Source organism: Nitrosomonas sp. Nm34 (genome assembly GCF_900113925.1).
Lineage (GTDB): Bacteria > Pseudomonadota > Gammaproteobacteria > Burkholderiales > Nitrosomonadaceae > Nitrosomonas.
In genome coordinates this window covers 1-115,343 of the sequence record NZ_FORD01000001.1, presented here as the reverse complement: position 1 = coordinate 115,343, position 115,343 = coordinate 1, and the positions used below count along the sequence as shown (strand labels likewise).

At 46.2% G+C, this 115,343-nt stretch carries 99 protein-coding genes, 1 tRNA gene and 3 pseudogenes (1 of these 103 running past the window's edge); 69 read left to right on the top strand and 34 right to left on the bottom strand.

The window, feature by feature from the left end:
* The 4 genes in view from BM283_RS00510 to hemC are tightly spaced (at most 13 nt apart) and all read right to left on the bottom strand, a layout consistent with a single transcriptional unit that may run on beyond the window.
* Positions 1-504 carry the 5' end (the start) of a heme biosynthesis HemY N-terminal domain-containing protein gene (locus BM283_RS00510; protein WP_090687738.1) on the bottom strand. The gene continues 675 nt to the left of window position 1, outside the view, so 504 of the gene's 1,179 nt are visible here — the first part of the coding sequence; its start codon is at positions 502-504; its stop codon lies beyond the left edge, outside the window.
* Positions 501-1,280, bottom strand: a complete 780-nt coding sequence (locus BM283_RS00505) for a uroporphyrinogen-III C-methyltransferase (RefSeq protein ID WP_090687736.1) — start codon at positions 1,278-1,280, stop codon at positions 501-503. Before BM283_RS00505 ends, BM283_RS00510 begins: the two co-directional genes overlap by 4 nt.
* Positions 1,281-1,293: 13 nt before the next feature.
* Positions 1,294-2,076, bottom strand: a complete 783-nt coding sequence (locus tag BM283_RS00500; protein ID WP_090687733.1) for a uroporphyrinogen-III synthase — start codon at positions 2,074-2,076, stop codon at positions 1,294-1,296.
* Positions 2,077-2,085: 9 nt separating this feature from the next.
* A complete protein-coding gene (gene hemC / locus BM283_RS00495) occupies positions 2,086-3,036 on the bottom strand; it encodes a hydroxymethylbilane synthase (RefSeq protein ID WP_090687730.1) in 951 nt (316 codons plus the stop codon).
* A 122-nt stretch (positions 3,037-3,158) separates the two neighbouring features.
* On the opposite strand from hemC, the gene ppc reads away from it, so the two are divergent.
* Complete coding sequence (gene ppc, locus BM283_RS00490; RefSeq protein WP_090687727.1) at positions 3,159-5,957, top strand: phosphoenolpyruvate carboxylase; 2,799 nt, start codon at positions 3,159-3,161, stop codon at positions 5,955-5,957.
* A 236-nt stretch (positions 5,958-6,193) separates the two neighbouring features.
* On the opposite strand, the gene BM283_RS19170 is transcribed toward ppc, so the two are convergent.
* From BM283_RS19170 to BM283_RS00480, 3 genes are read right to left on the bottom strand one after another with little or no spacing between them, the layout of a single operon-like run.
* Positions 6,194-7,519: a hypothetical protein gene (locus tag BM283_RS19170; RefSeq protein ID WP_217646390.1), complete on the bottom strand. Its 1,326-nt coding sequence runs from the start codon at positions 7,517-7,519 to the stop codon at positions 6,194-6,196.
* Positions 7,520-7,552: 33 nt separating this feature from the next.
* Complete coding sequence (locus tag BM283_RS19165; protein ID WP_217646389.1) at positions 7,553-9,100, bottom strand: site-specific DNA-methyltransferase; 1,548 nt, start codon at positions 9,098-9,100, stop codon at positions 7,553-7,555.
* Between the two features lie 2 nt (positions 9,101-9,102).
* The gene (locus tag BM283_RS00480) at positions 9,103-12,186 is read right to left on the bottom strand and encodes a BPTD_3080 family restriction endonuclease (RefSeq protein WP_090687725.1); all 3,084 of its coding nucleotides are present in this window, start codon (positions 12,184-12,186) and stop codon (positions 9,103-9,105) included.
* Positions 12,187-12,581: 395 nt separating this feature from the next.
* Here BM283_RS00480 and BM283_RS00475 point away from each other — a divergent pair, with 395 nt between their 5' ends.
* Both BM283_RS00475 and BM283_RS00470 read left to right on the top strand, forming a co-directional pair.
* Positions 12,582-12,884 carry a DUF4389 domain-containing protein gene (locus BM283_RS00475; RefSeq protein WP_090687721.1) on the top strand — a complete coding sequence of 101 codons (303 nt, stop codon included), beginning with the start codon at positions 12,582-12,584 and terminating at the stop codon, positions 12,882-12,884.
* Between the two features lie 214 nt (positions 12,885-13,098).
* Positions 13,099-13,875 carry a DUF3750 domain-containing protein gene (locus BM283_RS00470; protein WP_090688008.1) on the top strand — a complete coding sequence of 259 codons (777 nt, stop codon included), beginning with the start codon at positions 13,099-13,101 and terminating at the stop codon, positions 13,873-13,875.
* 66 nt (positions 13,876-13,941) lie between these two features.
* Here the strand turns inward: BM283_RS00470 and clsB are convergent, their stop codons facing one another.
* The 3 genes from clsB to nadA all read right to left on the bottom strand — a co-directional run bounded on the left by clsB (position 13,942) and on the right by nadA (position 17,028).
* Positions 13,942-15,111, bottom strand: a complete 1,170-nt coding sequence (clsB, locus tag BM283_RS00465) for a cardiolipin synthase ClsB (RefSeq protein WP_090687720.1) — start codon at positions 15,109-15,111, stop codon at positions 13,942-13,944.
* Positions 15,108-15,860, bottom strand: a complete 753-nt coding sequence (locus tag BM283_RS00460) for an endonuclease/exonuclease/phosphatase family protein (protein WP_090687717.1) — start codon at positions 15,858-15,860, stop codon at positions 15,108-15,110. Before BM283_RS00460 ends, clsB begins: the two co-directional genes overlap by 4 nt.
* 67 nt (positions 15,861-15,927) lie before the next feature.
* Entirely contained in the window at positions 15,928-17,028 is a 1,101-nt protein-coding gene (nadA, locus tag BM283_RS00455) for a quinolinate synthase NadA (RefSeq protein ID WP_090687715.1), read from the bottom strand.
* Between the two features lie 401 nt (positions 17,029-17,429).
* On the opposite strand from nadA, the gene lptC reads away from it, so the two are divergent.
* The 4 genes from lptC to BM283_RS00435 are packed head-to-tail and all read left to right on the top strand — an operon-like array spanning position 17,430 to position 20,875.
* Positions 17,430-18,053: an LPS export ABC transporter periplasmic protein LptC gene (gene lptC, locus BM283_RS00450; RefSeq protein ID WP_090687712.1), complete on the top strand. Its 624-nt coding sequence runs from the start codon at positions 17,430-17,432 to the stop codon at positions 18,051-18,053.
* Positions 18,050-18,604: a lipopolysaccharide transport periplasmic protein LptA gene (gene lptA, locus BM283_RS00445; RefSeq protein WP_090687709.1), complete on the top strand. Its 555-nt coding sequence runs from the start codon at positions 18,050-18,052 to the stop codon at positions 18,602-18,604. The genes lptC and lptA overlap by 4 nt, the downstream gene beginning before the upstream one ends.
* Positions 18,605-18,640: 36 nt before the next feature.
* Complete coding sequence (lptB, locus tag BM283_RS00440) at positions 18,641-19,363, top strand: LPS export ABC transporter ATP-binding protein (protein WP_090687706.1); 723 nt, start codon at positions 18,641-18,643, stop codon at positions 19,361-19,363.
* Positions 19,364-19,417: 54 nt separating this feature from the next.
* Positions 19,418-20,875 (top strand): RNA polymerase factor sigma-54, encoded by a 1,458-nt coding sequence (locus BM283_RS00435; RefSeq protein WP_090687703.1) that lies wholly within the window; start codon positions 19,418-19,420, stop codon positions 20,873-20,875.
* Between the two features lie 179 nt (positions 20,876-21,054).
* On the opposite strand, the gene BM283_RS00430 is transcribed toward BM283_RS00435, so the two are convergent.
* On the bottom strand, positions 21,055-21,753 hold the full coding sequence (locus BM283_RS00430) for a hypothetical protein (protein WP_090687700.1): 699 nt from the start codon (positions 21,751-21,753) through the stop codon (positions 21,055-21,057).
* 175 nt (positions 21,754-21,928) lie between these two features.
* On the opposite strand from BM283_RS00430, the gene BM283_RS00425 reads away from it, so the two are divergent.
* Positions 21,929-22,426, top strand: a complete 498-nt coding sequence (locus BM283_RS00425) for a hypothetical protein (protein ID WP_090687698.1) — start codon at positions 21,929-21,931, stop codon at positions 22,424-22,426.
* Between the two features lie 263 nt (positions 22,427-22,689).
* On the opposite strand, the gene BM283_RS00420 is transcribed toward BM283_RS00425, so the two are convergent.
* Both BM283_RS00420 and BM283_RS00415 read right to left on the bottom strand, forming a co-directional pair.
* Entirely contained in the window at positions 22,690-23,274 is a 585-nt protein-coding gene (locus tag BM283_RS00420) for a DUF1353 domain-containing protein (RefSeq protein WP_090687695.1), read from the bottom strand.
* Positions 23,275-24,030: 756 nt separating this feature from the next.
* Positions 24,031-24,333: a hypothetical protein gene (locus BM283_RS00415; RefSeq protein ID WP_090687693.1), complete on the bottom strand. Its 303-nt coding sequence runs from the start codon at positions 24,331-24,333 to the stop codon at positions 24,031-24,033.
* A 584-nt stretch (positions 24,334-24,917) separates the two neighbouring features.
* Here BM283_RS00415 and BM283_RS00410 point away from each other — a divergent pair.
* On the top strand, positions 24,918-25,133 hold the full coding sequence (locus tag BM283_RS00410) for a hypothetical protein (protein ID WP_139225153.1): 216 nt from the start codon (positions 24,918-24,920) through the stop codon (positions 25,131-25,133).
* On the opposite strand, the gene BM283_RS20395 is transcribed toward BM283_RS00410, so the two are convergent.
* Positions 25,130-25,201, bottom strand: a complete 72-nt coding sequence (locus BM283_RS20395; protein ID WP_090688005.1) for a DUF4113 domain-containing protein — start codon at positions 25,199-25,201, stop codon at positions 25,130-25,132. The two genes, BM283_RS00410 and BM283_RS20395, sit on opposite strands and share 4 nt — an antisense overlap.
* A gap of 145 nt (positions 25,202-25,346) precedes the next feature.
* Here BM283_RS20395 and BM283_RS00400 point away from each other — a divergent pair, with 145 nt between their 5' ends.
* Positions 25,347-26,237, top strand: coding sequence for a DUF6929 family protein (locus tag BM283_RS00400; protein WP_090687687.1), 891 nt, complete (start codon positions 25,347-25,349; stop codon positions 26,235-26,237).
* A gap of 578 nt (positions 26,238-26,815) precedes the next feature.
* Positions 26,816-28,003 carry a patatin-like phospholipase family protein gene (locus BM283_RS00395; RefSeq protein WP_090687685.1) on the top strand — a complete coding sequence of 396 codons (1,188 nt, stop codon included), beginning with the start codon at positions 26,816-26,818 and terminating at the stop codon, positions 28,001-28,003.
* Positions 28,004-28,107: 104 nt separating this feature from the next.
* Here the strand turns inward: BM283_RS00395 and BM283_RS00390 are convergent, their stop codons facing one another.
* Positions 28,108-28,830, bottom strand: coding sequence for a DUF3313 family protein (locus BM283_RS00390; protein ID WP_175491984.1), 723 nt, complete (start codon positions 28,828-28,830; stop codon positions 28,108-28,110).
* Between the two features lie 777 nt (positions 28,831-29,607).
* Here BM283_RS00390 and BM283_RS00385 point away from each other — a divergent pair.
* The 3 genes from BM283_RS00385 to BM283_RS00375 all read left to right on the top strand — a co-directional run bounded on the left by BM283_RS00385 (position 29,608) and on the right by BM283_RS00375 (position 32,874).
* Positions 29,608-30,096, top strand: coding sequence for a hypothetical protein (locus BM283_RS00385; RefSeq protein WP_090687679.1), 489 nt, complete (start codon positions 29,608-29,610; stop codon positions 30,094-30,096).
* Positions 30,097-30,682: 586 nt separating this feature from the next.
* Positions 30,683-31,705, top strand: coding sequence for a ketopantoate reductase family protein (locus BM283_RS00380; protein ID WP_090687677.1), 1,023 nt, complete (start codon positions 30,683-30,685; stop codon positions 31,703-31,705).
* Between the two features lie 23 nt (positions 31,706-31,728).
* Positions 31,729-32,874 (top strand): AI-2E family transporter, encoded by a 1,146-nt coding sequence (locus tag BM283_RS00375; protein WP_090687674.1) that lies wholly within the window; start codon positions 31,729-31,731, stop codon positions 32,872-32,874.
* A 6-nt stretch (positions 32,875-32,880) separates the two neighbouring features.
* On the opposite strand, the gene BM283_RS00370 is transcribed toward BM283_RS00375, so the two are convergent.
* From BM283_RS00370 to BM283_RS00360, 3 genes are all read right to left on the bottom strand, one after another.
* Entirely contained in the window at positions 32,881-33,564 is a 684-nt protein-coding gene (locus BM283_RS00370) for a hypothetical protein (RefSeq protein ID WP_090687671.1), read from the bottom strand.
* Positions 33,565-33,757: 193 nt separating this feature from the next.
* Positions 33,758-34,024, bottom strand: a complete 267-nt coding sequence (locus BM283_RS00365) for a hypothetical protein (RefSeq protein ID WP_090687669.1) — start codon at positions 34,022-34,024, stop codon at positions 33,758-33,760.
* 267 nt (positions 34,025-34,291) lie between these two features.
* A complete protein-coding gene (locus BM283_RS00360; RefSeq protein ID WP_175491983.1) occupies positions 34,292-35,161 on the bottom strand; it encodes a glycerophosphodiester phosphodiesterase in 870 nt (289 codons plus the stop codon).
* 333 nt (positions 35,162-35,494) lie between these two features.
* Between BM283_RS00360 and BM283_RS00355 the strand changes: the two genes are divergently transcribed.
* The 13 genes from BM283_RS00355 (at position 35,495) to pgi (ending at position 57,867) form a co-directional block, all read left to right on the top strand.
* Positions 35,495-36,124 carry a hypothetical protein gene (locus tag BM283_RS00355; protein WP_254776056.1) on the top strand — a complete coding sequence of 210 codons (630 nt, stop codon included), beginning with the start codon at positions 35,495-35,497 and terminating at the stop codon, positions 36,122-36,124.
* Between the two features lie 262 nt (positions 36,125-36,386).
* Complete coding sequence (locus BM283_RS00350; RefSeq protein ID WP_090687661.1) at positions 36,387-38,783, top strand: phosphoketolase family protein; 2,397 nt, start codon at positions 36,387-36,389, stop codon at positions 38,781-38,783.
* A gap of 11 nt (positions 38,784-38,794) precedes the next feature.
* Complete coding sequence (locus BM283_RS00345; protein ID WP_090687658.1) at positions 38,795-39,532, top strand: LOG family protein; 738 nt, start codon at positions 38,795-38,797, stop codon at positions 39,530-39,532.
* A 126-nt stretch (positions 39,533-39,658) separates the two neighbouring features.
* A complete protein-coding gene (locus tag BM283_RS00340) occupies positions 39,659-42,175 on the top strand; it encodes a glycogen/starch/alpha-glucan phosphorylase (protein ID WP_090687656.1) in 2,517 nt (838 codons plus the stop codon).
* A 14-nt stretch (positions 42,176-42,189) separates the two neighbouring features.
* Positions 42,190-44,358 carry a glycogen debranching protein GlgX gene (glgX, locus tag BM283_RS00335; protein WP_217646388.1) on the top strand — a complete coding sequence of 723 codons (2,169 nt, stop codon included), beginning with the start codon at positions 42,190-42,192 and terminating at the stop codon, positions 44,356-44,358.
* Entirely contained in the window at positions 44,355-45,563 is a 1,209-nt protein-coding gene (locus BM283_RS00330; protein ID WP_090687653.1) for an acetate/propionate family kinase, read from the top strand. Before glgX ends, BM283_RS00330 begins: the two co-directional genes overlap by 4 nt.
* Complete coding sequence (locus BM283_RS00325; protein WP_090687650.1) at positions 45,547-47,265, top strand: SulP family inorganic anion transporter; 1,719 nt, start codon at positions 45,547-45,549, stop codon at positions 47,263-47,265. Before BM283_RS00330 ends, BM283_RS00325 begins: the two co-directional genes overlap by 17 nt.
* Before the next feature lie 32 nt (positions 47,266-47,297).
* A complete protein-coding gene (gene ppk2, locus BM283_RS00320; protein WP_090687647.1) occupies positions 47,298-48,146 on the top strand; it encodes a polyphosphate kinase 2 in 849 nt (282 codons plus the stop codon).
* A gap of 143 nt (positions 48,147-48,289) precedes the next feature.
* On the top strand, positions 48,290-49,471 hold the full coding sequence (locus BM283_RS00315; protein WP_090687643.1) for an efflux RND transporter periplasmic adaptor subunit: 1,182 nt from the start codon (positions 48,290-48,292) through the stop codon (positions 49,469-49,471).
* A gap of 12 nt (positions 49,472-49,483) precedes the next feature.
* Positions 49,484-52,720: an efflux RND transporter permease subunit gene (locus BM283_RS00310; RefSeq protein ID WP_090687640.1), complete on the top strand. Its 3,237-nt coding sequence runs from the start codon at positions 49,484-49,486 to the stop codon at positions 52,718-52,720.
* Positions 52,721-54,181: an efflux transporter outer membrane subunit gene (locus BM283_RS00305; RefSeq protein WP_090687638.1), complete on the top strand. Its 1,461-nt coding sequence runs from the start codon at positions 52,721-52,723 to the stop codon at positions 54,179-54,181.
* 271 nt (positions 54,182-54,452) lie between these two features.
* On the top strand, positions 54,453-56,096 hold the full coding sequence (gene pgm / locus BM283_RS00300; protein ID WP_090687636.1) for a phosphoglucomutase (alpha-D-glucose-1,6-bisphosphate-dependent): 1,644 nt from the start codon (positions 54,453-54,455) through the stop codon (positions 56,094-56,096).
* A gap of 118 nt (positions 56,097-56,214) precedes the next feature.
* A complete protein-coding gene (gene pgi / locus BM283_RS00295; RefSeq protein WP_254776054.1) occupies positions 56,215-57,867 on the top strand; it encodes a glucose-6-phosphate isomerase in 1,653 nt (550 codons plus the stop codon).
* Positions 57,868-57,935: 68 nt separating this feature from the next.
* On the opposite strand, the pseudogene BM283_RS00290 reads toward pgi, so the two are convergent.
* The 4 genes and pseudogenes from BM283_RS00290 to BM283_RS00275 all read right to left on the bottom strand — a co-directional run bounded on the left by BM283_RS00290 (position 57,936) and on the right by BM283_RS00275 (position 61,983).
* Positions 57,936-58,811: pseudogene (locus tag BM283_RS00290) on the bottom strand (IS982 family transposase).
* Between the two features lie 121 nt (positions 58,812-58,932).
* Positions 58,933-59,625: a hypothetical protein gene (locus BM283_RS00285; RefSeq protein ID WP_217646387.1), complete on the bottom strand. Its 693-nt coding sequence runs from the start codon at positions 59,623-59,625 to the stop codon at positions 58,933-58,935.
* 307 nt (positions 59,626-59,932) lie between these two features.
* Complete coding sequence (locus BM283_RS00280; protein ID WP_090687631.1) at positions 59,933-60,562, bottom strand: response regulator transcription factor; 630 nt, start codon at positions 60,560-60,562, stop codon at positions 59,933-59,935.
* 17 nt (positions 60,563-60,579) lie between these two features.
* Complete coding sequence (locus tag BM283_RS00275; protein WP_175491981.1) at positions 60,580-61,983, bottom strand: cache domain-containing protein; 1,404 nt, start codon at positions 61,981-61,983, stop codon at positions 60,580-60,582.
* A 195-nt stretch (positions 61,984-62,178) separates the two neighbouring features.
* Between BM283_RS00275 and BM283_RS00270 the strand changes: the two genes are divergently transcribed.
* The 3 genes from BM283_RS00270 (at position 62,179) to BM283_RS00260 (ending at position 66,121) form a co-directional block, all read left to right on the top strand.
* Positions 62,179-64,197 carry a carbon starvation CstA family protein gene (locus tag BM283_RS00270; protein ID WP_090687626.1) on the top strand — a complete coding sequence of 673 codons (2,019 nt, stop codon included), beginning with the start codon at positions 62,179-62,181 and terminating at the stop codon, positions 64,195-64,197.
* 56 nt (positions 64,198-64,253) lie between these two features.
* Positions 64,254-64,454: a YbdD/YjiX family protein gene (locus BM283_RS00265; RefSeq protein ID WP_090687623.1), complete on the top strand. Its 201-nt coding sequence runs from the start codon at positions 64,254-64,256 to the stop codon at positions 64,452-64,454.
* Positions 64,455-64,561: 107 nt separating this feature from the next.
* Positions 64,562-66,121, top strand: a complete 1,560-nt coding sequence (locus tag BM283_RS00260; RefSeq protein ID WP_090687621.1) for a trypsin-like peptidase domain-containing protein — start codon at positions 64,562-64,564, stop codon at positions 66,119-66,121.
* A 22-nt stretch (positions 66,122-66,143) separates the two neighbouring features.
* On the opposite strand, the pseudogene BM283_RS19160 reads toward BM283_RS00260, so the two are convergent.
* The 3 genes and pseudogenes from BM283_RS19160 to BM283_RS00250 form a co-directional block, all read right to left on the bottom strand.
* Positions 66,144-66,659 (bottom strand): annotated as a pseudogene (locus BM283_RS19160) (IS982 family transposase).
* 173 nt (positions 66,660-66,832) lie between these two features.
* Entirely contained in the window at positions 66,833-67,012 is a 180-nt protein-coding gene (locus BM283_RS17840) for a hypothetical protein (RefSeq protein ID WP_139225152.1), read from the bottom strand.
* Between the two features lie 390 nt (positions 67,013-67,402).
* Positions 67,403-68,113: a DUF3313 domain-containing protein gene (locus tag BM283_RS00250; protein ID WP_090687618.1), complete on the bottom strand. Its 711-nt coding sequence runs from the start codon at positions 68,111-68,113 to the stop codon at positions 67,403-67,405.
* A gap of 319 nt (positions 68,114-68,432) precedes the next feature.
* Between BM283_RS00250 and BM283_RS00245 the strand changes: the two genes are divergently transcribed.
* From BM283_RS00245 to BM283_RS00175, 15 genes are all read left to right on the top strand, one after another.
* Positions 68,433-69,458, top strand: coding sequence for a hypothetical protein (locus BM283_RS00245; protein WP_217646384.1), 1,026 nt, complete (start codon positions 68,433-68,435; stop codon positions 69,456-69,458).
* Positions 69,459-69,648: 190 nt separating this feature from the next.
* Positions 69,649-69,942 carry a hypothetical protein gene (locus tag BM283_RS00240; RefSeq protein WP_074902688.1) on the top strand — a complete coding sequence of 98 codons (294 nt, stop codon included), beginning with the start codon at positions 69,649-69,651 and terminating at the stop codon, positions 69,940-69,942.
* A 120-nt stretch (positions 69,943-70,062) separates the two neighbouring features.
* Positions 70,063-70,854, top strand: a complete 792-nt coding sequence (locus tag BM283_RS00235; RefSeq protein WP_090687616.1) for a TapB family protein — start codon at positions 70,063-70,065, stop codon at positions 70,852-70,854.
* A 201-nt stretch (positions 70,855-71,055) separates the two neighbouring features.
* Complete coding sequence (locus BM283_RS00230) at positions 71,056-71,853, top strand: bestrophin-like domain (RefSeq protein WP_090687613.1); 798 nt, start codon at positions 71,056-71,058, stop codon at positions 71,851-71,853.
* A gap of 586 nt (positions 71,854-72,439) precedes the next feature.
* Positions 72,440-72,649, top strand: coding sequence for a hypothetical protein (locus tag BM283_RS00225; protein ID WP_090687611.1), 210 nt, complete (start codon positions 72,440-72,442; stop codon positions 72,647-72,649).
* 43 nt (positions 72,650-72,692) lie between these two features.
* Positions 72,693-73,262 carry a lipid-binding SYLF domain-containing protein gene (locus tag BM283_RS00220; RefSeq protein WP_090687607.1) on the top strand — a complete coding sequence of 190 codons (570 nt, stop codon included), beginning with the start codon at positions 72,693-72,695 and terminating at the stop codon, positions 73,260-73,262.
* A 36-nt stretch (positions 73,263-73,298) separates the two neighbouring features.
* Positions 73,299-74,165: a DUF2092 domain-containing protein gene (locus tag BM283_RS00215; protein WP_217646383.1), complete on the top strand. Its 867-nt coding sequence runs from the start codon at positions 73,299-73,301 to the stop codon at positions 74,163-74,165.
* Positions 74,162-74,944, top strand: a complete 783-nt coding sequence (locus BM283_RS18535; protein ID WP_090687601.1) for a hypothetical protein — start codon at positions 74,162-74,164, stop codon at positions 74,942-74,944. Before BM283_RS00215 ends, BM283_RS18535 begins: the two co-directional genes overlap by 4 nt.
* A 178-nt stretch (positions 74,945-75,122) precedes the next feature.
* Positions 75,123-76,058, top strand: coding sequence for a transporter (locus BM283_RS00205; protein ID WP_090687599.1), 936 nt, complete (start codon positions 75,123-75,125; stop codon positions 76,056-76,058).
* A 361-nt stretch (positions 76,059-76,419) separates the two neighbouring features.
* Positions 76,420-77,481 carry a sulfotransferase family protein gene (locus BM283_RS00200; RefSeq protein WP_090687596.1) on the top strand — a complete coding sequence of 354 codons (1,062 nt, stop codon included), beginning with the start codon at positions 76,420-76,422 and terminating at the stop codon, positions 77,479-77,481.
* A gap of 73 nt (positions 77,482-77,554) precedes the next feature.
* Positions 77,555-80,314: an MGH1-like glycoside hydrolase domain-containing protein gene (locus BM283_RS00195; protein ID WP_217646382.1), complete on the top strand. Its 2,760-nt coding sequence runs from the start codon at positions 77,555-77,557 to the stop codon at positions 80,312-80,314.
* Positions 80,311-81,798: an alpha-amylase family glycosyl hydrolase gene (locus tag BM283_RS00190; protein ID WP_090687594.1), complete on the top strand. Its 1,488-nt coding sequence runs from the start codon at positions 80,311-80,313 to the stop codon at positions 81,796-81,798. Before BM283_RS00195 ends, BM283_RS00190 begins: the two co-directional genes overlap by 4 nt.
* Before the next feature lie 36 nt (positions 81,799-81,834).
* Positions 81,835-82,293 (top strand): SemiSWEET family sugar transporter, encoded by a 459-nt coding sequence (locus BM283_RS00185; RefSeq protein ID WP_090687592.1) that lies wholly within the window; start codon positions 81,835-81,837, stop codon positions 82,291-82,293.
* Positions 82,294-82,423: 130 nt separating this feature from the next.
* Positions 82,424-83,221 (top strand): hypothetical protein, encoded by a 798-nt coding sequence (locus tag BM283_RS00180; RefSeq protein ID WP_090687589.1) that lies wholly within the window; start codon positions 82,424-82,426, stop codon positions 83,219-83,221.
* A 144-nt stretch (positions 83,222-83,365) separates the two neighbouring features.
* Complete coding sequence (locus BM283_RS00175; RefSeq protein WP_090687588.1) at positions 83,366-83,992, top strand: hypothetical protein; 627 nt, start codon at positions 83,366-83,368, stop codon at positions 83,990-83,992.
* A gap of 5 nt (positions 83,993-83,997) precedes the next feature.
* Here the strand turns inward: BM283_RS00175 and BM283_RS00170 are convergent, their stop codons facing one another.
* The 6 genes from BM283_RS00170 to BM283_RS00145 all read right to left on the bottom strand — a co-directional run bounded on the left by BM283_RS00170 (position 83,998) and on the right by BM283_RS00145 (position 88,679).
* Positions 83,998-84,273: a YMGG-like glycine zipper-containing protein gene (locus tag BM283_RS00170; RefSeq protein WP_090687585.1), complete on the bottom strand. Its 276-nt coding sequence runs from the start codon at positions 84,271-84,273 to the stop codon at positions 83,998-84,000.
* 44 nt (positions 84,274-84,317) lie between these two features.
* Entirely contained in the window at positions 84,318-84,710 is a 393-nt protein-coding gene (locus BM283_RS00165; RefSeq protein ID WP_090687583.1) for a Rap1a/Tai family immunity protein, read from the bottom strand.
* Between the two features lie 31 nt (positions 84,711-84,741).
* Entirely contained in the window at positions 84,742-86,073 is a 1,332-nt protein-coding gene (locus tag BM283_RS00160; protein WP_217646381.1) for a hypothetical protein, read from the bottom strand.
* Positions 86,074-86,538: 465 nt separating this feature from the next.
* A complete protein-coding gene (locus BM283_RS00155; protein WP_090687581.1) occupies positions 86,539-87,582 on the bottom strand; it encodes an Lnb N-terminal periplasmic domain-containing protein in 1,044 nt (347 codons plus the stop codon).
* A 62-nt stretch (positions 87,583-87,644) separates the two neighbouring features.
* Entirely contained in the window at positions 87,645-88,091 is a 447-nt protein-coding gene (locus BM283_RS00150; protein ID WP_090687579.1) for a glycine zipper family protein, read from the bottom strand.
* A 54-nt stretch (positions 88,092-88,145) separates the two neighbouring features.
* The gene (locus BM283_RS00145; RefSeq protein WP_090687577.1) at positions 88,146-88,679 is read right to left on the bottom strand and encodes a hypothetical protein; all 534 of its coding nucleotides are present in this window, start codon (positions 88,677-88,679) and stop codon (positions 88,146-88,148) included.
* 585 nt (positions 88,680-89,264) lie between these two features.
* Between BM283_RS00145 and gspG the strand changes: the two genes are divergently transcribed.
* From gspG to BM283_RS00080, 12 genes are all read left to right on the top strand, one after another.
* Entirely contained in the window at positions 89,265-89,699 is a 435-nt protein-coding gene (gspG, locus tag BM283_RS00140) for a type II secretion system major pseudopilin GspG (protein WP_046850068.1), read from the top strand.
* A gap of 9 nt (positions 89,700-89,708) precedes the next feature.
* The gene (locus BM283_RS00135; protein ID WP_090687575.1) at positions 89,709-90,893 is read left to right on the top strand and encodes a type II secretion system F family protein; all 1,185 of its coding nucleotides are present in this window, start codon (positions 89,709-89,711) and stop codon (positions 90,891-90,893) included.
* Positions 90,890-92,581: a GspE/PulE family protein gene (locus BM283_RS00130; RefSeq protein WP_090687572.1), complete on the top strand. Its 1,692-nt coding sequence runs from the start codon at positions 90,890-90,892 to the stop codon at positions 92,579-92,581. Before BM283_RS00135 ends, BM283_RS00130 begins: the two co-directional genes overlap by 4 nt.
* Positions 92,562-93,407, top strand: coding sequence for a hypothetical protein (locus BM283_RS00125; RefSeq protein ID WP_090687570.1), 846 nt, complete (start codon positions 92,562-92,564; stop codon positions 93,405-93,407). Before BM283_RS00130 ends, BM283_RS00125 begins: the two co-directional genes overlap by 20 nt.
* A complete protein-coding gene (locus tag BM283_RS00120) occupies positions 93,400-93,930 on the top strand; it encodes a PilN domain-containing protein (RefSeq protein WP_090687566.1) in 531 nt (176 codons plus the stop codon). The genes BM283_RS00125 and BM283_RS00120 overlap by 8 nt, the downstream gene beginning before the upstream one ends.
* Positions 93,918-94,472: a hypothetical protein gene (locus BM283_RS00115; protein WP_090687562.1), complete on the top strand. Its 555-nt coding sequence runs from the start codon at positions 93,918-93,920 to the stop codon at positions 94,470-94,472. Before BM283_RS00120 ends, BM283_RS00115 begins: the two co-directional genes overlap by 13 nt.
* Position 94,473: 1 nt before the next feature.
* Entirely contained in the window at positions 94,474-95,070 is a 597-nt protein-coding gene (locus BM283_RS00110) for a hypothetical protein (protein ID WP_090687558.1), read from the top strand.
* Positions 95,070-97,361, top strand: a complete 2,292-nt coding sequence (locus BM283_RS00105) for a FecR domain-containing protein (protein WP_090687555.1) — start codon at positions 95,070-95,072, stop codon at positions 97,359-97,361. Before BM283_RS00110 ends, BM283_RS00105 begins: the two co-directional genes overlap by 1 nt.
* A 4-nt stretch (positions 97,362-97,365) precedes the next feature.
* Positions 97,366-97,869, top strand: a complete 504-nt coding sequence (locus BM283_RS00100; RefSeq protein WP_090687551.1) for a type II secretion system protein — start codon at positions 97,366-97,368, stop codon at positions 97,867-97,869.
* Positions 97,870-98,259 (top strand): type II secretion system protein, encoded by a 390-nt coding sequence (locus BM283_RS00095; RefSeq protein ID WP_090687548.1) that lies wholly within the window; start codon positions 97,870-97,872, stop codon positions 98,257-98,259.
* Complete coding sequence (locus BM283_RS00090; protein WP_090687544.1) at positions 98,253-98,900, top strand: hypothetical protein; 648 nt, start codon at positions 98,253-98,255, stop codon at positions 98,898-98,900. Before BM283_RS00095 ends, BM283_RS00090 begins: the two co-directional genes overlap by 7 nt.
* A gap of 434 nt (positions 98,901-99,334) precedes the next feature.
* The gene (locus BM283_RS00080; protein ID WP_254776052.1) at positions 99,335-101,041 is read left to right on the top strand and encodes a tetratricopeptide repeat protein; all 1,707 of its coding nucleotides are present in this window, start codon (positions 99,335-99,337) and stop codon (positions 101,039-101,041) included.
* Positions 101,042-101,259: 218 nt separating this feature from the next.
* Here BM283_RS00080 and BM283_RS00075 read toward each other — a convergent pair whose 3' ends face one another.
* Positions 101,260-101,814 (bottom strand): Slp family lipoprotein, encoded by a 555-nt coding sequence (locus BM283_RS00075; protein ID WP_090687533.1) that lies wholly within the window; start codon positions 101,812-101,814, stop codon positions 101,260-101,262.
* 733 nt (positions 101,815-102,547) lie between these two features.
* Between BM283_RS00075 and minC the strand changes: the two genes are divergently transcribed.
* The 10 genes from minC (at position 102,548) to ychF (ending at position 109,787) form a co-directional block, all read left to right on the top strand.
* Positions 102,548-103,282: a septum site-determining protein MinC gene (gene minC, locus BM283_RS00070; protein ID WP_090687530.1), complete on the top strand. Its 735-nt coding sequence runs from the start codon at positions 102,548-102,550 to the stop codon at positions 103,280-103,282.
* A gap of 24 nt (positions 103,283-103,306) precedes the next feature.
* Positions 103,307-104,116 (top strand): septum site-determining protein MinD, encoded by an 810-nt coding sequence (gene minD / locus BM283_RS00065; protein ID WP_090687527.1) that lies wholly within the window; start codon positions 103,307-103,309, stop codon positions 104,114-104,116.
* Positions 104,116-104,394 carry a cell division topological specificity factor MinE gene (gene minE / locus BM283_RS00060; RefSeq protein ID WP_046850083.1) on the top strand — a complete coding sequence of 93 codons (279 nt, stop codon included), beginning with the start codon at positions 104,116-104,118 and terminating at the stop codon, positions 104,392-104,394. Before minD ends, minE begins: the two co-directional genes overlap by 1 nt.
* A 147-nt stretch (positions 104,395-104,541) precedes the next feature.
* Entirely contained in the window at positions 104,542-105,180 is a 639-nt protein-coding gene (lolB, locus tag BM283_RS00055) for a lipoprotein insertase outer membrane protein LolB (protein ID WP_254776048.1), read from the top strand.
* 44 nt (positions 105,181-105,224) lie between these two features.
* A complete protein-coding gene (ispE, locus tag BM283_RS00050; RefSeq protein ID WP_090687524.1) occupies positions 105,225-106,067 on the top strand; it encodes a 4-(cytidine 5'-diphospho)-2-C-methyl-D-erythritol kinase in 843 nt (280 codons plus the stop codon).
* Positions 106,068-106,073: 6 nt separating this feature from the next.
* Positions 106,074-106,148, top strand: a tRNA-Gln gene (locus BM283_RS00045).
* Between the two features lie 145 nt (positions 106,149-106,293).
* Positions 106,294-107,244 carry a ribose-phosphate pyrophosphokinase gene (locus tag BM283_RS00040; RefSeq protein WP_090687521.1) on the top strand — a complete coding sequence of 317 codons (951 nt, stop codon included), beginning with the start codon at positions 106,294-106,296 and terminating at the stop codon, positions 107,242-107,244.
* Positions 107,245-107,307: 63 nt separating this feature from the next.
* Complete coding sequence (locus BM283_RS00035) at positions 107,308-107,904, top strand: 50S ribosomal protein L25/general stress protein Ctc (protein ID WP_090687519.1); 597 nt, start codon at positions 107,308-107,310, stop codon at positions 107,902-107,904.
* A gap of 152 nt (positions 107,905-108,056) precedes the next feature.
* Positions 108,057-108,635, top strand: a complete 579-nt coding sequence (gene pth, locus BM283_RS00030) for an aminoacyl-tRNA hydrolase (protein WP_090687517.1) — start codon at positions 108,057-108,059, stop codon at positions 108,633-108,635.
* A 60-nt stretch (positions 108,636-108,695) separates the two neighbouring features.
* Positions 108,696-109,787 (top strand): redox-regulated ATPase YchF, encoded by a 1,092-nt coding sequence (gene ychF / locus BM283_RS00025; RefSeq protein ID WP_090687513.1) that lies wholly within the window; start codon positions 108,696-108,698, stop codon positions 109,785-109,787.
* Positions 109,788-109,877: 90 nt separating this feature from the next.
* On the opposite strand, the pseudogene BM283_RS00020 reads toward ychF, so the two are convergent.
* Together BM283_RS00020 and BM283_RS00015 are read right to left on the bottom strand one after the other, a co-directional pair.
* Positions 109,878-110,588 (bottom strand): annotated as a pseudogene (locus tag BM283_RS00020) (DUF2490 domain-containing protein).
* 933 nt (positions 110,589-111,521) lie between these two features.
* Entirely contained in the window at positions 111,522-113,072 is a 1,551-nt protein-coding gene (locus BM283_RS00015) for an alginate export family protein (protein ID WP_254776046.1), read from the bottom strand.
* Between the two features lie 723 nt (positions 113,073-113,795).
* Between BM283_RS00015 and BM283_RS00010 the strand changes: the two genes are divergently transcribed.
* Together BM283_RS00010 and BM283_RS00005 are read left to right on the top strand one after the other, a co-directional pair.
* A complete protein-coding gene (locus BM283_RS00010; RefSeq protein ID WP_217646380.1) occupies positions 113,796-114,884 on the top strand; it encodes a M20 metallopeptidase family protein in 1,089 nt (362 codons plus the stop codon).
* 7 nt (positions 114,885-114,891) lie between these two features.
* The gene (locus BM283_RS00005) at positions 114,892-115,254 is read left to right on the top strand and encodes a glutamate-cysteine ligase family protein (RefSeq protein WP_090687511.1); all 363 of its coding nucleotides are present in this window, start codon (positions 114,892-114,894) and stop codon (positions 115,252-115,254) included.
* Positions 115,255-115,343 lie beyond the last annotated feature (89 nt).

Here is a 115,343-nt window from a genome sequence, read left to right as displayed (position 1 = left end):
CGCTTCTTTATGACGTCCCTCTTCAAGTAATAATTCTGCTTGGGTTACCAGCCTTAACGCTTTTTCTTGAGGAGCTTTTTGTTCCGCAATATTTAGATAATGGTCACGTTGTGAATAATTTCCCTGTCGATGAGCTGCGTGTGCTGCAATGGCAGCGTTAACCGCGCTAATGACAGGAGGGCTTTTTAATTTTAATACTGTGGCTGCAGCTTTCTCTGCTTTATCATAGTGCTCCTCAAAAAATGTTTTGACAGCAGCAAGCATGGATTCCCTAATTCTTTTATGATGTAAGCGTCTCTTTAATCCCAGTATTCTTGCTATCAATCTGACTAACAGATAGAAAATAAAGAAAGCCGCAATCAACGAAATGATAAAAATATTGATTGTAAGCTCAATCTTGTAAGGTGGCACGATCATTAGTACAGAGCCGTTGTTATATTGAGCGGCAATTACAACTGCTACTGCCGCAGCAAATAGAGCTAACACCCAGAGCACCAGTTTCATTTACTCTCCTCATCACGTTTAAGCTGATAAATCTGCACGATATCAAAACGTCGTGAAACATCGGATAGTGCCTTATCAATTGTATAATTATGTATTTGATTTAATTGATTCAGTAGATCGGTAACAGATTCTGTTTGTTTGTCATAGTAGCGATTGATCAATTCTGTTGCAGTCTCCAAGCTTGCTTGGAAATTGGTTTGATCGTGAGAAAGCAGGAAAGCTTGTGCCAATAACAATTGTAGTTTTATTTTTTCTTGTAGAAGTTCGCGCTGAGAAGGGGATAGCAAATCAATTTCCGGGCTATCCACCTTCTGAATCACTATAAATTGTTGGAGATCTCGCTGAATATCATTAATGAATAATTGATAGCCACGATTATCTTCTGCTGCGAATTGTTTAAATGGAAGATTAACTTTAATTAAATGAGCATCCATCGCTAACGGTAATGCATCAATCTTCTCGAGCAGATTGGAGAGCTTTTCCAGTGCTTCCTGTTGCTCGAGAGAAGTAACCGCTGTTGCACGTAGTTCGTTAAGCTGTTGTTGAGTTTCTTGTTGAGCGGTTTGCACTTCAGAGATAAGCTTGCGTGGTTTCTTGCCCAAAAAATCAACATTGGTCAAATATTCCGCTATGGATCGTTGAATATCAGTAATGTGACCTCGCCTGTCTGCCCATTGCCATGCCAAGAAAGCAATAGCTATAAGAATAATAAAAAATAGAACTAAAATACTCAGGTGTGATGATTTCGGTGGAGCCGTGTTAATCTCTCTATTCATGATTTTCGAGAAGTTAATTTTTAATTGATAGAAAATATCCCAGCAATCCTTGTACTAATCCATCATCTCCAGCAGCAGTAACGTGTATATTGGTAAGGCCAAGTTCTTTTGCAACACAGGCAATGCGTTCATGCGCAGTGAACAAAGGTGTTTTTTTAAGTAATTGTTGGCCAACTTTACCTATCATGTCAAATAAATTATGTAATCCTTCACTGCTTGTCACTGTAACGGCATGTAATGCATTATTTGACCAACTGTCCAGCAGGGGTGATACATCTATTTTAGGCTTGTCACGGCGATAGCATTCAATATATTCTAAATGAGCTCCTCGTTGAATCAAGGTCTCACCCAATAATTTCCGGCCATCATTTCCGCGGAAAATAACAATATTTTTATCTAATACTTGCTGCAATTCCGGCATTCCGAGCAGGGCTTCACTGTCATAGCGACTGGATGGCACAATAATGTTTTTTATTCCGTACTGTCTGAGCTTATTGGCGCTTCCTTCTCCCACTACGGCAATTTTCAGGTTGGGTGGTAAGGTTCGGTGAGCCTGGATCAAGGGGACCGCTTTATCAACTGCATTCGGGCTAACGAAAATGGCCAGATCAAATTCATCGAGACGGCTAATAACCTTAAGAAGAGGCTGAGGATTACTGGTATCGGATATCTCCAGAACAGGAAATAATACCGGGTTGCCACCCTTTTTCTTGATTTCATTGATCAGATGGGCGGCTTGATGTGCCGGGCGTGTGACTAAAACGTATAATCCTGCTAGTGGTTGCGTTTCTGGCAAGTGGCACCTTCAATCATGGGGTTGCACCAAGGTTGCTAAAATTTCATCAGCACCTTGTTTCCTGAGACTCTCTGCTAATCGCTGACCAAGCGTAATGCCATCTTCTGGCTTACCGCTTAATTTATCATTTATCATGTTCGTTCCATCAGGATTCGCGACAAAACCCCGTAACGTGAGCACATCATCCGTAATTTCTGCAAAACCTCCCAGTGGTACCTGGCAGCTTCCTCCCAATACGCGGCTCATCGCTCGCTCTGCTTCAACACAATAGGCGGTTTCAGCATGATGTAAAGGTTGCATCAGTGATGCTAAATCAGCTCGATCATCGCGGCATTCTATGCCAAGTGCACCTTGTCCAACTGCCGGTAGGCTTATTTCGGGTTCAAGTAATGAAGTAATGCGATAAGTCAGTTCCAAGCGCTTCAGTCCGGCTGCTGCTAAAATGATGGCGGCAAATTGACCCTCATCCAGTTTGCGCAATCGGGTTTGCACATTTCCACGCAAGGGTTGGACTTGTAAATGTGGATAGCGTGCGTGTAACTGGGATTCGCGTCTCAGACTGGAAGTGCCGACGATGCTCCCCGCAGGCAATTCGTCAAGATGAGTATATTTATTTGAAACAAACGCATCGCGAGGATCTTCACGTTCAGTGATAGCCGCCAGCATGAATCCTGGTGGCATATTCATCGGCACGTCTTTCATCGAGTGCACAGCAATATCTGCACGACCATCTTCCAGTGCCTGTTCGAGTTCCTTGATAAATAGCCCCTTGCCGCCAATTTTTGAAAGAGAAATATCAAGAATTTGATCGCCTTGTGTGGTCATGCCAAGTATGTTGATTTCGGATTGCGGGTATAATTCACGTAATCGATCCCGAATATAATTGGCTTGCCACATGGCAAGGAGGCTTTCACGAGAGGCAATAGTAATTTTAGAAGGGGGGGTAAATGAATTTGACATTAATTCTAATATGAAAAGATTACAAAACTTTCAGAAACGAATCATTTTAGCATGGTCCATCATGGTATGGACGATAGCATACGTGAATTACCAGAATTTTATTAGATGGGGGATGCATTGAGATGAGTTCTGACGCTGGTGTAAGTGTTTATTCTGACAACAATATGAGCGAGGAAAAGGATAAGCCTTTGCGTGAGGACATCCGTATGCTTGGTCGCATGCTGGGGGATACTTTGCGGGAGCAGGAAGGGGAGGCAACGTTTGAATTGGTCGAAACCATTCGTCAAACGGCAGTTCGCTTTCGTCGTGAACAAGATCCTAAAGCGCGTCAAGAGCTTGACATGATCTTGAACCGGTTAAGCAATAAGGCAACGATCGCGGTCGTACGCGCCTTTAGTTATTTTTCACTGCTTTCTAATATTGCGGAGGATCTGCATCATAACCGGCGGCGACGAGCTCATTTGCGCCAAGGATCTTCACCTCAGCCCGGCAGTGTTACGCTCGCACTGGAACGGGTGCTGGCAAGTGGTATAGATAACGCGAGCTTGGATAATTTTTTTGCTCAGGCAATGATCTCTCCGGTATTGACGGCTCATCCTACCGAGGTTCAGCGTAGGAGCATACTCGATTGTCAATTGACTATTCAGCGCTTATTGCAGGAACGCGACCGTATCCAGCTTACGCCTAACGAATTGCGCCACAATGAAGAAGCGTTGCGTGCTGCCATTCAGATTTTATGGCAAACCCGTATGCTGCGGTCAGTACGTCTTACCGTTCATGATGAAATTGAGAATGGCCTTATTTATTATACTTATACCTTCCTGAGCCAGGTACCTTATATCTATGCCAAGATCGAGGATTTGCTGGAGCGTCATAAGGGTAAAGAGGCGCCTCATGTGGCCTCTTTTTTGCGTATTGGTAGTTGGATAGGTGGTGACCGGGATGGCAACCCTTTTGTGACGCATCAGGTTATGTTGCATGCGGCAGAGCGCCAAGCCACGCTCGTATTCGATTTTTATATGGACGAAGTCAGCAAGATTGGGCGGACCATGAGTCTGGCTGAGCGTCTGATCCATGTAAGTGAGGAACTTGAGCAATTAGCTGCTGCTTCGCCAGATATTCCTGCGAGCCGCATTGATGAGCCATATCGACGAGCATTCCTCGGCATTTATGCACGTTTGGCTGCAACCAGTCGGCAACGTGGGCTTGCAGCGATGCAACGAGAGCCAGTCAATCCAACAGAACCTTATGCAGACAGTGCAGAGTTTATCCATGATCTTGATATCGTGATCGATTCACTCAAGCAGCACAAATCAGATTGGCTGGCGCGCGGTGCATTGCGTAATTTGCGGCGAGCAGTGGATGTATTTGGATTCCACCTGGCCTCACTTGATATGCGGCAGCATAGTAAAGTACATGAGCAGGTTGTTGCGGAGTTATTTGCGCGTGGCACTCGTCGGGATAATTATCTCGAGCTGTCGGCGAGTGAGCGTATGAAATGGCTACTGGCAGAAATCAGTAGCCTGCGATTACTCCATTCCCCTTATTTGACCTACTCCGAACCGACACAAAGTGAATTGCGAATTTTGCAAATGGCAGCAGAAATCCAGCGCCGCTTTGGTCATGCTGCGCTGCCAAATTACATTATTTCCATGACAACAGGTGTCATCAATATCCTGGAGGTCGCACTATTATTGAAAGAGGCGGGTTTGCTCCGGGCGGGCGAGAAGCCGCAGTTGGGTTTGAATATTATTCCATTATTTGAAACCATTGAGGATTTACGCAGTTGCAGCGCCGTTATGGATGAATTATTTTCATTGCCATACTACCGTAAATTGCTGGATTCGCGTGGCAATGTACAGGAAGTCATGCTCGGCTATTCGGACAGTAACAAAGATGGGGGCTTTCTTACTTCCAACTGGGAAATATACAAAGCTGAAATTGAATTGACGAAAATTTTTGCCAAGCACAAGGTGGAACTACGCTTGTTTCACGGACGCGGCGGGACGGTTGGACGCGGTGGCGGCCCCAGCTATCAAGGGATCATGGCGCAACCCCCGAGCAGTGTGAACGGGCAGATACGGTTGACCGAACAGGGAGAGGTTGTGGCAAGTAAATATACCGATCCGGAAATAGGACGCCGCAATCTGGAAACATTGGTGGCTGCAACGATTGAGGCGACATTGCTAAGTCATGATGCCATCCAGGAAAATGCTGCGCACTATTACCAGGTCATGGAAACGCTCTCATCCTCTGCATTTGCAGTCTATCGAGATCTGGTATACGAAACACCCGGTTTCAAACAATTTTTCCAGGAATCCACCCCGATCCGGGAAATCGCCGGGTTGCACATTGGCAGTCGGCCTTCTTCCCGTAAACCTTCTGATCGAATTGAAGATTTACGGGCTATTCCCTGGGTATTCAGCTGGAGTCTCAATCGTACTATGCTGCCAGGATGGTATGGTTTTGGTTCGGCGGTGGAAGCATTCGTTCAGCAGGCGCAAGGAGAGGAAACCGGATTACAATTATTACAAGAGATGTATCAAAAATGGCCCTTTTTGCAAACCTTATTATCGAATATGGATATGGTGTTGGCAAAGACCGATATGGGGATTGCCTCACGCTACGCTGAGTTAGTCACTGATGCCACCTTGCGTAACCATATCTTTGGACGTATCCAGGCAGAATGGGAACGTAGCGTAAAATGGTTGTTTGCAATCACAGGACATACAGCGTTGCTGCAGGAAAATCCTACCTTGGCGCGTAGTATTCGTATTCGCACGCCTTATATCGATCCGCTTAACCATTTGCAAATTGAATTGCTGCGTCGTTATCGTGCCGGCGATGATGTGGAACAAGTACACCGCGCCATTCATCTTACGATAAATGGCGTCGCAGCAGGGTTGAGAAATAGCGGTTAAGTCAGGCAGCTAAACGGGTGCAAGGATGTGATGAAAAATTTTGCATCCGGTTGGAAGTTGTAGCGCTGTAGATGGGTTGGAGCGCGTATTTTAAGGGATTCTGCACAGATCGGCTGGAGATGGATCGTAGCAAAGTTTCACAAGAGCGCTCTCCGGACGCTGCTCGGATGCTATCGGGGCGCTATCGTCTTTATGAAACCTTGCGAAGATAACCTGCCGCCTCACCTGGCTGCTGCTCAACGAAATACTTGAGCGGTTTCAGCAGGCCGAACCTCACCCGCCTTGAACACCTTCATCACTTCATCACCCAAGTGGTTGATCACCTTCACCGCAATACGGCCTGACTGAGGCTTGGGAAAAGGCCGTGAGCAGTCGCTGTTGAGGGTAGCCCACGCTTCTTCGTTAATCTCGGCTTTCAAGGTGGTCTTGAGCGCTTTATAGGGATCGTTCTGGCCGAGGAAGTAAGCATGGCGCACGAAAAAGCTTTCGCCGTTATAGTCGGTATCGATAAACCAGCAGGCAATGCCTTCGGCGCCATCGCTGCGGATGTCACCCGTACTGGGGTCAAACACATCGACTCCATTTACTTTCACGCGGATAAGGCCATTTGCTTCATCGTGGATGTCGATGTCGGGTTCGCCGAAGATGACGAACAGATTGCCTTTGCCGGTGGCCTTGAGTTCGCCGGCCATGTGCAGGTCAGCATTCATGCGCGCCTTGAGAATCGGGATGCGGCCCAGCTTGTGGAACTCGCCCGCCTGCGCCTCGTAGTTGAAGGCGCAGGCAATGAGCGCATCAAAGCCGGCATCACCCGCTTCGCGTGCAGCATCGACCAGATCAGGGCGGGAAACGGTGCCGAACTCGGGGCCGATAAAAATACCTGCACGTTTTTCACGTAATTCATCTGCCACCCCTTCCGCGTATTTGCCTTCCGCGCAAATATAGTTGCCCGGCCAGCCGGTAATGGCAGTGAAGGTGATGCGGTCTTCCTTGTGCGCTTGCTGCACGCCTGCAGTTTTGAGGTTTTCCAGGATCATCTGCTCGAAACGATGACCCGTTGCATAGTCGGCATCTGGTTGTGCCATCTTGTACGGATCGATCAGCTCATCATTCTCATCCACCCCGAGCACGCGGTGGGGACTCAGACTCTCTACGGTAAATGGACCGGCCACGCGCACCTTCTTCTTGTCCTCATAGGGCTTGTCGTAGAGATATTCATACTCAGCCTTGGCAGCAATGGAAGCATCGATTTCCCTCTGCCGGGCGATACGCATTTGCCACCACTGAGCATGTAAGGCTTCCGCTTCTTCCGTCGCCCCGGCGGAGGCCGGGGCCCAGTCTTTGTCGGCTTGCTGGATTTCGGCCCCCGGATGAAGGCGCTCCGATGCAGCCTTTGCGGGAACGTCTTTGGAGAGGTCACGCGGAATTTGCCATTCTTCCCAGGAGGTACCCAATGCCTTATTCAACTGCGCACGCAGCGGTGCCAGTTTTGCCTGGTACTTGTCCCAAATGACGTCAATTTCGGCGTTATTGGCGATGGATTTGAGCGTGATATGCGGCACGCGCTCATAAACGAAGCCGTGACGTATGTTGTCTTAGGTAGGTTTGCTGGAAGGGGCGGTGCGCGTGATGTCCGCTTCTTTCAACCGGCCTTCTGCGCTGTCGGCTAACAGATAATAGGGATAACGCGCACCCATGATGCGCGCACGCGCCAGTGCCAGCGCGACGCGCGAGGTGTCGATCGTGATCCAGCGGCGGCCCCATTGTTCAGCGACATAAGCAGTGGTGCCGGAGCCGCAGGTCGGGTCAAGCACCAGGTCGCCAGGATTTGTAGACATAAGAACGCAACGCTTTACTAATTCCGATGCACTTTGTACAACATAAACTTTGGGATCAGTTCGACTTTGAATTCCGCCTATATCTGTCCATATATTTGATATAGGAATTACACTAAAGTCATTTAGTTTTCTGATATATCGAGGTCTTGTTTTAGATCGCATTATCCTACCGGCTTTATCAACTCGATACAGATCATCAATTTTTACAGTCCAATGCCTTGTACTAGGAGGAAAATAAACTTTTCCTTGGAAACTGAACTCATGAACCTCTGCCCCAACCTGGGCTCCCTCAGAGGTTACTTCGCTATCAACAATAAGTTCTTCTGGAGAAAGGCAATACATAGATAAGGAAGCAAAGGAAGATACAGGCTTATATTTTGTTCCACCTATTTCACCTGCAGATTTATCAGAATAAATTTGTTGGAATTTCACATAATTAATGTTTTTTGAATACCATAGAATAAAATCATTAATATTGGACAATAGTGCACTTGTGAACCCGGATGTCTTGCTTGTTGTAATTACACTAACAAAGTTCTTTTCCCCAAACACCTCATCCATCAACATTCGCACCCGATGCACATTCTCATCGCCAATTTGTACAAAAATCGAACCCGAATCAGTCAATAAATCGCGTGCCACCATGAGCCGGTCGCGCAGATAAGTCAAGTAGGAGTGAATACCGTCGCGCCAAGTGTCACGAAATGCCTTGACCTGCTCGGGTTCACGTGTGATGTGTGCGGCGTTACCGTCTTTCACATCGCGACTGGTAGTGCTCCACTGGAAGTTGCTGTTGAATTTGATGCCGTAGGGCGGGTCGAAATAGATGCACTGCACTTTCCCGCGCAGCCCTTCGCGTTCTGCGAGGCTTGCCATCACTTGCAGCGAATCGCCGAGGATCATGCGGTTGGTCCAATTCTGTTCGTGCTGATAGAACTCGGTCTTGTCGGCGCCGTCAGGGATGCCGTTGAAGTCGGCGAACAAGTCGAATTGTTCGGGCTGTGCTATTTGATCGCGCGCTTTGGTTTCTTTGAGCAAATCCTCGATCAGCGCCTTGGGATGCACTTTTTCCTGAATATAGAGCGGCGAGGCATGCACCACCAGATCCGACCAATCCTGCGTGTCCTTGCCGCGCCATACCAGTTGCGGGTCAAGGTCGGTATTGCGCGGATAACGCAGCATCCTGGGCTGCTTCTGTTCCTGCTCCAACACCGATTGATATTCGGCCGTCGGGATGTTTTTGCGTTTATCTTCCTTGTGACTGAGCGCTTCGACGGTTTTTTGAGGTTGTGTTTTATGCGTCATAACTATTTGCTCCCGGCCGCAGCGTGATTCGTTGCGGTTTCGATCATGTGGTTGAACGTGTTTTCCACTTTTGCCTTAAAGTCGGTATCTATCAGGAATACATCGGTGAATTCAGCAAAAGCCCAGCGGCCATAGCTTTTCAGGTTGTTGACACCGGGTATCCAGTAAGTCTCCATGGTGGTTTTCTTTTCTTTGGCGTCTTCACGGCGGTAGCCTTTGATCTCGACGACCAAATGTAGTGGATCATCACGGCCGCGTCCGTCATCTACCAATACGATGAAATCAGGCAGGTAGGTGCGCACTTCAGCGCCATAGCGGTAAGGCACTGCAAAGCCGAGATTGTGATTCTTGGTGTAGGCAATGACTCTGGGATGGGCTTCGGCCACGCGGCAGAACTCGGCTTCCCAGTCGCTGTCCAGAATGACCCAGTTGATCGGATTCCTGGGCGGCGGGCCGCTGGTTTCCCAGCGTTCCATACGCGAAGTAGAAAAACGGACCTGGCTGGTAGAGCCAACCGGATTATAAGGGGCGAGCAAGGCTTTGATGGGGCGCTGACCTTCCAGCGCGCGGGTGATGCCAGCCATGATGCGATTGCACACCCTGTCCGCCAGTTCCTGATAGACCAGCAGTCCCGGATGGGTTCCCCCTTTGCACGTGAGGCAGGTTTCAAGCCATTGCTTGGTGATGCGCTTGAGCTGGCCGAACAGGTGTAATTTCGGCTCGTCGCCGGGATCACGAAATTTGGTATAGAGAAGATGCTTGGTCAGTATGAACAGCAGCGAGGATGGGCGCATGCCTTCCAGGTGGTCGAGTGTCATGACGACCGCCTCGCCGATGATGCCCTGGTTATGGGTAATGGACGGACCGACCAGATCAGGGGTGAGCTCCAGCATGGAATCATCGTTGAAAGTGGCGGTGAGTCGTTCCTCGGGCAGCTCGACGCGATAACCTTCGACCCGCGGAAAGCGAATGGCGAGGTGATCGCGTTCAGGGCGCACGGCCTTGACCTGAATTGTCTCACGCGGCTTCGGCGGTGGGGCAATGACGGGCTTGGCAGTAAAATCGAATGGCACGCCGAAGATGTCGGCATATTCGGCATCGAACAGATCCGCTTCGTTAAGATCGTAGGACCAGCGGCGTAGCGCCCGGCCGATGACCTGTTCGCACAAGAGCTGAGTACCGAAAGCGCGGACACCGAGAATATGGGTGACATTGTTGGCATCCCAGCCTTCGGTCAGCATCGAGACAGACACCACGCAGCGGATATGGGCACCAAGTTGTCCAGGCTTGCCGACAGTATTCATGACTTCGCGCAACAATTCCTGATCGGTGAGGTTTGCGGCTGCACGTGCGTCACCCGTGCGCTCGATGATTTCGCGACGGAACCGCTCGATCTCGTCCGCCGCCATGGCATGGAAATGATCATCGAGCGCATCCCCGGCTTCCAGTTGTTCACTGTCGATCAGCAGCGTGTTCGGGCGTGGCAGCGGAGTACCGGTAATTTCGTCGAAGTTGCGGAAGAGCGGCAGCATTCCATTGTGAAGATGAGGCGTCCCATCCTGCTGCTTTTGGTAAAAACCTGAGACGTAGTCATAAATAAGCTTGGAGATGGCTGTGTTTTGACAGACTATAATGAAGCAAGGTGGAACTGAGATCTGGTTCTCTTGCCACAGGTGAAAGGTTTTGTCGTAGTGGCCGTACAGCGCCTGAAGGGCTGTCTGCAGGCGGGTGGGCAGCTTGAGCGGGTCGAGCATGGCGCCGCTGCCCCGACCTTTCCTGGGCATGTCTCTACGGATGTGCTCCCAGAGGTTGCGATAAACTGGCATTTCATTACCGGGAATATTCTCGGCTACCGGCACACGCGGTAGCTTGACGATACCGCACTCGATGGCATCCATGAGCGAGAAATCACTCATGGTCCACGGGAATAGTGTGCCTTCTGCATAGCCGGAACCCCGCAGGAAAAACGGGGTGGCGGATAGATCAATCACGCGCGCCACGCCAAGCTTACGGTTTACCGCTTCCAGGCCGGAGATCCAAAGCCGCGCAGCCTCATTATTCTTTTCGGCCTCTTTTCTCTCTTCGCCCTTGAGTGCTTTCTCTTCCTCCTCATTCAGATCGTTTGGCTTCTCTCGGTAGCAGTGATGCGCTTCGTCATTGAGAATGAGGATATTTTTCATGCCCATGAGTTGAGACATGACACGCTGGATCATCTGGCCTTCGTTTTCAGTGGTCTGGGGTTTGCTGCCGGTGCGGCCTTGCAGCAGGGCGCGGTTGCCTTTGGAAAGTTCCACACGCTCCCGCAGCTTGAAAGCATGATAGTTGGTGATGACGATTTTGGCGCGTTTGATATCCTCCAGAAAATCATGAGGCACTAGCTCCCGGCTCGCGTAGTAACTATCCGGGTCATTGGGCAGTAATACGCGTAGACGGTCCTTGATGGTGAGCCCGGGTGCGACGATGAGGAAACCACGCGTAAAGCATTTACTCGCAGGGCGGCGCACCGCATTGATTGTCTGCCAGGCGATGAGCATGGCCATGACAGTGGTTTTACCGGCACCGGTCGCTAACTTCAAGGCAAGCCGTTGAATCTCCGGGTTGGCATCCCGATTGGCACTGGTCAGGTGCTCAAGGATGCGTTTGCCAGCAACTGAAAGCGCAGCAACCTCGGTTAACCAGATCGTAGTCTCGACGGCTTCTATCTGGCAGAAAAACGGTCGGATCCCACCGAAATCATGGTGCCGCCAATGCTGAAGAAGTCGCATGGTTTCCGGCGTAACCTGCCATTGACTTGAGGGCAAGGAACGCCAGGTATCCACCTGTTTGCGGATTTCGTTGATGATGGAAGTGGGATCATACTGCTGCTTTTCGGAAGAGAGCCCTTTTCCTTCATCGAAGATGAGATCTTGCTGCGCCGGTGCCGTCTTCTGCTTTTTGGGTTTGGGGATAGGCGTAATGAATTCAGCAGGTCGACGGCTTTCAACGATGCGTTGCGTTGGCTGGCCCGAGGCATCCAGCTCCCAATGTCGACCAGGAGAGTCGTAGGGTGAATTCAGGATGGGCTGATCAAAAAATGGGTTCGACATGTTTTGTGATGGTGTTACAACCTGAAGCAGATAGCGTTTAACATACGATAACGCCTTATGGCTATACGCTTTCAGCAATAAGTTTATTTATAAAATATTTTATGGAGCCGTGGAATATACAAATCATCGCATTTTAGGGCGAATTATGAAAGTCGCATTATTATAGTTGGTTGTTTCTATGTGGTTATACAGCGTATCGGTTGAGCTCTGGAGATGGACTGCAAAAACTTATCCAATAAGCTTGTCTGTCTTGGTAATCGATTGTGAGCGGCAGAAATACTTGGTGTGGGCGCATAATCAATGCGATGATAGAGTCATTTATGCTTCATCTACAAAAAGAAGTAAGATCCACCCTGAATTGAATGCTATTTTGAATGCGATTGCGAGGAGAATGTATGAAAGATGAAATTAAACAACGATTGCAAAAAACGGAGACATGGATGCGCGGGCTTTATATGCTGTTGTTCATCTTTGTCTATGGCCTGATGGAATTTGTCATTATTCTGGTGATGCTCTTTCAGTTTATTTCCATTGTCCTGTCAGGCCATACGAATGTGCAGTTACTCAAATTCAGCCAAAATCTGGCCGCCTATGTCTATCAGATCATTACTTTTCTTGCTTTTAATAGTGAGCAGTTACCTTTTCCATTTAGTGCCTGGCCAAGCGAAAAGACCCAATATATTGAAGATGATCAATAACGGAGAGCGGTGAGTTGCTGAAGAAGAGATCCATGAAAATAACTGCAATCCTGTGATACCAGGACACTATTCATGATATAAAAAAGAAAAAGCTGTGCTGCCAGAACTCTAGGCTGTTTTAATAATCTGATACTGTAACTGAACATGAATAACTGTATTGTCTATTTGTGTTGAGACTGGTTCAATTATCTCAATATTTCTGTTTATTTTTAAAATGAAACTGAAACTAGTGACTGCCGTCAGGCTTTTGCTGCTTGTAGTTCTGACAGCAACTTTGGGAATTCATTTTGTCACGGAGCATGTTAATGCAGGCTGGCAAACTGCAAGCCGCGAGCCGGTAGGGTTGGCGCCCGAGCCTGCACAAACGCCCGAAGCGATTATTCAGGTTTACGGTGCACGTGCTTATGGTTGGCGAGGCTATTTCGGTATTCATACCTGGATTGCGGTAAAACCATCGTTAGCCCCAACTTACACCGTCTATGAGGTCATTGGCTGGTATCTGCGCCGAGGCGGTTCAGCCGTGTCAATTCATCAGCAACAACCCGATCGGCGCTGGTTTGGAAATATGCCCATTCTGCTGGCTGAGAAGCGAGGAGAGGGTGTGGATGCATTGATTGAGCGTATTGAAGAAGCTGCATTGAGCTATCCCTACGCGCACGAGTACACCATGTGGCCCGGCCCGAATTCCAATACTTTTACTGCCTGGATCGCGCGTGCTGTGCCAGAGCTGGCGCTAGATTTGCCCCCCACGGCTATTGGCAAGGATTATCTTGGAAATAGCATGACCGCGGTTGCCCCTAGTGGCGGAGGTTGGCAGTGGTCTTTATTTGGGTTATTGGGCGTCATCGTCAGTGAGGTTGAAGGGTTTGAAATTAATTTACTTGGGCTGACATTTGGTTTCTCTCACAGCCCGGTTGCGATTAAGTTACCCCTCATTGGACGGATAGATCTGAGCGCACAAGACAGGTTCGCTGTTTCTGCTCAGCAATAGAATAGTCTGGTACAACCAACCAACCAATCAAGGTGCCTCTGTATAACAAGTGCTCGCGTATATGTCTCAGACACGTGTACTTTCCTGGCTGTAGCCTAGCACTCCCTGCAAAATGCGCACAATATAATAACTTATCCAATTCAAGGATCGGTTAATCCAGGATTGCTTTCCCCAATAGATCTTTGATACGGGCCTGGAATCTTCCATGGCTCGTTGCAGTGTGGTTCTCAGTTCCATAGCAAAGGCTTGATCAAGCACCATGACATTCGCTTCTTGCGCCATTAGAAGACTCAAAGGATCAATGTTGGAAGAACCGACCGTTGACCAGTACTGATCAATGACGGCTACTTTGGCATGTAAGAAGCTTTTTTGATATTCATAAATCTTGATGCCAGCATCCAGCAAATTATCGTATAAAGCGCGTGATGCATGATACTGGATGCGATACTCGATTTTTCCCTGCAGTAGCAGGATAACCGACACACCTCGGCGGGCCGCATGGATAAGGGCTTGCCGAAAATTTCTGCCAGGAAGAAAGTATGCATTGGCGATAATGATCTCATTGTAAGCAGTAGCGATCACTTTGAGATAAGAACGTTCAATGTCACGGCGATGGCGAAGATTGTCACGGATGACAAATGCTGCACGCTGGTTGCCAACTGGTATTGTAATAGGCTGCAATTCGAGATGAGTAATCCAGCGTTTTTTGAAATGCGCCCAGGCGACTAACATCCATAAACGTCTGGCGCTAGAATGAATCGTGGCCAGTAAGGGACCTTCTATTTTTACGGCATAGTCAAAACGGGGGATAGGTTCGCCAGGCTTTTGATAATCATTGATGATATTGATTCCTCCCACAAAGGCGATGCGGGCATCGATGACGACTAGCTTACGGTGCATGCGGCGTAATCGATGACGCCTGAACCGGAAAGAAAAAACTTCTTTGCGGTAATGCATCACTTGAACCCCTGCAGCAATTAAGTTATCGATTGCTTTTTGGGGAAAGCTGAGTGAACCAAAACCGTCTATCAATAGGTGAACGGCAACACCACGCAGGGCAGCACGCTTGAGTGCGCTGGCAATGCTGATACCTGTCAGGTCATATTTGAAAATATAAGTCTGGAGATGTATTTCTTGATTGGCCTCATCAATTGCGCTTTCCAGTGCTGGGAAATATTCTGCTCCATTATGTAAGAGTGTGATTCGGTTACCTTTGATAAACGTGGGTGACTTCATGCACGCACAATATTAGCTGACAAGGCGGCATGATCGGAAATTCTCGACCAGGGATGACTTTGATGGATACAGACATTTTTCACCTGAAAACCACGCACATAGATCCGATCAAGACGCAATAATGGAAAGATGGAGGGGTAGCTGCGGGCTGTTCTACCATGTGTCTGTTCAAAAACCTCGGTTAGTTCCAAGTGCTTCATCAGGAGGCGGCTGGCTGTTCCGTGCCAGTCATTGAAATCTCCCGCAATCACCAGGGGAGCATGAGGTGGCACGAGTTGTTTGATACGCTTCTCCATTGCTTCGAGCTGCCGGCGCTGGCCGCGCCTGAATAATCCCAGATGAACACAAATGCAGTGCAGCGTTTCCTGCCAGCCGGGAATACTGAGTTCACAGTGGAGCAAGCCACGGTTCTCAAAGCGGTGAGATGAAATATCTTCGTTCTCCCAGCTTACAATAGGAAAGCGGCTGAGAATGGCATTGCCATGATGCCCTTCGTCGTACACCGCATTCTTGCCGTAGGCAAAATCCTGCCATACTGAATCTGCCAAAAACTCATGCTGGGAAATGTGTGGCCAACTTATAAAACGGGAAGCATGTTTGCTGTGTTCGCCGACCACTTCTTGTAAAAAGACGATGTCAGTACCGAGCGCACGTAATTGATCGCGCAGTTCGTGCAATACCAGGCGATGATTGAAATAGGAGAAACCCTTGTGGATATTGTAGGTAGCAATATGCAGTTTATCGATCATAGGCAACTATAAGAAATGGCTAATCACAAAGTTTAGAACTCTGGCGCATTCAAAATATCGTATCTTACTACTTTGAAACAGCGAGCATCCTTTCCAGTGTCAATCTGGCAAGTTTTGCTTCATGAGCCGGTACCTTGATTTGGTTGACTACATTACCTGCTACCAGATTTTCCAGTGACCATGCCAGATGCTGAGGATCAATTCGTGCCATGGTTGAACACATGCACACCATGGGTGACATGAACTGAATAATTTTATCCTGAGATTTGAATTCTTCAGCAATCCGTCCAACCAGGTTCAATTCGGTACCCACCAACCAGCGGGTTCCTGCTTTGGCTTCACGAATGGTATTGATAATGAATTCAGTGGAACCGACATAATCTGAAGCTTTGCAAACTTCAAAACTGCATTCTGGGTGCGAAATGACTAAACCTCCCGGGTGTTGATTGCGAAATCGCAGGATATGTTGTGGCTGGAACATCTGATGGACTGAGCAATGCCCTTTCCATAACAAGATTTTGGCTTTTTTGATTTGCTCTTCGGTCAATCCACCCATGGGCTCATCAAAATCCCAAACGGGCATTTGTTCGAGAGGGAGGTCCAATTTGTAACCACTCCAGCGCCCTAGATGCTGATCAGGAAAAAATAATACTTTTTCCCGCTGGGCAAATGACCATTGCAGAATTTTAGTGGCATTACTGGAGGTACAGACAATGCCGCCATGCTCTCCACAAAAAGCTTTTAAATCAGCACTCGAATTGATGTAGGTTACCGGTGTAATGACTTCATCGGGATCAAGTATTTCAGCTAATTCACGCCAGGCTCTTTCTACTTTGGAGAGACTAGCCATATCAGCCATGGAACAACCTGCTGCGAGATCAGGCAGAATAGCAATCTGCTCCGGGCTTGACAGGATGTCCGCAACTTCTGCCATAAAATGCACGCCACAAAAAACCAGATAATCAGCATCCGTTTTTGCCGCAAGATATGACAGTTTTAGGGAATCTCCCGTCAGATCGGCATGCCGATAAACATCTGCTCGTTGATAGTGATGCGCCAGGATAACAGCACGTTCCCCTAATTTTTCTTTGGCAGCAATAATACGTTGTGCACAGGTTTCATCCTGTAACAGTTCGAAGTTTTCAAAATCGATAGCGTTAGCGTGCATGGTTATTTCAAAATTTGATGAGGAAATGTATTAACATAATCATATTGTGGCAGGGATTCAAGTTTAAAGGGCATAAAGCATAAAATTCTCAAATCGTATGCTGGATGCTTTTTTCTATTGAAAGAACACTCATCCACAATGAAAAACAGCATTTTTGACTGTTTCGTTGATTAGAGTGTGACTTTGATATAATTATCCAGTCAAATTAATTTTAAGCGCCTGGATAACTCCTTTGCTGGATAAAACTAAAAGTCTTGTGCATAAAACGGTTAAGCTTCTTGTAACTAACGAATATAAATTATTATTTTCAGACAATTTTCTCGCTATCCTGTTCATTATTGCTACAGTAATAAGTAAAGATAGGCAAAGGAGATTGTTAGGTAAAAAAGTGATATCGTGAGATGATCCATCGTCTACTCCCAGGTCCAATAGCTCTTTTGACGATACTTGCATTGTTGACATTATGGCTGGATCAAGCGATTCAATATCCAAGAAGCCGTGAAGATTACGATTCAAATCATCAACCTGACTATATTATTGAAAATCTTGCGGGCGTCCAAGTCGCTTATGATAAAGCACGCCAGCTTCTTTTTTCTGCAGATGTGATGACCCATTATCCGGCAGGAGATATGTCTTATTATGAACAGGTTGATTTTACCCGTTTGCAACCGGATAAGCCGTTGGTACGTATTAGTGCGGATTATGCTGAGTTTGATGATGGTAAGGATAATATCTATCTCAAGGAAAACGTATTCATCATTAGAGAAAAAGAGTTAGATAGGGTGACAATACGTACTGAATTTCTGCATCTGATCCCTGATGCTGACATTGCAAAAACAGATCAGCCTGTAACGCTGGTAAAGATGGATATGACTGTAAATGCGGTAGGGATGGAGTTAAATGATCGAACAGAAAAGATTGATCTGAAATCAAGGGTAAAAGTGCAAGTGAACAAGAGGCAGCAAAGTACTGATCGGTCTTCGAATAAGAAGCCGCTGACCCAACCAAACCATCCTAAAAAATGAATGTATTTTTTTTCGTCTTGTTGATTATTAGTACACTGTGCTCGGAGCACGTTCTGGCAGAACGCACTGATCGTAATAAACCGATTCAGATAGAATCAGATAGTGCTACAGTCGATGACTATAAACGTAAGGATAATTTTCGCATAAGCACCTTCATCGGTAACGTTATTTATACGCAGGGCACGCGTATCCTTCGGGCAGATAAGGTGATCATAAAAGAAGATCTCAAAGGCTTCCACTATGCGACCGCTTACGGAGATCTTGTCAGTTACCGGGAGAAACGTGATAGTGTTGACGAGTATATTGAGGGTTGGAGTCAACGCGTAGAATATGATGAAAAGGCCGATAAAATCGAGTTATTTGGCAAGGCGCGGTTAAAGCGAGGAGAGGATGAAGTGCGTGGCGACTATATTTCTTATGATATTATGCGGGATTTCTTCGAGGTGATCAGCCGCAAAGAGAAAAAAGCTCAGGAAAAATCAGACAGCAGGGTGCGGGTGATTATTCAGCCTAAAACAAAATCCCCCAAAACAACAGATGCTGGAGAATAGTTTTGTGCTACCGCCATAGATCATGCAGAAAATATCATGAGCGTACTTAAAGCCGACCATTTGATGAAAAGCTATAAATCTCGTACAGTAGTGCGGGATGTGTCCTTTTCTATCAGTAGTGGCGAAGTGGTTGGTTTGCTTGGCCCCAATGGAGCGGGCAAAACCACTTGTTTTTATATGATAGTGGGGCTGATACCATTAGGCGATGGTGAAATTCATTTGAACGACCGTGACTTGAGCAATATGCCGATTCATCAACGTGCGCGCCTGGGTTTGAGTTATTTGCCTCAGGAAGCTTCCATTTTTCGGCGTCTCTCGGTTGAAGATAATATCCTGGCTGTACTGGAGCTGCAGAATTTTAATACTGATGAGATTCAGCAACGGCTGGATCATTTATTGCAAGATTTGCATATTACTCATCTGCGAGAGAATCTGGGTATTAGCCTATCGGGTGGTGAGAGGCGGCGTGTAGAGATTGCGCGTGCTTTGGCTACAAAACCAAGTTTTATTCTTTTGGATGAACCCTTTGCAGGTGTAGATCCCATCGCAGTCATGGATATCCAGAAAGTGATTGGTTTTCTCAAAGAACGTGGTATTGGCGTGCTGATTACTGATCATAATGTGAGAGAAACATTAGGGATTTGTGATCGCGCCTATATTATCAGTGAAGGGACCGTGCTTGCCAGCGGTAAACCTAGCGAAATTATAGATAATGAGCGGGTAAGGGAAGTTTATCTAGGAGAGCATTTCCGGCTTTAATGATGAATATTCGATTCATGAAGCGAGATAGGAGATCGCTGCTTTCTCAGAACTATGAAACCTACTCTTCATCTTAAATTAACTACCAGTCTTAAGCTTACGCCACAGTTGCAACAGTCCATAAAATTGCTGCAGCTTTCTACCATTGAGTTAAATCAGGAAATAGAACGTATGCTGCAGAATAATCCTCTGCTGGAATTAAGCGATAAGACGGATTATGATCAGATGCATGCAGAGGATTTCTCGCTCTCATTACCCTTGGATAGGACTTCGCCCATTGAGTTGAATGACGCACAACATCAAGAGAAGGATGATGAATTGAGCTTACCTTCCAGTGAAGAGACTTACAGGCTTGGTGATTATGAAATCTTTTCCAGTCATCGAGAAAGTGAGGAGGATGAATGGGATTTTACCCAACAGATGATCAATCCTCCCACTTTGCGTGAACATCTCATTATGCAAATCAGCTTGAGCCAGATCAGCGAACGCGACTGTCAAATCGTGAGGATATTAATCGAAAGTCTGGATGATGATGGTTACCTTGCGCAGGACCTGCAAGAATTATTTGACATGCTGCCAGCAGAGTTGGGTATTCATCTGGCTGACTTGCAGACAGCGCTTAAATATTTGCAACAATTGGATCCACCCGGTTTAGGTGCACGTAATTTGCAAGAGTGTCTACTCTTGCAGCTACAAGCACTGCCTGAAGACACGCCTTGTCGTCAGGAGGCGATTTTGCTTGTGGAGCACGATCTAGAGATACTTGCTTCAAAAGATTTTAAACAGATTAAGAAGTTGTTGCATTGTGATGATGAATGCCTGCGTTCCGTGCAGCAACTTATTACTCAATTGAATCCCAAACCGGGTAGTACGTTCAATTCAGCTGCCTCGCGTTATGTCATACCTGACGTAATGGTGACTAAGCTTAATGGGGCATGGGTAGCAAAACTTAATCCTGAATCAATTCCTCGCCTTAGTATTAATCAACTTTATGCTGGTATATTAAAGCGTGATCGAAATGATTCGACTCAAATGTTAATGAGTCAGCTTAATGAAGCCAAATGGATGCTTAAGAATATCCAGCAACGTTCTGAAACTATTTTTCGAGTATCCACAATTATAGTAGAGCACCAGCAGGCTTTCTTCGAGCATGGGGCAGTTGCAATGCGTCCGCTTGTCATGAGGGAAATTGCAGAAGCTCTGAATTTGCATGAATCTACCGTCTCACGTGTTACCACGCAAAAGTTTATGCATACACCCCAAGGCATATTTGAGCTCAAGTATTTTTTTGGAAGCCATGTCGCAACCCATGGTGGCGGAGCCTGCTCTGCTATTGCAATTCGTACCTTAATCAAACAATTGATACAAGGAGAGGATCAGAAAAAGCCGCTTACTGATAATCGGATTTCCGAGATTCTGGCTGAGCAGGGAATTATTGTTGCACGTCGTACGGTTGCAAAATACCGCGAATCGATGCAAATTCCCCCAGCTAATCTTCGTAAAGGGCTTTAATCGCATCAAAAATATTAATTTACAACAAGATGGAGGAAAGCCACTAACATTGCTGACTTTGCCTGGCTCAAAGGAAGATTTACTCTGCAATCAATAAATTGTTTTCTCTCGTTCTGCCGGTGTGATCAAGCTGAAATCATTTATTCCGTAATAGCGAACGTCCGTATTGTCAGAACCAACTACATACCGGGCCTTTTAACATTACACACCACAGTCACCGAGGGAACTATCAGATTTGAATGTCTACCAAGAGGCTTAAGTAAATCTTCAAATAAGGTGACATTTAGAGCATCGCCGAAATGATCCCTGATAGCAGCCCAATATCGAAAGCCACTGCCATAATCAAGTAAAGAAGGTATGGTTATTTTAGCGTTTGTGAGCAAAGTTTCTAATTCGGCATCGTTAACCGTGGCTGAGACTTCGACATATGACATATCTGCATCGAGAACAGAACCACTTGCAGTGGTGCTTGATAGCACATGCTTGGCTTCTAGCCCATAGAATAACTTGGTATCTAAGGCGATGGCTGGATCAGGTTGCTCAAAATCTCCTATAATCCCATTCTTCATGAAGCTTATCGTTACACCAAGAGCATAACTATCTTTAAGATCAATAATCTTGGTTCCTACCCATGAGGGAATGATTGATCCAAATGCCTGGCGGCGATCGTGGCGAGCAAGGTCGATTTTAACTTCATAAAAATAAGTACCTTGATCAACGATCCATTCGGTATCTTCTGGCTTCATTTGGTACTTATTCACATGGCAAGTTGCTGTAAGCACCGAGGGAAACTCTTCCGCTATAGCAAGGGATTGATGAGCAAGTATTGAGTTGATGAATAATGTCACAAACATACCAATTAGTGATAATTTATTCATGGCGAGTCACCTCGTGATCCCGTGGTTAAATGACTAATTGAACTTTTTTTACAACTTAACATAGTTTAATAGACTCGACCAACCCAGTTAAGGGATAATTTATCTTTCTTGCTGGGTTTGTTCTTCAATAAAAAAGATGAAGTGCGTTTTATTTTCTGATACACGGAAATTGTCTATGATTCTTTATCGATCGTTACACAACAAGAGCAATTTTATTCGTGAGGGTGTGATAATACCAAGCCTTGTTGCTCTCACGGTATCCAGTTTTTCAACCATGGCCAGTGATTATGGTATGGCAGGTGCTGGTCGCACTACGATTGCACGGCAAGCTGCCGAATGGAACACCGATGGCCAACCGGTAAAACTCGAGTTTGATTTCGGGGATTTCAAGGCATGGGCCCGACGCGATGGCTCGTGGAATGCGGAAGGAACTGTGCAGCATCATGGTCTCATGTGTGGAACCTACACCTTGCTGCTTCGGGTAGGTCACGGTAATCCTGGCTGCATCGACGTGCAGTGGTTCCGGGAACCAGTACCCGTGGCCAGCATACAACTCTGCAACAACGCTTCCGGAATGCTCTCTGGCGGAAACTTAGAATTCCGCGATGCTACACGTTTCGACGATATCACCTGCGCGGAACGTATCATCTCATGCAGTGGCACCTGCAAGTAATTATGATGTAATACAGAATCAATTGAAATCTGGTTTTCTTGGCGTTGACCTGATTGAGGTAGAAAATACTCCTGCTATAAGCACGGCAATGACTGCCCAACAGCTACCAATAGTTGACCGGGAAAAGCGTTTAAAATGAATTCCTTCTAACAGTTTTATTTAGCTGTGTGCGAGCCAAATAAAAGTGAGTGTGAACGAAGCCAGTACAACTGTGTAGATTGCCCGTCTGCTGCACCGTTCGTTAGATTTGGTGGAAATAGAGGCTAAAACTTTTGTACTTCCATAGATGTCAACTTGCTTAAAGCATCATCTGTCCTGCGCTCGATCTCATCCGCGTTATCAACTTCTCCCTGCGAGAAAATCATTTCGCCAGCTAGGCGAAAATCTGCCTCCATGCGCTCTTCAGCTGCTGACTTACTAAGTCGAGCACCGGAATCAGCCAAGTGCATAGCTGGGCGCCACTGTGGCACAAGTGGCCAGATCGCTCCGATGCGCACACCGAGGTAGAAAATAATCGATTGCGCGACTGAGCAGCCTCCGGCTCGGCAAGCGTGGTAGAACATTCGGTCGGCAGCCCGACGTAACTTCCTGTCTGATTTTGCTCTGTCGCACGCCACATCATGAACAATAGAAGCACGTCGGTAATCACCGGTATAAGGCGACCCGACTAGGACCCACAGCGGCCGAGGGATAGAAGCACCATTAATAATCACACCCTCAGGTGCATCCCACACCTTGCCATCCGGATCAGTGTATGTGAAAAGCTCGAGTACTTGCATCTGACGGTCATCGCTGCTTTCCGTCAGCCAAAGAGTACGAGGGTCACCTGAAAAAGAGCCATTATTCACTGTTCATCCTTGAGATATAGTTTGGGTGAAGTCTAACTAAAATTAAATCCCCAAAACGGAGAAATATATTATGTTCTGGGATGAAATCTTTCACTACAAATTGCCTTCTATCACGTTCCATTTTTATGGATACATATCAATTTAGATTTCATTATAATCAACTTTGTTCCACAAATATTATGATAAAACCCTTACAAAATAACTCTGGTTTCCGCATCGTGGACACAAAAAAGCATACATATTTTTTAAACTGAAGTAGTTCCATTTCTAAATTAAAAATGACGCGAAGGCGAGCCGTAGACAGTATCAATAATACGACAATGTGAAGCCGGCAGAGTTAGTTTTGATTTGGAAATGAAATGACCAGTCGCTTTGGACGCTGTTGTGGGATCAGTTTCATTGATTCGATCAAGATCAGTGTGTGCCACAACCATCGCATCTAGTAGCATAAAATAATGGCAGAGTGCTGTCCGGGGAAAGACCAGTGTGGATTAGTATGTGTGGTTTAGTATTATGGGTTCAAGCTGCACCTGGTCATTAATGACCAAGGAGAGTTGCTAGAGTAACGTGAGTTCGACATAAGAATCATCACATCACGATTGGAAGAGCTTGGGGGGGGCTGATATAGCGAAACTCTAATAATTCAATTGGTTCGGACAAGCACGGAAGAGAGTTAGAAAATAATAACTCTCTGATGAAAGATATACGTTAAGCTGAATATACAGTTAAACTTATAGGAGCAAAGGCTGCTAAGTATTAACTGCTAACAAATGTTTCTTGGGTGACGGGATCGTCAACAGAAAAAGTGACGCCGACTAGGCGTATATCATGATCAAGCGTACCTAAGTATGAACCAACACTTCCATCATCCCAGAAGATCTTAAAGTCAGCGATGGATCCAAATCCGGTTCCGGTCACTGATCCATTCAATTGCCCCACAAGTTCTTCATCATCAGTAACAACGGTTCCAGTAAGCTGATCACCATTTAATGTAGAGTGAACGATCAGTACATCTTCATTACTCTGAAAAATCTGCCAGTTAGTAAAATCGGTTGACATAATTTTTACTCCTAATATGTGCTAGCTCAGGCCAAACTGTACAATTGCTGATATGACTGAGTATCTGTGTCAGATAAGATTTAGTCCAAGTTTTTACTATTCAGAATCACTTTCACACAAAACAAGTATCTAGAGAAACTCTCTTATTGAATACCTTGCGCTCACGAGTTCTTCCACATTATGTTATGGATGCTAAGGACTAGCAAATAGAAGGTCAATCATGCATTTGCATACTTTTTTATTCCTTCAGCTTTTTTATCGCCTAACAAGTTAAGTATGATTCAGAATGTACAGGACTGGAAGAGCATCTCGACGGTTCGGCTTTGTTATTTACGTAGTGTCTTGACCTGTGTCCATTTGTGTTCGATGGAATAATGAGAATACTCTTTGAATCATTTCTAACTGGTTTGTCTATAGCGAGCATAAATCAGATACACTCGGAAAGATAGATGCCTTGCGTTGATGTGCAGGAGGTAACAAGCAGTGTATTGGCCAAAATAAAGCTATGTTATTCAAGGAAGTGTCCACAATCGGACTCTGAATCGTACCGTGGGATGCAAATAGGCCCACTCCCTGCGGTTTGAATGAGAGGGGCACAAACCGCCCCGTCATGCATGCATAGTCGGCTGCTGCGGGGTGGTCGCGGGGCGGGCATGGAGGCAATCATCCCGCGCTTTCCCAATGGCCCCTGGAGGGACAATAGTGTGGGGACTATTCCGCTTAAGCCCAGCGCGGCTCCGCTTGAGCTCTCGTACTCATCAACAGTGAGCATCGGTCGTGTAATCGCTCAGCATGGTTAATGCGCGTATGCGATCGGCGCATCTTGCCATTTCGTCGTGTAGCAGGGAGACCTATTTTCCCGCCGCATCAGTCAGTTTGACAACCAAAACGTCTGCTGATATGTCCGGCCCTTATGAAAAGGGGCATTTATTGTCCCTATCGCGCCGGGCAGGAACGATTACCGGAGTTATGCTTCTTCTCTATATGAGCAATTAGATCAGGGCTAATCTACCATGCATGCTTCCATTCGCAATCACATTATTCTGCAGGGTTTGCAATCTGCATCGGGTGTCGAGCGCATCGGCAATTATTATTATATTGTCTCAGACGATTCACCCGATTTGTATCGTCTTGATTTGTGTTGGAACGTCGTTGGGACAGCCCGCCTATTTCCTTCAGATATTCGCTCAGGAGATCGGATTCCCAAAGCCATCAAACCGGATTTGGAAGCCATGTGCTTGGTGGTTGAATGGCATGGTAAACAGGAATTGCTCTGTTTTGGTTCCGGCAGCAAAACGCCCACACGTGACATCTGCTATCGCGTGGATGTAACCGACCCAGCGTCGCCGCAAAACATGCGCCTCATTTCTCTCACTGCGTTATATGATATTCTTCGCGCTGCCCCCACCATTCTCGGCACACAAAAACCAAACCTGGAAGGTGCTACTACCACGCGTGATGCCGTTTTGCTTTTTCAGCGTGGCAATATCTCCGGCATCAATGCGCTCATGCAATATCCATTGGCGACTTTCATGAATTACCTCGACGGATCAATCTCGCTTGCACCTATTCCACAGGTCTCCACCTTTACTCTCCCCAAAATCAGTAACCGTTATGCGGGCTTTTCTGCCGCGCTGACGTGGAACGATTCGATTTTGTTTGCTGCCTCCGTCGAAGATACGGATAATGAGATTGACGATGGCGTAACCCTCGGAAGTTTTATCGGATTGTTGCAGGGAAAGGAAATTCTCTGGGTTGTTCCCGTCGAGTCGAACGGCTCGATCGCACCCGTAAAAATCGAGGGGATTGCGATTTTGCAAGTGCAAGAGAACTTGCTTGAAATTGCCTGTGTGACTGATAACGATATGGACACCTCTGAAATACTTCGCATCGAAATCAAATAATGTATCCCCTAACCTGTATCTTTTGCTTTCTAATTCAACAGGAGGAAACACTGTATGGCGCAAAACAGGTTAAACGATGGCCTGACGCGGTTAGCCAGCACTACGCAGTTTTGGGGGAACGGGTAGGGGACAAACTGACCCACAGGCGCGAATAGTCGGTCGCTGCGGGGGGCGCTTGCGGGAGGGCATATGGTAGTTCATCCCGTGTGTTTCAGGTGCCCCTGGAGGGGTGATAATGTGGGAATTATTTCGCCTAAGCCCAACGCGACTTCGCTTACTAAGCCTGGAGCACTAAACGAAAGAGGAATTTCTGAAACGCTTTACAGCGCAACCGAAAAACGCCTCAAAGAAGGATTAAATTGGATAAACACTGACAATCTACATAATTGAAATGACTGCTTCATGCCAAAACCAGCACACCAATTTTTCAATAAATCCTCAAATAATCTGCCTAATTAATATTAGACTGCCAATAAATCAAAGAGTAGACTTGTGTCATCAGTTCGCATAGATCTGTAGAGCAGTGCGAGGATAAATTCATTTAGAGATGTGGTTGCCGGGCTAGCAGGAGGGAGCGCATGAGACTCAGAAAGTTCATTATTCTCGACGGTATTATGGTAGCGCTGCTCCTGGCTGGATGTGCATCACCTCCGGAACGAGTGCTATCACAAAAGGCTCCGGCATATGCCGCGTTGCCGAATGCACATGCTCCGCTGAATCCAGACCAGGTTTCGCCCCTCTACGCTACGCTTACGTCGGGTAGCAGCGAGGCTGTTATACGTAACCGAGAGCGTAAACGTGGGCATGCCCTCAATGTACTGTCCCTCTCAGGCGGCGGCCAAAATGGTGCCTTTGGTGCTGGCTTCCTGGCTGGTTGGCGCGAAAGTGGTCAACGGCCCGAGTTCGATGTCGTCGCAGGTGTGAGCACCGGCGCTTTACTGGCGACCCACGCTCTGCTCGGCACCCCGGCCGATGACGTGCATCTCGAAGAGATGTACACGCAAGTCACCAAGAAAGACATCTATCGGGACAGAAGTATCTTCAGCCTCGCGTTCGGCGCTGATTCGCTGTCAGACACCTCACCGCTTCGAGCGCTCATCGCCAAACACATCACTGCGGAGACCTTAGCACGCGTGGCTGCCGCTTACGACGACAACCGGCTCCTGTTTGTGGGCACGACCAACGTCGATTACGGCCAGACCTGGATCTGGGATATGACGCTAATCGCGAAGGACGGAAACCTCAAGCTTTATCGTGAGGTATTGCTCGCCTCTGCATCATTCCCTATCGTCTTTCCGCCGGTGGAAATCGATGGTCATCTGTTCATCGATGGGGCCGCCCGTTCGAATGTTGTTATCCCAGGGATGGGGTTGACAAAGCGGCCCAAGCCTCCGCTGTATGGTCCAGGTAATGTGTATCTGATTTCTAATGGCAGGCTTAAGAATCCTCCCAAGGCCTTGCGCAGAGCCATCGGCGACGTGGCAGCCACGACGGTTAGCGTGATGATGGACCAGTCTATGCAAACGGCTTTGACGCGATCCTATGTCGGGACTCAGCTCCTAGGCTACAACTTCAAAATAGTTGAGATCCCAGACAGCGTAAACGTTGGAAAGGATCCACTCGCCTTTGATCCGGAACAGATGCGTGCGGCATTTGATACGGGTCGTGCGCTCGGGAAGCAGGCCGATCCCTGGTCGACCGTTCCACCCAACCTTGGCGATATTCCCACTTGGGCATTGGAGGCGATAAAGGAGCGCCGTTATTGAGACGAAATTCCCAATGTGGTGATCTTGTTGGGTGATCGCGTGTCAGCGGGTATTGTACATTCCCGCATCCTATGCAGGGTTAAGACATACCGCCGTTATCTTAGTTAGAATGGACGCAGCGTGAATGCTGTCGGGTCAGTCACTACTTCGTCCGGTTTTCGGTTAGCGACCTCGACGAACTGTTTGGCCCAACGATCCATAATGCCTTTTGTTGGACCATACCAGGTCAGGCGCGTCAGATCAAGCGGACCTACATCCTGCATATCGCGATCGGCGAAAGTAGCGACTATTTCGTCAGTTTGTAGATCACGCAAGCGGGCTTCGAATGCTGCCCGCCGCTTGTTGATTGCGCCTGCCGCAGTGCCGCCACCAAGCGTCAGCCATCCGGCTGCGTGCAACACCGGCGTCGAGGGATTAATCTCGATCAGCGCCAGTTCCAGGCGGAGTGCTGGTTGTTGACGCTGATCAATACTCTCAATGACTTTAAAACGGTGGTTGGGATCTTCCTTGAAAGCTTTTACTACTTGGTCATGGAAATATACCGCCAACTCTTCGATGTCTTTTTTCACATCATTGAACCAGCTAGCGCTGCTGGCTTTATGCAGCCAATCCATTTCAAACATGTACTGAGTATTGACAGGCGCGACGATCAATTCCTGATAGCGGCTTTTGTCAAAATCAGGTTTGATCCATACTTTCTGAAAAGGTAAATCAGTTGGCTGCTGCTGCAGTTCAGGATGTTCAATAAAAGCAGTATCGGGAGCAGGTTCGACAACTTTTGATTTGGCTTGATTGGAATCTGACTGAATTGCAGCACATCCCGTCATAAATACTCCTAAAAAATATAAAATCATTATTGGTGCTGTAAAAACTGAGGCTGCTATTTGTTTATGGATATTCATCATATGCTTTCTCCAAGGGAATAAAAATATATTTATTCGTTCAACAATCAGGGCTTCAATATATAAAGCAAATATAACTACATAGAATTTATGCAATGGGTCGCAGGAAAATCAGATCAATATAATCAAAATCATTTCTGCGATCTACTTTATTGTTACATAAATAAAGTGATATTAGGGTATAGCTTTTCTTATTTTTTCTGAAGAAAAAAAGAATTTAAGTACTGATTTTACGCAACCTTTAGCTTTTGCAACTCAGCATAAGCCTGTTGGGCTGCCTTAATATATAGCTCCGCCCGCAGAGCAAAATGAAATACGTATCTTAAAAAATCACCATACTCAAGGAATATTCAACCTTAGATGTTTTAGTCCCGAATATAAGGGTGTAACTGGCGACATATTTTTTTACGCATGTTCATGATTTTTTCTTTTTAGCTGAATAAGTAGAGAGAGTATGATGCCCATATCATTAATTTATCTGATCAAGCAAACTCATCAATGTCTCGGTTCTGTCATCTACGCCATATATCTGCCAATCTAATGGAACCAAAAGTAATAACATAGGATTTCTGAAGATAAAATATAATGGCAATATGTATGATATGAGGATAAGAGCGTGGATATGATAAAGTATATTCATTATTTGCACTTATTTCAGTACTTGCCGGTATAACCTTCATACTTTCAGGTTGTTCCGCACCTATGCGTCAACCTGCCGTTCCCCAGGTATGGTCTGAGAAAGCAGAAATGGTCGGCTTACCTGGAGTATGTTACGTAGTACGCTCTGACATGCCTGAGTTCACTCAAGATGCCATCGAAAGTTTAACCGGGAACAAGCTTACCTTACCACAAAAGGCCAAAGTGCTAATCTGCTTTCTGCTAATCTGTCTCCTGCCAATTTCTTGGCCATTTCAAGTCATGATACGAAATGCCCGTCTGGATCCTGACTGGGCGGAAGTCGAGCGGCGCGCTTTGTCAATTGCTGCCCGCGCTATTACTTCATTGATTCAAAATCAAGGTATTGGTGATTTATACAAGCTCTATAGCCAGACTCAGCGAGATGGCATTGATTTTAATCTTGCTTTTATTCCAAAAGATTTCAATACTCCTCATCTAGAAGAGTTCGACACTGAGTCTGAGTACATGCGTCAGCTATTTCAGCGTGGCTACAATCTGGCTATAAAGAATTAGCAGTGGGAAAAGTTACCCCCTGGATTGTGAGCGAAAACTTTTTTAACTAGGAGAGATTTGGTAACTATAATAATTCAATCGTCAGAAAAATCGACTTATCTTTAGGAAAACTTACTATACAATAAACGCATTTTTAAAATGCTATGCCTAAAAAAGTAATTAATTTAAATGACTTATGATTGAGGGATATTTCTTAAATAAGAACAAGCGGTTGAATCCGAGTACCTTTAATTGCTGAGGAAAGATTTACCTAAAACACAAAATGCATCCCACCTTTTGATAGACTGCATAGCTTAAATTAACGATTTTTTGATCACTATCAATAATAATCAATGCCTACGTATTTGCGCGTATTTCATTAATTGGCAGATTGCGCTAGTTTTAAAAAAACTGGATTAATTTGAAATTGGCTTGGCAAAACTAAAAAATTAACCACTTAGGATAAATAAATTTAGCTACGATGAGCATGAGAACAGCTCTTATCTATATATCTAAACTAGTGGATTTTAGTTTGAATTATTTTGTGTATCTTGTGTGCAATTTATCGTAAATTTTATTTTCTGAATCTATATTTATAATAAAGTTAATGAATTTACTTAATAAACCCATTCATATCTTAGGGGCTGGAGGTATTGGTGCCGCAGTTGGATGGGCCTTGTCACGAGAGGGATATACCGTAGTATTGGTTGACAGCCATCCTAACAAAATAATCGAAGGTAAAAAGAATGGGGTAACAGTAGTTGGAATAGGAACACAAGCTGTACCTTTCATGGCTTTTAATGAGTGGGTTGCGCCAAATGAAGGCTTTATTTTGCTCTGCACCAAAACCTATAACAATCCAGAAGTACTCGCACGACTGCCTGATGATGCTTTTCTGGTACCGATTCAGAATGGCTTTGATGCGGAGCTAGAACGGCGCAATCATGCTTGCGAAGGGATTGCTTCTTTTGTGTCCGAATGTCTGCGCGATCGTGCCGAAACTCGAATTACAAGGCCGGGTACCCTCCACATTGGGACACGTCGATCTGTCACTGCTAGGGAATGGGATGAAATCGCATCATTGGCTAAAGCACTGGGGAAAGCTAAATTATTTCCTGTTGAATTGGTTAAAGATATTCAACCATATAAAGCGACCAAGCTTATGTACAATGCCGCTATTTCTCCGCTTGCGGCTGTAGCTGGCCTCGATAATGGCGCATTATTGACTGATCAGTTAGCTAAAAAGCTATTTTTTGGTATGCTGCGCGAAAATTATGCCATTCTCAAGCATGGGCACATTAAACTTGCTCGCATTGGGCCATTTCATCCTGATACCGTTTCCCACATTCTACGCATGACCGCTTTAAGTAAATTGATGGCCATGTTTTTCCGACCATCACTACGCGGTACCTATTGTTCAATGGCGCCAGATATTTCAGCCCATTGCTGTTGCACGGAAATAGAGGCCTATAATGGTTATCTGGTCCGGCTAGCGGGGGACTTCCCCTGTCCGCTAAACCGTGCTGTCTTAGCGCTTTTTGAGCAGGTCGCCTCTGAAGGTTTGAAACCCCATCGAAAATTATTACAGTATTTGGCAGATAGTTTACCTGAAGATATTTTATCTGATTAAAACACTCAAGGAGGGAACTCATAATGACTTCAAGTTTCGTTCCGCCCCCCCACGATGATTTTCCCAGTAAAGTAGCGGAAACTGATTTGTCCAGTAAAGTAGCGGAAATAGCTATACGGCTGGGAGTGCTGGCAGTTGTGCTGATATGGTGTTTCCAAATATTGCAGCCGTTCATTATCCCACTGGTGTGGGGAATCATTATTGCAGTAGCGATTCATCCTCTTTATCTTAAGTTGCGCAATTTACTTGGCGACCAGCGAGTAATCGCGGCAATTCTGCTTATCACTGTGTTGTTGGCGCTGTTAATGGTGCCTACTGTCATGTTGACAAACTTATTAGTACACAATGTGGTAACGCTGGCGGAGCAATTTCTCCATGGGCAATTCACTATCCCGCCGACACCGGAAGCTATCAGGAATTGGCCTCTTGTTGGTGAGCCCATCGCGAAAATGTGGGATCTTGCCTCAACGAATTTGATCGAAGCCTTGAAGCTGGTGCAACCTCAACTCAGAGCAGCCGGTATCTGGTTGATCAATGCTGCTGCTAGTGCAGGTATGGGGATCATCATATTCATTGCTGCGTTTGTGATTGCTGGTGTCTTATTGGCTTATTCCGAGGGCAGTTATCAGCTCGCCCATCGTATATCCAGGCGATTAGTAGGGGAACGCGGCGATGACTTCGCCAATCTGGCGGAAGCTACGATTCGCAGTGTCGCTCGCGGCGTATTGGGTGTCGCTGTTATTCAAGCATTGTTGGCAGGCCTCGGTTTTATCTTTGCCGGTGTGCCCGCTGCTGGGATATGGGCGTTATTGTGCCTGATCTTGGCCGTAGTACAGATCGGGGTAGGGATCATTGTTGTTCCAGCGATCATCTACGTTTTCGTAACCGGTGATACGCTTACCGCGGTGATATTCCTAATTTGGAATGTGATGATTATGTTATTGGATAATGTGTTAAAACCGTTACTGCTGGGACGTGGTGTCGGTGTGCCTATGGCAGTGATCTTTTTGGGGGCTATCGGCGGCCTGCTGATGTCTGGTATTGTCGGATTGTTCGTCGGCGCTATCGTCCTTGCGTTGGGTTACAAGCTGTTTCAGGTCTGGTTGAATATGGGAACATTATCCTCCGCTAGATCTGTACAGCAAAGCAGCCCGGAATCATCATCTTAGAAAACGCTATGATTGAGCCGGTGGGAAAACCGTATTTGGTTTATTCTTGAGGTTTGTTAGCAAAATATACGTGCTGACCAGCAGCACCCATAATGGAAATGCCAACGGTGTCCAGTAAAAATATCCAGTGCTAAGTAACAGCAGCAGCGCCATTGCATAGCCGAGAAGCGCAATCCACTGCGGGAAAATTTTGGTGCGGACTGCAACTGTACAGATTGAGATCATAAACACTCCCGCCATTTTCACGGCATAGACATTGACGATTTGATATACCACAGTGCGTCCAAATGTGTAAATGCCCGATTCGATGAACTTGCCAGGTGTTATGTTGTAGCTGATCAGGATACCTGCCGCAACTGCTCCAGAAACAAATAGCATGGCTAGAAACAGCAGGCCGCTGCCGAGGAATACGGTCGCGAAAAAGCGGTCTTCATAAACTCCAATTCGATCTCGCAGTACGCCGATGAACCATAAAAAGGCAATGCCCGCGAATGGCAGTAGATATAATGCAAGATTGACGGCCTTCCAGCCACCTGCCAGCCATGCTCCGGCATCATGCGGATCTGCTGGCACCGAAACTCGAAAAAGAACGAGGCTAGTAATATACAATATGGAAAACAAAATACCAGCAACGGCGGCTGCGCGCGGGGTCTTTAAACGATTATCAGTGAGGGTTTTTTCTTGCTCCATGATTTAACTCTAGGAAGCATATTGCAATAGCTGACCTTCGCAGGTGGAAGGTCAGCGTAGGTTTTAGCGAGTACAATTTTTAGAATCGCGCTTTCTCTTTAACCAATGCTTAAATCTGAGAGCTGAATATTACAGTTAGTAAGCCAACCTTCGCTTTGCCTTCATGGATTAACTGACTAAGTATTCCTTGCTGTTAATATTTGATTTCCCGTCCTTTTTCACGCGCATCCTGCTTGGTTTCTCGCTTATCCTGCCGACATTCTGGTCGGGTCTTTTCATCTCCCGCGCGGCATTCCGCTTTGGTTTCTCTTGCTCCCTGACGTCCCTCTTGTCTTATTTCTCTTGCGTCCCGACGTTGCTCGCCTTGTTCGGTTGCGTAACTTATCGTCGGTGCTATCAATAATGCTGATGCAATTGATAAACTTAATGCAACAAGCTGAAAACCAGTTTTTCGATTCATATTCTTGCTCCTTGTATATGAGATAAATTTCACACTAGCTGTCCAGATAAACTACTAGTCCTCGCTATATCGGAATCCGCAAATAATCTTCAGCAAACTTCCAAATATAAATCTCTATTCGATCTGTTCATCGAGCATAAAAAAATAAATACCTTTTTGTTAAACTTTGACACTTTAAAAGGCTATCGAAAAATCGTGATTAAAAACATACGTGCAAACACGTATATGATAAGTTTGGAGGCATTATGGGTTATATTGACCCATTATTCATCGTTCAAGAAAATCAATAAGCTCTTTGGGATTGTCAGTGATAATGCCATCCACGCCCTTATCAATCATTGATTGCCAATCTTCTTTCGTATTGGGCGTCCACGGGATCACGTGGCCTCCCATTTTATGAATCTCTGCTACATCTTGAGCCGTTAGCCATTCATAATTGGGCGAAAGAATTTGTGCTTGATAGGATTTCATTAACTTTACCAAAGCGCCTGCTCCTGCTGGCTTATCTTCAATTAAAATAGAAAGCGGTAGCTTAGGTTCTAATTGGCGTGCGACTTTTAACGTGCGTAAATCAAAGGATTGTAAAATCACTCGATACATGAGGTTGTGTTTTTTCACAACCGCCAACACAAGCTTTACAAATTGCTCGGGTGAAGGCGAATATTCAGGGTGAGCTTCTTCACTTTTTATTTCAATATTGAAATGCACTTTTTTCGCGGTGTGAAGCTTTGATTGCTCAACCATTTGAAATACCTCTTCGAGGGTTGGAATAGGGGTTTTTGGTTGAGCGACTTGCTGAGGAAAGCTGGGGTTGACCAGGGAACCGCAGTCATAAGCTTTTAACTCCTTCAGTGTCAGTGAACGAATGAGAATCTGGGTGGTAAGTTTCTTTCCTTGAGGATCCAGGCAAATATCCGGGTTTAATGCCGCATCATGATGAACGACGACTTGTTCATCTTTGGTGATGAGGGTGTCTAATTCCAAGGTGTCCACGCCCACTTGCAGCGCATACTCAAAGGCTGGGAGCGTATTTTCTGGTCGCATCCACCGAGCACCTCGATGTCCCTGTACTTCAAGTGCATAGGCAGACTCAAGAAATGAAATTAAAAAAGCACCCATCAGTAATCCTCTTTTCATCTGAGTCTCCATTATTAATCAGATCCGCGAAAGCTCCTGCTGATTTCAAAATTGGAGGCGGGATGTAATTGGTCATCGCTTTCAGTACATAATCTACTGATTTGAAGTATAGATTAAGTTAGAAAACGATTTATTGACCGCTTATCAATAAAGCTTATTTCTACGTATTTGCGTATATTTATATTTGTTTATTCTCTGTTTTTCGATATCTTATTAATAAATAGGTAGGAAAGCATTGAGTTTAACATTTGCTTAGCTTGCCTGGAACAATCAAAATTGTCCCAATGATTATAATTCCATTGATACATTGGATCAGCAGAAGATCAAGAATCAATGAATAATAATAAGGAACGAAGCGCTATGATCCAGAAAATGGTTAAAATAATTTATCTAGGCGCAGCATTGGCTTATTTGCTTACAGCCTGTTCAACCACCCAGACAATGACAAATTCGCTTAGGACTCCGACTGAGCAATTATTGATCAGTGAGGCGGTGATGCGCAGTCTTTCCAAGCGACCCGAATCGGCTTTGCCTATTCCGCGGGGTGCAAGTGTCAAGCTTGATATTTCCGGAATAAGTCTGGATAAAGATTTTATACTAGGCGTTGTTGCTGGATGGTTGGGGCAGCAAGGATACAGGGTTCAAAGAAGTGCAGAAAATGCTATCTACCGTATTAACATAGTGATAAATTCCTTGGGAACTGAATTGGGGAATACTTTCGTTGGAGTCCCTGCAATTCAAGCTTCTTTAATACCGATTTCACTGCCTGAATTAGCGATCTATAAGGCTGAATACCAGACAGGATACGCAAATTTCTATTTTGATATTTTTGAGTTGCCATCTAATCGATTTGTTGCATCATCTTCACCGTTTATTGCTGACACTTTCTTCAATGCATACACTGCATTATTTGTATTCACTCATAAAAGCACAGATCTGGTTTCTCCTCCGCCTCTTCGTTAATAAAATTGCCCCGTAAGCCAAATAAAATAGCAGCCACCCAAATAAAAAACAACTCTCTCATCATCACGAGACAGCTGGTTCGCCACCCTTTAGGTGAGTATCTTATTGATTGATTCATAGCTCCATTCTCTTGAAGAGCGGAGTCTCCAGTAAACTTGGGGACTTCAGTTATTCCTACGTGTTTACACGTATTTTTTTTGCAAGGATATTTAGATAGGATTTCCATAATATCCCTTCGCTCTATAAAAAAGGAGTTCTGATGATGAACTACACCGCACAAAAGCCTGCAACTAGCAGCAATCCACTCAGTGCAGAAGAGTTGCGCGCGATGAATGCCTGGTGGCGTGCCTGCAACTATCTTTCGGTAGGCATGATTTATCTGCGAGACAATCCCTTACTCAAGGAACCACTCAAGATCGAGCATGTCAAGCATCGACTGCTTGGACATTGGGGTGCGAGTCCGGCGCTATCGTTTGTCTGGTTGCACCTCAATCGAGTCATCAAGCGCGACGATCTCGACATGATTTTTATGGCCGGGCCTGGACATGGGGCGCCGGGCGTGATCGGGCCGACTTATCTGGAAGGGACTTATTCCGAGGTTTATCCCGACAAGAGCGAAGACACGGATGGGTTGCGCAAGTTCTTCAAACAATTTTCCTTTCCTGGCCAAATCGGTTCACACGTGACGCCTGAAACTCCTGGTTCCATTCACGAGGGGGGCGAATTGGGTTATAGCCTATCCCATGCCTATGGCGCCTGCCTGGACAATCCTGACCTCATCGTTGCCTGCGTAGTGGGTGATGGCGAGGCTGAGACGGGCCCCCTTGCTACTGCCTGGCATTCGAACAAGTTTATCAACCCGACCCGTGACGGTGCAGTACTGCCCATTCTGAATCTCAATGGCTATAAAATCGCTAATCCGACCATCCTCGCACGCATCGATCCTGAGCGGCTGGCAGCCCTTTTCCGCGGTTATGGGTATACGCCCTATTTTGTCGAAGGGGATGATCCCGATTCCATGCACCAGACAATGGCGCAGACGCTCGATACGGTTATCGCCGAGATTCGCGCTATCCAGAAGTCAGCGCGTGACAGTGGTAAGGCTGAGCTGCCGAGCTGGCCCATGATCGTCTTGCGTACACCCAAGGGCTGGACTGGGCCCAAAGAGATCAATGGTCATAAGGCTGAAGGCTCCTGGCGTTCGCATCAGGTACCCTTCTCCGATGTGCGCACTAATCCCGCGCATTTAAAGCTGCTGGAAGATTGGCTGAAGAGTTATAAGGCTGAGGAGCTATTCGACGCAAACGGACAGCTTATGCCAGAACTGCGTGCGCTTGCTCCCCAGGGACATCGACGCATGAGCGCCAACCTACATGCCAACGGTGGTCTGCTACGCAAAGATCTGAAACTGCCGGATTTCCGTAACTATGCAGTCGAAGTCAAGGAGGCTGGTAAAGTACTGTATGAAAACACCAAACCACTTGGAGAGTTTTTGCGCGATGTGATGCGCAATAACATGACTAATTTTCGTGTATTCGGCCCCGATGAGACCGCATCCAACCGCCTGCAGTCGATCTACGAGGTAAGCAAGAAGGTCTGGATGGCAGAATTGTTGCCTGAGGATGCGGATGGTGGTGAATTGTCCCGCGATGGACGCGTAATGGAAATGCTTTCCGAGCACACGCTGATTGGCTGGCTGGAAGGTTATCTTCTTACCGGCCGACACGGTTTTTTCCATACGTATGAAGCTTTCGCTCATGTCATCGATTCTATGTTCAATCAGCACGCTAAATGGCTGGATATTTCCAAGAACCATGTCCCTTGGCGCGCACCGGTGTCGTCAGAGAACATTCTACTATCCTCCACCGTCTGGCGTCAGGATCATAACGGCTTTTCACACCAGGATCCCGGTTTCATCGATCTGGTGACGAACAAGAGTCCAAGTGTTACCCGCATTTATCTCCCGCCCGATGCAAATACCCTGCTGGTCATTGCAGATCAGTGCTTGCGCTCAACCGATTGCATCAATGTCATTGTTGCCGACAAGCAGAAGCATTTGCAATTTACCACCATTGATGAGGCGATTGTACATTGCGCCAAGGGTATCGGTATTTGGCGCCGTGCCAGTAACGATGAAGGGGTGGAGCCGGATGTGGTGATGGCGTCCTGTGGAGACGTGGCTACTCAGGAGGCGCTTGCCGCGACGGCCTTGTTGCGCGAGCATCTTCCTGATCTGAAAGTACGCTTTGTCAACGTGGTGGATCTCTACAAAATGCAACCGATAACTGAACACCCATGTGGTTCAACCGATCGTGAATTTGATAGTCTTTTTACGACCGACAAACCAGTGATTTTTAATTTTCACGGTTATCCCTGGTTGATTCACAAACTCGCTTACCGTTTTAAGAACCACGAAAATCTGCACGTGCGCGGTTATAAAGAGCGTGGCAACATCAATACCCCGCTAGAACTCGCGATCTTGAATCAGACCGACCGTTTTACACTCGTGATCGATGTTATCGATCGGGTTCCCGGGCTTGCCGCCAGGGCGGCGCATCTGAAGGAGCAGATGAAAAATCAGATCATCCTCAATCTGGCCTATGCGCATGAGCATGGGGCTGACAAGGATGAGTTCACTAACTGGGTATGGCCTTATTGAGGCGAAGTAACATGAGTAAGCAATCTTCCTCATCCATTACAGAATCGACCACTGTCAGCCTGGCTGACGAGGAGGCGGTGAAGCGTATCCTGGTTGAGACGATTTTTGGTCTCTGGGCGGCGGTAAACAATCTCACGCGCTTGCGTCCTTCCAGGCGCGAGCGCTATCGCGTCACGATTTTTGGCTCGGCCCGCACTCAACCTGGTCACTGGGTATATAAAGAGGTTGAGCGCATGGCAGAGGCACTCGCAGCCATGGGCTGCGATATTGTGACAGGTGGGGGGCCAGGTTTGATGCAGGCGGCCAACGAAGGTGCGGAAGCAGCCAAAGCCCCGGAGCGAGTACATAACATTGGCATTCGTGTGAAGCTGCCGTTTGAACAGGAGGTCAATCCATTCGTTGCGGAGGCTTTCGAGCATCAGACATTCTTTACCCGCTTGCAACACTTCGTCTTACTGTCCGACGCTTATATTGTCGCACCGGGTGGTATTGGCACGGTGCTTGAGTCGACGATGATTTGGCAATTGTTACAGGTGAGGCATCTGCATGATACGCCGCTGATTTTTACTGGTCCAATGTGGCAAGGACTGGTCGATTGGGCGACGAAGATGATGTTGCGTCCAGGATTCGAATTGGCTAACGCCAAAGACATGAAGATACCGTGCTGCGTAGATACCGCTGATGAGGCAATTGCCATCGTCCGAGAACATCATGCACACTGGCTAGCGGAGAACGCTGAAAGGAGGTAGGGCTGTCAAAAATTGGACACTGCAGTAGTCGAATGAATACATGCTGATTGAGAAGAATTTTGTAGCGCAATGAGAATGGCCGGAAGCGGATAAAGCTCAGAATAACTTTGAAAGGAATCAACTATTATGGACAGTAAAACTTCCCCGAAGCAAGCAGAAACTACCGCGCCGGGCGACACAAAAGGTTTTGCAGAGTTGGAGGTGCGCACGGGTATGCAGGCTGCTGCACTCAAACAAGCCGTGATTGATCACTTGCACTATTCCATCGGTCATCCGCCTGTAGCTACGAAATTACATGATTATTACTATGCGCTCGCGCTGGCAGTGCGTGATCGCATGCAGCACCGCTGGCTGAACACCATACAAACTAATTTCGATCTCAAACGTAAGATCGTCTGCTATCTCTCAGCAGAATTCCTTATGGGGCCGCATCTGGGCAATAACCTGCTGAATCTCGGTATCGAACAAGAAGCCCAGGCTGCGCTGGCTGAACTTGGCCAGGATCTCGATTCCGTCCTGGAGTGTGAAGAGGAACCAGGTTTAGGTAATGGCGGTTTGGGGAGACTCGCTGCCTGTTATCTCGATTCGTTAGCAACGCTGCAACGTCCGGCTGTTGGCTTTGGTATCCGTTATGAATTTGGTATCTTTGACCAGGAGATTCATGATGGCTGGCAAACGGAGATAACAGACAAATGGTTGCGCTATGGCAATCCTTGGGAAATTGCAAAACCAGAAGTTGCTTGCTATGTCAATTGGGGTGGGCACACCGAACATTACCGTGATGAAGCAGGTAGCGATCGCGTGCGCTGGGTGCCGTACCGAGTGGTAAAGGGCACCGCCTTCGACACACCGATACAAGGCTATGGTGTTAATAACTGCAACACTTTGCGGTTATGGAGTGCTGAGGCGGTGGAATCTTTCGACTTCCAAGCTTTCAATACGGGTGATTACTACCAGGCGGTTGAGGACAAAGTAGTGTCCGAAACAGTAACTAAAGTGCTGTATCCTAACGATGAGCCGCAGATCGGCAAGCACTTGCGCCTGGGTCAGCAATATTTCTTCGTTTCCTGTTCGCTGCAGAATTTGCTTCAAATCCTGGAGCTTGCAGACGTGACCGTGGAGAATTTTGCAGAACGCTATGCTGTGCAACTCAACGACACGCATCCGTCCATCGGGGTAGCTGAACTGATGCGCCTGCTGGTGGATGAACGACGATTGGGCTGGGATAAGGCTTGGGCTATCACCGTACAGACCTTTGGTTACACGAACCACACGCTGTTACCCGAGGCATTAGAGACTTGGCCATTGCCGATGTTCCAGACATTGCTGCCGCGCCATCTGGAAATCATCTACGAAATTAACCGTCGTTTTCTCGAGGAGGTACGTGCGCGTTTTCCGGGCGATGAAGCACGGGTGGCAAGAATGTCCTTGATCGGCGAAGCGGGTGAAAAGTGTATACGCATGGCGCACCTTGCCGCTGTCGGCAGCCATGCTATTAACGGGGTGGCAGCACTACACTCTGATTTACTCAAGGCAAGTGTATTGAAGGATTTTTACGAGATGTGGCCCGAACGCTTCAGCAATAAAACGAATGGCGTCACACCACGCCGCTTCCTGGCACTCGCTAACCCAGGATTGCGCGCCTTGCTCAATGAGACACTCGGTGGGCAATGGCCGGTGGAGGTGGGGTGGTTGCACGAACTCGAAGCCAAGGCCGATGATGCCGCATTCCGGAGCAAGTGGCGTGCGATCAAAGAAGCCAATAAAAAGCGCTTAGCTGACTACATACGAGCACATACCGACATCGAGCTTGATCCCACTTGGTTGTTTGACATTCAGGTCAAGCGCATCCATGAGTACAAGCGACAGCATTTGAACGTGTTGCATATCGTCACGCTTTATCGTCGCCTGAAAGAGAATCCAGGGCTCAACATTTCCCCGCGCGCTTTTATTTTTGGTGGTAAAGCCGCGCCCGGCTATTTTATGGCCAAGCGTATCATTAAGCTCATCAATGCTGTGGCTGAGACGGTCAACGCTGATCCGGATGTGAATACGCGCATGAAGGTAGCTTTTGTGCCCAACTTTAATGTCCAGAACGCTCAGCTCATCTATCCGGCTGCCGATCTGTCAGAACAGATTTCCACTGCCGGTAAAGAAGCTTCCGGCACTGGCAACATGAAATTTATGCTCAACGGTGCACTCACCATTGGCACGCTTGATGGGGCTAACGTGGAAATACGCGAGGAGGTCGGAGCAGAGAATTTTTTCCTGTTTGGCCTGACTGCCGAGGAGGTCGAGCGTCTTAAGCGCGAAGGGTATCACCCAACTGACTACATTGCCAACAATCCTGAATTGCGTGCAGTGCTGGAACTTATCAACAGTGGGTACTTTTCCCGCGGTGATGCCGAAGTATTTCGCCCGGTAGTCGACAACCTGACCTATTCCGATCCGTTCCTGGTGCTGGCTGATTATGCCGCCTATATCGCGTGCCAAGAGCGGGTAAGTGCGGCATGGCAGGACAAGGAAAACTGGACACGCATGTCCATTCTTAATACCGCACGCAGTGGCAAATTCTCCTCCGATCGCGCTATCCGCGAATACTGTGACGAAATCTGGAATGTACAACCTGTAACCGTAAAATGATAGGGTAGGTTGCCATGTTGCCACAAGATAAAGCAAGCAACCAAGGGGAAGGCGGTGCAGGCAATGCCAATTTGACCTTGATGACCGGCCGTAAGGTTGCGCCACCCTTTATGGTCCTGCCAGGAAGCCGGTTTCCGCCGGGTGCAACTGTCAGTGCAGAAGGGGTGAATTTCTGTATCTTCAGTCGACATGCAAAGCGGGCGGAGCTGCTGCTGTATGCCGCTGCGGATAGTTCAACACCATTTCAGATGATTCTTCTCGATCCGGAACTTAACCACAGTTTCTTTTTCTGGCATGTGTTTGTCAAGGATTTGCCAGTCGGGACGTATTACACCTGGCGTATGGATGGTCCCAACGATACTGCCGCGACTGGACGGCGTTTCTACCCCGATATAGAATTGCTGGATCCTTGGGCAAAAGCAGTGAGTGATACGCTATGGAAGCGCCAACCTGCCTGCGGTGAGCAGGACAGTCTCTCGAAAAGTCTGCGTGCCATTGTTATCGAGCCGCTTCCAGGAACGGCAACGGGTGCAATGCCGTGCTGGAGGGAGCCCGACTTAGAAGGCGCAGTAATTTATGAGCTGCACGTGGGTGGTTTTACCCGTCATCCTTCCGCCGCAGTGGTTCATCCAGGTACTTTCACTGCCCTCAAGGAAAAAATTCCCTATCTACAGTCACTCGGGATCACTCACGTCGAGTTCCTGCCAGTGATGGCCTTCGACACGCAGGATGTTCAGCCTGGCGTGGCAGCTCGTGGGTTATGCAATTATTGGGGTTACAGCACGCACAGTTTCTGGGCGCCACATCCTGGCTATTGTCTCGATCCAGTGCGCGCCACTTGGGAGTTCCGTGATTTGGTCGATGCATTGCATGCTGCTAACATCCGTGTATTGTTGGATGTGGTGTTCAATCACACAGCAGAGGATGGAGAAACTGGACCGGTGATTAATTTCCGGGGGCTTGCCAATGACATTTTTTACCATCTTGATGCCAGTGATCGGCGTCGCTACCTTGATTTTACTGGCTGTGGCAACACTGTGAATTGTAACCATCCGATGGTGACAAGATTTATTGTACATTGTCTGGAATACTGGGTGGAAATACTCGGGGTAGACGGATTTCGCTTTGATCTTGCCAGCATTTTTGCACGCGGTGACAATGGTTTACCGCTGGCCAATCCACCTTTGCCCTGGGCGATCGAGTCCTCGCATATACTTTCCCGAGTGCCGTTGATCGCCGAGGCATGGGATGCAGCCGGTTTATATCATGTGGGTGCTTTTCCGGGCATGGCCTGGTCGGAATGGAACGGTCAATACCGGGATGTGATGCGGCGCTTCGTACGCGGGGATCCTGGCCTCGTGGGTGAAGTCGCGACCCGTATTTCTGGCAGTGCCGATCTTTACGCGCGCGACGAGCGTAAGCCGACCAACAGCATCAATTTCATTACTTGCCACGATGGCTTTACCCTTTACGATCTGGTGAGCTACAACAGCAAGCATAACGAAGCCAACGGAGAGGACAATCGCGATGGCAACAACGACAATATGAGCTGGAACTGCGGTGTCGAAGGCGAGAGCGATAATCCGGCAGTACTCAAGCTGCGTTGGCAGCAGGCGAAAAATCTACTGACCATTCTCATGGTCTCGCGTGGTGCACCTATGCTGTTAGCCGGCGATGAAGTGCTGCGTACTCAACATGGTAACAATAACGCTTATTGTCAGAACAATGATCTCAGCTGGTTCGATTGGCGATTGACAGAGCGCAACGCTGATATGCTGCGTTACACACGTGAATTGATTGCGCTGCGCCGGCGCCATCCCAGCTTGACCAGTAACCGCTTCTTTACTGGCTCACTGGTGCCCGGCCGCGATAGGATTGATATTACTTGGCATGGAGCAAGGCTCAACGAGCCCCTCTGGCGTGATGCGCAAGCGCGTATCCTCGCTTTTACCATTGCTGGTCAGCGTGAAGACGAAGAGGACCTGCACGTCGTGCTGAATATGTCGGACCAGCCATTGGGTGCCCCTTTGCCATCCTTGCGTTCCGGATGCTGGCATCTGGCAATTGACACTGCTCAACCAGCGCCTGCGGATATCTTTGTGCGTGAGAATCAGATGCCAGTGGGCGGAGAATTCTATCCAGTCGGTTCGCGTAGCGTGGTCGTGCTTGAGGCACGGGCATGAGCAACAGTATCATTCTGGTCGTCAATGCCGGTTCATCCAGCCTGAAATTTTCGGTGTTTCGCGTAAATGGCGCTGAGAATTTACCGTTGGTAATCCGCGGGCAGATGGAGGGTATCGGTACTAGCCCGTGTTTAAAGGCAAGAGATGCGACAGGAACACTGCTGGTTGAATCTGATCTTACCACTTCGGAAGCAGCTACAGTAGGAGACGCCCTCACACTCGTCGGTGCCTGGCTGCGCGAGCGTTTGCAACATGAGTCGCTATTCGCCGTGGGGCATCGTGTAGTACATGGCGGTACTCAATTTTCCCATCCTGTGCTGGTTGATCGCGAGGTATTGATGGCGCTGGAGCAGTTGATTCCGCTTGCTCCTTTGCATCAACCTCATAATCTGGCGGCGATCCGCGCAATCGGCGAAAGGCAACCGCAGATACCGCAGGTGGCTTGTTTCGATACGGCATTTCACCGCACCCACCCGCAGATTGCTGATCTTTATGCATTGCCTTGGAAATATTATGAATCCGGGGTGAGACACTATGGTTTCCACGGCCTGTCATATGAATATATCGCGCTCACATTGCCGAAGATGGCTCCTGAGATTGCTAATGGACGGGCGATCGTGGCCCATCTTGGCAGTGGCGCAAGCTTATGTGCTCTGCAAGCAGGCAAAAGTATTGATTCGACTATGGGGTTTTCGCCGCTTGATGGCGTGCCGATGGGGACGCGCCCCGGTGCGCTGGATCCAGGCGTATTGCTGCATCTCGTCAATCAGTGTGGTTTGTCAGGTATCGAACTGGAAAAGCTGTTATATAAAGAGTCAGGGCTGCTGGGGTTGTCTGGCATTAGCAACGATATGCGTATGCTGCTAGAAAGTCATGAGTCACGCGCGCAATTGGCTGTGGAGTATTTCGTGCATTACACCGCCAAACAGATCGGTGCGCTTGCTGCGGTGCTCGGCGGAGTGGATGGCATCGTGTTTACAGCCGGGATTGGCGAGCATTCGCCAGTGATTCGTGCGCGTATCCTGCAAGCTTGCGCCTGGTTGGGCGTGTCGCTCGATACTGTTGCCAATGAGCGCGGTGATTCGTGCATCTCATCAACGGGTAGCAAGGTCTCAGCCTGGGTGGTCCCTACCAATGAAGAACTGATGATCGCGCGCCATACGCTGGCACTGATAAACAGTCGAAAGGATGGACATGTTGAGTGACTGGATACCTCTGCTGCGCGATCTACGCCAATATCGCAAGGAATGGCTAACGCGTGATGTGGTCGCTGGGCTCTCGGTCACGGCAGTACAAGTACCCACAGCGATCGCCTATGCCAATTTGGCAGGTTTTCCGCCTGAGGTCGGTCTCTATGCGAGCATACTGCCGGTGCTGATCTATGCTTTGTTTGGTTCGTCGCGACAACTCATGATCGGGCCAGATGCGGCTACTTGTGCGATGATTGCTGCCTTGCTGCTGCCGATGGCGGGCGGCGATTTGAATTATTATTTGAAGCTCTCGGCTGGCATGGCGCTCACGGCAGGCTTGCTGATGGTTTTGGGTGGCATGACCCGTATGGGTTTTATCGTGAATTTCTTCTCGCGCCCGATTTTGATCGGTTTCCTCAACGGCATTGCGCTCAGCATCATTGCCGGACAACTGGGCAAGTTGCTCGGCATCGCGGTGGCAAACCGGGATTTTGGACCGTCACTGGTGGAACTGGCTGGACGCCTCGGTGAGATGGATGGCTATAGTTTGGGTGTAGGGTGCGCTACGTTAGTGCTGCTGGTTCTGATCCAACACTATCTCCCCCGTGCGCCAGCGGCATTGATTGCACTGCTGGTCGCCGGCCTGGCCGTATTTCTGTTCGGGTCAGATATGGACTCGGTCAAATTGGTCGGTGACGTTCCCTCCGGCTTGCCGTCGTTCTCGTTTCCGGGGCTGGGTTATGAAGGTGTGCAGGGCATTTTCATCAGTGCAGTCGGTCTGGTTATCGTCTGCTTCACGAGCGGCATGCTCACTGCGCGGAGCTTTGCTGCGCGCAATGGCTATGGTATCAATGCCGATCAGGAGATGCGCGCGATCGGCTTTGCTAACATGGCATCGGGACTGTGCGGCGGATTTGCGGTCACCGGGGCTGACTCACGCACGGCAGTCAATGAGGCAAGCGGCGGTAAGACTCAACTGGTATCGGTGGTCGCTGCACTGGCTACAGCCGGGGTCGTGCTATTCTTAACACAACCGCTGGGGCACCTACCTATCCCTGCTCTAGCTGCTGTGCTGATTTTTTCTGCCTGGGGTCTGTTGGATATTGCTGGTATACGTCGCTTGCGCGTGATCGATCACTTCGAGTTCAGCTTGTCCCTGCTGACGACTGTTGGTGTGCTCGCCATTGGTGTGCTGCCGGGTGTGGTGCTCGCGATCACGCTGGCGCTACTCAATGTGTTTATCAAGATTTATCGACCGGCAGATACACTGCTGGGTATTGTCCCTGGCGTGGCTGGCTACAATGACCTCAGTCTGTCGGATAATGCCCGGCCGGTGCCTGGCATGATAATTTACCGTTTCGATGCGCCATTGCTATTTTTTAATGCCGATTATTTCAAGGCACGGGTGCTGTCATTGATAGACAGTGCTGAATCCAAGCCACGCTGGTTCGTGCTCAACGCTGAATCCATCAGCCAACTTGACATTACCGGCGCACAGGCTGTCGATGATCTGGCCACCGAGCTGCAGAACCGTGGTGTGCGCCTAGCCGTTGCGCGACCGAAGCTGTATATGCGTAAGTACGGACAACCAATGGGGCTGGGTAAGAAGATTGGTGCAGAAAATATTTTCTATTCTGTCCATTCTGCAGTTGAAACTATTCTGGCAAGAGAAGCGCAAGCGTATAACAGTGTCCACGGGGTTCGAAATAACCGGTAACAGGCAACCATCACTAAAAGGGGTGATTAAGCATGAAAAAAGCACATACTCATGAATCTTCAGAACAACGTACGGACATACCTCGCCAGAAATCTAGCAAGAACAAACTCAAAAGCAAGGATTATGAAAAAGCTCTACTCAATTTGCAGGCGAAACTTTGTTCTGTGCAGGATTGGGTCATCGCTACAGGACAACGCATCATTCTCGTGTTTGAGGGGCGCGATGCGGCAGGCAAAGGCGGTACCATCAAGGCGATTACTGAACGTGTGAGTCCGCGCGTATTCAGGGTGGTCGCTTTGCCAGCCCCCTCCGACCGCGAGAAATCGCAGATGTATATCCAGCGCTATATGGCGCATTTTCCCGCGGCAGGTGAGATTGTCATTTTTGATCGCAGTTGGTACAACCGCGCCGGTGTCGAGCATGTGATGGGTTTCTGTACCGAAGCCCAGCATCGTCGTTTTCTGGAACTGTGCCCATTCTTCGAGAAGCAAATTGTGGATAATGGCATCTATCTGCTCAAGTATTGGCTGGAGGTCAGTGATGAAGAACAGGAGCGCCGCTTTCATGCACGCATAGATGATCCTGTGCGTCAGTGGAAACTGTCTCCGATGGATTTGCCTTCGCGTGAGCGCTGGTATGACTATTCACGCGCGCGTGATGAGATGTTGGCAGCTACTGACACCGATTTTGCACCTTGGCACATCGTGCGTTCCGACGACAAAAAGTGTGCGCGCCTGAATTTAATTGGTCATCTACTGAAGCAGATCCCTTATGAGCCCATAGCTCATAAGAAAGTTAAATTACCTAAACGCATGACAAAGAACGCCTATGACGATGAAGCAACCATGGTAAATCGGCGTTGGATCCCGGAAATTTACTGAGATCTACGTATTTATACGTATTCTTTTAGTGAGCATATTCTAATAATCTATTTAAACATCATAGATGATTAAAAGAGAGCATCCGGTTTCTGTACATTATTCTGTTCTCGGTGTGCCAAACGGCGATCTCAAGGAGCTTTCTTATGTATGTACGTGTTCTGACTGTTTTTTTTGTTCTCGCTGCCTTCCTCATACAAAGCGGCTGCTCCCAGGACGCATCCGCGCCACAGCAACATCCGGCGCCTGAAGTGACCGTAGTCACTGTGACCCCGCGGGATATTCCCTATACCCCTAGCTTTGTCGCGCAGACTGAAAGTTCGCGTCAGGTGGACATTGTTGCCCGCATTTCGGGTTTTCTCGACCGCATCGCTTACCAGGAAGGTGATCTGGTGAAAGAGGGGCAGCTGTTGTTTCAACTCGATCAAAAACCCTTTAAGGCTGAGTTAGAAGCTGCTCGTGGAGAATTGCAAGCGCAGCAGGCGAGGTTTAAGACAGCTGGCGCTAATCTTAAACGTGTAAAACCGCTTGCTGAACAGAACGCACTTTCACAGGCTGATCTGGATCGAGCACAGGGAGAATTTGATGCAGCAAAGGCTGCCGTGTTCGCAGCAAACGCGAATGTGAAGCAAGCTGAGCTGAACCTTGGCTATACCACCATCCGTGCTCCAGTAACCGGCCTTGCAAGCCGCTCACTCCAGCGTGAAGGTACGTATGTGAATGCGATGGCGGAGACTGCTAAACTCACCTATGTCGCTGCGATTGATCCGATCTGGGTTACTTTCAGTGTTTCACAGAACCAGATGGCTCGCATACGCGAGGAAAGCCAAAAAGGATCGATCATTCGACCTGAGAGCCAGGATTACGAGGTGGAGCTTGTTCTTCCTGATGGAAAACCATTTGCGGAAAGAGGAAGGATTAACTTTGCCGATCCATCGTTCAGTCAGGATACCGGTTCTTTCATGGTGCGTGCGGTGCTGCCAAATCCTAATAGGGAACTCCGTCCAGGCATGTTTGTAACAGCATACGTAAAAGGTGGATTGCGGCCAGATGCAATCGTAGTACCACAGCTTTCGGTGCAGCAGGGGTCGAATGGTCACATCGTATATGTGATTAAGCCGGACGGTACAGCAGAAGTGCGGCCGGTAGTGGTGGGGGACTACGAGGGCGAAAAAGACATAGTGATCCTGAGCGGACTCCAGGCCGGCGACCAGCTTGTGGTAGAAGGCATGCTCAAGGTGGTCCCTGGTCAACCGGTTAAGATCGTAGAGCCAGCAGCGGGGAATGATAAAACAGCAGCCAAACCTGATGTAGTCGCACAGGAATAGGCGGACAATCTCATGTTTACTCACTTTTTTATCGATCGGCCGATTCTCTCAGCCGTTATTTCGATCCTGATCGTGCTTGCGGGCGCGGTGTCAATGTCCGTTTCACCCATCGAGCAGTATCCTGACATGGCGCCTCCGCAGGTTACGATCGACGCGCGCTACCCTGGCGCTACCGCCGAGGTGATCGCGAACAACGTGGCAGCGCCCATTGAGGCGCAGCTGAACGGGTTGGACAATTTACTCTATTTCTATTCAACCAGTTCCTCCAGCGGGAATGTTCAAATTACCGTGGTGTTCAATCAGGGCAGCAATTCAGATATCAATCAGGTCAATGTACAGAACCGCCTGAGTCAAGCGATGCCTCAGTTACCTCAGGTGGTGGTCGAGCAGGGAATTACGGTAGACAAGAAATCGCCTAGCATCATGATGGTGGTTTCCGTTTACTCACCTGATGAGCGCTATGATACTGCCTATATCGCTAACTATACCAATCTTTATGTGCTCGATGAATTGAAACGTGTTCCCGGGGCGAATCGTGCGAAGACATTTGGTCTGCCCGATATCGCGATGCGCGTATGGTTACGACCCGACCGCATGGCTCAACTCGGTATCACAGTGAACGAGGTGAGTAACGCGATCAAGAGCCAGAACCAGACCTTCGGTATCGGTCAACTCGGCGCTCCCCCAGCGCCGCCTTCAGTGGAGCAGCAGTATGTCGTAACTGCGCAGGGATTACTCATTAAACCAGAGGAATTTGAGAATATTATCGTCCGGACTGCAAAAGAAGGTTCCGCTATCGTCCGGATCAAGGATATTGGGCGAGTCGAACTGTCCCAACGGGACTACTCTATGCCCAGCCGCATGAACGGCAAGACTGCCACAACTATTGGTGTCTATCAGCAGCCAGGTGCGAACGCAGTTGAAACTGCGGAGGGTGTGCGCAAAAAGATGGAAGAATTGAAAGCAAAATTCCCCACTGGCCTGGATTACAAGATTGTACTCGATACGAGCCAGTTCACGCTTTACTCAATTGACAAGGTGGTGCATACCTTCTTCGAAGCGGTAGTGCTGGTAGTGCTGGTGGTATTTGTCTTTCTGCAATCGTTGCGGGCGACTGTCATTCCCATCCTGGCAGTACCGGTATCTATCGTGGGCACCTTTGTCGGCATGTATCTGTTCGGGTTTTCAGTCAACATGCTCACCATGTTCGGTATGATTCTGGCAATCGGCCTGGTGGTGGATGATGCCATCGTAGTGGTCGAGAATGTCGAGACAAATATCACTAAGAAAGGGCTCACGCCATTGGCTGCCGCAAAGGCAGCGATGACAGAAATTGCAGGAGCGCTGATCTCGATCGTGCTCGTACTGCTTGCCGTTTTCTTGCCAGTTGCATTTCTCGGTGGGATGACTGGGCTGCTATATAAGCAGTTTGCGATTACCATTGCCATCTCGATGGTGATCTCGGGTATTATGGCGCTGACCTTGTCGCCAGCATTGGCAGCAATCATTATTAAAGCACATCACGGCAAGAAGAATCGATTCTTCCAGGCGTTCGAAAATGGGTTTGCCTCTCTCCAGCGTGGGTTTCTGGGGGGTGTTGCCCGTGTCATACAATTATGGCCGGTTTCACTCATTATGTTCGGCGCTGTGGTGATTGGCATTCTGGTGATGTTTCGTATCCTGCCGGCAAGCTTTGTGCCCGATGAGGATCAGGGTTATTTCTTTGTGCTCGCGCAGGTTTCTGATACGGCGAGTATGAATGTCACCAGCCGCTTCAGCCAGGAACTGGAGCAGATTTTGCTCGGGGATCCTGCGGTACAGGATGTCGGTACGGTGAACGGTTACAGTTTCGTTGATAGTCAGCAGAACAATAGTGCTGCGCTCATGTTTGCTCTGTTGAAACCTTTTGAAGAGCGCAAGGATCCAAGTCTGCTGTCGTTCGATACCCTGAAGCGACTCAATGCGCAATTTGCGACACTCAAGGACGGTAAGGCCTTCGCTGTTAATCCCCCCTCGATCCCCGGACTGGGTACGACTGGAGGTTTCGAGTTTTACATTCAGAATCGTGGATCAGGTGATCCACGCGCGACGGATGCAGCCCTCAAAGCATTTCTTGCAAAAGTGCGTGAGCGCGAGGAATTGCAGGGAGTGAACACAACGTTCAGTGCGAACAGCCAGCAGCTCTTCGTCGATCTCGATCGCAATAAAGCCGAAGTGCTGGGTGTGCACGTGGCCGATGTCTTCAACACGATGCAGGCTTACTTTGGTTCCCAGGTGGCTGGACAGTTCGCACAGTTCAGCCGTGTATGGTTTGTTATCATTCAGGCAGACGCGAACTACCGGGCAAACCCGGAGGATTTCAATAAAGTGTTCGTGCGCTCATCCAGTGGTGCTAACGTCCCGCTGTCGGCGCTGATTACGACGCGCTATATTGTTTCACCGAAGCTTGTGACGCGCTTCAACGCTTTCCCGGCAGTTAAGATTACGGGCAGCCAGGCTCCAGGCTATAGCTCAGGAGATGCTATCCGGGTGATGGAAGAAGTGGCGCGCGAAACATTGCCTGGTGATTTTGCTTATTCCTGGGCAGGGCAAGCATTAGAAGAAAAAGGCGCGGGTGGTACTTCTTCATCGGCTTTCATCTTTGGCCTCATCGTGGTGTTTTTGCTTCTCGCCGCACAGTTTGAGAAGTGGACACTTCCTGTTGCAGTGGTGCTTACAGTTCCTTTCGCGGTATTGGGCGCACTGCTGCTGACCTGGTTGCTAGGACTCGAGAACGACGTTTATTTTCAGGTTGGTCTGGTGACGCTGGTCGGCTTGTCTGCAAAAAATGCGATTCTGATCTGTGAGTTTGCCATCGAACGCGTCCGGCACGGTATGCCGGCACGAGAGGCCGCTATTGAGGCCGCCGGGCTTCGCTTGCGTGCGATTGTCATGACATCTTTTGCATTTATTCTCGGTTGTGTGCCGCTTGCGATCGCCACCGGACCCGGCGCAAACAGCCTGCGTGCAATCGGCACCGGGGTGATTGGAGGAATGCTCGCTTCTACATTGATTGCAATTTTCTTCGTACCGCTGTTTTTCTGGTTACTGGAATCAATGAGCGCAAAGTTTGCCAGCAAAAAAAAGGTCCACAATAGGCAAGAAACCCGCGATATGCAAGATGACAAGGATGAGCGTGTCCCTGAGCCAATCCCTACTCCTGCTCATGTTTCGGAAGATGAACCGCCTGTCAAACGGGAGGATAAATAAATGAACTACATCATTCTTCCTTTGTTCGCGGTCACGCTTCTTAGCGCATGTGCGGTAGGACCTGATTATCGGCGCCCAATAATTGAGACGCCAGAGAAATGGCGGGTTGATTATCCGCAAGCAGCGGAAGTGACGAATGTCGGATGGTGGACCCAATTTGGTGATCCAGCGCTTAATACACTGATCGAAACGGCGTTGAATGAAAACCGCGATATCCAGGCGGCGGCAGCTCGGGTGGATCAGTTCATCGGCGCGCTGCAAGCTACCCGCGCACAGTTCTTTCCGCAGATCGGCTATAGCGCGAGTATAAGCCGTAACCGTGCTACGGAAAAACTAGCCGTTCTTCCACCCGGTCACGACCCTTACTTTTCACTTTACCGCGGGGCACTCAATGCGTCCTGGCAGATCGACCTGTTCGGACGTATTCGGCGCCAGAGTGAGGCGGCCCAGGCACAAATATTCGCGAGCGAGCAGGGTCGCAGGGGGGTAATTCTTTCGGTTGTCACCAGTGTGGCGGCAAGTTACATCGGCCTGCGTGCGCTTGACCGACAGCTTGAGATTGCCCGCGCCAGCGCAGCGAACTATGCGGAGACGATGAGGATTTTTGACCTCCGTTATCAATGGGGGGTTGTGTCACAGACGGAACTCTCCCAGATACAATCGCAATATCAGCTTGCACTTGCCACCATTCCGGGTATCGAGCAACAGATTGTTGCGCAGGAGAATCTTATCTCAATTTTACTTGGCCGTAACCCTGAAACGATTCCGCGCGGCAGTACCATCGATGAACTGATTGCTCCGACAGTTCCACCTGATTTGCCTTCAACGCTGCTCGAGCGTCGGCCCGATATTCTGGAGGCGGAACAAAATCTCGTTGCCACCAATGCCAATATAGGAGTAGCCAGGTCATTATACTATCCGACCATCACACTCACGGGCCTGCTTGGCTCGGTAAGCACTGCATTCGGTAATTTTCTCACGGGACCAGCCAGCACCTGGACAGTCGCTGCCGGGCTTGTAGGGCCGATTTTTACTTTTGGTGCCATCACGGGACAGGTGAGAACCGCCGAAGCGATTCAGCGCGAAGCGATCGCTTTTTATCAGGCGACCATTCTCAACGCTTTCCGTGAGATGAATGATGCACTCATTGGTGCAGTCAAGAAACGGGAGGAAGCAGAGGCTCAGGCAAAACGTGTCATGGCGCTTAAGGAATATGCTCGCCTTTCTCGAAAGAAGTTCGATAATGGTTATGCGAGTTATCTTGAGGTACTTTATGCGGAGAATCTACTTTTCGATGTAGAGCTTGCTGCAGTGCGCTCGAAGGCCGATCGTTACAACGAGCTCGTGAACGTTTACAAGGCAACGGGGGGGGGGTGGGTTGATGAGGCTGAGCAATTTTCGCCGAAACCCCAGCTAAAGGGGGTGCAACCGGTGCTCGAAGGAAATTTATTGTCCCCATAGAGGATAGGTTTAATAACATTAGTGATAGAAATTATGGAATTGAGAGGATACTTACCCATTTTATGCCAAATAAATTGTGGAATTTTGGTTTATTAATGCCTATGACAATAAATTTTAATATCAATCGATTAAATTTTTAAAGAAAAAGGCTATTTATCTTTCTATATATTGTGAATTTTCCAGTTACTATACGATAACGCAATATGCGTACAGCATCCAAAAGATGATTTTATACAGCTTTTAGATAGAACATGATCAAAGGAGACGAGTTATGACGATTTCACCAGCTGCAGGTAAGCCGGCTACAAAAGAGATGCTCATCGATTTATCAAGACTTGAGCGTGAGTATTATGAGCGCCGGCCTGATCTGGTGGATAGCACCCAGTTAGTCCATTTTGGTACAAGCGGACATCGCGGTTCGTCACTGCATGGATCATTTACTGAAGCGCACGTTCTAGCGATCACGCAGGCTATTTGTGATTACCGGCAAGGTCAAGGTATCGACGGCCCGCTCTACATGGCGAAGGATACGCATGCCTTGTCGGGCCCGGCTCAGCGTACCGCGCTCGAGGTACTGGCAGCCAACGGCGTCACGACAATCATCCAGAAAAACGATGGGGTCACCCCGACTCCGGTGATTTCACGGGCAATTCTCGTTTATAACCGGGATCGTAGAGAACATTTCGCTGATGGTATTGGGATTACTCCCTCGCACAATCCGCCAGAAGATGGCGGTATCAAGTACAATCCACCCAACGGGGGACCTGCTGACGTTGAGGTGACAAAATGGATCGAGCAGAGGGCGAATGCATTATTGCGTCAAGGCAATGTCAGTGCCAAACGGATAACTTATGCATCCGCTATGCAGGCGAGCACAACGTATCAGGATGACTTTGTGATGCCGTATGTCAACGATCTGCGCAATGTGGTCGATATGGATGCTATCCGTGCTGCTGGCCTTAAGTTGGCGGCCGATCCGCTCGGTGGTGCGGCTGAACCTTACTGGGAACCCATCAATACTGTTTATCACCTGGACATTGATGTGGTCAATCCGACGATTGATCCCACGTTTTCTTTTATGACGGTCGATCACGATGGCAAGATTCGGATGGATCCTTCCAGCTCATACGCCATGGCACGGCTCGTGGATCTCAAAGACCGATATCGCATTGCCTTTGCCAACGACCCAGATGCTGACCGGCATGGTGTAGTGGTTCCGTCGGTGGGATTGATAAATGCTAACCACTACCAGGCGGTAGCGATTCGTTACTTACTGACGCATAGAAAATGGTCTGACCAGGTGGCTGTGGGCAAGACACTGGTCAGCAGCAGTATGATTGATCGAGTGGTTAATATGCTGGGTTATGAGTTGTATGAGACGCCGGTGGGTTTTAAATGGTTTGTTCCCGGGTTACTCAACGGCTCACTCTGTTTCGGAGGTGAAGAAAGCGCCGGAGCGAGTTTTCTGCGGCATGATGGCACAGTATGGACCACGGACAAGGATGGCCTGATCATGGATTTGCTGGCGGCTGAGATGACTGCCCGCACGAGCAAGGACCCGGGCGAACATTATGATGAGCTGCAGGCCGAATTCGGCAAACTGTACTACATGCGCATCGACGCTCCTGCGACGCCCGAACAAAAGGTAAAGCTGGCAAAACTGTCACCTGATGCGGTTGCAGCGCCCAAGCTTGCGGGTGATCTCATTAGAACGAAGCTGACTGCTGCACCCGGTAACAATGCTCCTATCGGTGGACTCAAGGTGATGACTGACAACGGTTGGTTTGCAGCTCGTCCCTCCGGTACTGAGAATATTTACAAAATCTATGCAGAAAGCTTTAAGGACGAAAATCATTTAAGAACAATCCTGCAAGAGGCTCAGAAAATCGTGAGCGATGCAGTCAGTATTGCATAGAAATTTTTTGATTTGATGTTTGGGTGGCTAAATTCTTGGAAGAAGATCCTGACTGAGCGGATAAACGCGATCACTTTGATTGGCGTTATTATTCAGAAGGCAAATTAAAGGAAGCCTCATGATGACAAATAGGACAGAAAACATATTCCCCCTCACCGAACGTAATGCATGGAAAGCCTTGACAGTTCATTACGAACAGGTTCGTCGCCTCCAGCTGCGAACGCTCTTTGCAGACGATCCTCAACGTGGTGAACGCATGACGGCTGAGGCGGTGGGCCTCTACCTGGATTATTCGAAGAATCTTGTTACCGATGAAACGCTTACGTTGCTATTGCAATTAGCCAGAGAATGCGGACTTCGTCAGCGAATTGAGGCCATGTTCAGCGGCGAGAAGATCAACATCACGGAGGATCGGGCAGTGCTGCATGTCGCGCTGCGTGCTCCGAAGGAAGCTTCTATTATCGTAGATGGTGTGAATGTGGTTCCACAAGTACATGCCGTACTCGACAAGATGGCCCATTTTTCTGAGCGCGTGCGGAGCGGTGAATGGAAGGGACATACCGGCAAACGTATTCGTAACGTTGTCAACATTGGCATCGGTGGTTCTGATTTAGGACCCGTGATGGCCTATGAGGCATTGAAGTATTACAGCGACCGGGCGATGATATTTCGCTTCGTATCGAATATCGACAGCACCGATTTTACAGAAGCAGTGCACGATCTCGATCCAGCGGAAACGCTTTTCATTGTTTCTTCCAAGACATTTACCACGTTAGAAACGATGACGAACGCACATACGGCTCGGGAGTGGTTGCTCGCTGCATTCGGTGGCGATACTCAGTCGATCGCCAAGCATTTTGTTGCTGTCTCAACAAATGCTGAGGAAGTGGCCAAATTCGGCATCGATACGGCGCAGATGTTCGAGTTTTGGGATTGGGTGGGAGGGCGTTATTCCATGACTTCAGCTATCGGTCTGTCGACGATGTTGGCTATCGGACCTGCTAACTTTCGAATCATGCTCAGGGGTTTTCATCAAATGGACGAGCATTTTCGAACGGCCCCGTTTGAAAGCAATCTGCCGGTACTGATGGGCTTACTCACATTGTGGTACACCGATTTCTTCGGTACCCAGGCTGTTGCCGTATTGCCCTATGAGCAGTACTTGAAGCGATTTCCTGCCTATCTGCAGCAATTGGCGATGGAAAGCAACGGCAAGCAGATGACGCTCAATGGATCCCGTGTTAGCTATAACACGAGCCCAATCTATTGGGGTGAGCCGGGGACCAACGGCCAGCATTCGTTTTACCAGTTGCTTCATCAAGGAACCAGCCTTATCCCTTGTGATTTCATCGCTTTCATTGAAACACTTAACCCGCTTGGAAGGCATCACGATATACTGCTGTCGAATGTCTTCGCCCAGGCAGAAGCCTTGGCTTTCGGCAAAACTGTTGAACAAGTGAAGGCCGAAGGTACACCTGATTGGCTTGTGCCACACCGGATCTTCGAGGGTAATCGTCCCTCCAACACTATCCTTGCCGAGCGACTTACCCCGGAAGCGCTTGGCAAGCTTGTCGCGCTCTACGAACACTCAGTCTTTACTCAAGGCACGATTTGGGGAATCAATTCATTCGATCAGTGGGGAGTGGAATTGGGCAAGGTACTAGCTCAGCGTATTATCCCGGAACTGGAAAATAAGATAGAACCTGCACTCGGGCATGACAGTTCAACCAACCAACTGATCCGTCGCTATCGGAACTCTAAAGGAACCTGAATTTCTTATGAGGTAGTGGTCAAATAAAACCGAATACCTTTACTAACGTGAGTTCGACATAAGAATCATCACAACACCATAGGAAGAGCTTGAGGGAGTCTGATATTAAGCGAGGGTTTCTTCTCGCGAAAGGTGTGAGCCACCAGTCCGGCTATCAGATTAACAAAGAAGTTAAATACGCTGCGATGACGGGAATGCTCAATTTGCGAACTATTCTTCAATGGATCATTGACGGTTCCAATAATCGAGCGTTTATGTAACAGCAGCTTGTCAAAAAGCGGCAACAGCTTGTTTTTCATGTTCTTGCATACCTTGGTAACGAGCTGCACACCTTGCTCCCAAAGTTACTCAAAGAGTGGCTGCGAAATGTAGCCCCGGTCACCAAAGCGTTTCCCAAATAAGGAGCGCGTCAACTCTGGTACGAGGTCATGGTCATTCACATTGCCCGCCGTGATTTTGACTCCCAGCAATTCCCCCCGGTCATTGATGACCAGGTGCAACTTGAACCCATAAAACCAATCCGCACGGGTCTTTTCCCAGGCAGCAAACTCTGTCATTACTTTATGCGACCCAATGCGGCGATTGTGGCACACACTGATCCTGGTCGAATCAATTAAGCTGATCCCACTGCATTGCCCAAAGCGGCTGGTCAGAAAACAACACAAAGGTACCAGGCTACCTTGCAATAGCTCAACAAAGGGGTGGTAGTTCACCAATCCTGGAAAATAACCCCGCTGATACCTCAACACGTCATTCAGGTAATAGTGCTTAAACGTCCGCTAGCCGGATAGATGAAACTCCACCATAATGGTTATGACCTCGCTTAGACACAGTGCTCCTTGCCGCCCCCGTTTCAGCGACGACTCTAATAAGTGCTGCTCCCGGCGCGGCTCAAACTCTTTAAAAAATTCGTCACTCGCACAAAGAATCGTTGTAGTATCCATGGGAATCTGGCTCTTCTCGTAATGAAATTCTTTTCCAAAACCACTTTATCATAAGGAATTCAGGTTCCTTTTACAGCTTTTCTTATGTCGAACTCACGTTAAAAAATTAAAATTAAAACCTTTAATGTGCCTCCCACCACTGTTGAGCTTTAGCTCGATCAAATGCAGGCAGGATAGTTCTTTGGATTCTTACGCCAGATAATGCAGGAAATTTTGAACGAAATAATGCTTCATCTTTGGCAAATTCATCTGTAATTTCCACATCGAACGTACCACCACTAGCTCCGACAGCCGCTTGATCCAATAAAGGAATTGTTGGGCCGGCCTTGAACTCATCTCCTTGTCTTTCACGTACAATTGCTGAAATATGTCCAAGATAGAATACTCCCTTATCTTTAATTTCTATTGGAGAATGAAGAGGAGTAAAAAACCATCCAGGAGTTAGAAAAGATTTAGCCCTGCTCGTAATTCCGCGAATTTCATAGTTTCCAGCATCTAGCTCCATACGAATTAAATATGAATTACCAGCAACTTCGGAATCATCTTCTTGGAACTTGGCCTTATCATCAACTGGAAAATTTATCTTGTCAGAAGATTCTTTCGCATCAGGTTTTTCCACATGCACGATAAGCATTCGTGGTTGATAAGATTCATGGTATGAGTTTTTGAGTGTCGCCGTCATGAGAAGGATTGTTTTGCTTATTTCAGTTAGCTGTTTTTTGTCATCCTGAAGTGCCATTTTTGTTGAAGTTGCACATCCTGTTAAAACCAGCATAACGAGAAGAGAAAATGTATATACTTTATTGTTATTCATGAATATTTTTTATTACGCACTTAAAATTGAAATGGTTCTAATATTTAAATTAAGGGACACGCTTTAGCGTGTCCCACTTGAATGATAAATTAGCCATAGCTGCGACCGAAAGCTTTCAGCCAAACTCAGCAGAACAAGCTGGTGTGGAATATAGACGTTTTTAAGCATGTTGTGCTCAACAACATCATCCGCCAAGCGCAAGCTTGCTTCTGAGTGAGGTTTAACCTCGTATACATACACAATTCCACGGTTGCGATTTTATGGAGAATGGCAGCGCCATTTGGTTAAACTATACGACTTGATTCGCTCAATTTGGATAACATCTGATGCCATATTGATAGAGCTCAGTCCAATTTTTAAGATTACGTTTGCTCCTAATATGGTCAGCATGAGTTTTCAGAACAGATGGTAGGAAATTTAACACTTGACAGATTTCTTCCTTTGTTTTTCCTTCGGCAATAAGCTTTAATACTTCCTCTTCCTTAGGGGTTAAATGTTCTATATATTGTTTTGGTTTTGGTAAAGAAGGGTCTAGATAAAACCCGCCTTCCAGATAATACCCGCCTGTAATAATACTTTTAATCCCATTTATTAAATTTTTAATCCCGCCTTTTGGTATATAACCACGCGCACCAGCATCGCGGGCACGTCTCACGAGTTCTTCATTCGCTTCTCCGCTGTATATCAGAATAGCTAATTCAGGATATTCTTTAGTAAGCTCCGAGGTCAGGCTGATACCGTTTAGTTCAGACTTCAGACAAATATCCATTATTACGAAATGAATTTTATTATTTTTAATAGATTTCCACGCTTCATCTGGATTTTTGGCCGTAGCCACCAAATTAATCATGGGAACAGCTGTTCTTAAGGTTTCACGAATGCCAAAAGCCATTGCATCGTGATCTTCAACGATCAGAGTATTGATGAGAGATGCCATAATAATAAATCTAAAGATTAGTTCAGGGGAATTGTGGCAATGACCGAAGTACCGCTTGAGGATGAGGTAAGCTGAAGAATCCCACTTTCAGCTTCAATTCGCTCCTTCATGTTGCGCAAACCTAATCCCCTCTTGGGATCGTCGTTGACATGACCAATGTTGAATCCGTGGCCATTATCGTGTATCACTAACGTAACATCACGCAAATTATTTTCCAACTGCATAGAAACTCGCTTGGCATCCGAGTATTTCTTGGCGTTGGCAATAGCTTCTTGTGCAACCAAAAGCAGCGCTTGTTGCGCAGCTGAAGGTAGCTCAATCATCATGCCTAGGACGTCGAACTCAACTTGCATTGCATCGCTGTCAAAATGATGTGCACATGAGCGCAGTGCGCCTTCCAATCCAAGGGCATTAAGATTATATGGCAGGAGATCATGAATCACTCCATCCATATCCACCAAAGTTGTATCCACTAGCGAGACGGCTTCGCTGAATGTATTCTTTGGGTCAGTTAGCTGTTGCGGGTGCTCTTGAGCAAGTTCTTCTAATCGGTAGATACCTAATTCAATTTTCATTTTGATAGCCAACAGCATGGATTTGATAGAATCGTGTAATAAACTGGCTATTCTTGTGCGTTCAGCTTCCTGTGTTTTGATGATACGTTGTGCTAATGCGCTAAGTTGGGCATCCACTATACTACGCCCTCTGATGTTCCACATCAGCCCTAATACGAGAGCTATTACACTTAGAAAGGAAATCAAAGTAATCCAAAGCATTGTGTCAAAGATATTCAGAGAAGCTTGTTTATCTAGCCTCGCTAACGCTGCATTAATATCATCCAAATAAACACCCGTACCCAACACCCATCCCCAGTTCTCCAGAACAAAGACATAAGCACGTTTGGGCACTGGGACAGTGTTCTGATTGGTTGGCTTTTGCCACATATAATCCACCAAACCTCCTCCTTCAAGGGCACGACTGATTAACCTCTGTATCGATGGATCTCCATTAGTATCTCTTAGATCCCATAAGTTTTGGCCCACGAGCTCAGGTTGGCGGGGGTGCATCAGGAAGTTACCCTGCAGATCGAACAAGAAGAAATAACCATCCGGACCATAATTCAAGCTTCTCAAAATCATCTTTGCTTCATCCATCGTGGCTGCGTCTGCCCGGCCTGAGCCATAAAGGTATGCAATAGACTGTTCGGCTAATGTGCTGTAGTTCTTTAATTCGATATCTTTACTGTCTTTGTAAGCATCTTCAATAGATTGGCGTTGCTGTTGTTCCAATAAAGCAGCCCGGTGATACACAGTCAATGCAATTGAACCAAGCGCCACAATGAGTGGCGTGACAGCAAACCAGATAATTTTATTTCGTAAATTCATCTTAGTAGTTTTATTTTCGTAAATTCCCTCAGTCACTTTATAACATCGCCACACCACAGTTGGCATCCACAAAATAGTGGAGACGACCTCCATATTTTAGAGGATGTGCGAGATGTTTCTTTGCTATTGAATGCACATATGACTTTTGCATCAACATGATCCTTATGTGGATAACAAAAATGCCAAGTCAATTCAAGACCAAAAGGTACTCAATGAACTTAGGAGGGAATAATGAAAAAATTAAGTATTAAACTTGGCTGGCTGATGCTTTCTCTTACCGGCGCCTTTGCTCTTGGCGTCATTGCCTTGCAGCAGGGTGAATCCATTAATGCGATCTGGATTGTGCTTGCAGCTGTTTGTGTGTACCTGATTGGCTATCGCTATTACGGCTTATTTATCTCACAACGTGTATTGGGACTTGATTCCGAACGTATGACTCCAGCTTATAAATACAATGATGGTCTGGATTATGTTCCGACAAACAAGTACGTGTTGTTTGGCCATCATTTTGCAGCCATTGCCGGTGCCGGACCTTTGGTTGGGCCGATTTTGGCTGCCCAGATGGGTTATTTACCCGGTTTGTTGTGGTTGCTGATCGGCGCGGTGGTTGCTGGAGCTGTGCAGGATTTCATTATCCTATTTGCCTCGATGCGGAACGATGGCCGCTCACTCGGCGATATGATCAAATCTGAGCTTGGGCCTATCCCCGGCATGATCGCTCTGGTCGGCACATTCTCTATCATGCTGATTCTGCTGGCGGTACTGGCGCTAATTGTGGTCAAGGCGCTGGCCGAGTCACCTTGGGGCACTTTTACCGTAGCGGCGACTATTCCGATTGCCTTCTTCATGGGTATTTATGTGCGCTATATCCGCCCAGGACAGGTTGGTGAGGTTTCATTGCTCGGTTTTATTCTGCTCATGCTTGCGATCATCGGTGGACAATCCATTCAGGAAAACCCTGAACTGGCCGCTTTATTTACCTTTGACGGTGTCCAGCTCACCTTTATGTTGATTGCGTATGGCGCCATTGCTTCGGTATTGCCGGTCTGGTTGTTGCTGGCACCACGTGATTATCTTTCGACTTTCCTAAAGATCGGCACGATCGTTGGTTTAGCTGTGGGCGTGCTGGTTATTTCACCCGAACTTAAAATGCCGGCCTTCACGCAGTTTGTCGATGGGACGGGCCCAGTCTGGTCTGGCAGCTTGTTTCCCTTCCTCTTTATCACCATCGCATGTGGCGCTGTCTCGGGCTTTCATTCATTGATCTCATCCGGTACAACACCCAAAATGCTTAAGCAGGAACAAGAAGCGACTTTCATTGGCTATGGAGCCATGCTGATGGAGTCATTTGTCGCGATTATGGCGCTGGTTGCCGCTTCCATTATCGAACCCGGGATCTATTTTGCCATGAATAGTCCCGCTGCTTTAATCGGTACTACTGCCGAGTCTGCTGCGCAAACGATTTCACAATGGGGCTTTTATATTACGCCCGAGATGTTGACCCAGACTGCCAAAGATGTTGGTGAAAACACTATTATCTCTCGTACTGGCGGAGCCCCTACTTTGGCTGTTGGCATGGCTCAAATCCTGTCCAATTTTACCGGTGGGCAGGCAATGATGGCTTTCTGGTATCACTTTGCAATCCTGTTTGAGGCGCTCTTTATCCTGACCGCGGTCGATGCAGGCACCCGTGCTGGTCGATTCATGTTGCAGGATCTGCTCGGTACTTTTATCCCTGCCATGAAACGAACTGACTCCATTGGTGCAAATCTCATTGCCACCACGTTATGTGTCAGTGGCTGGGGATATTTCCTCTATCAGGGGGTGATTGATCCACTAGGGGGCATCAATACCTTATGGCCGTTATTCGGGATTACGAATCAGATGCTTGCTTGCATTGCGCTCATTTTGTGTACCTGCATTCTGTTCAAAATGCAACAAGACCGGTATGCATGGATCACTATTGTGCCGACCGTTTGGATTGCCTGTACAACCTTAACTGCCGCCTGGCATAAGATATTTGATGCTAATCCCAGAATTGGCTTTCTCGCCCACGCCACATCATATGAGGAGGCGCTCAGTGCAGGAAATCTGCTTGCACCCGCTCAATCCGCCTCCCAGATGCAGCAGGTGATTTTCAATGATTATCTCGATGCAGGGCTGGCAGCTATGTTCATGTGCATATTGATCAGCATGTTGTTTTTTGGCTTAAGAACGGTATGGCTTGTATGCAGATCCGGACTCGTCTAATTACCTTCTGCCAATCCTTATTAATTTCCATAACTTACCAGAATTGAGGTTTTTATATGTTAAATAAAATTACCAGCCTAATGAGGTATCTAGTGCAAAGCTTGCGCTTAATGATCGGTGTGCCTGAATACAGCGTATATGTTGCTCATATGAAAGAGGTGCATCCTGATAAGGCAGTCATGCCTTATGAAGCTTTTTTCCGGGAACGACAAGAAGCACGGTTTGGGGGAAATGGGAAAATCAGTCGCTGCTGTTAAAAAAATAAACAGCTATTTTCTATAATCGTGCGGCTTTAATAAATGAACCTTTTTGTTTTTCCTCTCAAGGAGATTCAGTTTTTAATAAAGGGGAGAGAGAATTAATAATGAAAAATAATATATTAAAAATTGCTGCTACTGTATCTCTAACATTATTATGGGCAACTTCGGCCAGTGCGGTGCGGGTAGAATCTAAACAATACAACCTGATCACTAGTAGGAGCACAACTACTCATGATGCATCAGTTTTTGTGGGCACTGGAGAACAAGCCTACATTATCAATCTTGCGGATATTTCGGTTGACCCTGCCAGTATTACCGGGAACAAGACGGGTATAATATTGTCATTACCCTCACCTACAACGGCATCTCTGTTGCATTGGGAATCAATTAAAGGCGGATATGTTGCCCGCTTTCGTGTGTTTGCTAATGAACAAATCAAACGCCTCCGGCTGCACCTTACTTTTGAAGGTACTATACCAATGATCAGCTTTCGCGTGCAGGGTAATTTAGATAGCTCACCAATTGAGTCGATTAATAATAGCAGTATTTATGATGAGGAAATTTGGTTGCCGAGCACTAATGGCAATAGTGCCGATCTAGAGATATTTGTTGAAGGCTCCTCGCCTGAAATGCTCAATTTTAAAATTGATACTATAAATCTAATTGTAATCAGTCTAAGAGAAGTTGGTCATTCTCATGCGACCTCTAGAAGTTTAAAATTAACGGAGAGCGAGCAATATGATCTTGCTTGCTGGGCAGGAAATGCGGAATACCCTGCTTTGAAAGCTGCAGCAGCTTCAACGGCGTTAATTTATTTTATAGATAAGGAGAGTAAGACATCTTCTGCCTGTACAGGCACACTATTAGCCGATGTGGGAGGTACATTTACTCCTTGGTTCATCACTGCCAACCATTGTCTATCGAGTCAGACTGAAGCTGACTCAGCAGAGTTTCGCTGGTATTTTCAAGCAATAACGTGTGGTGAGGATACGGTGGATTTCCGGGAGCACATAACTTCTGGTGCAGAATTGCTGTGGAGCGATTCTATGCAAGATGTTTCATTTCTTAAATTAAGAGATCTCCCTCCAGCAACCATTCTCAGCGGCTGGGATACCGACATTCAAGTCGGAGATCCTGTATGGTCAGTACATCATCCTAATACAGATCATACAATGGTCAGCTTTGGAAAAGTCACTGAATTTTCTACGCTAGTTCAAGGAGATGATGGAAAAGTCCGTAAACTTAATACGGTAAAGCATGAGTTTGGCGGTACTGAAAGTGGTAGCAGTGGCTCCGGACTTTTTACAGTAGAAAATGAACGAGCATATTGGAAGGGGACCCTACATGGCGGCCCAGCAGATGACTATAAAATAAGTTATTATTCACATTTTTTAAGCTACTACACTAATCTCAAGCAATGGCTAGCTGATCCAGCAATTAATTGCTTTCTCAACTGGGCCGAAGGTTTTTATCCCAACCTTTTTTCTCCTCGTGGAGCAGTTACGCTCGAGTCATCTCCCTATACTTATCGATATTATGAAAATACCAACGCATATGTAGGATTTTCCTCGGTAGATGGCCACGTTTACTACCTCGGACCGGATGGTATATTGGTGGATGTAGGTAATATCTCCACTTGGTTAAAGGAAGCAGGTTGTTCATAACTCTCACGCACTTCTGCAGGCTCTAGGCTAACTCTAGCTCTGATATTTCTGGCAATAAGTTAGTAGAATGTAAACATATATTAACGGAAGTTCTGCATATCAGATTAACAAAGAAGTTAACTGGGCTGCGATGGCGGGAATGCTCGATTTGCGAGATATTCTTCAATGGGTCATTGACGGCCTCAATGATGGAGCGTTTACGTAACAGCAGCTTGTCAAAAAGTGGCAACAGCTTGTTTTTCATGTTCTTGCGTACCTTGGTGACGAGCTGCACGCCTTGCTCCCAAAGTTGCTCAAAGAGTGACTGTGAGATATAACCCCGGTCACCAAAGAGCTTTCCAAATAAGGAGCGCGTCAACTCGGGTACCGGGTCACGGTCATCCACATTGTCCGCCGTGATTTTGACTCCCAACAATTCTTCCTGGTCATTGATGACCAGGTGCAACTTGAACCCATAAAACCAATCCACACTCGCCTTTCACCGAGCAGCAAACTCTGCCATTACTTTATGCGACCCAATGCGGCGATTGTGGCACACACTGATCCCGGTCAAACCAATGAAGCTGATCTCACTGCATTGCCCAAAGCGGCTGGTCAGAAAACAGCATAAAAGCACCAGGCTATCTGGCAGCAACTCCACAAAGCGATGGTAACTCACCAACCTTGGAAAAACATTGTTGATACCTCAACACGTCATTCAGGTAATAGTGCTTAAACGTCCAATAACCGGATAGATGAAGCCCTACCATGATGGTTCATGACTTCGCTTAGACACAGCGCTCCTTGCTGCCAGCGCCGTTTCAGCGACGACTCTAATAAGCGCTGCTCCCAACGTAGCTCAAACTCTTTACAAAATTCGTCACTCGCATAAAAAATCGTTATCGTATCCATTGGAACCTGACTCCTCTCATGGTGAAATTCTTTTCCAAAACGACTTTATCATAAGGAATTCAGACTTCTTTTACAGCTTTTCTTATGTCGAACTCACGTTTACTAAGGTTTTTCTCAAATTATATTAATGGCATATTCCCAATAGCTGTATGAATGCGATAAGCATTCTAGTAAGCAATATATAGTTGTATATCTTTTTAGCAGAGTGAGTGCCTGGGTTTTCCTCAGTTTATCGATTAGGTCATCGCAGGCAACTGTACAGTAGCAAAATAAAAGCCCTACCGGATAGCGATAGTCCGGTAGAGCTTCTTGCGTTTCATATATTTTTTGAACCAGTTTTTAGGAAATTCTTTCCATAAGCTTTAATACCTGAATTTCAACCCTAAAGGATTAATCTCCCGGTTTCTCACATACAGCATCACCACGCATTGTGCAAGCACGCCATCGGATTTTTTTCGCCCAATAAGTAAAAGCTTGCTCGACATCTTCCCACCGGTTCAATGACTTCCAGGCGTATTTACCTCCTCCACGGCGATCAACGCCAGCACCCAGCAATTCGCCAGTTTGGCTATCTGTTGCCTCCATTTCGATGGAAGATTTGCCGACTAAGCTTTCCGTTCCACTGAGTGCTTTTTTTCCTTTAGACACAATAAGGGAGCCTGGATGCATTGCTGTGACGTTATCTAGTACCGGGATCCCTTTCCCAGCTTCCGTGATGCCGATGCGAACCCTCAACACTCCGGGGCCAGGTTGCTGAACCATAGTATAATCCTTACGCAATTCTTCATCGACACGGGACCAGAGAAATTGCGACAAATGATTTGCATCTTCCATATCGATATTTTTAGCGCTCGATTTCTCTCCACGCCAGACTTGTACTGGCTCCAGCAGGATTTTCGTATAAGATTTGAATTTGGTTTTATCCGGCGTAAAATAAACCAGCGATGCCTCAGTTTCATTTGCTGCTGGATGGAGCATTGAATAATCATTCAAAAATCCGGATGGTTCAGCCTTCCCAAACCCTCCCGCCTGTTCAGTAGTGGCACATGCCGTAAGCATTGCCGCGCATACTCCAATCAATATTGCTCGTTGTATCATCATGATCGCAGTCTCCTAGAAATTTTCGCATAAGGGTCCATTTTCCACGACACCAGATAATCCTATATAGATTGCTTAGCTAAAGCAATCTAATTAACTATAAGAACGATCTATCCTTATGTGAGACAGTCATATTCAGGTATCTTGCCGCTGCCTGCCTGGTGAAATATTCGGCCTGACGAAGGAACGGGTTTATTCTTACGTGTTAGCACGTATTTTTTTAATTTGCGTATTCTAATAAGCTATTTCTAAAACATGATTGGTTAAAAATGAGCATTTAATCTTCCTATTAATAGCGGCAACTTTATAAATTAGGCGGCATATGTTGCGTTTTCTGAGTTCGCTTTTCACAGGCACGTCCGAGCAACAGAAAGGTTTGCCTGAAGACTTGATTGAGCAAGCCATTGATCGCGCGGTAGAAGGTACGGATCAGCGTATCCGTGCCATTGGACAGTATCGAAAACGGCTTCATCAGCCCGTTGAATTCGCTGTTGCTCATGTGATTGCTCTTGTTGATGCCTTGCCTGCGCCAGTAGAAATCAGTTCGCGGGCATTTGGTCTTGATCCGCTACTCCGTACATTCTTTGTTTCGACTGATCATCTGCGCGAAGTTTTAGGAAGTTTCAAGACTCTGCGCAACTACCTGGCAAATTTGACTGAACCTCTTCCTGAGCAGATTTTTGGACTGCTAAGTATGGATATGGAGGAACGCAAGGGATTCGGGATGGAACTTGTGGGTGACAGCTTGCGCCGTGATGTGCTGCAAGTGACCGTTAATTTTTCCCATCATCGTTATCTTGGGCCTACCAGCAATGAGATGGATACCCGCCGAGAGCTTAAGAAACGCGCCTTCGATTTCCTCATCGAAAAGGCACTGGAGCGTATCGCGTGCGAGCGGAGCAAACGGAGGGAATTGGATCATCAATGGCATCTCTTGAAACAAAAACTTAATACCATGAAAGCAGGAAATTGGGGACTCGATCTGATGTCGGCCGATCACGAACAGCAGCATCCTGATTTAGCCACCTTGGAAGCGGAAATTGAGGCAATTGAGCGGGAGCTTGGACAATTCCATACCGATCATCTTGGTTTGGAAGAGAGTCTGGCAAGCGTTATCGATATTTTGAGCTATCCTGCAGCATGGCTGGCATCTCGTGAGATCCGGTTACACCTTGATTCCATGGGAATCAAGATTCAAGATTCATCAACGGCATCATGCAAGGAAATTGTTTTAACAGAGATTTTTTCAGGGACGGCGGAACGAAGAATCGTCCTGTTGGGACATATTGCACGAACGGATATACCCGAGCCAGCGAATATCTGGCAAGAAGCGAAGCGCTACCTGTAAGGGTGACTTTGGTTGCATACTCCGATTGCTGCCCATATCAGTGTGCGTATTTTTACTGTAAAAACGCAAGAATGTCGTACCTTTGGCTGAAGCATTGGTTGGAGCAAAGTCTCATATGATTCGGGCACAACAGTTGTTCCCGCTAGGACTACCAGAGTGATTTTTTTAAATCCATTATCAGGAGGAGAACATGAGCGAGAATGAGAAAGACCTTGGCGTCGCGATGGCGCTTTTGGAGAGATTTACCACGCAGACACTACCAAGAGCCCTTGAAATCAAGGAAAGGGTTGACCGCGGAGAGCAATTGTCGCAGAGGGATATCGACTTTCTCCAACTAACTTTGACTGAGCGAGCTGAAGAGATTAAACCTCTCGTTGAGCGGCATGCGGAATATCAAGAAGTATACGCACAGGCGGTGCATCTTTATAAAGAGATTACTGAGCGGGCACTCCTCAATGAGGAAAAATCATCACCCCCTACCTAGCTTCAATTGGTTTGACGAAACCGTAAAAAAGAAGTGTTTGTGAATTGTAATCAGTGGAGGATAAAGGATAATCGAATTCATCACCAAGAATTTTTGGCCTATCAACCAGGAGTTAAACCAATGAAAACACTGATACAGTGGTCTTCTCTGTTTGTATTTATGATTCTTGTGCTTCTAGGAAGTTTCGCTCAGTCGGCAGAGAATGGCTCGCGCATTCTTCCTTTGGAAGAGCAGGATCGTCTTGCGATTGAGAAATATCTGGGAAAGGAAGTTGTCGGGCAAGCTATTCCTGCACCGGCACTGGTTGATACTAACCGGTATCTGAATCTGAGCGCTGGCAATCGAAATTACCGGCTCGTGAGCGGGCCGGATACAGATAACATCGAGCACCATCGGCCTGCCTTGCTGAAACAGGACGCCAATAAGACTGCCTGGCGATATGATACAGGAGCTAGATTCATCTATTATATTCTTGGAAAGAAGGATGGAAATTACGTTGTTACTGGGGTTACCGATAACGAGGAAAATGTTTTTATACAGTATTCGCCTCCCAAACCTTTTATGCTGAAAGGGCTCGCTCCGGGCGAGCAGCGCAAGATACAAACTGAAATGAAGGTTTTTGAATTGAGCAACCCGGACAAACAAATTCATACGGGTATACTGGATATCGGCTACCGCTACCTCGGCGCCTATAAAGTCACAGTACCGGCAGGCAGTTTCGATGCCGTTTTGATTAAATGGACTTTCAATGGAAAAGTAGGTCCTGCTTCGCTTAATGATACTCAATATAGATTTTTTGCGGCAGATGTCGGCATGATTGCATCTATTGAGCAGATGAAGGTTTCAGCTACACTCCTTTATAACAAACAGAGGAAAATTGCGAAAGTACTGGTTGACAAGCCAAAATCCTGAGAAAGTTATCTGACAACCATATGATCTACAACGACGTAGCATGATATGCTTTAGCTTATGGGAATTATCTTATATGACTAAACTAAACACTGTAATTCACTGAACTTTGCTGTTGTAGCAACCGCTGGGGAATAGTATGCGAAAAATCTTGCCTTACGGGAATGGAAATGGAAGATTATATTATGTCGGGTACATTGAGAGATGAATTTCGTTCACTTTGCTACTGACATTGCTCATGTTTCCGGTTTCTCTGCACTAGGGTTATTCATTGGCCTGCTGCTTGTTTTTGGGATTGGTCGATATATAGGTGTTCGATGGCTTCTGGCAACGGAGAGTGAACACACTTCCGCGGGGCTACTCGATGGTGCCATCTTTGGACTGTTAGGATTACTCATTGCTTTTACCTTTTCCGGAGCCATTTCACGATTTGATGACCGGAAAGAGATGGTGATCACTGAGGCAAATGCCATCGGGACAGCTTATCTCCGCCTGGATCTGTTGGCAGTCGAGATGCAGCCGGCACTGCGCGCTTTGTTCCGGCAATACCTGGATGCCCGCCTGGAGATTTATCAAAAATTACCCGATCTGAAGGCCACGGAAGTAGCTTTGGTTCGCGCGAATGCGCTGCAAGGCGAAATCTGGTCTGCAGCTGTAAAAGCCTGCGAAGTAACAAGCTCGGTGCCAACGACCAATCTGTTGTTAACGGCGTTGAATGAAATGTTCGATATCGCTACGCAACGTACTACTGTGGCGTTAGAGATGCACCCCCCGACAATCATCTATGTAATGCTATTTAGTTTGGCTTTAATCAGCGCGGGATTGGCTGGCTATACCACAGCAGGCATCGCAAAGCATAGCTTAACCCATATGGTGGTATTCGCCGCAATCATCGCGATCACAGTCTATGTGATCCTCGATATCGAATACCCTCGCTTAGGACTGATCCGGGTCGATTCCGTGGATCGGGTACTGGTAGACCTAAGAAAAAGTATGGAATAAGTTTGAATATCAATGCATGCCATAAGAATTGATTAAGGCTATAGATGGCTATTTGTTACCACAACACAGACGTAAAACCAGTCTATTAACAGATAATCTGCATCGGTAGCAGTTAATTGCATTTCCAAATTAAACAGGACACGAAGGCGAGCCGCAGACAGTATAAATAAATATGGCAAGGTGAAGTCGACAAAGCCGGTTTTAATTTAGAAATGGAATAACTTTGCAGATTTACTCTCTTTCTAAAAATACATTGCTGCTAGCTGAATGTATTCTGCGACTGAAGGCAGAAATGTAATCAGTTTCTTGAAGTATTGCAATGCATGGCTTAAATCCAAAAAGTCTTTTTTGATTATTTATCAATAAAACTTCCTACGTGTTTATACGTATTCTTTTAATGATGGTATTTCGGTAATCTGCTGAAATATACCTCGTAATAAAAAGCGTTTTTGGTTTTCTATAGATCAAAGTCTTTTATAGATGTGATTAGGAATACAGACTTACTAGTTAGTAACGATAACGTTTAGTATGTGTATTTGACTTGTTCGCTTCGTGTTCCTCATCTTTGATAATGGAGGACAAAAACATGGCTAAACAGGAAAAAAACGTCGTTAAACACCCAAACGATACCGGTATTGGACTGCGAGATAACTCCAGCTTTGAGATTCGTGAAGCGATGATTAGCAATGCTGCGTTTTACTTCGAAGCAAAGCGTGCCTGCACTCATGGATTTGATCTTGATTGCAAGGTTGTAGCTGAAGTGGAAAAACTTAAGCGCAGAGTGGCTAAATTATAGGGATCAGTATGAAAACCAAATCAAACTCGATAGGAGAGCCAATATGAGAGCCAACTTAATCATCTACTTGATTTTGATTACAGTTTCAGTATCGATGTTAGTAGGTTGTGAATCTACTGGCGGTAAGGAAGCTAATTCATCGGCTGCAGCTGAAATTGATCGTGAAGTCGATATTGCTTTAGCACAGCTTTTTCAAACGACGCCTGAGGCAAGAGATCTGGCAGCACGTGCGAAAGGTATTCTGATATTTCCGCATATTATTAAAGCAGGATTTATCGCGGGGGGGCAATATGGAAAAGGTGCTATGCGTCAGGGGAGAAGGACAACTGGTTACTATAACATTGTAGCTGCCTCATACGGTTTGCAAGCAGGAGCACAGACGTTTAGTTATGCAATGTTTTTCATGAATGATGCGGCACTTAATTATCTCGAAAAGAGCTCGGGATTTGAAGTCGGGGTAGGTCCGAGTGTCGTCGTTGTAGATGCTGGGATGGCCAGAACATTAACGAGTACGACACTCAAGGATGATGTCTATGCATTCATCTATGGGCAGCAAGGTTTAATGGCCGGCTTGGGTTTGCAGGGGTCAAAAATTACCAGGATTACACCATGAGGGGAGTGCAACCTATATAGTTAAAGGAGATAGCCTGTGAAGAGCAAAAGACAAATGAGAATAGGGGCAGCATTATCATTGTTGTATTTGATAATCCTGACTACGCCAGTGGCTTGGGCACAGAAGCAAGCACAGGAGGAATCAGAACTTTCAAAAAATTCATCAATAGGCTTACAAATAGCCAAGGAGCAAGCAACAGCCAAGGATGCGCTTACCCGCATGGCCGAATTTCTGGCAAAGGCGCAGAAATACAGCGTTAACATCAAATCGAGTTATGAAGTGCTACAAGAATCCGGTCAAAAGATTGAATTTGGCGAGAACCGTAAAGTCATTGTGAACCGCCCTAATGGGTTGCACATAGAAGCGGAGCATAGTGATGGCGAGAGACATCTTGTTCTGTACGACGGCAGGCAAATCACTGTGTTTACTCCGTCTGAGAACGTTTATGCCCAGGCAACCAAACTCGGCGGCATTGATGAAGCAGTTATGTATTTCCTTAGAGATCTCGGCATGACATTGCCGCTCGCCCTGCTCGTTACAAGCCGGCTTCCGGAAGAGCTCGATCGCCGCACTCAAACACTCGATTATGTAGAAGAGACGGTTATGGATGGGAAACCCGTTCATCATGTGGCAGGGCGCACGGAAACGGTCGATTATCAAGTATGGATTGCCGAAGGAGCTAAACCGTTGCCGCTTCAGATCGTGTTGACTTACAAGAATGTAGAAGGCCAACCAGATTACCGGGCGAAATTCTCCAACTGGAATCTGGACCCTAAAGTCAAAAATACCCTCTTTACATTTACCCCACCTAAGGAGGCGCGGAAGATTGCCTTTGTCGCGCAATTGCCTAAAACTGTGCTTCAAGGGTCAGCCAGCCCGGCAGAAACAGGAGAACAGAAATGAACACCAAACCTTACTTGTTCATTACCATTATCACGATCGCATTCATTTTTTTGATTGGCACCGTGCATGAGACTGCCGCGCGTGTAGGCGGGGGAGGTGGGGGAGGTGGAAGAGCATCTGCCAGCGGCGCAAGAGCGGGCGGTGGTGGTGCGAGGGCAACCGGTGCTGGTTTTTCCCGTAGTGGTGCTGCCGCAAGCGGCAGCTTTTCGTACAGCTCATCCCGAGGAGCAGCAGCAAGATCGGGCGCTCCAGCAGCTTCTGCATCGAGAACAGCCAGCCGATCGCAAGCTGCGCAGACAAGGGCGACGGGCCGGGCAGAGACCCGGGAAGGACGCCAGGCAGGTTATACGGAACGTACCGATATTCGCCAGCAGCAACAAACCGCGCGGGCGGGAGAACGGACTGAGCGAGCAGGGGAACGGACGGAACGAACTCAAGCCAGAGCAGACACCAGGGAGAGTTATGCGGGGCACTATTATGATGAACACGGGCACTACCATGATGATGACGACTGGGATGACGGTGAAGTTGCAGCGTTGGCGATTGGTGCTGCAGTAGTGGGCGGAGTAGTCGGGTATGCAGCGGGTCAATCAACAGCGACGCCATCCTCTACCGTCGTCTACAGTGCGCCTCCATCATCGGGTTATGCTAGCCTGCCCTGTTCTCCCTACACAACTGTGGTGCAAGGGGTGACCTACCACCAATGTGGTTCTACCTGGTACACTCAGGCTTACGGGGGAAATGGCGTTTCGTATGTGCCTGTAGCAGCGCCTTATTAAGTAGTTGGTGGAAGAGGCTGCTACTTTCATTAAATAGATTAAGTATATTGGAAGATCAAATTTATATTAGGACGAGGTAATGCCCCGTTCTTTGGGGTAATTAACTTAAAAACTAGCTTAATCCATTGTCTTGAAGCCATCTGGTCGCGCTGTTTTCAATCTATTGGTACAGACTCGGATGAGTAGGCTTTATAGGTTTGAAAGTCTGAGGTTAACTCGTTTTGCGGCAATGGTGCTTGCATTGGTTGCTCTAAGTGCTAACGGGCAGGTCATCGAGCCGCGCACTTATACTAATGCGCCAGTAGGACTAAATTTTCTGGTTACTGGTTATAACTTTATCGGAGGCGGGGTAGGTACCGATCCAGCCCTGCCGATTGAGAATACCAAGGTTGAAATCCATTCAACGTTTTTTGCTTATGCTCGCTCCTTGGATTTCTTTGGTAAATCAGCAAAATTCGATGTAGTGCAGCCGCTCTCTTGGGCATCAGGCAGTGCCACAGTTACGGACCAATCTCGCGATCGGGAAATATTTGGGCCTGCCGACACAAGATTCCGCTTTGCAGTCAATTTCTTTGGCGCGCCTGCACTTTCTATGAAAGATTTTGTAAATTATCGGCAAGATACGGTTATTGGTGCGAGCGTAGAAGTGACCGCACCCAGCGGGCAGTACAATGAAGATAAGCTGCTCAATATCGGCAATAACCGCTGGTCGATCAGGCCGGAGATTGGCATTTCAAAGAGTTTGGGACCTTTCATATTGGAGCTTGCCGGAAGTATCCAATTTTATACTGCAAACAATGATTTTCTTGGTAGCAGAGTGCGCGAGCAGGATCCTGTTTATTCTCTGCAGGGGCACATTATCTACAGTTTTGGCAATGGTATCTGGTTTGCGGTGGATGGTACTTTTTTCGCCGGCGGACAGACTATTGTGGACGGAGTGAAAAGTGGCAGCAAGCTAGAAAACTCACGGGCAGGTGTAACGCTTTCTTTGCCTGTGAGTCGGCATAACTCGGTCAAACTTTTCTTCAATACAGGCGTCTCAGTTCGTACGGGTAGTGATTTCAACGCAGCTGGAATTAACTGGCAATATCGTTTCGGTGGAAATATTTATTGAGACATTAGGGAGTCATGATTTATCTGAAACTTCTTTAAAAGCCTTGCGCTGCAGCTGTCTGCTAAGGCTGGGTACTTCAGTATTAAGCGCATCGAAAACATATTTGAACCCAGCGCTGGTAATACTGCATGGATGTTAGATGCAAAGAAGTATACCTATAGAAAATTTAGGATTATCAGTGAGATGGGATAGATAATGCTGTTTTCATTAAAAAACTGAAGTATGTGATTTGAATCAGAATAAGTTTGTTGATTCTTCCTATAGAATACTTCTACGTATTTATACGTATTTTCTTAACCAGCATATTTGAATAACCTATTCCCATATCATATTCCAATAAATTTAGTAGAAAGGTGTGGTTATGAAAAATAATCAGCAGGTGACTCAACTTTCACGCTTTCCTGATTTCTTCGTCATAGGTGCACCGCGTTGCGGTACAACATCTTTCTGTCGATACCTCGCACGAAACTCGCAGATATGCTTTTCGCAACCCAAAGAGACCTATTTCTTTAGTCAGCTTGATCATGATTTATCCGAGAATGAATTGCGGCGGGATTATCTAGACCGCTATTTCGCTCATTTTACTGCTGATTGTCGCGCCGTAGGTGAGGGTACCGTGACATACCTCTATCAGCCCGACGCTATCAAACGAATTCAACAATTTAACCCTAATGCACGGTTTATCGTTTTAGTGCGCGATCCGCTTACCATGCTACCATCGTATCATCAGCGTTTGCGATATCTGCTGCAAGAGGACGAACCGGATTTTGAGAAAGCGTGGGCGCTTCAGCCGGCGCGAGCGCGAGGGGAGAATATCCCGAAGCGATGTCTTGATACCCGGTTACTGGCATACAGTGAGATCGCAAAATTTGGTGCACAAATTCAGCAACTCTACGCCATCACAGGACGCGAACGAACGCATGTGATCGTTTTCGATGATCTCGCGGCCGACCCGCTGGGTGTCTATCAGCGTGCCCTCGAGTTCCTTCACGTCGATTACGACGGACAGACCCGCTTTGAGCGAAAATACCAGAGCCGTATGTATCGGTATCGCTGGCTGCAGCAGTTACTTTATCTGCCAGTGATGCGCCGTGGAAAAGTAATCGATACCCTGCAGCGTCGTCTATCCCATTACAATCAGGATGGTTCAAAGCGTCGCAGCCGGATCAGCCGATTGGTTACTTGGAATACGATTCAGGCATCGCCGGTGCCGCTGTCTCCTAGGATGACTGCTATTGTGCGCGAGACGCTGCAAGCTGACATTCAGCTTCTTTCCAGCCTAATCAATCGTGATCTGAGTACATGGCTCGTCGCAAAAAAAGATTATGCTACCTATCGCTTGCTGCCCTATTGGAAGAAGGCGGTATCTGTTCCGACAAAGGCAGGCTGCCAGCAATGTAAGTTTTCTCCGAAGTTGGAATAATAGCATAGGCAATACTGGTTGCTTGAGTAACTTGGCTAAGTTATCGGTATAGCTTGATAAAGCGGAGAATCAGATGTCAATGCAGAAAAATAATCCTGAAAAGAAGCGATTGGATGAATCCAGACGATATAGCCAAACGGAAGGGACTGAAGGCATCCCATGGAAAAAGTGGGGGCCCTATCTTTCGGAGCGTCAATGGGGTACTGTGCGCGAGGACTATAGTGAAGGAGGGGACGCCTGGAATTTCTTTACTCATGATCAAGCCCGCTCACGTGCCTACCGTTGGGGAGAGGATGGTATCGGAGGAATTTCTGATGACAAACAGCGGCTTTGTTTCAGCCTGGCACTCTGGAATGGAAAGGATCCCATCCTGAAGGAACGTTTGTTCGGTCTCACCAACAGCGAGGGAAATCATGGTGAGGATGTGAAAGAGTACTACTTTTATCTCGACAGCACGCCGACGCACTCGTACATGAAGTATCTGTATAAGTATCCTCAGGCAGCCTATCCCTACGCTGATCTGGTAGAGACGAATCGTCACCGTTCTCGCAGCGAGTTCGAGTATGAGTTGATCGACACGGGTGTTTTCAATGACGATCGCTATTTCGATGTCTTCGTGGAGTATGCCAAGGCCGGTGCGGAAGATATCCTGGTGAAGATCACAGCAGCTAACCGGGGGCCAGATGCGTCCGAACTGCACCTTCTGCCCATACTGTGGTTCCGCAATGACTGGGCGTCGTGGATTGCACCATCTAACCGATCTCCTGAGAAACCGAACATTAAGCAAATCAAGGTGGCTTTGGGTGCGAGCGCGGTCGAAGCGAGGCATCCGTTGTTGGGGGAATTCATCTTTTCTTGTGAAGGCGAGGTGCCGCTACTATTCACCGATAATACCACGAACAATGAACGACTCTTCCCTGGATATCAAAACGAGAGTCCATACGTAAAAGATGGCATCAATAACTACGTGGTGCAAGGCCAGCAAGATGCGGTCAATCCCGCGAAGCAAGGCACTAAGGTCGCAGCGCACTATCACTTTAATGTGGATGCTGGGCAGACCGCAGTGATCCGCCTGCGGCTGTCTAAAATCGCTCAGGAACAAAGCAGTCCTTCCTTTAATAAGCATTTTGATGCAATTTTCGCTGAGAGGCTCAAAGAAGCGGATGATTTTTATCAGTCTGTGACACCGCCTTCATTGAGTAAGGATGCTGCCGATGTGATGCGCCAGGCTATTGCCGGCATGTTGTGGAGTAAGCAGTTTTTCTTCTTCGATGGCGACAATTGGCTGGATGAACACCACTCGAATCCTCTCCACTCCGGATATCGAAGCGCTCGTAACTCGGAGTGGTTTCACATGCTGAACGAAGACATCATTTCCATGCCCGATAAGTGGGAATATCCCTGGTATGCAGCCTGGGATCTGGCTTTCCATACGCTACCGCTTTCGATCGTAGATCCCGATTTCGCCAAAGAGCAGTTAAAACTGATGTTGCGCGGCGTTTACCAACACCCCAGCGGTCAAATTCCCGCGTATGAGTGGAATTTCAGTGATGTGAACCCGCCGGTCCATGCCTGGGCGACCTTATTCCTGCACCGGACCGAGCAAGCTATGAACGGTGGAACAGATATCGCTTTTCTTAAATCAGCTTTCAATAAGCTGCTGCTGAACTTTACCTGGTGGGTGAACCGCAAGGACCGATTTGGTAAGAATGTGTTTGAAGGCGGATTCCTCGGACTCGACAACATCGGCATTTTCGATCGTAGCGCACCTCTACCTACAGGGGGGCACCTGGAGCAGGCGGATGGCACCGCCTGGATGGCGCTGTTTAGTCAGAACATGCTGGAGTTAGCCGTTGAGCTTGCTGCCCATGATCCTGCCTATGAAGAAATGGTACCTAAATTCGCTGAGCATTTCTATTATATTGCCAGGGCTATGAACCGGCCTGGCAAGGACAGTATGTGGGATGAGGAGGACGGTTTTTACTACGACTTGCTGCGGTTCCCCGATGGCAGTGCCACACGGTTAAAAGTACGTTCGATGGTAGGGTTATTGCCGCTGTGCGCTACGACCATTATCGAGAAGTGGCAGCGGGAGCGCGTTCCGCGGGCGGTAGTTCAGCTGCTGGAACGCTTTGAGCGTATGCCGGAGCTTCTCGAGACGATTCATCCTACAGGGCCGGAGCATCAAGGCGTGGCTGGACGAGGCGTGCTCGCTTTGCTTAGTCCCGAGCGGTTGCGCCGGATTCTTACTACGATGCTCGACGAGAATGAATTTTTGAGCCCTTATGGTATTCGCTCGATTTCCAAGTTTCACGAGCAGCATCCGTATGTATTTCACGTGCAAGGACAGGAATATCGGGTGGATTATCTGCCGGCTGAGTCGAATACTGGCATGTTTGGCGGCAACTCCAACTGGCGCGGCCCGGTGTGGATGCCGGTGAATGTGCTTATTATCCGCGCTTTATTGAGTTTTTATCTTTATTACGGTGATCACTTCAAAATTGAATGTCCTACTGGCTCTGGCAAAATGATGAATTTGTTTGAAGTGAGCAAGGAGATTGCTGATCGGCTCGCCCGCATCTTCCTCAGGAATGAACAAGGCAGGCGACCAGTGCATGGAGGTGGCGAGAAATTTCAGACTGATTCCCACTGGCGTGATTACATCCTGTTCTACGAATATTTTCATGGTGACAATGGGGCTGGATTGGGCGCCAACCACCAGACCGGTTGGACTGGGCTGGTGGCGAAGACTATCCAGTTATTCGGACTGCTTGACGCCGAACGGTTCCTGGAATCGGGCAGGCAGGCTGCATTCAAGAAAAGCGAGGTATGAATGCCTGGCCGAAGTACCCGCTGATCTATGAAATCAACACCTGGGTGTGGCTAGGTGAGTTGGCCCGTAAGTCGGCACGACAGTATACACTAGCGTCAGTCCCTGATAGCGAGTGGGATCAGATTGCTTCATTCGGATTCGATGCGGTCTGGTTGATGGGCGTGTGGGAACGGAGCCCTGCTAGCATTGCCATATCGATGCGCAACGAAGGTCTGCTTGCAGATTTTCGCCTGGCCCTCCCTGATTTTTTGCCGGAGGACAATGTGGGCTCACCTTATTGCGTGCGTCGCTATATGGTGGATCAACACCTGGGAGGAACGGAAGGATTAGCGATTGCCAGAAGCAAACTCGCTGAGCGAGGGGTACGTTTGATTCTTGACTTTGTGCCGAACCACGTTGCTCATGATCACTTATGGGCCCTTGAGCACCCGGAATACTTCATTCAGGGAACTCAGGAAGATCTGATACATGATCCTCACTCATTTGTGTCCGTCAACAGCCGTGTGTATGCTTGTGGGCGTGACCCTTACTTTCCCGCCTGGGAAGATGTGCTTCAACTGAATGCGTTCAACGCTGGCCTGCGCGATGTTGTCATCGCAACATTAAATGATATTGCGGACCAGTGCGATGGTGTGCGCTGCGACATGGCCATGTTGCTGATGAATACCATTTTCCACCGAACATGGGGTGATCGCGCGGGTCGAGTTCCAGAAGTTGATTATTGGCTGCAAGTGATTCCAGCTGTGAAAAAGAAGCATCCACAGTTCCTGTTTATTGCCGAGGCTTATTGGGATAGGGAATGGGCACTGCAGCAGCAAGGTTTCAACTATTGCTACGACAAGCGTCTTTATGATCGCCTTGAGCATGATACTGCCGAGAGCGTTTACCTGCATCTCTGCGCCGATCTGCCCTATCAGGAAAAGCTCGTTCGTTTTATTGAGAACCACGACGAACCGCGCGCTGCTGCGACGTTTACTGATCAGCAAGCACGGGCTGCTGCAATAACGTTTGCGACATTGCCTGGTGCGAGGCTGTTTCACGAAGGACAATTCGAGGGACGCCGTGTAAGACTGCCCGTGTTCCTGCGCCGCCGCCCCGATGAAACCGTGGACCAGAATTTTCAGAAGTTTTACTACACCCTTCTTGAAGTCCTCCGCAGCCAAGACTTTCAGGAGGGGGAATGGAGACTGTGCGAACGAATCGGCTGGCCGGACAATGATAGCTACCTGAATGTGGTCGCCTGGTGCTGGCAAAAAAATACTGATCGCCACCTGATTATCGTTAATCTCTCAGCAAGCCATTCTAAAGCGAGGGTGAGATTGCCGTGGACGGATCTCGTCGGACATCCCTGGCAGTTGAGCGATCCGTTGCAGACAAGGGTATTTGATCGGTCGGGTGATGAACTTCAAGTATCAGGTTTGTACGTAGAATTAGAACCATGGGGTTATCACCTTTTCCACTGTGAGCGTAATTGGTCGAGCTGAATTCGGGAGACAGCGGATATAACGACGGAGGAATGAATGGAAAAGCATAAATCGGGTTTGTGGCAAGCTTCAGTACCCTCTAAAGCAGAGGTGGATAGGGCTTCTCCTAAGAGAGGCCATTTGCTTTGTTTCTTTTTCAGCGTGCTCATGCTTACTGGCTGCGGAGAATTTGCCATACGTGATGTGGATAGCTTGTTATTCCCTGGTTTTTACAGATCAGAAGTTGTCGGTTTTCTAGCAGGATTAGGAACAACTTTTGCCGCTTTGCCGGATTTGATCGGGATGCTTAAACGAAGGTCAAGTAAAGGCATGAATCCGAGGATGGCTGCCATTATGGGTACTTTCCAAATTTTATGGGTTTACTACGGGTTGTTGATCCTTTCAAGACCCGTGATCCTATGGAATATCATCGCGGTGATCACTAATTTCTTTGTGGTGGGCGCCTATTTTTACTTTGCTCGTAAAGAAAAAATAGGTCAAGGTCAACCGAGCTAATGAATTTAGCTAAATTTTATGAGCGAAGCGGTGCCACAATCTGAATGGACTGTTGGGCAAACTGGATAAGTGCAGAATTAATCTTTTTCAGACTTGGTCTATTTAAGATAAGGGATGAATAAAGTTCATTATGGATCTACAGCGATCAGCATCCATCCGCGGCGTAGGCATTGATGATATGGTTCACATCTTTAGTTTCCAGACAAAGATTAGGGTAGCAGGGCTGATCTTTCTCATCCTTTTTATGGCAGGGTGTGGAAGCGTCCAGCCTAGATGGTTAGTACGCACCACATCGACGCTATTTTCTTCCTCCTCGAATCCAACAGGCTTGGAAGGGGAAGTGGTGGCGCTGTTCACACCCTTAGCGTCGACATCCTCTCGGGGTGATGAAGCCGTATTGAGCCTATATCTTGCGGAATCCATTAAAAAAATCGTTCCCACTTGGAAGATAATGGATGCACAGCAAACAATCGCCCTGATTAACCGTCACGGCCTGACAGAAGAGTATACCCGCTTGCGCCAAGGCGTTGATCAAAGTCATATCCTGAATCGGGAATTACTTCAAAAAGTCGGGAAGAGTATAGAAGCACGGTACGTACTTCAGCCCAGATTGGCATACATTTCACAAACTATGACGGACCGTTTGGATGCGCCGGTTACTCCATTCGTGATTTTGCAGACCCGTTCTGCTGTCATGAGACTTTCCCTGCAACTATGGGACACCATCAGCGGTGAACCTGTATGGTCCTCCGCAGCCGAATCTGTCGTGGTAGGCGAAACGGCGAGCCTGGAGCCCATGTTTATCAAAGACGCTGCTCGAGCTGCATTCGGTGGTATGTTAGTAGACTTGCTGACTAAAAAAACGTCATCGGAATATAGTCGTCTGAATCATTTTCTTGACAGTTTGATCCAAGAGAAAAACAAGTGAGATAAGCTGGCGGAACGGTAGGTAAGAGCTGCCGCAGACCAGGGTAAGGCGCATTTCTTTGTGTACTTTTTTTATCTGGACTGCCGTATAACCCGACGGCATTCAACGGATTCGGGAGTATAAAATAACGATTGAGGAGGTTTCATGCTACTCCCTAAAAAAATTCCAAAATCTACTTTAATCTGGGTTGCGATATTATCCATCGTACTTCAAGGTCAAGCATCTTATCTATCAACTGGCCTAGAGGATATGGAGTGCCATCAAATCAAGGATGAAAATATACTTGACCGCTTTGAAGCTAAACAGGTCGATGTGTCTGCTGTAAATCTCAAATCGATTATCTTCAAATCTAAGGTATATCAGATTGGACCTGTGATCCTTACTCAGGACGAATTTCGTGCCTCAGCTGCTCCAGATTCCGTGTCTGAAGTAGTGGTGAAACTTGCCGATAAGCGGGCATTCGGTGTGCTGAACGGCAAAACGGTGGGCGTAGTCGTGGTGATCACTACTTTGGGCGGAACGGGTACGTTCTACGAACTTGCACTGTTAATTGAAGATGTTGAAAATATTCAAGGTTGGACGAATACTGACACTGTTTTTCTGGGCGATCGGGTGAAGGTGCATTCGTTAGCGATTGAGCGTGATCACATTACAGTTGTGATGACGATGCATCGCTCACAAGACGCGATGTGCTGCCCAACGCTCACGGTCATAAAGCACTTTGTCGTCCGGGATGACCGGCTCGTCATGGTCAGCGAAGGGACATACTAGAAACACTATCTCCTTTGCTGCCCTTCCTGATAGCCTTTTTGGTAAGCACGTTCCTCAGACTGTTTGTGCTTATCATAAACGTAACCCCCTAACAAGCCCGCGCCTGCGCCAATGGCAGCGCCCATCCCTGCATTACCTGCTATTGCGCCAATTACAGCGCCGGTTGCTGCGCCTCCTGCCGTTCCGGTCATCATTCTCTGTTCTGACTGAGTCATGCCTGCACATCCCACTATACCCATTGCCACGACTACTGCAATGACTAAACACAGAATTTTTCTCATACTATTGGCTCCTAAAAAGTATTGAATGAAATGAGCAGTAACCGTTATTCTTTACATGGAAATTTTTCTATCAAATATTTCATTACGGTATCAACGGCTCGCTCCTTCAGATATTCTGGATGAGCTTTCATCCATCCGACATAATTTGCTATGGTTTGGTTGCGTGACGGCTTAGGGTTCGGGGGACAAACCAGAGGGCTGAGTTCAGGGCTACTGTAAAAATCTTGCTGATACTGATAAACGCCCACCAGGTAGCCATGGCAGAAGTGGATGGCTTCTGTGTAAAGGGGATCTGTTGGTGAGACTGTGCATAACTCGATGATATCCTGTGCATTTCTTGCCAGAAAATTATCTTTTGTAGCAGCCTGAGATTGTGTTGTTAGGCAACCTGCCATAATAATTGTGATGAAGCATTTTTGACAAATGGTAAGAGGCATGATTTTTTCCTTCATCGGTTAAATAATTCATTCACTTATCGCCTATTTTGGTAAATTCACATCTCTCTTTAATAAGCGGCGAGGTATGCGGATTGCCGATGCCATTGGCAATCAGTGCGACCACCCGATCATCAATGAAGTATCCTACATGGGCTTCCAGTGGATTAGCAAAGCCTTTGATATCAAAGGCATCAATAATTTTGGCCACGTTGATCGTGACATTGGTGATGCTTGGGCATAATCGTGAATCCAGATATTTTTCGCTGAACTGATTGGGTATGCCATAACTTAATAAATCATTGGGATCACTGAAAGCGATAATGGATGTGTCGGTGAGCATGCGCTCCGTATAATGCGCACCTTCTGGTTTACAATAGGCTGCTTTCTGCCCCACCACCTCCGGAAGCTCTCTGCCTAATTGCAGGAGTGGAAGCTGATTGGATAGCATGAAAACGGGGACATGTTTTTCACGGAGTGCTATTATTGCTTTGGAGGTTGCTACAGAAACAGGCATGGAATTAGTCTGTTCGTCTTGTGCTAAACTTCTATACTTTTCCGGGTGCTCCAGCATATCGGCAACACGCTGGAAACCATCAATGGTGATACGACTACCGAGACTATGTGAAATCACGACATAGTCATCGCGTTCTATTTTGTCGACATGCGCATCGCCCAAGCCTCGGCAGATATGTTCCCCATCCTTGGGAAGATCTTGCCAGTATTGTGTTGCCATCCAACAGAATGATTGCGCAAATGCGGCCAGAATAAGTTGTCTGCTGCTGCCTAAATAAATAATTGGATCGGGCGTGGTGTCATTGGTGAATTCCTTTAGCTTACGATTGATTGTGGCTCTGCGAAAATCAATTTCTCCTGAAGTGTCAAATCTCAGCAGCGCTTTCTCTGGAAGAGAAAGCCTCGACCAGGCGAGTTCATAAAACGTTAACTTCTCACCGGTAGCTTCATTCAGCAGTTGGGTTGCGCGCAAATTACCCAGAGTTTTGTCAGGATACAAAGGTGAAACCAAAGTGATATTCTTGGAATCGCCCGAACGACTGTTTAAGTTTAATTCTTTGGCTAGTTTATTCAAAAATTCGGTGGAATAGCCTGGTATATGATCCCCTACACCATGCACCATCGCGACTTTGGTCTCTCCCTGTTTGTTGATGAGGTTTGGTTTAATCCCTTCAAAAGGCATGCCCTCAACGATGCAGATGCGCGTATCTTCAGTTTCAGCTTTTTCCAGAAGAGCTTGTGTTACACCCTTGCTGATGCTACTGACACAACCCGATAAGAAAAAAGTGATTGAGAGAAAGAAAATTAATCCTCTATTTTTTTTGCTCAGATAATAAGCACTTGTCATCATGATTTTATGATTAGTTGTAATTGAACAAAACTGGACACTTGATTAAGGCCATTCGGCTTTGCTCATGCCGCTTAATGACAAGTTACTTACTCCTGATGCTTTGAATTAGAAATCAATCTCAGCAGTAAGTAGCTGAAAAAACGTACCACTTGCCTTTTTAGCATGAAACAACAGGAGAATAAACTCTCTTAATTTATTCAATTCTGATACTGCTATAGCTTATTAAAATCTTCGAGCTAAAAATATACGTGCTAACACGTAAAAACGGTCTTTATGGCAAGAAAATAAAAATATTTTTGGATTGTTTATGCCAAACGTTTAAGGTTTAAATGTGTATTTTTGTTTACGGGCGAAAGGTATCCTGATACATAGGGAAAGAGAAGCATCGCTTGATGTGTAAAGTTTTGGTAAGTTGTATCATTAGCCGCAAATTAGCACACAGTCAGCACTTATCTAATGTGTGTCTTAAGGTGTCGTGGTTAGAGTATTTGTATCACTCACTCGAATAAGACGCGAAAAATCTACAGCATCATCAGCTGCCTGTGCCCGGGCATTGATATGAGAGCGCTGTTGTAATTCAGGAAAAGTCAGGCCGTCAGTTTTTAATTTACCGTGTTCATATAACAATTCCGGCAGGTAGCCGCTTGCAAGAATCTTCCAGTCGAAAGGTAGCTGCGGCGGATTGACGCGATTATTCAGCCAGATACTGGTTGTACAGTTAGTCGTGAGCGTGTTGTAAAACTCGGGTTTGGTCTTTAGCTCATTGATTCTGCGCATATATTCAAGGAATAAGCGGCGACCATTTTCGATGGGGCCATTCACTCGATAAATATATGTGTTTTCTGGTGGATTTTCACGATAGTTGGTGCGTAATCGTATAATGTCGCGTTCATCAGCGACCACGTAGATAAGCTCATATTGTCGAAAGAAACCTTTGATAGAGGAATAATCTTCACTTTTCTCCTTACGTGTTTCGATGGATATGGCGAGATAGTTATCACTGGCAAAGGCGAAGCTCAAGAATATATGTGCTATGGCAGGCCCCATCCAATAAGATGCCACGATATCCACTGCCTCCAGTTTGTTTAAGTCAAAACCTTTGTCATAGTATCCAGGGGTATAATCAGTCTCGCTGCGGTAGTTAAAGTTACGAATGTTGTGTACTGTGATGAGATTGCCTTCTATGGTAGCGTATGGCAATACTGCAACATCTGTTTGCCAGTTGCGCTCATTGGAGGGTGAAATAGTGCTCCACCACATTAATAATATTAAGAATAACGCATAATAATAGCCAATAAGCGCTTGCCATCGCCAGCGTCGAAAGCTTAATGCGATTAAAGTTGATAGCGATGCAATCCCAAATGCTGCGGCCAGGATGTTACGTACTATATCGCTGTATGGACCTGAAAAAGCAAGAGCAAGAACACCCCAGCTACCCGTTGCTATTGTCAGTAAACCGAGCAATATCCAACTCACAATGCTGATAACTGGGGCTTGGGCGTTCCTCATTAGGTGAAGCCTGTCGGCATGATTTAATAGCTATGAAGATACGTCATAAGTTAATACATTTTTTATTTTAACGTATAACCCCGGCCTTCAAAGCAGGCAGCATAGGCACGCTGAAAGTGCTGTTGTTGCTGTGCCGCAGCCTGATCATTACTCGCACGCTTCTGGCGTTGCCTTACACCTCCTAACATCGTTCCGCTGACTGCACCTATTGCAGCCCCTTTGCCAGCATCACCCGCAATGGCACCAATTGCAGCGCCACCTGCTGCTCCACGAGCAGCCCCACCTATTCGTTCGCCACCCACGCTCTGCTGCCCGGACGCTGCATATTGGCTGGCTTGCATGGGATCATAGCCTGATTGGCCCTTGGCCCAAGCATAGCACTCACCCTCATCAATCTGCTGTTGTTCTACGGATTGTCCCTTTGCAGGATAAATGGTTAATTGTGCACTTGCCGGTGTACTGAGAAAGAATGCACCTATTGCTGTTAATGCTATAAATTTCTGGAGCATATTCTTTGCCTCTTCGGATTAACTTAGGATTAATTCATAATGATGACCTGAAACTTAATTTTTTGGAGTACCTTTACTTTCCTCTACTAAAACTAATGGAATGGCTTCTGCGAGTTCATACCGTACGATGGCGCGAATTTTGTTCTCGATTTGGAGGTAACGTGCAACCTTTGCACCAGGAAGGACTGCGCTAAGTTTGGGTACATATTTCCGCTTTAAATTAGCTTCCTCCATTTCGATGGCAATGGCTTCATCAATCAATTGAGTCGCTTTCTCATTTGGGACCGCACCTTTATTAAAGGCGGTGGCATAGTCGTCTATCAGCCTTGCCAGTCGCAGATTGATCTCATGTAGATCGTTCTGGTAGGCATCGTAGACAGGCCAGAATTTATTCGCTTCTTCTGCGGTCAGACTTATATTATTAGAGACTACTAATTTTTTATTCGCAGAGACCTTATCACGCAGCTCTTCCATATTGCTGACAGTACTGTTTTCCTCAACATTTTTTTTCTCGGCGTACGAGGGCAGAGTTACGGAAAAGATCAATAAAACAAAACACAACAGGTGAGTTAAATATTTGTTGTTCATATTCTTTTCCTTTTTTAAAAATGGAAATTAGTAGAGCCGAACTATGTGTAAGATTTATTTTTTAGCGAGCAACGATTGCTCTAGTAAAAGTAGACCTTAGCCTCCAGTTTGAGTTCACTGTGGTATCATTTTTATAATGGAACGGATAATTACTCACTCATATTACCTAAATAGAACCGAAAGAGTAGTTGTGCATCTTATGCTTTCAGATCAGTTAACTATGTCATTCTATTAAGGTGTCGGTACGAACCAAGACAAATTACAGGACAATAAAAAATTTCTTTTATGTCTCTACCCATTTTTCATTATGATGTGATTGACTAAAATTGACATAATGAATAATAGTCTTTATATCCTCTGAAAATATTAAGTAGGGAAATGCTGATTGGTTAAAAGGATTAGATTTGTTAATTAAATTCACGCTTATTTCTTACTTACCGGAAACTTTTATAATGAAAAATCTGGTTTAATATTTCTAGGATACACTGTGTCTTTCGCGCACTATTGATGCTAAATGGCATATCATTGTCTGTAATTGCACTGTTTATCTAACAAATCAAAATAGTAACAGTTGAGAGGTTAATAATGGAGTATTACTATAAAAATTCGCGTAAAAGTGGTATTCGTGGGTTTACATTGCTTGAGTTACTGGTTGTGATGGTCATCATAGGTTTGCTGGCTGCCTATGTTGGCCCCAAATATTTCTCGCAGGTGGGGAAGTCAGAAGTCAAAATGGCGCAAGCACAAATTGATTCGCTTGAAAAAGCCTTGCATCAATATCGTCTGGATGTGGGCAGTTATCCCACTACTGAGCAAGGATTAAGTGCACTCGTGACACGACCTGGTAATGAGATAAAATGGCAAGGTCCTTATCTTGGTAAAGCACCTCCACCTGATCCTTGGGGAAAACCCTACCAATACATGTATCCGGGTGAGCATGCAGAGTTTGATCTTTTTTCTTTAGGAAAAGATGGGCAGCCAGGCGGTACAGGGGATGCTGCCGATATTGCCAACTGGTAGAAAGAATCCATGCGTTATACTGTAAAAGCGATTCTCGCCAAACAAGGTACAATATCTCTCGAACTGGATGCAGCTAACGAACAGGAGGCTCGACAGCAGATAGCTGCTCAAGGCGGGATGGTGCTGAGTGTGCAACGGAACTTCGCGGGTTGGTTTCCCAAATCCAGAACACGTTTTCCGCTCACCCATTTCAGTCAGGAGCTTCTCTCTCTGTTAACAGCAGGCCTTAGCCTGGTAGAAAGTATCGAGACACTTATTGAGAAAGAAGAGGATAGTGGCGTACGCAAGATTATCCAGGAAATTCTTGCGCGCCTGTATGAAGGGATGACCTTTTCGCAAGCATTGGAGACTTATTCTCAGATATTTCCTGCTCTGTATATTGCCACGGTTAGGGCGAGTGAACGAACAGGTGATTTACCAGAAGCCTTGACGCGGTATATCACCTATCAGACACAAATGGACATGGCGCGTAAAAAGCTGGTGGGTGCATCCATATATCCTGTTCTGCTGTTAGTCGTTGGACTGCTGGTAGCCGTTTTTTTGCTGCTTTTTGTTGTGCCTAAATTCAGTGCCATCTATGAGGATATCGGTGCGGATTTACCCTGGTTGTCCGTTATGCTGATCAAATGGGGGCGCTTGGTGCATGAAAGTGGCTGGATGATAGCGGGCATCTTTACCGCTATGCTGGCGCTAGTTACCTACAGTTTCACCCGACCTGCATTTCGAGCGCGTTTAATGCAGTTGTTATGGAAAATTCCAGCGATCGGTGAGCGGATGCGGATTTATCAGCTCGCCCGGTTTTATAAAACGCTGGGAATGTTATTGCGAGGTGGCATTCCGATCACAAAAGCATTGGAAATGGTGAGCAATCTTTTACAGCCGCATTTCCGGCCAAGGGTCATCGCAGCAGCAAACCATATCCGTGAAGGTAAAACTATCTCGAGCGCAATGCAAATAGCAGAGCTGACGACGCCCGTAGGAAGCCGGATGTTACGAGTAGGTGAGCGAACCGGGCTCATGGGGGACATGATGGAGCGGATCGGTGGTTTTCATGATGAAGAAATCGCTCGCTGGGTCGAGTGGACAACTAAGTTAATCGAGCCGCTATTGATGGCAGTTATCGGCACAGTGATTGGTGGTATCATTATTTTAATGTATATGCCTATTTTTGAGTTGGCAGGAAGTATCAATTGATTGAAGCGAATTCTCAGGCTGTTACAAAGCCATCTATCGATATACATCAGCTTGGCCAGGCGCGCCAACAGGCTTTAGCCCAAAAAAGCTCTGTCATCAAAATATTAGAGGAAGTATATGGCTACTCATCCAGTGAGCTAATGGTCGAATTGGGTCAACTCCTGCAGATGCCGGTGATCCAGATGGAAGATTTGCATAAATTGCATCCTGCTTTTGAGATTTTACCCTTTGCAGAAGCAGTCAAACAGGAATGTGCTTTATTCCATAAAGATCAAGAGTACTTGCTTGCGGTAGCCGATCCATTTTTACCTAATTTACATGCTTGGGCAGATGAATATATTGCAGTCGGTGTGACGTGGTATTTAGTGCATCCGGCTGATCTATCAGCATTTTTCTCCCAGCAAGAAAAGAATATGCGGGCGATGGATAATGTGTTGCCAGCGGAACAGCAGGGAGTGGCGCAGGCGGGTATCGAAAATTTGTCGTTAAAGACCATCCATGAAGGTACAAGTAAGGTCGTGAGGCTGGTTCACTCTACCTTATATGATGCCCATAAATCGATGGCAAGCGATATTCATCTGGAAACGATGCAGGGGTCATTAGCGATAAAATACCGAATTGACGGGGTATTGACCACCATTGGTGTGATGCAAGGCCATGATTTGGCCGAGCAGGTGATTTCGCGTATCAAGGTGATGTCTGATCTCGATATTGCAGAGCGCCGAATTCCTCAGGATGGTCGCTTTAAAGTTTCCATTCAAGGACGAGAGATTGATTTTCGTGTATCGATCATGCCGAGTATTTTTGGTGAAGATGCGGTGTTACGGATCTTAGATAGAGAGGCGCTTACCGATCATGTAGAAGGTTTGACATTGAACCAGCTGGGATTCAATCAGACAGCCATTACGAGCATCCGCCGGTTGAGCTCGGAACCTTATGGCATGCTGCTGGTAACCGGGCCTACCGGAAGCGGCAAGACCACTTCCCTTTATGCCGCCATCTCAGAAGTAAATCGCGGCGATGACAAAATTATCACGATTGAAGATCCGATCGAATATCAGCTACCCGGTGTTCTTCAGATTCCGGTCAATGAAAAAAAAGGGCTTACCTTTGCGCGAGGATTGCGCTCTATTTTACGGCATGACCCAGACAAAATTATGGTGGGTGAAATCCGTGATGCCGAAACAGCCCAGATTGCGATACAGGCTGCACTAACCGGTCACCTTGTTTTTACCACGGTGCACGCTAATAATGTATTTGATGTGATCGGAAGATTTTCTCATATGGGAGTAGATCCCTATAGTTTCGTTTCAGCCCTGAACGGCATTGTGGCGCAAAGATTGGTGCGTTTGTTATGTCCTCAATGCATCATTGATGAGCATCCTGCGGATCAACTGATTGCGGAATCTGGCATTCCTCAAGAAGAAGTAGAACATTATCACTTCCGGTTCAGCAAAGGATGTGGCCAATGTCGTGGCAGTGGTTATCGGGGGCGGAGTGCGATTGCCGAGATACTGCTGTTAAATGATGAGATTCGTGAATTGATTATTGCGCAGGCTACGATTCGCCGGATCAAAGAAGCAGCTAAACAGAATGGTACCCGTTTTTTACGTGAAGCTGCACTTGAGATGGTTAAAACAGGACAGACCAGTCTGCAGGAGGCTAATCGTGTCACTATTGTGGCGTGATCGGATTCAGGTTTTTTTTGCGCCTGGTCGTGTGGATATGGTGAGAACGTTCCGGGGCACGAAATCCAGACAATCGCCCAGAATTTCACAAGTACATGGATATCTACAAGATACCGCCATGTGGAAGAGATCCTTACAACAGCTTGAGCAAATGATTGAAAAAGAAAATATGGCATCAAGTTTGAAGGGTGCTGAGCTGATCATCACGCTTTCCAATCATTTTATACGTTATGTGGTGGTTTCACCTCAGCAAGAAATTACTGGCCCGGCCGAGTTATTTGCTTATGCCAATTTTCGCATGCGGGAAGTCTACGGAGAACGAGTCGATGATTGGATTGTGAGTATAAGTGATGAGGATCCCTATCAAGGTACACTGTGTGCTGCGATCACCCGTGATCTATACAGTGAGTTTGAAGCACTGGTTTCTCGTCATCGCATGAAATTAAGACGAATCGAACCTTATCTGACAACTGCTTTCGATCAATGGTGTCAATCGTTTAATGATAAGCGCTTCTGGTTTGTAGTCATCGAGCCAGAGCGGCTGTGTATGATTTTATTTTCCAACAGCGAGTGGAAGGGAATACGAAATCAGCGTGTCGTGCATTCGATTGAAACCGAGTTACTTGCTGCACTTGAGCAAGAGGCTATTAATTCCGGCTATCGGGAACCTATTGAACAGGTGTATCTGCTTGCACCTGAAAATCCGGATTTGAATTTGCCCACCGATAAAGGATGGCAATTTGCCTGCTTACCTACTGAGAAAATACCGGTACCACTTCACTTTCCTTCTTTTAGTGTAGCTGATAGTGAGGCAGGACATGCGTGACCTGAAACTGAAATTTCCTTATATAGCGCAACAAGCGCGTTATATCGATTATATTTTGCTGGGATTAGGTTTCATGATCTTTATTGCCTGCTTTTATCAGCTGAAATCAGTCATGGAAGAAGCGGCGCATTGGGAAGCACGTATCGATCGTCTTGAGCAACAACAACAGCATAACAAGACACCGAGAACGCCGGTTGCACGAATTACTCAAGAAACACAAAAGGAGCTTAAACAGGCAAAGGAAGTGTTGCGACAAATCAATTTGCCTTGGGAAGCGTTATTTGATTCCTTGGAATATTCGGTAAGCAAGGAAATTGCATTATTATCTGTGCAACCGAATGTAGCTAATCGAGCGATACGGGTTGCAGGTGAAGCGAGGAATTTAGCAGCATTGACTGATTTTGTCGAAGCGATTGAGCGAGAAGAAGTGTTTGAAAATGCATATGTGATCAACTATAAAGTGAAGCAAGAGAATCCCCATCGACCAATTGCTTTTTCTGTGGCTACAACATGGATCGATTGACCGTAGAAAGACAGCTGATTCAAATACGCTGGCAAATAACACGACTTAATCTAATCGGAAAAATAGGCTTGGGATTGTTTACCCTTTCGGTCGTCTTTTTCTGGGCGGCTGTTTTGCCACAAAAAGAGAACGTCCTTAAACTTAAGGAACAAGCCGCCTCAATGCAGCAACGAACGCAAGCTGAAGCTGCCGTAACCACAAAGTTAGATGATAATCAGGCCTTACAAGTTTTTTATGATTTTTTTCCGAGTATCGACTCCTCACCTTACTGGATCAAGGAATTAGACAGGATTGCTAAAAAGCACAAAGTTGAGCTAAGTCGCAGTGATTATCGGTTGATGCAAGAGCAGGATTCAAAATTGGCTCGCTATGAAATGATTCTGCCCGTTCATGGCAGCTACCCTCAAATTCGTGCTTTTATTGCCGATATGCTGGAAACCATCCCCGCAATAGCTTTGGTTGATATCGCGCTCAAACGTGAAAATATTAAATCGGGCAAACTGGATGCCCGGCTTAGCGTGAATCTATATCTGCACGGTTGAAATGGAAAAACAGGCCACCAATATTCGCAGGTTGATTCTGGGCGCTGCGCTCGTGGCAACACTCTTTGCAGTGATATGGATCGAGGAGAATGATGCTGACATAGAAGAGACTGTCCAGCCCATTCTACCCACTAAGCCTGCATCAAAAAGTGTAAGTACAGCTGGCAGAAAAAGTGACATGGGTCATCTACAAGTTGATCAATTGGGGCAACGAAAATTCAGTGCTGAAGCGGATGATATCTTTGCCTCTGCTTCCTGGGAACCGAAGCCGCCCCGTGCTGATCTTTCTCAGTCTCCATTTGGCGGCGCCGGTGGTGCCGGTGGTTTGAACCAAGCCGCCAAATCTGCGCCTGTTCGTGCGCCTCCTCCTACAGCGCCTCCTCTGCAATTTAAATATATCGGCAAACTTATGGAAGGAAAGCGGACAAGTGTATTTCTTTCCATGGGGGATGATTTCTATATTGCAAAAGTAGGGGGACGTATCGAGAAAAATTATCGGGTCGATAGGATTAATGATGATGTAATCGAATTTACCTATTTACCATTGGGGATCAAACAAAAGCTTCTTATCAATAACAATAATCCTGGAAAGTTTTAATGAAATCAGTTGGATTTTTCTTCATTGTTTTGCTGCTGACACTATTAACGAGTTGCGCGCAATTAGCTACCAGAAATCGGGCATTTCTAGAAGGCCAGCAACTGATTGCGCAAGGTCAACTTGATGCAGGCTTGAAGAAACTTGAGCAGGCAGCTTATGAAGAGCCTGATAACAGAGAGATTCGTACAGTATTGACACGACAGCGTGAGGCGATCGCCAATCAAATACTCAATGAGGCGGAAAATGCGCGGGCAGCGGGGAATTTTGATGTTGCTGAACAGCAATACCGCCATGTGCAGGAAATTACTCCTAATAGCGAGCGCGCCAAAGCAGGATTAGAAGGGCTGTATCTGGATCGGCATCAACAATTGTTTATTCATCAAGCCAGAGAGTCGCTCGCTCGAAATGATGTGGAAGGTGCTGAGGCGGCCGTGCGCGCGGTGTTACAGGAAAATCCGATGAATGCAGATGCGCGCCTGTTAATTAGGGAGATCAATCAGCGTCTTAGCCGGGCTGAAGAACCTGGACTGGCATTAATGACCACTTTTGATAAACCTATCACAATGGAATTTCGCGATGCCAGTTTGAAAACGATTTTTGAGCTGATATCACGCACCGCAGGGATCAATTTTATTTTTGATAAAAGTGTTCAGCAGGAGTCGAAAACGTCTATTTTTGTACGCGATAATAGAATTGAAGATGTTTTAAAATTGCTGTTAGTCACTAATCAGCTTGCTTACAAAATATTGAATGATAATTCGTTATTGATTTATCCGGATACGCCGGCCAAACAAAAAGAATATCAAGAGCTTGTGGTGCGCAGTTTCCATGTGGTCAATACCGACGTCAAACAGATGGTTTCGATGATCCGCGGATTGGTCAAAGCTAAGGATATTTACGTTAACGAGAAACTCAATCTTTTTGTGATGCGCGATACGCTGGAAGCGATTCGTTTGGTAGAACGACTGGTTGCCATCAATGATTTTCCTGATCCAGAGGTCATGCTTGATGTAGAAGTCCTGGAAGTTAACCGCAACAATGTAGCCAAGCTTGGGCCTAATTTTCCAGGAAGTATTACTTACACTCCTAATCCCGGTGGCACTGACGCAAGCGGTAATCCCATTGCGGCAGCGGCTACAACTGCACTTGATCAGATGACCTTTGGCTTAAAGAATTTTTCGGTCAGCAACCAGGTCGTGATTGATTTAAGAAAAGATCTTACCTTTAATGACCTGCTGGCTAATCCGCGTATTCGTGTCAAGAATCGCGAGAAAGCTAAAATTCTGATTGGTAGCAGACAACCTATCATCACTTCCAATGTCACGGGAACTGCGGCTACCGTATCTCAATCGGTGACTTTTATCGATGTAGGATTGAAATTGGAAGTTGAACCTGTCATTTCTCCGAATAACGAAGTGGCCATCAAGGTGATGCTTGAAGTAAGTTCGATAACGGGTTTCGAAGCAGGTACAACGGCGGGGAGTCGGTTCCCTGTCGTGGGAACACGGACAGCAGAGACTTTACTGTCCTCAAACGATGGTGAAACGCATGTGTTGGCGGGCTTGATTAACGACGATGATAAAAGAAGCCTGGGGGGGATACCGGGATTGATCGATACGCCGATCCTGAACAGGCTATTTGGGAATCAAAGTCTGAATCGTCAAAAGACGGAGATTATATTGTTAATCACTCCGCGCATTGTACGTAACGTCACGCAGCCGACCAAACTGGAGAGCGAGTTTTATTCTGGCACGGCCAATGCGGCTGGAAGATTGCAGACATCTATTCGTAAGACATTGCCACAATCCCTGGCCTTGACCCCTTCCGGGCCGGCATCAGGTGCTCGCTCTGTTTTTGGAGGAGCACAGCCGACACCGTCAACGTCAACGGCTGAATCTGCTCCTAATCCATTTGCTGCAGCGGCTGCGCAACAAACTGGTGGAGCTTCTCCATCACTTACCTTGTTAGCCCCGACCACTGTGCCCATGGATCGAGAATTTACCGCAACGGTGAGACTGGTTACCCAGAAAACCAATCTGGTGAGTGAACTTAATCTGACATACGATAAGGACCTGCTGGAAGCGCTGGATGGCGGTGAAAAATCTGGAGTTCGGACTATTAAGCTGGGGAGGGAAGAACCAAGTGGAATGACAACGGTCTTACGTTTCAAAGCGGTCAGTCCCAATCCGGGGACTGCAGAAATTGCTGTTCAAAGTTTGACAGCACAAGACGACAAAGGAAATCCGGTTGAAGTGAGCTTGCCTCCTCCCGTAAGTGTCGAGATCCAATAGTAGTATGCGAAAACGAAGCTCAGGATTGATAACAACCTCTCGTGGATTCACTTTGGTCGAATTGATGGTGGTGGTGGCTATCGTCGCTACTTTAGCTACTGCAGTGATGCCGTTACGTGAGATTGCTGTTAAGCGTGAGAAGGAACAAGAATTACGTGTTGCCTTGCGGCAAATTCGTACTGCAATCGATGCTTATAAACAGGCTGCGGATGAGGGACGAGTGGAAAAGAAAGCAGATGAGGTGGGTTATCCCCGCAAATTGGAAGATCTGGCGAAAGGTGTGCCCAATATAAAGGATCCTAAAAAAAATATGATTTATTTTTTGCGACGTTTACCCCGTGATCCTATGTTTGCCGATGAAGATATGGATGTACCTGACGCTGACACGTGGGGAAAGCGTAGCTACGAGAGCCCACCCGATAATCCGGAAGAAGGCGACGATGTGTTTGATATCTATTCGCGCTCCAGTCAAAAGGGGCTGAACGGGATTCCTTATAATCAGTGGTAAATGAAAATACTTGATTTTTACCGGCGCGCCGGTTTTACCCTCATTGAGTTATTGGTCGTCATGGCAGTGATTGCTACTTTACTCAGTATTGTTGCCCCGAGATATTTCAATTCAGTCGATCGGGCTAAAGAGGCTGTATTGCGACAAAATCTGAGTATCGTGCGTGATGCGATTGATAAATTCTATGCTGATAGGGGAGTTTATCCGCTTAATCTGGAGCAATTGGTGGAAGAGCGTTATATTCGTGCTATTCCGATTGATCCAATTACCGACAGTGCTTTAACATGGATTGAAATTCCTCCGCCTGGTGAGGAGGTTGAAGGCGTATATGATCTACACAGTAGCTCTGATAAGCAGGCATTAGATGGAACATTTTACGATAAATGGTAAAAAAGAACCGCGCTAGCTATCCCTGTGGAGAAGAAGGTTATATCTATCTCTGGACGTTATTTGCGGTTGCGCTGGCAGGGGTGGGACTGGCAGGTGTTGGTCCAATGTGGCAAATTGAATCCCAGCGAGAAAAAGAAATGGAGCTACTCCATGTGGGGGATCAATTCAGGCGTGCAATTGAATCGTATTACCTCAATTCCAGTGGAAAAGCGAAACGGTACCCAGAATCACTAGAGCAATTACTCGAGGATAGGAGTTCATTGATAGCCAAACGTCATCTCAGAAAAATTTTCCTTGACCCAATGACCAACAGTCATGATTGGGGGTTAATTGAGCAAGCAGGGTCGGGAATTACAGGTATATATAGTAAATCGGACAAAATCCCGCTCAAGCGCACAAATTTTCCAGAACAATATTCCACATTTTCAGAAGCAAAAAGTTATCAGGATTGGAAGTTTGTTCATGCTGGCGGGGGGACGGGCGGAACAGATTCACAGCGATCAAAAACACCTAAATCGGGTGTGCAAGGTGCTCCCGCTACCAATCCTTTTGCTAGTGATAAGGCTACAGCAGGTTCTAATCCTCTTTCCCCAAGCCAGCCAGCAGATAGCACTAATCCATTTACACAAAATTCTCAATGATCGCGTAATCAATCTTGAGAGATTCTTTTTAAGGAAAACACTGAATATGTTTTTTAATAAATGAGCTACTCCATAGGTAGAGCTCTAGAACTTGCTTATTAGCCGGTATAGTTTGTTTTCTGGGTCCCCTCTGCTTGCTTTTCTTACTGTCATCCCATTTCCAAATCAAAAATGACACGAAGGCAAGTCGCAGACAATATAGATAATATGGTAAGGTGAAGCCGGCAAAGCCAGTTTTGATTTGGAAATGGAATGAGATGACGGCAAATTTTAAATGCATAAGTTAATGTGTTATATGGCGTATCAAAGATACGCCTACACATTGTGATCGTTAGCTATACTGTGATAACGCTTAAATATGCCGTAGTATAAGAACTGGTTTAATTTATTTTAGTCTTAATGATTTTATTGGTTTAATTCAGATGAATTTTAGAATGCATTGGATATTGTTTTTACTCGGTCTAGCTGGATGTACCCAAATACCAAAAGTCGAAAATTCGCAAGCAGAGGAACTGGCTAGTCAAAACCAACAGGGGCAATTGAAATTACCCCATCAAGAATTGACGAGCGAGTTATTATTTGATTTTTTGCTCGCTGAGACAGCATTGCAACGCGATAATCTTGAGGTGGCTGTTGAACGATATTCTAAGCTTGCCAAAGAGACACGGGATCCACGTATTGCCGAGCGTGCTACAGAGGTAGCGCTTCGTGCCCGTCAGCCTGATGAAGCAGAGAAAGCTGTTGCCTTATGGATTGAACTGGAGCCAGATTCAATCAATGCACGTCAGGCTGCTGCAGCCTTGTTTGTGAGTACTGGCAAACTTGACAAGGCACGTCCTCATCTTGTGAAACTGTTATCATCTGATAAAGAAACCGTTGATAAAGCTTTTATGCACTTAAGCAGGCTACTGTCACGTCACGATGACAAGAAAGCAGCATTGAAGTTATTGCAACAGCTTGCGGTACCTTACTCTGATTTGCCGGAAGCACATTTCGCAATTTCCCAGGCTGCCTGGAATGCTAATCAGCTTGATCTTGCGCTTGATGAAATGAAAAAAGCGTTGGCATTACGTCCTGATTGGGAAATTGCCGCGATTCATCAAGGTCGGATTTTGCAGAAAATGGCTAATGCTGAAGCGATGACTTTTTATGAAAATTATCTCGCGAAATATCCTAAAGCCAATGATATGCGAATTGCTTATGTTCGCATGCTGATGGCAGATAAAAATTTTCTTTCGGCACGCGATCAGTTCCAGAAATTAATGACGGAGAATCCGTTTAATGCTGACATCGCGCTTGCAGTGGGTTTATTATCTCTTGAATTAAATGATTTCGATAGTGCTGAAGCAAACTTTAAGAAAGCTTTGGAGCTGGGTTATGAAGATGCGAATAATCTCCATTTCAATTTAGCGCGCATTTATGAGGTGACTGAACGCCCTGACGCTGCTCTTAAAGCATATCAACAAGTAAGTGGAGGGGAACGGTATTTACCTGCTCAAATCCGTATTGCAGTTTTGCTACTTAAGAAAGAAGGAATTAATCGCGCCCGCCAGCATTTGCATCAATTAACACCGGAGAATGAGCAGCAGCGCGCCCAATTAGTTTTGGCAGAGGCACAATTATTACGAGAGGTTAATGCGCATTATGAAGTTTTTAAGTTACTAGACAAAAGTCTGGAAAAGATTCCGGATCAGCCCGAACTTCTTTACGATCGGGCTTTGGCGGCAGACAAAATAGGCAAATTTGATATCGTAGAAAAAGATTTGCGTAGACTGATCGAGTTGAAGCCAGATAATGCTCATGCCTATAACGCATTAGGCTACAGTCTTGCAGAGCGAGGATTGCGCTTACCGGAGGCATTAGCTTTAATCAAAAAGGCAGTTGAGTTATCTCCTGAAGATCCTTACATTATGGATAGTCTAGGATGGGTGTACTATCGGATGGGAAATTTTAGAGAAGGTCTTAATTATTTGAATCTTGCATTCACTACTCGTCCTGATCCAGAAATTGCCGCTCACTTGGGCGAAGTGCTCTGGGTTAAGGGGGCAAAAGAGGATGCTGAGAAGGTCTGGCGTTCTGCACTTGAGGCACATCCAGATAATGAAATATTATTAGATACCATGAAAAGATTAATGCAGTAATTTGGTTTTTAAGTAGCGTATTTTAATTAAAAGCAGCTATAGGCTGCTTGATTTTTATCATTTGCTGGATAAATGTTGATATGTTTAATACGCTCGAGTTTTATCAACGCGAAGGGTTTGTTTTCAGAAGCGAGATAAAGCGCTGCAGCTATGCGGGAAAGAAGAAATATCAATAAAAATAAATTACAAAATTAACTGGAAAATATACTTAGAATTCTTTACCACCGGTAAGGATAAGGCCAGTAGAATCCTCTGTAGTAATAGGGGTCGCCGTAAAAGCCAAAAGGATAAGGTGGGTAATATCCGTATCTACCTGGACCATAATAATTGTATCGATACTCTTTGGGCCATAAGTAGATTGCCGTTGCTGAAATAAGTGGCACTTGTATGGTTTTATTACCAATAGTTCGCTCAATATTTCCTTTGATTGTCCCGGTGACTGTTATCTCAGTATCTTTTTTATAAACAGCCGGGTCGAGAAAATCACTGCTTTCAATGACAAAACGACCTTCATTTTTTTTATTGATATAGGGATAACCTTTCTTATCGAGAGGATAAAATAAAATTTGCACCAAGCTGAAATCTTTTTCGTTTTCTACGTCAATAATCACCCCACCCCAACGAATGGGCACATCCTTATAAGCATTGATATCCTGATTGACTGTCTGGTAGGACAAATCAACAAAAGGAATATTTCTTATGGCGGCAGGTGGCAGGCTAGTACATCCATTTAGCAGAAAAAATAAACTGACTATTGATAAACGTAATTTCATATTTTTTCCTTTATCAAGTATGCTTGTCTTTTTAAGCTGATGGAGCCTGTATCAAAACCTGAAAATACGGTATTAACTTTTGGACAATTGAGTAAATAGATAATTCTGGTTTATCAGGCTGTGAAATAACGTATTTAAGACGATCGATAATCCAATTCCTCTGTTGGAATTTAGGATGAAAATAGCTGTAATCTAATTCTATCAACAGTTCCCGGTCAAAAATATTAATTGCTCCTAAGTAACAGTAAATAAGCGGAAAGCAAGGTGTGACAATGCTTTGTTTTGATCATTTTATTAAAATCTCACCTGATTGGTGAGGCTATAAATCTCTCAAAGTGCCTTAATCAGTAGGGTTCTTGAGCAATTTAAAAGATTTCAACTGAGGAATTTAAGATAATAGGCAAAGGCAGACCAAAAAAACATGGCTTATTCCTAATAAATGATTATTTTGAGCCTGTTTTTCAATACTGCAACAGCGAGGTAAAGTAGTTTTTAAACAGTCTGTCAAGGGGAGAGGGAGAGCGGATTTTTACCCTGAATGAACTGCTTTGATTAGATTAATTTCCTGGTTGCCATAGATAGCAGTAGGGTTATGGAAGCGAATTTGTTCAAATGCTGAGCAAAAATATTTGTTCCTTACGTTTGAAAGGTATAATGCATAATTGTTGTCAATAAATAAATTGATATCCATGATATCTTCTACTATTAAATTAACTCTCTGATTTAACAACAGATGTCAATAGATACAAAAAAAATGTATGAAATCCAGTCAGTGCTGGAAATTAAGAGTAGTACTTTTTTTGTGCCAGTCCTGGTTTTGTACACCAATGATTTGGTTGTAATTGAGCAACGATTGCTACAAAAAATATCTCAAGCGCCGGATTTCTTCAGAAATTCACCCATTGTCTTTGATTTGCATGAATTAAATCATCATAATGATGAAATAGATGTTGTGAAATTAGTGGAGCTTATTCGTAAGAGTGGCTTATTCCCTATAGGCATACGAGGCGGGAATGAGTTTCAGAATGCGCAAGCAAACTCGATATTTATTCCAGTAGATAACACGCAAAGTATCGCTGCTGAAATATCCAAAACATCTGTGCCAACTTCTCAAACGGTCGTTAAGGAAGTGGTTGTGAATAATGCAGCGACGCTGATAACTCAGCCTGTTCGTTCGGGTCAACGCATTTATGTGTCGGGCGATTTGATTATATTGGCTCAGGTCAGTGCGGGTGCTGAAATCATGGCTGAAGGTAATATCCATGTTTACAATACATTGAGAGGTAGAGCGCTTGCAGGGGTGCAAGGTGACACAAATGCAAGGATATTCTGTTTTGATTTGCAAGCTGAGCTTATTTCAATAGCTGGAGATTATAAGACAAGTGAAGATCTTAAGGGAACGGTTGAAAAAAAACCAGTGCAAATCTATTTGCAGAATCATGCTTTAATAATAAAAGAATTAGGATAGGATATTTCAGCGAAGGAGAATTAAGTGGCAAGAATTATTGTCGTAACGTCGGGCAAAGGGGGAGTAGGTAAGACCACCACAAGTGCTGCTATTGCCATGGGATTGGCAAAAAGAGGGCATAAAACAGTCGTGATTGATTTTGATGTGGGTTTACGCAATCTTGATCTTATTATGGGTTGTGAGCGACGGGTTGTTTATGATTTCGTCAATGTGATTAATGGAGAGGCAAACCTTAATCAAGCATTGATTCGCGATAAGAATTGTAATTTACTCTATATTCTGCCTGCTTCACAAACACGTGATAAAGATGCTTTAACTTTAGAGGGGGTAGAAAAAGTATTAGAAGAGCTTTCTAAAGATTTTAAATATATCGTGTGTGACTCGCCCGCTGGTATTGAAAAGGGGGCTCACTTGGCGATGTACTTTGCTGATGATGCTTTTGTCGTGACCAATCCAGAAGTATCTTCTGTTAGAGATTCGGACCGGATGCTGGGTATTATGGCAAGCAAATCACGGAGAGCAGAGTTGGCGATGGAACCCATCAAAGAGTATTTATTATTAACTCGCTATGATCCCGATCGGGTTGAAGCAGGAGAAATGTTAAGTCTGGAAGATGTGCAAGAAATATTATCTTTGCACTTGTTAGGCATTATTCCAGAATCAAAAGCAGTCTTAAATGCTTCTAATTCAGGTACGCCTGTGATTTTGGATGAGAAGAGTGATGCAGGCCAAGCTTATGCTGACGTGGTGGCGCGCTATCTTGGGGAAAAAAGACCTCATCGTTTTATTGATAGTAAAAAAGGGTTTCTCAGGAAGCTTTTTGGAGGGAAATAATGAGTCTGCTGGATTATTTTAGATCATCTAAACCCAAAACAGCTACTGTTGCTAAAGAAAGACTACAAATTCTTGTGGCACACGAACGCTATTATCGTAACAAACCTTCTTACCTTCCCCAATTACAAGAAGAGTTACTGGCAGTCATTCGTAAATATGTCAAAGTGGAACAGGACGCCATCTCAGTTAAATTTGAACAGGATGAAAATCAAGAGACGCTCGAGCTGAATATCGTATTGCCAGAAACTCAAAGCAGCAAGCAGCAAGAGTATTCATGAAGTATTCAAGAATGATTTTTAATTAATCTAAACAGTTGCATGGTAATCAAGCAATAATGTATGTTTTGAAGCGACTATAAATAATAAATAGCAGAAATTTGGATGGCTAATTATCGGTTACGTGAAAAAGAGCAGGTTTGATATCCCTTGGTCAATAGCATTAGAAAAAATATTGAATTTTTTGTAGGGAAGCTACTGCTTTGTATCGTTTCGATGCTTGCAGGTTGTGCCTTATTTGAAAGCCACGAGGTCGTTACTACTACTATTGTGACTCAACCTGGCGAAGAAATTTCAAAGGAAGTCTTTGCTAATTTTGATCTGGTTGGGAGAGTTTCAGTCAAAGCAGATAAGCATGGGTTTTCAGGCGGTGTACGCTGGCAGCATACCGAGATCAGCGATCAGATAATGCTATTTTCACCCTTAGGACAAACTGTCGCTCAGATTGAGCAAGGCCCGGAAGGTGTGAGTCTGATTACTTCCGAGCCAGAAACTTATTATGCAAGTAATGTGGAAAATCTGACAGAAGATGTCTTGGGATGGCGATTACCACTTTCCGGGTTACAATTCTGGGTGCAGGGTACCCATTTTCCATTTACTGTGTCTGAAAAGGATTTAGATAGGAATGGCCGGACGATAGCAATCAGACAAGACGGCTGGAAAATTACTTATTTGGATTATTTTTCGCAGCTTATTCCTGCATACAATCATCTTCCAAGAGTATTGGAACTTAGCCGTATAGACCTGAAACTGAAATTGGTCATTGATAGCTGGGATATAAAAGATTAATAGCGTTCTCTTTCTAAAAGATATAATAGAAAATTCAAGCAAACATGCAAACCTTTCACGCACCTGCCAAGCTTAATTTGTTTTTGCATGTGGTGGGACGCCGGGAAGACGGATATCATCTATTGCAAACGGTCTTTAGGTTGATAGATTTTGCGGATCAGCTGAGTTTTGTTTTAAGAGATGATTTTGTTATCAAATTGCGTACGCCTACTCCTGGCGTACCAGAAGAAAATAATTTGTGTGTGCGTGCGGCAAAATTGCTGCAGCAAAGAAGCCATATAAATCTTGGAGTAGAAATATTTCTGGAAAAACACATTCCGATGGGGGGCGGGTTAGGAGGAGGCAGTTCCGATGCAGCAACGACCTTGCTTGTACTTAATCGTTTATGGGGATTGAATTGGAATAGGGCGCGCTTGATGGAGTTAGGGTTAGAGTTGGGTGCGGATGTTCCAGTATTTATCTATGGTGAGAATGCCTTTGCAGAAGGGATAGGCGAAAAACTTTCATCGATTGCTTTACCACCAGCCTGGTATTTGGTGTTAACACCCTCGGTACATATTTCAACAGGACAAATTTTTTCAAGCAAGGAATTGACACGGAATACAAATCCTATCACAATACCGCCCTTTTCCCCCTGGCAGGGACGTAATGATCTTGAAACAGTGGTTTGCCAGATGTATCCAGTTGTGGCAAGATATTTGCAGTGGCTGAAGCAATTAAATAACACGACATTGGTCGCAATGAGTGGTTCGGGTGCTTGTGTATTTGCAGAATTTGCAAACGAACGGGCAGCGAAGTATGCTTTTCAGCAATTGCCCGAGGGAATGAGTGGTTTTGTTGCAGAGGGGTTGAGTTATCACCCATTGCAAAAATTTTTAGAAGAGTAATGAATTTGGGGAGTCGCCAAGTGGTAAGGCACCGGATTTTGATTCCGGCATTCGTAGGTTCGATCCCTACCTCCCCAGCCAGTATTCATAGATCAGAAGCGATTTCAAGTAACCGGTTTTCTGGTTTAAATCAGAGCATATAAATTTATAATTATGTGGCAAGCTTTGTATTACCAAGGGGTTCTGTGTTTTTCAGTATCCAGTTCATAGCAGGGAACTATTAGCCATGTCTTATGATAGCTTGATGGTTTTTACTGGCACAGCCAATCCACAACTGGCCCAGGACGTGGTCAAGTATCTCAATATTCATTTAGGACGAGCAACGGTTTCTCGTTTCAGTGATGGCGAGATCATGGTAGAGCTTCTTGAAAATGTGCGTGGCAAGGATGTGTTTGTTTTGCAATCTACTTGTGCACCTACCAATGACAGCCTGATGGAAATATTGGTCATTGTAGATGCTTTAAAGCGTGCTTCAGCAGGACGTATTACCGCTGCAATTCCCTATTTTGGTTATGCGCGCCAGGATAGAAGGCCGCGCTCGGCGCGTGTGCCAATTACAGCCAAAGTAGTTGCGAATATGCTTACCACTGTTGGAGTAGATCGACTTTTGACAATGGATTTGCACTCTGATCAGATCCAGGGTTTTTTCGATATACCCGTGGATAATATTTACGGTATGCCTATATTGCTAGGCGATATTTGGAAACATAATTATCAAGACCTGACCGTCGTATCGCCTGATGTGGGCGGGGTGGTACGAGCGAGACATTTGGCAAAACGCTTAGAGTGCGATCTTGCGATTATCGATAAGCGTCGCCCTAAGCCAAATGAATCTATCGTAATGAATATCATCGGTGAAGTTGAGGGGCGTACTTGTGTCATCATAGATGACATGGTAGATACGGCGAATACGCTATGCGAAGCTGCCAGAGCTTTAAAAGAGGAAGGGGCTGCAAGTGTCGTTGCCTATTCTACGCATGCAGTACTCTCTGGTAACGCAGTGGAGCGCATTTCAGAGTCTAAACTGGATAAATTAGTAGTTACTGATACGATTCCATTACGTGATAATGCCAAAGCATGTGATCGAATTTGTCAGTTAAGTGTTGCAAGCTTGCTGGGTGAGTCCCTGGTACGCATAAGTAATGAGAGTTCATTGAGCTCATTATTTATGGAATAAATAATGATAGTTTTTATTTTTGGTTTATCTGGTCGCGGATAAATCTTATTTTGGAGAATTGAAATGCAAATTGAAATTGATGCTAATAAGCGTACATTGCAGGGCAAAGGTGCGAGCCGCCGCCTGCGTGTGGAGGGTAAAGTTCCTGGGGTGGTTTATGGTGGAGAGGGAGCTGCACAATCTATCGAATTAGACCATAATAATTTATTCTATAAGCTCAAACTGGAGGCGTTTCACGCCTCTGTTCTATCGTTAAAGGTCGATGGTGTCAAGGAGCAAGTATTGTTGCGTGATGTACAAATGCATCCTTACAAACCACAGGTACTTCATGTAGATTTTCAGCGCGTTGATACGGATAAAAAGATACACATGAAAGTCCCGCTGCATTTCATTAATGCTGAACTTTCACCCGGAGTAAAACTAGCAGGGGGCATGGTTAGTCATGTGCTCACTGAAGTAGATATATCGTGTTTTCCTCAAGATTTGCCTGAATATATTACCGTTGACTTATCAGAAATGGCTGCAGGCAGTACTTTGCATCTAAGCGATCTCCAGTTACCTGAGAATGTGGAAATTCCTGCATTGCTCAAAGGTGATAACTTACCAGTGGCTATTCTCATTGTTCAGCGGGGTGCGGCTGAAGAAAGTAGTACGAGTTAATTCTTAAATAGGTCAAATAAATATCCAGCATAAATCGGAAATACAGGATAAGCTAATCTCTTCTGTATTTCCCTTTTCCAACTTAAGAAGTCGCTGATGAACGTATCTGGATTGATAGAAAATTATTGTTGTGCAATCAAACCGAGTAAACAATGAAACTCATTGTAGGACTGGGTAATCCTGGAGAAAAATACGCTGCTACGCGACATAATGCTGGATTTCACTGGCTCTGTCGTTTGGCAGAACAATTGAGCATCACATTCAAATCTGAAGTTAAGTTCCATGGTCTGTGTGCAAATGTTGTGTTTGATAATGAGCAATTCTGGCTACTTAAACCGCAGACATACATGAATGCAAGTGGAATGGCCGTGGCAGCTTTATCACGTTTTTATAAGATCTCCCCTCACCAGTTATTGGTCGTTTATGACGAACTGGATTTACCTCCTGGAACTGCCAAATTAAAATTAGGTGGGGGTGCAGGAGGTCATAATGGTTTAAAGGATATTATCACACGTCTGGCCACCCAGGATTTCTGGCGACTGCGAATTGGAGTCGGCCATCCAGGGAATAAAAATGAGGTAGTGGATTATGTATTGCATCCACCTCGAAAAGAAGAAGCTTTATTGATTGATGACGCTATTCAGCGAAGTCTGGTTATTTGGCCGCTCATTGCAAGTGGTGACTATACTGCTGCCATGCATAAATTGCACACAAAACAAAAAGAATTATAAAGTTATACTTTTTATTCTGTGTATTTTCCCGTTTACTAGAATTTCAATAATAATCAGATTATGAGCCTGAAGTGCGGTATCGTTGGTCTCCCTAATGTGGGTAAATCCACACTTTTTAACGCACTCACCAAAGCCGGTATTGCTGCGGAAAATTACCCCTTTTGTACGATTGATCCGAATATTGGCGTTGTCGAAGTTCCCGATCCGCGTCTCAAAAAACTGAGTGAAATTGTTAAGCCCCAGAAAGTACAACCTGCTATTGTGGAATTTGTTGATATTGCGGGTCTGGTAGCGGGTGCCTCTAAAGGTGAGGGACTAGGCAACAAATTTCTGGCAAATATCCGTGAAACGGATGGTATTGTGCATATGGTGCGTTGTTTTGCTGATGACAACGTAGTTCATGTGGCAGGAAAGGTCGATCCCATTTCGGATATTGAAGTTATTCAAACTGAACTTGCATTGTCTGATATGGCAACAGTGGAGAAGGCACTACAACGAGAAGCCAAGCTGGCTAAATCAGGTAACAAGGAAAGTATCCGATGTGTGAGTCTACTGGAAAAATTACATACCCATCTTGATCAAGGCCGGCCCGCGCGCAGTCTGACTTTAGAGAAAGAGCAGCAACCGCTAGTAAAGCCATTGTGTCTGCTGACCTCAAAGCCCGTTATATATGTCGCAAATGTTGCGGATGATGGTTTTGAAAATAATCCATTACTGCAAAGTATTCATGAATATGCGGCACAGGAAGGAGCCCCTGTTGTAGCAATCTGTGCGGCTCTCGAAGCAGAAATCGCAGATCTGTCCGATGAAGACAAGCAAATATTTCTGGCTGATATTCATCTGGAAGAACCGGGCCTAAACCGCTTGATTCGTGCTGCTTATCAGCTACTCGGGCTTCAGACTTATTTCACTGCCGGTGTCAAGGAAGTGCGAGCATGGACCATTCACAAAGGAGATACTGCTCCCCAAGCGGCTGGTGTAATTCATACTGATTTTGAAAGAGGTTTTATCCGTGCCGAAGTCATCGCTTATGATGACTTTGTTGCTTATAACGGTGAGCAAGGTGCTAAAGAGGCTGGGAAAATGCGCCTAGAGGGTAAGGAATACATTGTTCATGATGGTGATGTCATTCATTTCCGCTTCAATGTGTAGATTACTTCTCTTTTACCATCGCCTGAAAATTACATAATAGAATTCCCTTATACCTGAATTACCCAGGCATAAGGGTGAATATTTAGTTTCTTAGAGGGTTAGAAACAGATTGACGATCAGATTATGCTCCATTTGATCCGGTCGGGCGCTCCATGGTCTATTAATAAGCTGATTCATATAACCAATTTCCCCCGTGGCCATTTTATTGAATTTCCAGCCTAACCCAACGAAGCCCCTGTTCTGATCAAAGCCTTTTGTAATCCAGCCCTTATGAGCAGTGGCCATATTGATAAACAATTCATCCTGCACTATAAAACTTAGATTCTCGTGAATTTGGGCCATTGGAAACGAAAATTTTACTAACTGGCGGAACCGATAAGCTACATGATTGGGACCAGGTTCGGGAATATCCTGATCAAAAAAACGCTGCTCAAAGCGGCTACGCCATTGTAATTTACCCCATGAGAAAGAATCATTATAGATGAGTTGTTGCCAGATTCAGTGCTCATCAAAATCTCTCCCTCCATTCGGGTTGGCAAATGGTTTAGAGGTCGGAACCCAGGCATAACCACCCCAAATAGTAATCTTATCATTAAGGGCATAACCAATACCTGGGCGGATAATGGCTTGAGAAAACTGAATCGGATCATTGGCAAAACGCCCCTGACCTTCAAGCCATAGTCGCCAATTTTTTAAATTTTCGTTACCGGTTACGTTGCCTACATTGATATTAGCCATAATTTGACCCCAGACTCCAAATTCCTGATGGATATCTTCAGCCTGAACCTGTGCCGATAACATACTAAATGCAGCTGCTACTGCATAAAATTTAAGTTTCTTAAACATATATTTTCCCTTCCTTTGTTGGTAGAAGCTTTCTGGTTTTTAGGTGTTTTAAAAATTAATTCATTCAAAAATAAATTTGATAACTTATTTTTTGTTTCTGAGCGCGCAACACGCTGATGCAAAAAATAGAGATTTCGAGAGCGAAGCCTACCATAGAAAATATCAGAAAGTGTTAATTGTGACAGATAAAATTCCACAGCCAGGAATATTGTTGCGGAAAAGCAACTATCATAATAATCGGATTTTATAATCCGCAATTTTCTTAATAGACGTAAAATTTACTTTTTTGGCTAATAAGATTAGTTCGATGTTTAATTCCGCGGTGGTCGCGAAGCAGCAACTTATAAGGAAGATTTTGACGTTTCGGTCGAAGTGGTGAGGTGGTGTAGATGGTTTATTCTACAGAAGATGTGTCAAAGGCATTTCGCGTTTGTTTATCGGTAGTCTTGTCTTAACTGGATTAGATGATCTGGTCTCTGCGTGGCGGAAGGATAGGCATTGTTCCCCGTTGTGCAAGCCAATCAAGAACGCCTTGCTGCCATATCCTTTGTCGACTACCAACTTCTTCGACAGCGGTATGACAGCAAGATAATCTTGAGCGGCTGCTTTGTTCCTTGTGGTCGCTGGCCTGACTGAGGGAAAGTATCATGACGCTAGGAAGTATCTTGCCGCCGCTTTATGAAACATGTGCAATCTACTCAAAGTCCGCCGGTCGTCAGTCTGTTCCAGTATCTGCATGTTTTGCGCTATTAGCGGTTCTATCCATGACCATTGTTCATCCGTAAACCAGAGTAATTGCTTCATGATCCGATCCCTTTCTCCAAATATTTGAATCAAGTATCTCTCGAAAGTTAGTTTGAAGTTTTTTGTAATGACAGAAACTGGCACCTAGAACTTAATAGTTGCCATTGTATAGCCATAATTAGTATCTTTGCTTCCTGGACTATTCGGAACTTTATCAAAGTAGTCACCTTTGAAGATATGGCTAAATCCTATATCAAAGCTGACACGTTTTAAGAAGCTCCACTGAGGATCCCAGCCTACGCTGACATCCAGCATATGTCCGAGAAAGCTTCCTGCCCTGCCAGTTGGGTCTTGCAAACCGGAGCCGGAAAAGGGGCCACGTTTATCAGCCAACCAATACGCACGATGAGACATCATGAGTCTGACGTTGGGAACCGGCGTAAGATTCATACGAAAACCTACAGGTGAAAAAAGGTTGGAAGGGAAAAAAGGCCCAAACATACCAGTGGGGCCAAATTCCACCCGGCGTTTTGCGTACAGAATGTCAAAATTCTTTCTTGGATCCGGATCACCCGAAGCATAATCAAACAGGTAGATAACCCTGAGTGGCCATGGGGTTGAATCAAAGCTGTATCCTACTTCTCCATGATGCCGATGGGCAAAAATACTTTCATCAAAGGTATCCCCAAATTGATACATCGACTCAATTTCATAGTCTATTGAACCTTTGGTAGGTTTGGCAAACAACCTGAAACCTGGCGTGGATAAATTACGCTGCCTCAGGTTATTACCTTCATTTAATTGAAACCAATAGGCATCAACGTTAGCCCAACGTAGATCACGGTTGGTAATATGTACACCCGAGAAATAGCTTTCTGGCGTATTCCAGTCTAACTGTGACACTTCACGCTGGACAGGTCGTGTGCCAAATACATGGAGGCCCCATTTCTCTTTATCGTTTCCTAAAGTAAATCGAATTCCATCAAAAGTAGGCGTGAAGGTTCCCCAACGATGTCCGCCGACCAAGCGTGATTCCCCATATTCCAGAATGATGCGACCCACTTCAAATGTAGCACCATAACCTGTACCTAAAAAATTCTTGGATAATAGATCAAGGTGAAGTTGGGTAAAATCAAAATGATTAGCAAAAGTTGGATTATGCTGTTGTCCATGTTCTGCCAGCGGCGCACGTATATCGGTTAGCTCAAGCGTAAACTTGGCCCAATCGATAATATTTTTTAATTCGAACAAGAACCGGGTCCGTTGATGAATCTGCTCATTACCATCCGGAATGGCTCTGGTAAAGCCATGATCATACACATCATAGCGCGTCCGATGTTCAATAGCCAGGTTGAGCCAATCTGGCGCCATGGCAGCAAGCGGAGTTTTATGGTTTTCCATAAGATCGGTCAGTCTATCAAAGTCAAACCGAGTACGTCCTACCGATTCCTCCACATCGAATGAACCACCGTTGGGTTTATCATATCTTAAAATACCTGATGGTGTTCTGGGGTTTTGTGTTTCCGTATTTTGTACTTGTGCAAGAATATCATTCTTGCTGAAAGGTAATAATTTTTTAGCTTCTTTTCCTTTTTCTATCTGCTCTTCAGCAGCGAAAGAGGTGCTTCCTCCTATGTGAAATCCAATAATCAAACAGACCAGCATGCTGATTATTTTTTTATTATTCCTCATCATTGCTTTATAACCTCCTTTAAGGTCAAATATCCCAGAAATACTTATAATTTATGTATTTGGGTTATTATGAGAAAATCGTAATTAACAACTACTAGTACATAAAGCCTTATTAAGTATAACAAATAAAAACTCAGCAATATAATATGACAAGCGCTTATATGGAGTTAAAAATAATGAACCTGCTCTTGCATGCCTCTAGCTCAGTTTGAAACATTGTAGCTTGTGTTTTATGAAAATATTGTAGATCTATTTAGAATTTATTTATATTTGTTTTTTCCTTATTTAGAAAGTTAAAAGAATAATGAATTGCATTGCGAAAAAAAGGATGAATTTAATAAAATGACAAAATGGTATGGAACAGCATAAGCCTGCCCATAACGATTGGTTCGCTAGAGATGTTTAATTACAAAATAAATTATTCTATTATCTTCGGCGATTAACTGCTTCTTATAAATATAAATCTCGGAAAGATCGTAATAAATTAATGCCATTAAGCATTAGAAAGGAAGGAGAAATATGTAATTAACCCGGAAAATTAGGCTGGATATCGTTCTCACTATGACTATGCCTTGTTTGCCAGCAAAGCCAGATCGATAGTCATCTGGCAAAAAAGAGCCAATTCATAAGGGGTGGTAATGATGATAGAGAAATATAAATCCGAGCATCTTTATGAGTGGATGGTAGAGATTAGACGAAAGCTGCATCGCCATCCTGAACTAGCTTTTGAGGAAATCGAGACTGGCCAAAGTATTAATAGAGCAATTAACCAAATTGGGCATTTCTTACGACTATACTGGCCCGGGCCATGCGGTGATTGGTAAGCTTTTTAGTAAAAATGCTGTTGCACCAGTCGTTGCCTTGCGTGCTGACATGGATGCGCTGCCTGGTAACGAAAACACCCATTTGCCTTTTGCCTCTTGCATGCAGGGTAGAATGCATGCCTGCGGCCATGATGCACATATGACTATGATATTGGGTGCGGCTGCCCTGCTGAAAACATCACCCCCTCCTTGCCACGTATTGTTTGTCTTCCAACCTGCTGAAGAAAAAGGGGGTGGAGCGCGCGTGGTACTGGAATCAGGTTCCTTGCAAGGCGTCAGTGCGATATTTGGCGGGCATGTAACTCACCACTATCGTGTGGGAGAAATCATGGTGGCTGATGGGGTGATCACAGCCCAGTCCGATCGTTTTAAAATTCATATAAAAGGTAAAGGCGGACATGGCGCGCGCCCGCATGAAGCAACCGATGCCATCGTGATTACGGGCTTGTTAATCACGGCTCTGCAAACCCTGGTTTCACGGGAAATTAACCCGGTTTATCCGGCCGTGGTGACAATTGGTACGGTTCACGCAGGCAGTGCGCCTAATGTGATTGCAGAAGAGGCTATCCTGGAGGGATCGATTCGCAGTACCTTGCCCGAAGTGCGTGATCATATTCATACTGGATTAAAGCGTATGGCTAAAGCCATCGGTGAACTGCATAATGCCAAAATTGATATTGATATCACCCAAGGTTATCCCCCGGTTGTCAATACCACACGGGAAAGCCAGATTGCTCATCGTGCGGCTGAAAAAGTGGTGGGGCGTACAGGCTTAATGGCCCTCGATTATCCGAGCATGGGATCAGAAGATTTTTCTTATTATCTGCAAAAGATACCCGGTTGCTATGTACGCTTTGGTGCAAGACGGTATGAGCATGAATATATTCCGTTACATAGTCCAGAATTTAATCTCAATGAGGAAGTATTGAAAGTGGGAGCTGCCTTTTTCGATGAAGTCATCAGGGAGACGGCGCAAGACTATTTGAGCTGATGTCACTTTGGAATTCGTTCCCTCAAAACCATTAACCGTCGGGGTGGAACTCGAGCTACAATTGCTCGGTAAGGAAAGCCTTAATTTGATAAACGGTATCCAGCCTTTGCTCGAGTGTTACCCAGAGTCACCCTATATCAAACCGGAGTTTATCCAAAATACTGTCGAGGTGATTTCCAAGGTCGGAGAAAATACTGCAGAGATCCATGAACACCTCATCCAACTTGTCAAACAAGTGAAACAGACCTGTCTCATGCTGGGAATGGAGCTGGGTTCTGCCGGAACTCATCCCTTTGATAAGGAACTCGCCTTGTTTACCCCGCTGCCGCGCTATCTGAAAATGGAGAAGGATGCAGGCTATTTAACGTGAGTTCGACATAAGAATCATCAAATCACGACTGGAAGAGCTTGAGGGAGCCTGATATTAAGTGAGGGTTTCTTCTCGCGAAAGGTGTAAGC

Excerpts from the sequence above, each read along its gene's own strand:
- minC (WP_090687530.1), top strand. The coding sequence starts at position 102,548 with ATGTCAATAGATACAAAAAAAATGTATGAAATCCAGTCAGTGCTGGAA.
- BM283_RS00310 (WP_090687640.1), top strand. The coding sequence starts at position 49,484 with ATGTTTACTCACTTTTTTATCGATCGGCCGATTCTCTCAGCCGTTATT.
- lptC (WP_090687712.1), top strand. The coding sequence starts at position 17,430 with ATGATCCATCGTCTACTCCCAGGTCCAATAGCTCTTTTGACGATACTT.
- BM283_RS00475 (WP_090687721.1), top strand. The coding sequence starts at position 12,582 with ATGAAAGATGAAATTAAACAACGATTGCAAAAAACGGAGACATGGATG.
- BM283_RS00150 (WP_090687579.1), bottom strand. The coding sequence starts at position 88,091 with ATGCTCCAGAAATTTATAGCATTAACAGCAATAGGTGCATTCTTTCTC.
- BM283_RS00395 (WP_090687685.1), top strand. The coding sequence starts at position 26,816 with ATGAGACTCAGAAAGTTCATTATTCTCGACGGTATTATGGTAGCGCTG.
- BM283_RS00075 (WP_090687533.1), bottom strand. The coding sequence starts at position 101,814 with ATGAAATTACGTTTATCAATAGTCAGTTTATTTTTTCTGCTAAATGGA.
- BM283_RS00120 (WP_090687566.1), top strand. The coding sequence starts at position 93,400 with ATGCGTGACCTGAAACTGAAATTTCCTTATATAGCGCAACAAGCGCGT.
- BM283_RS00220 (WP_090687607.1), top strand. The coding sequence starts at position 72,693 with ATGAGAGCCAACTTAATCATCTACTTGATTTTGATTACAGTTTCAGTA.
- BM283_RS00370 (WP_090687671.1), bottom strand. The coding sequence starts at position 33,564 with ATGGAGCAAGAAAAAACCCTCACTGATAATCGTTTAAAGACCCCGCGC.
- BM283_RS00110 (WP_090687558.1), top strand. The coding sequence starts at position 94,474 with ATGGAAAAACAGGCCACCAATATTCGCAGGTTGATTCTGGGCGCTGCG.
- BM283_RS17840 (WP_139225152.1), bottom strand. The coding sequence starts at position 67,012 with ATGGATACGATAACGATTTTTTATGCGAGTGACGAATTTTGTAAAGAG.
- pgi (WP_254776054.1), top strand. The coding sequence starts at position 56,215 with ATGATGACAAATAGGACAGAAAACATATTCCCCCTCACCGAACGTAAT.
- BM283_RS00505 (WP_090687736.1), bottom strand. The coding sequence starts at position 1,280 with ATGAATAGAGAGATTAACACGGCTCCACCGAAATCATCACACCTGAGT.
- BM283_RS00260 (WP_090687621.1), top strand. The coding sequence starts at position 64,562 with ATGAAAAATAATATATTAAAAATTGCTGCTACTGTATCTCTAACATTA.
- BM283_RS00175 (WP_090687588.1), top strand. The coding sequence starts at position 83,366 with ATGCTACTCCCTAAAAAAATTCCAAAATCTACTTTAATCTGGGTTGCG.
- BM283_RS00470 (WP_090688008.1), top strand. The coding sequence starts at position 13,099 with ATGAAACTGAAACTAGTGACTGCCGTCAGGCTTTTGCTGCTTGTAGTT.
- clsB (WP_090687720.1), bottom strand. The coding sequence starts at position 15,111 with ATGAAGTCACCCACGTTTATCAAAGGTAACCGAATCACACTCTTACAT.
- BM283_RS00270 (WP_090687626.1), top strand. The coding sequence starts at position 62,179 with ATGAAAAAATTAAGTATTAAACTTGGCTGGCTGATGCTTTCTCTTACC.
- BM283_RS00190 (WP_090687594.1), top strand. The coding sequence starts at position 80,311 with ATGAATGCCTGGCCGAAGTACCCGCTGATCTATGAAATCAACACCTGG.
- BM283_RS00375 (WP_090687674.1), top strand. The coding sequence starts at position 31,729 with ATGACTTCAAGTTTCGTTCCGCCCCCCCACGATGATTTTCCCAGTAAA.
- lptB (WP_090687706.1), top strand. The coding sequence starts at position 18,641 with ATGAGCGTACTTAAAGCCGACCATTTGATGAAAAGCTATAAATCTCGT.
- BM283_RS00135 (WP_090687575.1), top strand. The coding sequence starts at position 89,709 with ATGCGTTATACTGTAAAAGCGATTCTCGCCAAACAAGGTACAATATCT.
- BM283_RS00015 (WP_254776046.1), bottom strand. The coding sequence starts at position 113,072 with ATGATGAGGAATAATAAAAAAATAATCAGCATGCTGGTCTGTTTGATT.
- BM283_RS00155 (WP_090687581.1), bottom strand. The coding sequence starts at position 87,582 with ATGAGGAACGCCCAAGCCCCAGTTATCAGCATTGTGAGTTGGATATTG.
- BM283_RS00080 (WP_254776052.1), top strand. The coding sequence starts at position 99,335 with ATGCATTGGATATTGTTTTTACTCGGTCTAGCTGGATGTACCCAAATA.
- BM283_RS00115 (WP_090687562.1), top strand. The coding sequence starts at position 93,918 with ATGGATCGATTGACCGTAGAAAGACAGCTGATTCAAATACGCTGGCAA.
- BM283_RS00235 (WP_090687616.1), top strand. The coding sequence starts at position 70,063 with ATGAAAACACTGATACAGTGGTCTTCTCTGTTTGTATTTATGATTCTT.
- BM283_RS00230 (WP_090687613.1), top strand. The coding sequence starts at position 71,056 with ATGAATTTCGTTCACTTTGCTACTGACATTGCTCATGTTTCCGGTTTC.
- BM283_RS18535 (WP_090687601.1), top strand. The coding sequence starts at position 74,162 with ATGAACACCAAACCTTACTTGTTCATTACCATTATCACGATCGCATTC.
- BM283_RS00250 (WP_090687618.1), bottom strand. The coding sequence starts at position 68,113 with ATGATGATACAACGAGCAATATTGATTGGAGTATGCGCGGCAATGCTT.
- ppk2 (WP_090687647.1), top strand. The coding sequence starts at position 47,298 with ATGAAAAAAGCACATACTCATGAATCTTCAGAACAACGTACGGACATA.
- pth (WP_090687517.1), top strand. The coding sequence starts at position 108,057 with ATGAAACTCATTGTAGGACTGGGTAATCCTGGAGAAAAATACGCTGCT.
- BM283_RS00390 (WP_175491984.1), bottom strand. The coding sequence starts at position 28,830 with ATGACGGGATGTGCTGCAATTCAGTCAGATTCCAATCAAGCCAAATCA.
- BM283_RS00340 (WP_090687656.1), top strand. The coding sequence starts at position 39,659 with ATGGACAGTAAAACTTCCCCGAAGCAAGCAGAAACTACCGCGCCGGGC.
- BM283_RS00185 (WP_090687592.1), top strand. The coding sequence starts at position 81,835 with ATGGAAAAGCATAAATCGGGTTTGTGGCAAGCTTCAGTACCCTCTAAA.
- BM283_RS00095 (WP_090687548.1), top strand. The coding sequence starts at position 97,870 with ATGAAAATACTTGATTTTTACCGGCGCGCCGGTTTTACCCTCATTGAG.
- BM283_RS00430 (WP_090687700.1), bottom strand. The coding sequence starts at position 21,753 with ATGAATAAATTATCACTAATTGGTATGTTTGTGACATTATTCATCAAC.
- BM283_RS00165 (WP_090687583.1), bottom strand. The coding sequence starts at position 84,710 with ATGCCTCTTACCATTTGTCAAAAATGCTTCATCACAATTATTATGGCA.
- BM283_RS00245 (WP_217646384.1), top strand. The coding sequence starts at position 68,433 with ATGTTGCGTTTTCTGAGTTCGCTTTTCACAGGCACGTCCGAGCAACAG.
- BM283_RS00105 (WP_090687555.1), top strand. The coding sequence starts at position 95,070 with ATGAAATCAGTTGGATTTTTCTTCATTGTTTTGCTGCTGACACTATTA.
- BM283_RS00325 (WP_090687650.1), top strand. The coding sequence starts at position 45,547 with ATGGACATGTTGAGTGACTGGATACCTCTGCTGCGCGATCTACGCCAA.
- BM283_RS00035 (WP_090687519.1), top strand. The coding sequence starts at position 107,308 with ATGCAAATTGAAATTGATGCTAATAAGCGTACATTGCAGGGCAAAGGT.
- pgm (WP_090687636.1), top strand. The coding sequence starts at position 54,453 with ATGACGATTTCACCAGCTGCAGGTAAGCCGGCTACAAAAGAGATGCTC.
- BM283_RS00160 (WP_217646381.1), bottom strand. The coding sequence starts at position 86,073 with ATGATGACAAGTGCTTATTATCTGAGCAAAAAAAATAGAGGATTAATT.
- BM283_RS00205 (WP_090687599.1), top strand. The coding sequence starts at position 75,123 with ATGAGTAGGCTTTATAGGTTTGAAAGTCTGAGGTTAACTCGTTTTGCG.
- BM283_RS00385 (WP_090687679.1), top strand. The coding sequence starts at position 29,608 with ATGCGTCAACCTGCCGTTCCCCAGGTATGGTCTGAGAAAGCAGAAATG.
- BM283_RS00145 (WP_090687577.1), bottom strand. The coding sequence starts at position 88,679 with ATGAACAACAAATATTTAACTCACCTGTTGTGTTTTGTTTTATTGATC.
- BM283_RS00360 (WP_175491983.1), bottom strand. The coding sequence starts at position 35,161 with ATGAAAAGAGGATTACTGATGGGTGCTTTTTTAATTTCATTTCTTGAG.
- BM283_RS00355 (WP_254776056.1), top strand. The coding sequence starts at position 35,495 with ATGAATAATAATAAGGAACGAAGCGCTATGATCCAGAAAATGGTTAAA.
- BM283_RS00280 (WP_090687631.1), bottom strand. The coding sequence starts at position 60,562 with ATGGCATCTCTCATCAATACTCTGATCGTTGAAGATCACGATGCAATG.
- BM283_RS00170 (WP_090687585.1), bottom strand. The coding sequence starts at position 84,273 with ATGAGAAAAATTCTGTGTTTAGTCATTGCAGTAGTCGTGGCAATGGGT.
- BM283_RS00380 (WP_090687677.1), top strand. The coding sequence starts at position 30,683 with ATGAATTTACTTAATAAACCCATTCATATCTTAGGGGCTGGAGGTATT.
- BM283_RS00350 (WP_090687661.1), top strand. The coding sequence starts at position 36,387 with ATGAACTACACCGCACAAAAGCCTGCAACTAGCAGCAATCCACTCAGT.
- nadA (WP_090687715.1), bottom strand. The coding sequence starts at position 17,028 with ATGCACGCTAACGCTATCGATTTTGAAAACTTCGAACTGTTACAGGAT.
- BM283_RS00265 (WP_090687623.1), top strand. The coding sequence starts at position 64,254 with ATGTTAAATAAAATTACCAGCCTAATGAGGTATCTAGTGCAAAGCTTG.
- BM283_RS00305 (WP_090687638.1), top strand. The coding sequence starts at position 52,721 with ATGAACTACATCATTCTTCCTTTGTTCGCGGTCACGCTTCTTAGCGCA.
- BM283_RS00435 (WP_090687703.1), top strand. The coding sequence starts at position 19,418 with ATGAAACCTACTCTTCATCTTAAATTAACTACCAGTCTTAAGCTTACG.
- BM283_RS00240 (WP_074902688.1), top strand. The coding sequence starts at position 69,649 with ATGAGCGAGAATGAGAAAGACCTTGGCGTCGCGATGGCGCTTTTGGAG.
- BM283_RS00460 (WP_090687717.1), bottom strand. The coding sequence starts at position 15,860 with ATGATCGATAAACTGCATATTGCTACCTACAATATCCACAAGGGTTTC.
- lptA (WP_090687709.1), top strand. The coding sequence starts at position 18,050 with ATGAATGTATTTTTTTTCGTCTTGTTGATTATTAGTACACTGTGCTCG.
- BM283_RS00365 (WP_090687669.1), bottom strand. The coding sequence starts at position 34,024 with ATGAATCGAAAAACTGGTTTTCAGCTTGTTGCATTAAGTTTATCAATT.
- BM283_RS00100 (WP_090687551.1), top strand. The coding sequence starts at position 97,366 with ATGCGAAAACGAAGCTCAGGATTGATAACAACCTCTCGTGGATTCACT.
- minE (WP_046850083.1), top strand. The coding sequence starts at position 104,116 with ATGAGTCTGCTGGATTATTTTAGATCATCTAAACCCAAAACAGCTACT.
- BM283_RS00090 (WP_090687544.1), top strand. The coding sequence starts at position 98,253 with ATGGTAAAAAAGAACCGCGCTAGCTATCCCTGTGGAGAAGAAGGTTAT.
- BM283_RS00040 (WP_090687521.1), top strand. The coding sequence starts at position 106,294 with ATGTCTTATGATAGCTTGATGGTTTTTACTGGCACAGCCAATCCACAA.
- BM283_RS00180 (WP_090687589.1), top strand. The coding sequence starts at position 82,424 with ATGGATCTACAGCGATCAGCATCCATCCGCGGCGTAGGCATTGATGAT.
- BM283_RS00415 (WP_090687693.1), bottom strand. The coding sequence starts at position 24,333 with ATGTCAACCGATTTTACTAACTGGCAGATTTTTCAGAGTAATGAAGAT.
- glgX (WP_217646388.1), top strand. The coding sequence starts at position 42,190 with ATGTTGCCACAAGATAAAGCAAGCAACCAAGGGGAAGGCGGTGCAGGC.
- hemC (WP_090687730.1), bottom strand. The coding sequence starts at position 3,036 with ATGTCAAATTCATTTACCCCCCCTTCTAAAATTACTATTGCCTCTCGT.
- ychF (WP_090687513.1), top strand. The coding sequence starts at position 108,696 with ATGAGCCTGAAGTGCGGTATCGTTGGTCTCCCTAATGTGGGTAAATCC.
- gspG (WP_046850068.1), top strand. The coding sequence starts at position 89,265 with ATGGAGTATTACTATAAAAATTCGCGTAAAAGTGGTATTCGTGGGTTT.
- BM283_RS00425 (WP_090687698.1), top strand. The coding sequence starts at position 21,929 with ATGATTCTTTATCGATCGTTACACAACAAGAGCAATTTTATTCGTGAG.
- BM283_RS00225 (WP_090687611.1), top strand. The coding sequence starts at position 72,440 with ATGGCTAAACAGGAAAAAAACGTCGTTAAACACCCAAACGATACCGGT.
- BM283_RS00345 (WP_090687658.1), top strand. The coding sequence starts at position 38,795 with ATGAGTAAGCAATCTTCCTCATCCATTACAGAATCGACCACTGTCAGC.
- BM283_RS00330 (WP_090687653.1), top strand. The coding sequence starts at position 44,355 with ATGAGCAACAGTATCATTCTGGTCGTCAATGCCGGTTCATCCAGCCTG.
- ispE (WP_090687524.1), top strand. The coding sequence starts at position 105,225 with ATGCAAACCTTTCACGCACCTGCCAAGCTTAATTTGTTTTTGCATGTG.
- BM283_RS00195 (WP_217646382.1), top strand. The coding sequence starts at position 77,555 with ATGTCAATGCAGAAAAATAATCCTGAAAAGAAGCGATTGGATGAATCC.
- BM283_RS00410 (WP_139225153.1), top strand. The coding sequence starts at position 24,918 with ATGAGAGGGGCACAAACCGCCCCGTCATGCATGCATAGTCGGCTGCTG.
- ppc (WP_090687727.1), top strand. The coding sequence starts at position 3,159 with ATGAGTTCTGACGCTGGTGTAAGTGTTTATTCTGACAACAATATGAGC.
- BM283_RS00400 (WP_090687687.1), top strand. The coding sequence starts at position 25,347 with ATGCATGCTTCCATTCGCAATCACATTATTCTGCAGGGTTTGCAATCT.
- BM283_RS00200 (WP_090687596.1), top strand. The coding sequence starts at position 76,420 with ATGAAAAATAATCAGCAGGTGACTCAACTTTCACGCTTTCCTGATTTC.
- BM283_RS00480 (WP_090687725.1), bottom strand. The coding sequence starts at position 12,186 with ATGTCGAACCCATTTTTTGATCAGCCCATCCTGAATTCACCCTACGAC.
- BM283_RS00315 (WP_090687643.1), top strand. The coding sequence starts at position 48,290 with ATGTATGTACGTGTTCTGACTGTTTTTTTTGTTCTCGCTGCCTTCCTC.
- BM283_RS19165 (WP_217646389.1), bottom strand. The coding sequence starts at position 9,100 with ATGACGCATAAAACACAACCTCAAAAAACCGTCGAAGCGCTCAGTCAC.
- BM283_RS00285 (WP_217646387.1), bottom strand. The coding sequence starts at position 59,625 with ATGAATAACAATAAAGTATATACATTTTCTCTTCTCGTTATGCTGGTT.